The sequence below is a fragment of the Roseomonas indoligenes genome, from assembly GCF_017813365.1.
Classification (GTDB): domain Bacteria; phylum Pseudomonadota; class Alphaproteobacteria; order Acetobacterales; family Acetobacteraceae; genus Roseomonas; species Roseomonas indoligenes.
Map to the genome: position 1 here is coordinate 1 of NZ_JAGIZA010000011.1, position 109061 is coordinate 109061.

The 109061-nt window shown below is 71.6% G+C and carries 110 protein-coding genes (1 of these 110 running past the window's edge); 57 read left to right on the top strand and 53 right to left on the bottom strand.

The window, feature by feature from the left end:
• Positions 1-120: 120 nt before the first annotated feature.
• On the bottom strand, positions 121-1143 hold the full coding sequence (locus tag J5Y10_RS17230) for an ABC transporter substrate-binding protein (protein ID WP_209375281.1): 1023 nt from the start codon (positions 1141-1143) through the stop codon (positions 121-123).
• 110 nt (positions 1144-1253) lie between these two features.
• On the opposite strand from J5Y10_RS17230, the gene J5Y10_RS17235 reads away from it, so the two are divergent.
• The 6 genes from J5Y10_RS17235 (at position 1254) to J5Y10_RS17260 (ending at position 6551) form a co-directional block, all read left to right on the top strand.
• Complete coding sequence (locus J5Y10_RS17235; protein WP_209375282.1) at positions 1254-1916, top strand: TetR/AcrR family transcriptional regulator; 663 nt, start codon at positions 1254-1256, stop codon at positions 1914-1916.
• A gap of 77 nt (positions 1917-1993) precedes the next feature.
• Entirely contained in the window at positions 1994-2824 is an 831-nt protein-coding gene (locus tag J5Y10_RS17240; RefSeq protein WP_209375283.1) for an ABC transporter permease, read from the top strand.
• A 3-nt stretch (positions 2825-2827) separates the two neighbouring features.
• Entirely contained in the window at positions 2828-3901 is a 1074-nt protein-coding gene (locus J5Y10_RS17245) for an NAD-dependent epimerase/dehydratase family protein (protein WP_209375284.1), read from the top strand.
• A complete protein-coding gene (locus J5Y10_RS17250) occupies positions 3888-4718 on the top strand; it encodes a GNAT family N-acetyltransferase (protein WP_209375285.1) in 831 nt (276 codons plus the stop codon). The genes J5Y10_RS17245 and J5Y10_RS17250 overlap by 14 nt, the downstream gene beginning before the upstream one ends.
• Before the next feature lie 10 nt (positions 4719-4728).
• Entirely contained in the window at positions 4729-5790 is a 1062-nt protein-coding gene (locus J5Y10_RS17255; protein ID WP_209375286.1) for a dihydrodipicolinate synthase family protein, read from the top strand.
• Complete coding sequence (locus J5Y10_RS17260; RefSeq protein ID WP_342452949.1) at positions 5787-6551, top strand: ABC transporter ATP-binding protein; 765 nt, start codon at positions 5787-5789, stop codon at positions 6549-6551. The genes J5Y10_RS17255 and J5Y10_RS17260 overlap by 4 nt, the downstream gene beginning before the upstream one ends.
• Before the next feature lie 281 nt (positions 6552-6832).
• Here the strand turns inward: J5Y10_RS17260 and aptA are convergent, their stop codons facing one another.
• Entirely contained in the window at positions 6833-8164 is a 1332-nt protein-coding gene (gene aptA, locus J5Y10_RS17265) for an omega-aminotransferase AptA (protein ID WP_209375287.1), read from the bottom strand.
• 192 nt (positions 8165-8356) lie between these two features.
• Between aptA and J5Y10_RS17270 the strand changes: the two genes are divergently transcribed.
• From J5Y10_RS17270 to J5Y10_RS17295, 6 genes are read left to right on the top strand one after another with little or no spacing between them, the layout of a single operon-like run.
• Positions 8357-9478 (top strand): C45 family autoproteolytic acyltransferase/hydrolase, encoded by a 1122-nt coding sequence (locus J5Y10_RS17270; protein WP_209375288.1) that lies wholly within the window; start codon positions 8357-8359, stop codon positions 9476-9478.
• Entirely contained in the window at positions 9475-11025 is a 1551-nt protein-coding gene (locus tag J5Y10_RS17275) for an ABC transporter substrate-binding protein (RefSeq protein ID WP_209375289.1), read from the top strand. Before J5Y10_RS17270 ends, J5Y10_RS17275 begins: the two co-directional genes overlap by 4 nt.
• A complete protein-coding gene (locus J5Y10_RS17280; protein ID WP_209375290.1) occupies positions 11022-11969 on the top strand; it encodes an ABC transporter permease in 948 nt (315 codons plus the stop codon). Before J5Y10_RS17275 ends, J5Y10_RS17280 begins: the two co-directional genes overlap by 4 nt.
• Positions 11970-12782, top strand: coding sequence for an ABC transporter permease (locus J5Y10_RS17285; protein WP_209375291.1), 813 nt, complete (start codon positions 11970-11972; stop codon positions 12780-12782).
• Positions 12779-14398: an ABC transporter ATP-binding protein gene (locus J5Y10_RS17290; protein WP_209375292.1), complete on the top strand. Its 1620-nt coding sequence runs from the start codon at positions 12779-12781 to the stop codon at positions 14396-14398. The genes J5Y10_RS17285 and J5Y10_RS17290 overlap by 4 nt, the downstream gene beginning before the upstream one ends.
• Before the next feature lie 10 nt (positions 14399-14408).
• Positions 14409-15293 carry a GntR family transcriptional regulator gene (locus J5Y10_RS17295; RefSeq protein WP_209375293.1) on the top strand — a complete coding sequence of 295 codons (885 nt, stop codon included), beginning with the start codon at positions 14409-14411 and terminating at the stop codon, positions 15291-15293.
• Between the two features lie 46 nt (positions 15294-15339).
• Here J5Y10_RS17295 and J5Y10_RS17300 read toward each other — a convergent pair whose 3' ends face one another.
• Positions 15340-15789, bottom strand: a complete 450-nt coding sequence (locus J5Y10_RS17300) for a nucleoside deaminase (protein WP_209375294.1) — start codon at positions 15787-15789, stop codon at positions 15340-15342.
• Between the two features lie 69 nt (positions 15790-15858).
• Here J5Y10_RS17300 and J5Y10_RS17305 point away from each other — a divergent pair, with 69 nt between their 5' ends.
• The 3 genes from J5Y10_RS17305 to rsmD all read left to right on the top strand — a co-directional run bounded on the left by J5Y10_RS17305 (position 15859) and on the right by rsmD (position 18165).
• Positions 15859-16593 (top strand): gamma-glutamyl-gamma-aminobutyrate hydrolase family protein, encoded by a 735-nt coding sequence (locus J5Y10_RS17305; protein ID WP_209375295.1) that lies wholly within the window; start codon positions 15859-15861, stop codon positions 16591-16593.
• Entirely contained in the window at positions 16590-17489 is a 900-nt protein-coding gene (locus J5Y10_RS17310) for a pseudouridine synthase (RefSeq protein ID WP_209375296.1), read from the top strand. The genes J5Y10_RS17305 and J5Y10_RS17310 overlap by 4 nt, the downstream gene beginning before the upstream one ends.
• A gap of 118 nt (positions 17490-17607) precedes the next feature.
• Entirely contained in the window at positions 17608-18165 is a 558-nt protein-coding gene (gene rsmD / locus J5Y10_RS17315; protein ID WP_209375297.1) for a 16S rRNA (guanine(966)-N(2))-methyltransferase RsmD, read from the top strand.
• Between the two features lie 108 nt (positions 18166-18273).
• On the opposite strand, the gene J5Y10_RS17320 is transcribed toward rsmD, so the two are convergent.
• Both J5Y10_RS17320 and J5Y10_RS17325 read right to left on the bottom strand, forming a co-directional pair.
• Positions 18274-18696, bottom strand: a complete 423-nt coding sequence (locus tag J5Y10_RS17320) for a hypothetical protein (RefSeq protein WP_209375298.1) — start codon at positions 18694-18696, stop codon at positions 18274-18276.
• A gap of 112 nt (positions 18697-18808) precedes the next feature.
• Positions 18809-19768 (bottom strand): 2-hydroxyacid dehydrogenase, encoded by a 960-nt coding sequence (locus J5Y10_RS17325; protein WP_209375299.1) that lies wholly within the window; start codon positions 19766-19768, stop codon positions 18809-18811.
• Positions 19769-19905: 137 nt separating this feature from the next.
• Here J5Y10_RS17325 and J5Y10_RS17330 point away from each other — a divergent pair, with 137 nt between their 5' ends.
• The 6 genes from J5Y10_RS17330 to J5Y10_RS17355 all read left to right on the top strand — a co-directional run bounded on the left by J5Y10_RS17330 (position 19906) and on the right by J5Y10_RS17355 (position 24153).
• Positions 19906-20097: a hypothetical protein gene (locus J5Y10_RS17330; RefSeq protein ID WP_209375300.1), complete on the top strand. Its 192-nt coding sequence runs from the start codon at positions 19906-19908 to the stop codon at positions 20095-20097.
• A complete protein-coding gene (locus J5Y10_RS17335) occupies positions 20094-20942 on the top strand; it encodes a FadR/GntR family transcriptional regulator (protein WP_209375301.1) in 849 nt (282 codons plus the stop codon). The genes J5Y10_RS17330 and J5Y10_RS17335 overlap by 4 nt, the downstream gene beginning before the upstream one ends.
• A complete protein-coding gene (locus J5Y10_RS17340; protein ID WP_209375302.1) occupies positions 20942-22294 on the top strand; it encodes an aromatic ring-hydroxylating oxygenase subunit alpha in 1353 nt (450 codons plus the stop codon). The genes J5Y10_RS17335 and J5Y10_RS17340 overlap by 1 nt, the downstream gene beginning before the upstream one ends.
• Positions 22287-22838, top strand: coding sequence for a 3-phenylpropionate/cinnamic acid dioxygenase subunit beta (locus J5Y10_RS17345; protein WP_209375303.1), 552 nt, complete (start codon positions 22287-22289; stop codon positions 22836-22838). Before J5Y10_RS17340 ends, J5Y10_RS17345 begins: the two co-directional genes overlap by 8 nt.
• A gap of 55 nt (positions 22839-22893) precedes the next feature.
• Positions 22894-23871, top strand: a complete 978-nt coding sequence (locus J5Y10_RS17350) for a Bug family tripartite tricarboxylate transporter substrate binding protein (RefSeq protein WP_209375304.1) — start codon at positions 22894-22896, stop codon at positions 23869-23871.
• A 72-nt stretch (positions 23872-23943) separates the two neighbouring features.
• Entirely contained in the window at positions 23944-24153 is a 210-nt protein-coding gene (locus J5Y10_RS17355) for a hypothetical protein (protein ID WP_209375305.1), read from the top strand.
• A gap of 108 nt (positions 24154-24261) precedes the next feature.
• On the opposite strand, the gene ribF is transcribed toward J5Y10_RS17355, so the two are convergent.
• The 3 genes from ribF to J5Y10_RS17370 form a co-directional block, all read right to left on the bottom strand.
• Positions 24262-25194 carry a riboflavin biosynthesis protein RibF gene (gene ribF, locus J5Y10_RS17360; RefSeq protein WP_209375306.1) on the bottom strand — a complete coding sequence of 311 codons (933 nt, stop codon included), beginning with the start codon at positions 25192-25194 and terminating at the stop codon, positions 24262-24264.
• Between the two features lie 23 nt (positions 25195-25217).
• Entirely contained in the window at positions 25218-25802 is a 585-nt protein-coding gene (locus J5Y10_RS17365; RefSeq protein WP_209375307.1) for an LOG family protein, read from the bottom strand.
• A gap of 79 nt (positions 25803-25881) precedes the next feature.
• Positions 25882-26850 (bottom strand): class I SAM-dependent methyltransferase, encoded by a 969-nt coding sequence (locus J5Y10_RS17370; protein WP_209375308.1) that lies wholly within the window; start codon positions 26848-26850, stop codon positions 25882-25884.
• 119 nt (positions 26851-26969) lie between these two features.
• Between J5Y10_RS17370 and J5Y10_RS17375 the strand changes: the two genes are divergently transcribed.
• Positions 26970-28112, top strand: coding sequence for a M20 family metallopeptidase (locus J5Y10_RS17375; RefSeq protein ID WP_209375309.1), 1143 nt, complete (start codon positions 26970-26972; stop codon positions 28110-28112).
• Between the two features lie 14 nt (positions 28113-28126).
• Positions 28127-29722: an FAD-dependent monooxygenase gene (locus J5Y10_RS28505; protein WP_209375310.1), complete on the top strand. Its 1596-nt coding sequence runs from the start codon at positions 28127-28129 to the stop codon at positions 29720-29722.
• A 25-nt stretch (positions 29723-29747) separates the two neighbouring features.
• On the opposite strand, the gene J5Y10_RS17385 is transcribed toward J5Y10_RS28505, so the two are convergent.
• Entirely contained in the window at positions 29748-30182 is a 435-nt protein-coding gene (locus tag J5Y10_RS17385) for a pyridoxamine 5'-phosphate oxidase family protein (protein ID WP_209375311.1), read from the bottom strand.
• A 137-nt stretch (positions 30183-30319) separates the two neighbouring features.
• Here J5Y10_RS17385 and J5Y10_RS17390 point away from each other — a divergent pair, with 137 nt between their 5' ends.
• From J5Y10_RS17390 to J5Y10_RS17400, 3 genes are all read left to right on the top strand, one after another.
• Positions 30320-30865 (top strand): hypothetical protein, encoded by a 546-nt coding sequence (locus J5Y10_RS17390; protein ID WP_209375312.1) that lies wholly within the window; start codon positions 30320-30322, stop codon positions 30863-30865.
• Positions 30862-31473, top strand: coding sequence for an SH3 domain-containing protein (locus J5Y10_RS17395; RefSeq protein ID WP_209375313.1), 612 nt, complete (start codon positions 30862-30864; stop codon positions 31471-31473). The genes J5Y10_RS17390 and J5Y10_RS17395 overlap by 4 nt, the downstream gene beginning before the upstream one ends.
• 182 nt (positions 31474-31655) lie before the next feature.
• Positions 31656-32156, top strand: a complete 501-nt coding sequence (locus J5Y10_RS17400; RefSeq protein ID WP_209375314.1) for a DUF3016 domain-containing protein — start codon at positions 31656-31658, stop codon at positions 32154-32156.
• A gap of 26 nt (positions 32157-32182) precedes the next feature.
• Here the strand turns inward: J5Y10_RS17400 and J5Y10_RS17405 are convergent, their stop codons facing one another.
• The gene (locus J5Y10_RS17405) at positions 32183-32836 is read right to left on the bottom strand and encodes an exopolysaccharide biosynthesis protein (protein ID WP_209375315.1); all 654 of its coding nucleotides are present in this window, start codon (positions 32834-32836) and stop codon (positions 32183-32185) included.
• A gap of 170 nt (positions 32837-33006) precedes the next feature.
• On the opposite strand from J5Y10_RS17405, the gene J5Y10_RS17410 reads away from it, so the two are divergent.
• From J5Y10_RS17410 to J5Y10_RS17420, 3 genes are all read left to right on the top strand, one after another.
• Positions 33007-33627, top strand: coding sequence for a DUF1194 domain-containing protein (locus tag J5Y10_RS17410; RefSeq protein WP_209375316.1), 621 nt, complete (start codon positions 33007-33009; stop codon positions 33625-33627).
• A 122-nt stretch (positions 33628-33749) separates the two neighbouring features.
• Positions 33750-34982, top strand: coding sequence for a YeeE/YedE family protein (locus tag J5Y10_RS17415; RefSeq protein ID WP_209375317.1), 1233 nt, complete (start codon positions 33750-33752; stop codon positions 34980-34982).
• A gap of 63 nt (positions 34983-35045) precedes the next feature.
• Positions 35046-36158 carry a 2-aminoethylphosphonate--pyruvate transaminase gene (locus J5Y10_RS17420; protein ID WP_209375318.1) on the top strand — a complete coding sequence of 371 codons (1113 nt, stop codon included), beginning with the start codon at positions 35046-35048 and terminating at the stop codon, positions 36156-36158.
• 49 nt (positions 36159-36207) lie between these two features.
• On the opposite strand, the gene J5Y10_RS17425 is transcribed toward J5Y10_RS17420, so the two are convergent.
• The 3 genes from J5Y10_RS17425 to J5Y10_RS17435 all read right to left on the bottom strand — a co-directional run bounded on the left by J5Y10_RS17425 (position 36208) and on the right by J5Y10_RS17435 (position 38998).
• Positions 36208-37119 carry a DMT family transporter gene (locus tag J5Y10_RS17425; protein WP_209375319.1) on the bottom strand — a complete coding sequence of 304 codons (912 nt, stop codon included), beginning with the start codon at positions 37117-37119 and terminating at the stop codon, positions 36208-36210.
• A 136-nt stretch (positions 37120-37255) separates the two neighbouring features.
• Positions 37256-38218, bottom strand: coding sequence for a Bug family tripartite tricarboxylate transporter substrate binding protein (locus tag J5Y10_RS17430; protein WP_209375320.1), 963 nt, complete (start codon positions 38216-38218; stop codon positions 37256-37258).
• 60 nt (positions 38219-38278) lie between these two features.
• Complete coding sequence (locus tag J5Y10_RS17435) at positions 38279-38998, bottom strand: class II aldolase/adducin family protein (RefSeq protein ID WP_209375321.1); 720 nt, start codon at positions 38996-38998, stop codon at positions 38279-38281.
• A gap of 161 nt (positions 38999-39159) precedes the next feature.
• On the opposite strand from J5Y10_RS17435, the gene J5Y10_RS17440 reads away from it, so the two are divergent.
• Complete coding sequence (locus tag J5Y10_RS17440; RefSeq protein ID WP_209375322.1) at positions 39160-39621, top strand: MarR family winged helix-turn-helix transcriptional regulator; 462 nt, start codon at positions 39160-39162, stop codon at positions 39619-39621.
• Positions 39622-39671: 50 nt separating this feature from the next.
• On the opposite strand, the gene J5Y10_RS17445 is transcribed toward J5Y10_RS17440, so the two are convergent.
• From J5Y10_RS17445 to J5Y10_RS17460, 4 genes are all read right to left on the bottom strand, one after another.
• On the bottom strand, positions 39672-40457 hold the full coding sequence (locus J5Y10_RS17445; protein ID WP_209375323.1) for a DUF3750 domain-containing protein: 786 nt from the start codon (positions 40455-40457) through the stop codon (positions 39672-39674).
• Positions 40458-40792: 335 nt separating this feature from the next.
• Positions 40793-42112 (bottom strand): cytosine deaminase, encoded by a 1320-nt coding sequence (locus J5Y10_RS17450; protein WP_209375324.1) that lies wholly within the window; start codon positions 42110-42112, stop codon positions 40793-40795.
• Between the two features lie 2 nt (positions 42113-42114).
• Positions 42115-42951: an ABC transporter permease gene (locus tag J5Y10_RS17455; protein ID WP_209375325.1), complete on the bottom strand. Its 837-nt coding sequence runs from the start codon at positions 42949-42951 to the stop codon at positions 42115-42117.
• Positions 42948-43787, bottom strand: a complete 840-nt coding sequence (locus tag J5Y10_RS17460) for an ABC transporter ATP-binding protein (protein ID WP_342452950.1) — start codon at positions 43785-43787, stop codon at positions 42948-42950. Before J5Y10_RS17460 ends, J5Y10_RS17455 begins: the two co-directional genes overlap by 4 nt.
• Positions 43788-43926: 139 nt before the next feature.
• Between J5Y10_RS17460 and J5Y10_RS17465 the strand changes: the two genes are divergently transcribed.
• Positions 43927-44844, top strand: coding sequence for a fatty acid desaturase (locus J5Y10_RS17465; RefSeq protein WP_209375326.1), 918 nt, complete (start codon positions 43927-43929; stop codon positions 44842-44844).
• 18 nt (positions 44845-44862) lie between these two features.
• On the opposite strand, the gene J5Y10_RS17470 is transcribed toward J5Y10_RS17465, so the two are convergent.
• The 20 genes from J5Y10_RS17470 to J5Y10_RS17565 all read right to left on the bottom strand — a co-directional run bounded on the left by J5Y10_RS17470 (position 44863) and on the right by J5Y10_RS17565 (position 62750).
• Positions 44863-45828, bottom strand: coding sequence for a 2-hydroxyacid dehydrogenase (locus J5Y10_RS17470; RefSeq protein ID WP_245214840.1), 966 nt, complete (start codon positions 45826-45828; stop codon positions 44863-44865).
• Positions 45829-45850: 22 nt separating this feature from the next.
• Positions 45851-47161: an NtaA/DmoA family FMN-dependent monooxygenase gene (locus J5Y10_RS17475; protein ID WP_209375328.1), complete on the bottom strand. Its 1311-nt coding sequence runs from the start codon at positions 47159-47161 to the stop codon at positions 45851-45853.
• A 44-nt stretch (positions 47162-47205) separates the two neighbouring features.
• Positions 47206-47625 carry a hypothetical protein gene (locus J5Y10_RS17480; protein WP_209375329.1) on the bottom strand — a complete coding sequence of 140 codons (420 nt, stop codon included), beginning with the start codon at positions 47623-47625 and terminating at the stop codon, positions 47206-47208.
• Entirely contained in the window at positions 47625-48026 is a 402-nt protein-coding gene (locus J5Y10_RS17485) for a RidA family protein (protein ID WP_209375330.1), read from the bottom strand. The genes J5Y10_RS17480 and J5Y10_RS17485 overlap by 1 nt, the downstream gene beginning before the upstream one ends.
• Positions 48026-49117, bottom strand: a complete 1092-nt coding sequence (locus J5Y10_RS17490) for an aromatic ring-hydroxylating oxygenase subunit alpha (RefSeq protein WP_209375331.1) — start codon at positions 49115-49117, stop codon at positions 48026-48028. Before J5Y10_RS17490 ends, J5Y10_RS17485 begins: the two co-directional genes overlap by 1 nt.
• A gap of 4 nt (positions 49118-49121) precedes the next feature.
• Positions 49122-49352, bottom strand: a complete 231-nt coding sequence (locus J5Y10_RS17495; RefSeq protein WP_209375332.1) for a recombinase-like helix-turn-helix domain-containing protein — start codon at positions 49350-49352, stop codon at positions 49122-49124.
• Entirely contained in the window at positions 49349-49684 is a 336-nt protein-coding gene (locus tag J5Y10_RS17500) for a hypothetical protein (RefSeq protein WP_209375333.1), read from the bottom strand. Before J5Y10_RS17500 ends, J5Y10_RS17495 begins: the two co-directional genes overlap by 4 nt.
• Positions 49681-50661, bottom strand: a complete 981-nt coding sequence (locus J5Y10_RS17505; RefSeq protein ID WP_245214827.1) for a PDR/VanB family oxidoreductase — start codon at positions 50659-50661, stop codon at positions 49681-49683. Before J5Y10_RS17505 ends, J5Y10_RS17500 begins: the two co-directional genes overlap by 4 nt.
• Positions 50658-52157, bottom strand: coding sequence for an aldehyde dehydrogenase (locus tag J5Y10_RS17510; protein ID WP_245214828.1), 1500 nt, complete (start codon positions 52155-52157; stop codon positions 50658-50660). Before J5Y10_RS17510 ends, J5Y10_RS17505 begins: the two co-directional genes overlap by 4 nt.
• Positions 52157-53842 (bottom strand): thiamine pyrophosphate-binding protein, encoded by a 1686-nt coding sequence (locus J5Y10_RS17515; protein ID WP_209375334.1) that lies wholly within the window; start codon positions 53840-53842, stop codon positions 52157-52159. Before J5Y10_RS17515 ends, J5Y10_RS17510 begins: the two co-directional genes overlap by 1 nt.
• A gap of 12 nt (positions 53843-53854) precedes the next feature.
• Positions 53855-54634: an SDR family oxidoreductase gene (locus tag J5Y10_RS17520; protein WP_209375335.1), complete on the bottom strand. Its 780-nt coding sequence runs from the start codon at positions 54632-54634 to the stop codon at positions 53855-53857.
• 4 nt (positions 54635-54638) lie between these two features.
• Entirely contained in the window at positions 54639-55568 is a 930-nt protein-coding gene (locus J5Y10_RS17525; RefSeq protein WP_209375336.1) for a VOC family protein, read from the bottom strand.
• A complete protein-coding gene (locus J5Y10_RS17530; protein ID WP_209375337.1) occupies positions 55565-56392 on the bottom strand; it encodes an IclR family transcriptional regulator in 828 nt (275 codons plus the stop codon). Before J5Y10_RS17530 ends, J5Y10_RS17525 begins: the two co-directional genes overlap by 4 nt.
• Positions 56385-57191 carry an alpha/beta fold hydrolase gene (locus tag J5Y10_RS17535; RefSeq protein WP_209375338.1) on the bottom strand — a complete coding sequence of 269 codons (807 nt, stop codon included), beginning with the start codon at positions 57189-57191 and terminating at the stop codon, positions 56385-56387. Before J5Y10_RS17535 ends, J5Y10_RS17530 begins: the two co-directional genes overlap by 8 nt.
• Positions 57188-57952, bottom strand: coding sequence for an SDR family oxidoreductase (locus J5Y10_RS17540; protein ID WP_342452951.1), 765 nt, complete (start codon positions 57950-57952; stop codon positions 57188-57190). Before J5Y10_RS17540 ends, J5Y10_RS17535 begins: the two co-directional genes overlap by 4 nt.
• On the bottom strand, positions 57949-58797 hold the full coding sequence (locus J5Y10_RS17545) for an ABC transporter permease (RefSeq protein WP_209375339.1): 849 nt from the start codon (positions 58795-58797) through the stop codon (positions 57949-57951). Before J5Y10_RS17545 ends, J5Y10_RS17540 begins: the two co-directional genes overlap by 4 nt.
• On the bottom strand, positions 58784-59767 hold the full coding sequence (locus tag J5Y10_RS17550; RefSeq protein ID WP_209375340.1) for an ABC transporter substrate-binding protein: 984 nt from the start codon (positions 59765-59767) through the stop codon (positions 58784-58786). The genes J5Y10_RS17545 and J5Y10_RS17550 overlap by 14 nt, the downstream gene beginning before the upstream one ends.
• Positions 59768-59810: 43 nt before the next feature.
• Positions 59811-60662, bottom strand: coding sequence for an ABC transporter ATP-binding protein (locus tag J5Y10_RS17555; RefSeq protein WP_342452952.1), 852 nt, complete (start codon positions 60660-60662; stop codon positions 59811-59813).
• Positions 60663-60866: 204 nt separating this feature from the next.
• Complete coding sequence (locus J5Y10_RS17560) at positions 60867-61862, bottom strand: Bug family tripartite tricarboxylate transporter substrate binding protein (protein ID WP_209375342.1); 996 nt, start codon at positions 61860-61862, stop codon at positions 60867-60869.
• A gap of 72 nt (positions 61863-61934) precedes the next feature.
• Positions 61935-62750 (bottom strand): IclR family transcriptional regulator, encoded by an 816-nt coding sequence (locus tag J5Y10_RS17565; protein ID WP_209375343.1) that lies wholly within the window; start codon positions 62748-62750, stop codon positions 61935-61937.
• Between the two features lie 82 nt (positions 62751-62832).
• Here J5Y10_RS17565 and J5Y10_RS17570 point away from each other — a divergent pair, with 82 nt between their 5' ends.
• From J5Y10_RS17570 to J5Y10_RS17585, 4 genes are all read left to right on the top strand, one after another.
• The gene (locus J5Y10_RS17570; RefSeq protein ID WP_209375344.1) at positions 62833-63783 is read left to right on the top strand and encodes a cupin domain-containing protein; all 951 of its coding nucleotides are present in this window, start codon (positions 62833-62835) and stop codon (positions 63781-63783) included.
• Between the two features lie 68 nt (positions 63784-63851).
• Positions 63852-64448 (top strand): DUF938 domain-containing protein, encoded by a 597-nt coding sequence (locus tag J5Y10_RS17575; protein WP_209375345.1) that lies wholly within the window; start codon positions 63852-63854, stop codon positions 64446-64448.
• Between the two features lie 40 nt (positions 64449-64488).
• The gene (locus tag J5Y10_RS17580) at positions 64489-64950 is read left to right on the top strand and encodes an opioid growth factor receptor-related protein (protein WP_209375346.1); all 462 of its coding nucleotides are present in this window, start codon (positions 64489-64491) and stop codon (positions 64948-64950) included.
• 8 nt (positions 64951-64958) lie between these two features.
• On the top strand, positions 64959-65495 hold the full coding sequence (locus J5Y10_RS17585; protein WP_209375347.1) for an MOSC domain-containing protein: 537 nt from the start codon (positions 64959-64961) through the stop codon (positions 65493-65495).
• Here the strand turns inward: J5Y10_RS17585 and J5Y10_RS17590 are convergent.
• From J5Y10_RS17590 to J5Y10_RS17605, 4 genes are all read right to left on the bottom strand, one after another.
• Entirely contained in the window at positions 65479-66243 is a 765-nt protein-coding gene (locus J5Y10_RS17590; RefSeq protein ID WP_209375348.1) for a DeoR/GlpR family DNA-binding transcription regulator, read from the bottom strand. The two genes, J5Y10_RS17585 and J5Y10_RS17590, sit on opposite strands and share 17 nt — an antisense overlap.
• A 61-nt stretch (positions 66244-66304) precedes the next feature.
• Positions 66305-67318 (bottom strand): 4-hydroxythreonine-4-phosphate dehydrogenase PdxA, encoded by a 1014-nt coding sequence (gene pdxA / locus J5Y10_RS17595; RefSeq protein WP_209375349.1) that lies wholly within the window; start codon positions 67316-67318, stop codon positions 66305-66307.
• Entirely contained in the window at positions 67318-68565 is a 1248-nt protein-coding gene (locus J5Y10_RS17600; protein ID WP_209375350.1) for a four-carbon acid sugar kinase family protein, read from the bottom strand. The genes pdxA and J5Y10_RS17600 overlap by 1 nt, the downstream gene beginning before the upstream one ends.
• On the bottom strand, positions 68562-69545 hold the full coding sequence (locus tag J5Y10_RS17605; protein WP_245214829.1) for a 2-keto-3-deoxygluconate permease: 984 nt from the start codon (positions 69543-69545) through the stop codon (positions 68562-68564). The genes J5Y10_RS17600 and J5Y10_RS17605 overlap by 4 nt, the downstream gene beginning before the upstream one ends.
• A gap of 384 nt (positions 69546-69929) precedes the next feature.
• Here J5Y10_RS17605 and J5Y10_RS28510 point away from each other — a divergent pair, with 384 nt between their 5' ends.
• From J5Y10_RS28510 to J5Y10_RS17625, 4 genes are all read left to right on the top strand, one after another.
• Positions 69930-71384, top strand: a complete 1455-nt coding sequence (locus tag J5Y10_RS28510; protein WP_209375351.1) for an FAD-binding oxidoreductase — start codon at positions 69930-69932, stop codon at positions 71382-71384.
• Between the two features lie 34 nt (positions 71385-71418).
• Positions 71419-72396 carry a Bug family tripartite tricarboxylate transporter substrate binding protein gene (locus tag J5Y10_RS17615; RefSeq protein WP_209375352.1) on the top strand — a complete coding sequence of 326 codons (978 nt, stop codon included), beginning with the start codon at positions 71419-71421 and terminating at the stop codon, positions 72394-72396.
• Between the two features lie 336 nt (positions 72397-72732).
• Entirely contained in the window at positions 72733-73107 is a 375-nt protein-coding gene (locus J5Y10_RS17620) for a winged helix-turn-helix domain-containing protein (protein ID WP_209375353.1), read from the top strand.
• Positions 73108-73149: 42 nt separating this feature from the next.
• Positions 73150-74631, top strand: a complete 1482-nt coding sequence (locus J5Y10_RS17625; protein ID WP_209375354.1) for a protein adenylyltransferase SelO — start codon at positions 73150-73152, stop codon at positions 74629-74631.
• 54 nt (positions 74632-74685) lie between these two features.
• Here the strand turns inward: J5Y10_RS17625 and J5Y10_RS17630 are convergent, their stop codons facing one another.
• Genes J5Y10_RS17630 through J5Y10_RS17660 form a run of 7 tightly spaced genes read right to left on the bottom strand, consistent with a single transcriptional unit; the run spans position 74686 to position 82388 of the window.
• Positions 74686-75666 carry a Bug family tripartite tricarboxylate transporter substrate binding protein gene (locus J5Y10_RS17630; RefSeq protein WP_209375355.1) on the bottom strand — a complete coding sequence of 327 codons (981 nt, stop codon included), beginning with the start codon at positions 75664-75666 and terminating at the stop codon, positions 74686-74688.
• A gap of 58 nt (positions 75667-75724) precedes the next feature.
• The gene (locus J5Y10_RS17635) at positions 75725-76717 is read right to left on the bottom strand and encodes a 3-hydroxybutyryl-CoA dehydrogenase (protein WP_209375356.1); all 993 of its coding nucleotides are present in this window, start codon (positions 76715-76717) and stop codon (positions 75725-75727) included.
• Positions 76707-77801, bottom strand: coding sequence for an NAD/NADP-dependent octopine/nopaline dehydrogenase family protein (locus J5Y10_RS17640; protein WP_209375357.1), 1095 nt, complete (start codon positions 77799-77801; stop codon positions 76707-76709). Before J5Y10_RS17640 ends, J5Y10_RS17635 begins: the two co-directional genes overlap by 11 nt.
• Positions 77798-79270: a class I adenylate-forming enzyme family protein gene (locus tag J5Y10_RS17645; protein WP_209375358.1), complete on the bottom strand. Its 1473-nt coding sequence runs from the start codon at positions 79268-79270 to the stop codon at positions 77798-77800. Before J5Y10_RS17645 ends, J5Y10_RS17640 begins: the two co-directional genes overlap by 4 nt.
• A gap of 4 nt (positions 79271-79274) precedes the next feature.
• Complete coding sequence (locus J5Y10_RS17650; RefSeq protein WP_209375359.1) at positions 79275-80543, bottom strand: acyl-CoA dehydrogenase family protein; 1269 nt, start codon at positions 80541-80543, stop codon at positions 79275-79277.
• Positions 80543-81298 (bottom strand): alpha/beta fold hydrolase, encoded by a 756-nt coding sequence (locus J5Y10_RS17655; RefSeq protein WP_209375360.1) that lies wholly within the window; start codon positions 81296-81298, stop codon positions 80543-80545. Before J5Y10_RS17655 ends, J5Y10_RS17650 begins: the two co-directional genes overlap by 1 nt.
• A 43-nt stretch (positions 81299-81341) precedes the next feature.
• On the bottom strand, positions 81342-82388 hold the full coding sequence (locus J5Y10_RS17660) for a 2,5-dihydroxypyridine 5,6-dioxygenase NicX family protein (RefSeq protein ID WP_209375361.1): 1047 nt from the start codon (positions 82386-82388) through the stop codon (positions 81342-81344).
• A gap of 86 nt (positions 82389-82474) precedes the next feature.
• On the opposite strand from J5Y10_RS17660, the gene J5Y10_RS17665 reads away from it, so the two are divergent.
• The 9 genes from J5Y10_RS17665 to J5Y10_RS17705 all read left to right on the top strand — a co-directional run bounded on the left by J5Y10_RS17665 (position 82475) and on the right by J5Y10_RS17705 (position 91055).
• Positions 82475-82891: a MarR family winged helix-turn-helix transcriptional regulator gene (locus J5Y10_RS17665; protein ID WP_209375362.1), complete on the top strand. Its 417-nt coding sequence runs from the start codon at positions 82475-82477 to the stop codon at positions 82889-82891.
• Positions 82892-82895: 4 nt separating this feature from the next.
• A complete protein-coding gene (locus J5Y10_RS17670) occupies positions 82896-84287 on the top strand; it encodes an ethanolamine ammonia-lyase subunit EutB (protein ID WP_209375363.1) in 1392 nt (463 codons plus the stop codon).
• Complete coding sequence (eutC, locus tag J5Y10_RS17675) at positions 84280-85047, top strand: ethanolamine ammonia-lyase subunit EutC (protein WP_209375364.1); 768 nt, start codon at positions 84280-84282, stop codon at positions 85045-85047. Before J5Y10_RS17670 ends, eutC begins: the two co-directional genes overlap by 8 nt.
• An 85-nt stretch (positions 85048-85132) precedes the next feature.
• Positions 85133-85822, top strand: a complete 690-nt coding sequence (locus J5Y10_RS17680; RefSeq protein WP_209375365.1) for an SDR family NAD(P)-dependent oxidoreductase — start codon at positions 85133-85135, stop codon at positions 85820-85822.
• A 116-nt stretch (positions 85823-85938) separates the two neighbouring features.
• Entirely contained in the window at positions 85939-86775 is an 837-nt protein-coding gene (locus J5Y10_RS17685) for an IclR family transcriptional regulator (RefSeq protein WP_209375366.1), read from the top strand.
• A 17-nt stretch (positions 86776-86792) separates the two neighbouring features.
• The gene (locus J5Y10_RS17690; protein ID WP_209375367.1) at positions 86793-87923 is read left to right on the top strand and encodes an iron-containing alcohol dehydrogenase; all 1131 of its coding nucleotides are present in this window, start codon (positions 86793-86795) and stop codon (positions 87921-87923) included.
• Entirely contained in the window at positions 87923-89137 is a 1215-nt protein-coding gene (locus J5Y10_RS17695; protein WP_209375368.1) for a sialidase family protein, read from the top strand. The genes J5Y10_RS17690 and J5Y10_RS17695 overlap by 1 nt, the downstream gene beginning before the upstream one ends.
• The gene (locus J5Y10_RS17700) at positions 89134-90024 is read left to right on the top strand and encodes a dihydrodipicolinate synthase family protein (RefSeq protein ID WP_209375369.1); all 891 of its coding nucleotides are present in this window, start codon (positions 89134-89136) and stop codon (positions 90022-90024) included. Before J5Y10_RS17695 ends, J5Y10_RS17700 begins: the two co-directional genes overlap by 4 nt.
• Positions 90025-90086: 62 nt before the next feature.
• Complete coding sequence (locus J5Y10_RS17705; RefSeq protein ID WP_209375370.1) at positions 90087-91055, top strand: Bug family tripartite tricarboxylate transporter substrate binding protein; 969 nt, start codon at positions 90087-90089, stop codon at positions 91053-91055.
• 34 nt (positions 91056-91089) lie between these two features.
• Here the strand turns inward: J5Y10_RS17705 and J5Y10_RS17710 are convergent, their stop codons facing one another.
• Both J5Y10_RS17710 and J5Y10_RS17715 read right to left on the bottom strand, forming a co-directional pair.
• Positions 91090-91332 carry a hypothetical protein gene (locus J5Y10_RS17710; protein WP_209375371.1) on the bottom strand — a complete coding sequence of 81 codons (243 nt, stop codon included), beginning with the start codon at positions 91330-91332 and terminating at the stop codon, positions 91090-91092.
• 169 nt (positions 91333-91501) lie between these two features.
• Positions 91502-93196, bottom strand: coding sequence for an electron transfer flavoprotein-ubiquinone oxidoreductase (locus J5Y10_RS17715; RefSeq protein ID WP_432761258.1), 1695 nt, complete (start codon positions 93194-93196; stop codon positions 91502-91504).
• A gap of 124 nt (positions 93197-93320) precedes the next feature.
• Between J5Y10_RS17715 and J5Y10_RS17720 the strand changes: the two genes are divergently transcribed.
• Positions 93321-94163: a uracil-DNA glycosylase gene (locus tag J5Y10_RS17720; protein ID WP_209375372.1), complete on the top strand. Its 843-nt coding sequence runs from the start codon at positions 93321-93323 to the stop codon at positions 94161-94163.
• Positions 94164-94372: 209 nt separating this feature from the next.
• A complete protein-coding gene (locus J5Y10_RS17725) occupies positions 94373-96499 on the top strand; it encodes a lytic transglycosylase domain-containing protein (protein WP_245214832.1) in 2127 nt (708 codons plus the stop codon).
• A gap of 279 nt (positions 96500-96778) precedes the next feature.
• Here J5Y10_RS17725 and J5Y10_RS17730 read toward each other — a convergent pair whose 3' ends face one another.
• Positions 96779-97633, bottom strand: coding sequence for a glycosyltransferase family 2 protein (locus J5Y10_RS17730; protein WP_209375373.1), 855 nt, complete (start codon positions 97631-97633; stop codon positions 96779-96781).
• A 167-nt stretch (positions 97634-97800) separates the two neighbouring features.
• Between J5Y10_RS17730 and J5Y10_RS17735 the strand changes: the two genes are divergently transcribed.
• The 3 genes from J5Y10_RS17735 to J5Y10_RS17745 are packed head-to-tail and all read left to right on the top strand — an operon-like array spanning position 97801 to position 101656.
• Positions 97801-98340: a cytochrome b gene (locus J5Y10_RS17735; protein WP_209375374.1), complete on the top strand. Its 540-nt coding sequence runs from the start codon at positions 97801-97803 to the stop codon at positions 98338-98340.
• Complete coding sequence (locus J5Y10_RS17740; RefSeq protein WP_209375375.1) at positions 98340-101096, top strand: ATP-binding protein; 2757 nt, start codon at positions 98340-98342, stop codon at positions 101094-101096. The genes J5Y10_RS17735 and J5Y10_RS17740 overlap by 1 nt, the downstream gene beginning before the upstream one ends.
• A gap of 2 nt (positions 101097-101098) precedes the next feature.
• Positions 101099-101656, top strand: coding sequence for a biliverdin-producing heme oxygenase (locus J5Y10_RS17745; RefSeq protein WP_209375376.1), 558 nt, complete (start codon positions 101099-101101; stop codon positions 101654-101656).
• A gap of 263 nt (positions 101657-101919) precedes the next feature.
• Here the strand turns inward: J5Y10_RS17745 and J5Y10_RS17750 are convergent, their stop codons facing one another.
• Positions 101920-102720, bottom strand: coding sequence for an ABC transporter ATP-binding protein (locus tag J5Y10_RS17750; protein WP_209375377.1), 801 nt, complete (start codon positions 102718-102720; stop codon positions 101920-101922).
• Entirely contained in the window at positions 102717-103757 is a 1041-nt protein-coding gene (locus J5Y10_RS17755; RefSeq protein WP_209375455.1) for a FecCD family ABC transporter permease, read from the bottom strand. The genes J5Y10_RS17750 and J5Y10_RS17755 overlap by 4 nt, the downstream gene beginning before the upstream one ends.
• A gap of 285 nt (positions 103758-104042) precedes the next feature.
• On the opposite strand from J5Y10_RS17755, the gene J5Y10_RS17760 reads away from it, so the two are divergent.
• The 4 genes in view from J5Y10_RS17760 to J5Y10_RS17775 are tightly spaced (at most 19 nt apart) and all read left to right on the top strand, a layout consistent with a single transcriptional unit that may run on beyond the window.
• Positions 104043-106229 carry a TonB-dependent siderophore receptor gene (locus J5Y10_RS17760; RefSeq protein ID WP_209375378.1) on the top strand — a complete coding sequence of 729 codons (2187 nt, stop codon included), beginning with the start codon at positions 104043-104045 and terminating at the stop codon, positions 106227-106229.
• Positions 106226-107089: an alpha/beta hydrolase gene (locus J5Y10_RS17765; protein WP_209375379.1), complete on the top strand. Its 864-nt coding sequence runs from the start codon at positions 106226-106228 to the stop codon at positions 107087-107089. Before J5Y10_RS17760 ends, J5Y10_RS17765 begins: the two co-directional genes overlap by 4 nt.
• Entirely contained in the window at positions 107086-108201 is a 1116-nt protein-coding gene (locus J5Y10_RS17770; protein WP_209375380.1) for an ABC transporter substrate-binding protein, read from the top strand. The genes J5Y10_RS17765 and J5Y10_RS17770 overlap by 4 nt, the downstream gene beginning before the upstream one ends.
• Positions 108202-108220: 19 nt before the next feature.
• Positions 108221-109061: the 5' portion of a siderophore-interacting protein gene (locus tag J5Y10_RS17775; RefSeq protein ID WP_209375381.1), read on the top strand. The gene runs 221 nt beyond the window's last position; the window shows 841 of its 1062 coding nt (coding positions 1-841); the start codon lies at positions 108221-108223; its stop codon lies off the right edge, out of view.

Consider the following 109061-nt stretch of genomic DNA (forward strand, 5'->3'; position numbering starts at 1 on the left):
GCCAGCTCTACGTCAGGCCATCTTCCATCGGCTCTTCGCCCACCTCGCCGAACCCGTCCGATGCCCACACTGCAGACGTCGGTTCCTGCCGACCATCCACTCTAAAGTGCCCAGGTAGTGCTAGGCTGCGGTCATGCGGATCGATGTGTCGAGGAAGGCGTTGGTATAGGCCTTCTCCACCTCGAAGGGCTGTGCCCCCTCGAAATTGGCCTGGATCAGCTCGTAATCGGCCTTCATCCGCTCCGCGCTGAAGGCGCCGAGGGCGACGGCCGTCGTCGTGGGGTCGCGCTGCAGCTCGACCACGCGCTCCCAGACGCGCTGCTGCGTCCAGTCGTCCAGGCCGGAGGCGGCGGCGAAGAGGGCGCGGATCGCGGGCTGGGGATCGGCGACGGAGGCCGCGAAGGCGCGCTGGGAGACCTGCACGAACTTGCGCACTGCGTCCGGCTTGCCGGCCAGGAAGTCCCCGTTCACGACGATGGAGTTGCCGTAGGCGTTGAGGCCGAGGTCCACCCAGCGCTGGAAGCCGAGATCGGCGCCGAATTCCCGAACCTTCAGGTCGTGCTCGTTCCAGAAGTCCGAGGTGATGTCGATCACCTTGTTCTTCAGGGAGGGAATTTTGGCGGGGGGCGCCACGTTCACGAAGCGGACGGAGGCGGGATCGATGCCGGCCTTGCGGGCGAAGATCGGCCACATGATGCGGGAGGCATCGCCGGGCGGGTTGCCGATGGAGCGTCCCGGGAAGTCCTTCGGGCCAGTGATGCCGTTGCTCTTCAGCCAATAGAAGGTTTGCGCCGAGTTGGCGAAGATCGTCATCACCGCGACGAGGTTGCCGCCGCGCCCGCGGGCGAGCAGCGCAGTCGCCATGTCGGAGATGCCGATCTGCGCCGTGCCGGCTACCACGCGCTGCGAGGAGAGGCCGGAGCCGCGCCCGGCCTCGATCGTCACGTCCAGTCCCGCCTGATCGTACCAGCCGTTCGCCTTGGCCAGGTAGTAGGGGGCGTGGTCCGCGTAGGGGGTCCAGTTCAGGACGAAGGTGATCCTCTCCTTCGCCTGGGCGCGGGCGATGCCCGGTGCTGCCAGGGGCGCGACGAGGCCGGCGAGCAGGAGCCCGCGGCGACCGATGGCGGCGGAGTCGCTGGGCATGCGCGCTTGATCCCTTCAAGACCCGGCCTCGCGGGCTGTCAGGTGGAGCGTATCACGCTAGTATCAGGTCGCAACAAGTTTCCAACCAAATGGTTGGTAGGGAAGCCAGCATGCCGAACCGAGCCGCCGCCCGCCCGGCGGCACCGCGCCGCGAGCCCGGCAAGCGCGACCCGGAGAGCACACGCCGCGCGCTTCTGGACGCCGCGATCGGCGAGTTCGCGGAGAAGGGCCTGGCGGGTGCGCGCGTGGACGAGATCGCCGCGCGGGCCGAGGTGAACAAGCAGCTTGTCTACCACCACTTCGGCACGAAGGAGGACCTCTACGCGGCGGCGCTGGAGGAGGTCTATGCCGCCATCCGGGAGAAGGAGAGGGCGCTGCACCTGGACGACCTGCCGCCGCGGGAGGCCATGGAGCGGCTGGTCGGGTTCTCCTTCGACTATCTGAGCGCCCATCCCGAATTCGTCGCGCTGCTGAACGACGAGAACGGGCATGGCGGGCGGCATGTGCGCGCCTCCCCCCGGCTGCGGCAGATGCATTCGCCGCTGGTGGGGATGGTGGGGGAGACGCTGGAGCGCGGGGCGCGGGAGGGGCTGTTCCGGGACGACCTGGACGCGGTGGACCTCTACATCACCATCGCCGGGGTCTCGTACTTCTTCTTCTCCAACAACCGCACCCTTTCGGCGATCTTCGGCAAGCGGCTGGACACCCGGCCCGCCGTCTCGCGCCACCGCGCGCATGTGATCCGCTTCGTGCTGGCCGCCCTCCGGCCCTGACGGGACCTTGTCAACTATCCGGTTGACAGGACCTCCGGGCGGCTCCTAGCGTTTCGGGAGGACAAGGAAGGGTTGGGATGGCAGCGGAGGCGCGCAGCGACATTCCGGCCGGCGTCGTCGCCGCGCGGGATCCGCGCCGGGTTGCGGCGGCCAGGGCGGTGCGGCGGCGCTGGGGCATCATCCTGCTCGTGCATCTTGCCGCGGTCGTGCTGTGGGAGGCGCTGGCGCGGCTGGCGGGGCTGCCCGCCTTCCTGCTGCCGGCGCCGAGCGCGGTGGTGGCGACGCTGGGCAACCCGAACCATGCCTGGGCATCGAACACGCTCGTCACCCTTGCCGAGATCGCGGGCGGCTACGCGTTGGCGATCGCGCTCGGCGTGCTGGGCGCGCTGCTGTTCACCTGGTCGCGCACGCTGTCGCTGCTGGTCTTCCCTCTGCTCGTCACGCTCAACATGATCCCGAAGGTGGCGCTGGGCCCGATCATGATCGTGTGGATGAGCTACGGCATCGTCACCAACATGCTCATCACCTTCAGCCTGTGCTTCTTCCCCATCCTGCTGACCACGGTGCGCGGGCTGCAGGAGGTAGAGCCGGACCTGCTGGACCTCGTGCACTCGCTGAAGGGGTCGCGCCTGCAGGTGTTCCGCTATATCCAGCTTCCCGGCGCGCTGCCCTACATCTTCTCCGGCATGAAGGTGGCCGCCATCCTCGCGGTGGCGGGGGCGGTGGTGGGCGAGTTCGTCGCCTCAGAGCGGGGGCTCGCCTACCTGATGATCCAGGTGCAGTCCTCGCTCGATACGGCGGCCATGTTCATGGCCGTCATCATCCTTACCCTGCTCGGCCTTGCCCTCTATCTCCTCGTGCTGGGGCTCGAGCACCGCTTCGTCCCGAGGGACGCCAGGAAGGGATAGGCCATGTCCGCCCAAGCCAGAGACAGTGTCGGCGAACAGCGCTGGCTGGATGCCGCCGACCTTCCCGACCGCATCGCGGACGAGGCGGAGCTGGATGATTTCCTCTCCCGCCCCAGCCGGGCGCTGGCGGCCGACCTCGCGGCGCTGGATGGAGACATCATGGTGCTCGGCGTCGGCGGGAAGATGGGGCCGACCCTCGCGCGCCTGGCGCGCAACGCGGCGCCGGACAAGCGGGTCTTCGGCGTGGCGCGCTTCAGCGAGGCGGGGCTGCGCGAGGGGCTGGAGCGGCACGGCGTGGAGACGATCGCCTGCGACCTGCTGGACCGCGCGGCGCTGGACGGGCTGCCGCGCGCGCGGAACGTCATCCTCATGGCCGGGCGGAAGTTCGGCGCTGCCGGGGACCAGTCCCTGACCTGGGCGATGAACACGCATGTGCCTGCGCTGGTGGCGGAGTCCTTCCGGGCGTCCCGCATCGTCGCCTTCTCCACGGGCTGCGTTTATCCCTTCGTGCCGGTGAACGGCCCCGGCTCCACCGAGGACAGTCCGCTCGACCCGCCGGGGGAATACGCCTTCTCCTGCATCGGGCGGGAGCGGCTGATCCAGCACTTCTCCGCCCAGCACGGCACGCCCGGCCGGCTGTTCCGGCTGAACTACGCGATCGACCTGCGCTACGGCGTGCTGTTCGACGTGGCGACGAAGGTGATGGCGGGCGAGCCGGTGGACGTGACCATGGGCCATGTCAACGTGATCTGGCAGGGCGACGCCAATGCCCAGGCGCTGCGCTGCCTGCACCAGGCCACCGTGCCCGCCGCGCCGCTGAACGTGACGGGGCCGGAGACCATTCCCGTGCGCTGGCTGGCCAAGGCCTTCGGCGAGCGGCTGGGCAAGCCGGTGACGATCACGGGGCAGGAGGCGCCGACCGCCTGGCTGAACAACGCGGCGGAGGCGGCGCGGCTGTTCGGATACCCCGTGGTGCCGCTGGCGCGGATGATCGACTGGGTGGCGGACTGGGTGGCGCGGGGCGGCAAGGCGCTGGGCAAGCCCACGCATTTCGAGGTGCGGGATGGCACCTACTGAGGCCCTCCCCGTCGCAGCGCTCGGCACATCCGCCATGGACGGCTGCCTCGCCCTCTCGCGCGAGGCTGGCTGGAACCAGGCGGAGGCGGATTGGCGCCTGTTCTTCGAGGACGGCACGGTGTTCGGCATCGGCGGCGAAAGGCCCGTCGCGACCGGCGCCGTCCTGCCATATCGGGAGGGCGGGTTTGCCTGGATCGGGATGGTGCTCGTCACGGCCTCCCAGCGCGGGCGGGGGCTGGGGACCCGGGTCCTGCGGCACGGCCTCGGCCTGCTGGCGGAAGCCGGGCTGGTCCCGGTGCTGGACGCCACGCCGGCGGGGGCGCGCATCTACCGGCCGCTCGGCTTCGTGGCGCAGCTCGGGCTGACGCGCTGGCGTGGCCCTGGCGGCGGCGAGGCACCGGAAGGACCGCGCCGCGTGACGGCGGAGGACCTGCCGCGGCTGGCGGCGCTCGATGCCGGGGCCTTCGGTGCGGCCCGGCCCAGCCTGCTCGGGGCCCTGATGCGGCGCGCGCCGGCGGTCGGTCATCTGGAGGGGGAGGGCTTCGTGCTCGGGCGCGATGGCGACCGGGCCACGCAGCTCGGCCCGCTCGTCGCGCCCGACGAGGCGGCGGCGCTGCGGCTGCTGCGGGCGGCGCTGGCCCGCGCGCCGGGCGAGGTGATTATCGACATCGCCGATCGCTGCACGGCCCTGGCCGATGCCCTGCGCGCCCGCGGCTTCGCGCCGGAGCGCCCCTATACGCGCATGGCGCTGGGCCATGCCGCCCCTTTCGGGGATCCGTCCCGCCTGATGGCGGTGGCGGGGCCCGAGCTCGGCTGAGAGGACCACCATGCCGCTGCACCGTAGCGACCTGCCGCCAGAGACGCTCCGCCTGCTGCGGCAGGGTGTCGCCATCCCCGCCCATCCGCTCGCGCTGGATGCGGGGCGGCGCTTCGACCGGCGGCGGCAGCGGGGGCTGACGCGCTACTACGTGGATGCCGGTTCGGGCGGGCTTGCGGTGGGCGTGCACACCACGCAGTTCGAGATCCGCGATGTCGGCCTCTACGCCCCCGTGCTGGAGGCGGCGATGGAGGATGCGCGGGGCTGGACGGACCGGCCGATGGTGATGGTGGCCGGGCTGGCCGGGCGCACCGCGCAGGCGGTGCAGGAGGCGCGCACGGCCGTCTCGCTCGGCTACCATGCCGGCCTGCTCAGCCTGGCGGCGATGAAGGGCGGCTCGGAGGAGGAGATCCTGGAGCACTGCCGGAGCGTCGCGGCGGAGATTCCGCTGGTCGGGTTCTACCTACAGCCCTCCGTGGGCGGCATTCCGCTCGGGGTGGATTTCTGGCGGGCTTTCTGCGCCATCGACAACGTCGTCGCGGTGAAGGTGGCGCCGTTCAACCGCTACCGCACGCTGGACGTGGTGCGCGGGCTGGCGGAGGCGCGGGCGGAGGATCGCGTGACCCTCTATACGGGGAATGACGACCACATCGTGCTCGACCTCGTGACGCCGTTCACCGTGCGGCGGGACGGGGAGGCGGTGACGCTGCGCTTCCAGGGCGGGCTGCTCGGCCACTGGTCGGTCTGGACGAGGGGCGCAGTGCGGCTGCTGGAGCGGCTGAAGGAGGCCGTGGCGGCAGGGCCGCTCTCGCCCGAGATCCTGGCGCTGGATTCCGCCGTGACGGATTGCAATGCGGCCTTCTTCGACGTGGCCAACGACTTCCACGGCTGCATCGCCGGCTGCCACGAGGTGCTGCGCCGCCAAGGGCTCCTGGAGGGCACCTGGTGCCTCAATCCCGCCGAGGGGCTGAGCCCCGGGCAGGCGGAGGCGATCGACCGGGTGCTACGACTTTATCCCGAATTCTCCGACGACGAGTTCGTTGCCGCCAACCGGGAGCGCTGGCTGTCGTGACCGAGCCGCTGATCCGGCTGGAGAAGGTCCGCAAGACCTACCGCACCGATGGGCAGGATTTCACCGCCGTCTCCGACGTGACGATGACGGTGGATGAGGGCGACCTCGTCTCCCTTGTCGGCCCCTCCGGCTGCGGCAAGACGACGGTGCTGAAGATCCTGGCGGGGCTGCACGAGGCGAGCGAGGGCACCGTGCGGATCGGCAATGCCGAATCCGGCTTCGTGCCGGGGCGCGACGTGGGAATGGTGTTCCAGCAGGCGCTTCTGCTGAAGTGGCGGACCATCCTGGAGAACGTGACCCTGCCGGCGGAAATCCTGGGCCTACCGAAGCAGGAATCGCGCGAGCGCGCGCGCCACCTGCTGAATATGGTGGGGCTGCGCGGCTTCGAGGGCAGCTATCCCTACCAGCTCTCCGGCGGGATGCAGCAGCGCGCCGCCATTGCCCGCGCCCTGGTGCACGACCCGAAGCTAATCCTGATGGACGAGCCCTTCGGCGCGCTGGACGCGCTGACGCGCGAGAAGATGAACCTGGAGATGCTGCGCATCTGGCGGGAGAGTGGGAAGACGATCCTCTTCGTCACGCACTCCATTCAGGAGGCCGTGTTCCTCGGCTCGCGCTGCGCCGTGCTGACGGCCGGGCCGGCGCGGATGGCCGACACCTTCCGCATCGACCTGCCGGCGGAGCGCGGGTTGGAGATCAAGACGACGGAAGCGTTCGGCGTCTATGTGAAGCGGATCTACGCGCAGCTTGGGATGCATTGACGTCGCGGGGGAGTGGTCCTGGGCTGGTGATTTGTCCCGGGGAGAGGAAGAAGGAATTCTTCCTCTCCCCGGACCCCTCTCCATCATCTTTTTCTAGGCTTTGGGATTCCTTGATTGACGGTGCGCCCCGGCTCGTGGAGCCGAGGCGACTGCAGGGGCAGGATCAATCCCGATCGTAGGGATGGACATGTCAGGTCAGTTCCGCGGCAGCCCGATGCAGGTCCAGGAGGCTCAGCCTCCTGGCGGGGGTTTCAGGGGGCGGCGCCCCCTGGTCCGGGGCATCAAGCCCGGGCGGCGCCTCCTCGGATCGTCTCTACGATCTGTCCGATCTCGTCCTTGCCGATCCCGAGCGGCGGCGATAGCACGAGCGAGTCCCCGGTGGCGCGGATGAGCACCCCGGACTCGAAGCAGTGGGCGGCCACGGCCTTCGCGCGGGCCGGGCCGCCGCCGGCGGCGGGGCCGAACTCGATCGCGGCGAGGAGGCCGATGTTGCGGATGTCCGTCACGCCCGGGGCGTCGCGAAGGCTGTGGACGGCTTCCTCCCATGGGGTGGCGATCTCGGCGGCGCGCTGGAACAGGCCTTCTTCCTGGTAGACCTCCAGGGTGGCGAGGGCGGCCGCGGCGGCGAGGGGGTGGCCGGAATAGGTGTAGCCGTGCATGAATTCCGTCGTGCCGTCGGGCTGCGCGTTCAGGCCCTCCGCCACGCGGTCGCTGATGAGGACACCGCCCATGGGAACGGCGCCGTTCGTCATGCCCTTGGCGCAGCAGATCAGGTCGGGGAGCACGCCCAGCGCCTGGCTGCCGAAGGGGGCGCCGAGGCGGCCGAAGCCGGTGACGACCTCGTCGAAGATCAGCAGCAGGCCGTGGCGGTCGCAGATCTCGCGCAGGCGCTCCAGGTAGCCGGCGGGGGGCACGAGGACGCCGGTGGAGCCGGCCACCGGCTCCACGATCACAGCGGCGATGGTGGAGGCGTCCTGCGCGGCCACGATGCCTTCCAGCGCGTCGGCGAAGTCGGTGCCGCCATGGGGCGGACGGCCGCGGCTGAAGGCGTTGCGCGCGGGGTCGTGCGTGTGGGGCAGGTGGGAGGTGCCGGCGAGGAGCGGGCCGAAATGCTTGCGCTGCGGCCCGATGCCCGCGACGGAGAGGCCGCCGAAACCGACGCCGTGATAGCTGCGCTGCCGGCCGACGAGCTTCACGCGCTGCCCTTCGCCGCGCACGGAGTGGTAGGCAAGGGCGAGCTTGAGGGCGGTGTCCACGGCTTCCGAGCCGGAGCCGGCGAAGAAGACGTGGTTGAAGCCGTCCGGCGCGACGGCGGTCAGGCGGTTGGCGTATTCGAAGGCCGCGGGGTGGCCGAGGCCGAAGGAGGAGGCGTAGTCCAGCTGCCCGGCCTGGGTGCGGATGGCCTCCACGATGCGGGGGTGGCAGTGGCCGGCGTTGACGCACCAGAGGCCGGAGATGGCGTCGAGGATCTTCCGGCCTTCCGGCGTGACGTAGTGCATTCCCTTCGCGCGGGTGACGAAGCGCGGGTCCTGCTTCCAGGTCCGGTTCGGCGTGAAGGGCATCCAGAAGGCATCGAGCGCATTCGGGGGCGTGTCGAAGGCGAGGTCGTTCATGGTCGGTCCGTGTCGTTGAGGGAGGAGGCTCAGGGGGCGCGCGGCGGTACCACGGCTGGGCGGCCCCGTTCCTGGACACGGTGGGGAAGGGCAGGGCGGGACGGCATCGCGCTTTCCTGTTGAGCTTCCCGGCGGGACGTTGCAGGATGCTTGCACTTTGGCTTTCCAAAGTCCAGCAAGGACGAGCCCGGCATGAGCGTTGAACCCTTCCCCCTGATCGAGCTGAGCGGCAGCGCCGGGCAGCGCGGGCGTGATTACGGCCGGCAGGCCGCCGCGCGCGTCCGCCGGAGCATCGAGCACTACACGCTCCAGCTCGCGGCCGATGGGCACGGGGTGGAGAAGGTGCGGGGCTGGGCGCGGGACTTCCTGCCGCGGATCGAGGCTTTCGACCCCGCCTATATCGAGGAGATGCGCGGCATCGCCGAGGGCGCCGAGGTGCCCTTCGAGGACATCGTCCTGATCAATGCGCGGACGGAGGTGCTGCAGCTCGGCAAGCGCAACGCGGCCAGCAAGGACCCGGATGGCTGCACGGGCGTGGTGGTGCTGCCGGAGGCTTCCGCCGATGGCGCGCTGATCCACGCGCAGAACTGGGACTGGAAGAGCGAGTGCGCGGAGACGGGCGTGGTGCTGCGCATCCGCCGGGATGACGGGCCGGATATCCTGACCTTCGTAGAGGCCGGCGGGCTGGCGCGGGCGGGGCTGAACGCCGCCGGAATCGCGGTGACCGCCAACTACCTGCAGAGCGACCGGGATTACCGCAGCCTCGGCGTTCCCCTCGCGCTCATCCGCCGCAAGATGCTGGAGAAGGAGTTCGTGGCGCAGGCCTTCCACGCGGCCTACACCACGGTAAAATCGGCATCGAACAACATCATCGTCAGCCAGGCCGGCGGTGTGGCCATCAACTTCGAATGCGCGCCGGACGAGAGCTTCCAGGTTCACGCGACCAAGGGGCTGATCGTGCATGCCAACCACTGGATCAGCCCGGTGGCACTGTCCAAGCTGAAGGACACGGGCGTGGCGAGCACGCCGGACAGCCTGTACCGCGACATGCGCGTGCGGGGGCTGCTGGAGGCGCATGGGGGCGGGCTGGATGTTGCGAAGGTGAAGGAGGCGCTGTTCGACGACTACCAGCACCCCTGGTCCGTCTGCCGGCCGCCGCGGCTGAACAGCGCGGGCAATCTTTCTGCCACCGTCGCCATGCTCGTGATGCAGCCGGCGAAGGGGATCCTGGAGATCGCGCCGCTGCCGGCGCTGAACCGGCAGTTCACGCGCTACGACCTGTTCTCCACCGCCGAGGCGCGGGCCGCGGCATGAGGAACGCCCTTCTCGCCGGCCTGGCGGCCGCTTCCCTTGTTGTTCTGCCCGCCGCCGCGCAGACCCCGCTGCGCGCCTCGCTGAACTCGGACATCCGCAGCACGCAGCCCGGCGGGAACCGGGACTTCAACACGGACAGCGTGATCCTGCACGTGGTGGAGGGGCTGGTCGCGCTGAACGAGCACGCGGCGCCGGTGCCGATGCTGGCGGAGAAGATGGAGCTGTCCGGGGACGGGCGGACCTATACCTTCACGCTCCGGCAGGGCGTGACCTTCCACAACGGCGCGCCGCTCACCTCCGCCGAGGTGCTGTGGAGCCTTCGCCGCTACATGGACCCCGCGACGAACTGGCGCTGCCTGCCGGACCTGAACGGGCGCTCGGGCCTGGCGAAGATCACGGAGATGGCGGCGCCGGATGCGCGCACCGTCACGATCACGCTGGAGAAGCCGGCGGCGCTTTTCCTCTCCACTATCGCGCGGCCGGATTGCGGCAGCACGGGGGTCCTGCACCCGTCCTCGGTCGGGGCGGACGGGGCCTGGGTGAAGCCGGTGGGCACCGGGCCCTACAGCCTCGGCGAGTGGCGGCGCGGGCAGTATGTGGAGCTGGAGCGGTTCGAGGGCTACGCCGCCCTGCCGGGCGAGCGGGACGGCTTCGCCGGCGGCAAGCGCGCGCTGATGCCCCGCATCCGCTTCGTCACCATTCCCGATTCCTCCGCGGCCAAGGCGGCGCTGCTGGCGGGGAACGTGGATGTGATGACGGACGTGCCGGGTCCGGAGTTGCCGGACCTGCGGGCCAACCGCGCGGTTCAGGTGCTGGCCGCGCCGAGCATGGGCGTGACGGCGCTGCTGCTGCAGACCCGCGACCCGCTGCTGAAGGACGAGCGCATCCGCCGCGCCATCGCGCTCGCGCTCGACGTGCCGGAGCTGGTCACCTCCATAGTCGGGGATGACGCGCCGGAGAATCCTTCCCCGCTGCCCTCCGCCAGCCCCTTCCGCAGCGAGGCGCAGACCCGCCGCCCCGCGCGGGACCTGGCGGCGGCGAAGCGGCTTCTGGCGGAGGCGGGCTATCGCGGCCAGCCCATCCGCATGATCACCAACCGGCGCTATCCCAATGTCTACGACGCTTCCGTCGCGGCGCAGGCGATGGCGGCGGATGCGGGGATCAAGATCGAGTTGGAGGTGCTGGATTGGGCGACGGAGCTGGACCGCTACACGCGCGGCGACTACCAGGCCATGGCCTTCATCTACTCCCCGCGCCTCGATCCCTCCCTCTCCTACGAGATGATCTCCGGCCCGAAGGACACGCAGCCGCGCAAGGTGTGGGATGATCCGCAGGCGCTCGAGCTCATCCAGCGTTCCATGACGGTGACGGACGAGGCGGAGCGGCAGCGGATCTTCGACCGGCTCTACGGGATGTTCATGCAGCAGGTGCCGATGGTCGTCCTGTACAACCAGCCGGACTACATCGCGGTGCGGCAGGGCGTGACGGGCGTGCGGCCCTGGGCCTCGGGGCAGACGCGGCTCTGGGGCGTCGCGCGGGGCGGATGAGCGCGACCTATGCCCTGAAGCGGCTGGCCTGGGCGCTGCCCACGCTGCTGCTCGTCGCGGTGGCGGTCTTTGCCCTCCTCCGCATGGTGCCAGGCGATCCGGCGCAGCTCATGCTCGGCGATGCGGCGGACGCGGTGCAGCTGGACGCGCTGCGGGAGACCATGGGGCTGAACCAATCCCTTCCCGTGCAGTTCGCCCGCTGGCTTCAGGCGGCGCTGCGGGGCGATCTCGGGCGGTCCCTGGCGAATGACCAGGCGGTGCTGCCGCTGATCCTGGAACGGTTCCGGGTCACGGCCTCCATTGTCCTCGCCGCCGTGGCGCTGGCGGGGTTGATCGCGGTGCCGCTGGGCACAATCGCGGCCTGGAAGCAGAACAGCGCGCTGGACTTGGCCGTGGTGGGCGGCGCCACGCTGCTGCTCTCGATCCCCAGCTTCTGGCTGGGGCTTCTGATGCTGCTGTTCTTTGGGCTGAAGCTCGGCTGGGTGCCGGTGGTGGGCTATGTCGGCTTCGGGGAGGACCCCTGGCAGGCGCTGCTCTACGTGGCGCTGCCGATCGTGACGCTGACGCTGATCGAGACGGGCGTGCTGACGCGCATGGCGCGCAGCGCGGCGATCGACGTGTTGCGGCTGGAATACGTGGCGCATGCGCGTTCCAAGGGGCTGCGGGAATCGACGGTGCTGCGCCGCCACGTGCTGCCCAACGCCTTCGCGCCCACCCTGACGCTGCTGGGCATCGTGCTCGGCAACCTGTTGGGCGGCATCGCGGTGATCGAGACGGTCTTCACCCTGCCCGGGCTGGGCCGGCTGCTGGTGGACGGCATCACCGCGCGCGACTACCCGGTGGTGCAGGGCTGCATGCTCTTCGTCGCCACGATCTACGTGCTGGTGAACCTGCTGGTGGACCTGCTCTATCCGCTTTTCGACCCGCGCGTGGCGGCCGAGTAGATGCGCGTCCGGCTCAATGCGCTGATCGGCGGCGCGCTGACGGTGCTGGTGCTCGGCACCGCGGTCCTCTCCGCCTTCTGGACGCCGCAGAATCCGCTGCGCATTGCCATGCGCGCCCGGCTCAACGCGCCCTCCGCCGCGCACTGGCTCGGAACGGATGAGGTGGGGCGGGACGTGGTCAGCCGCCTCATGGCCGGTGCCGGCACCTCCTGCCTCGTCGCAGCCTTGACCGTGGTATTCGCGGTGGTGGTGGGCAGCCTTGTCGGCCTTCTCGCGGGCTTCGCGCGCGGCTGGGTGGACCGGCTGCTGATGCTGGTGAACGACGCGCTGCTGGCTTTTCCCGGCATCCTCCTCGCGCTCGGTCTGCTGGCGGTGATCGGGCCGGGGCCCTGGGGCATCGTGCTCGCCCTGGGGCTGGCCTATACGCCGACCGTCGCGCGCATCGTGCGCGGGGCCGTGCTTTCGATCCGGGAGCGCGAGTTCGTCGAGGCCTCCCGCTCGATCGGTAATTCCGAGGCCTACACGATGATGCGGCACGTGCTGCCCGGCACCGTCTCGCCGCTCATCGTGCTGGCGACCAGCCTGTTTGGCTGGGCCATCCTGGCGGAGAGCGCGCTGAGCTTCCTCGGGCTCGGCGTGCCCCCGCCCGCGCCGACCTGGGGCAACATGCTCTCCGCCGCGCGGCCCTATCTCGAATCCGCTTCCTGGCTGGGCGTCGCGCCCGGCGCCTGCATCGCGCTCACCCTGCTCGGCGTGAACCTGCTGGGCGATGCGCTGCGGGATCGCCTGGACCCGCGGAGCCAGGCACGATGAGCCTCGCCCTGGAGAACCCCGTCGCCCGGGGCGCGGCGGGCGCGCCGTTGCTGGAGGTGGACGGGCTGCGGGTCGGCGCCGGCCGCTTCGCCGCGGTGGACGGCGTTTCCTTCGACATCGCGCGGGGCGAGATCCTGGCGCTGGTCGGGGAGTCCGGCAGCGGCAAGACGGCGACGGGGCGCGCCATCCTCGGCCTGCTTCCGCCCGGGCTGGTCCGCACCGCCGGCGCGATCCGGCTGGAGGGGGAGGATCTGGCCCGCGTCACCCCGGACCGGCTGCGCCAACTCCGTGGCGGCGCCATTGGGATGGTGTTCCAGGAGCCGATGGTCTCGCTGAACCCCGCCCTCACCATCGGCGCGCAGCTCGGCGAGGCGCTGGCGCTGCACAGCACGCTCTCGCCGGAGGCGCAGCGGGCGGCGGCCCTCGCCATGCTCCGCCGCGTCCGGATCGCGGATCCGGAGGGGTGCCTGCGCGCCTATCCGCACGAGTTCTCCGGCGGCATGCGCCAGCGCATCATGCTGGCGGCGGTGATGCTGCCAAAGCCCCGGCTGCTGATCGCGGACGAGCCGACGACGGCGCTGGACAACCTCGCCCAGGCCGAGATCCTGGACCTGATGGTGGAGCTGGCGCGGGACAACGGCACGGCCGTGCTGCTCGTCACCCACAATCTCGGCCTCGTCTCCCGCTATGCCGACCGGGCGCTGGTGATGCAGCGCGGCCGGGTGGTGGAGGAGGGGCCGGCGCGCGGGCTGCTGGCGAACCCGCGGCAGGACTATACGCGCCTTCTTGTCTCGGCCATGCCGCAGCGCCTGCCGCGGCCCGCGCGGGAGCCGGGCGAGGTGCTGCTGGAGGCGCGCGGGCTGGTGGTGGAATATCCCGGCCGCGCCCGGCTGTTCCGCCGCCTGCCGGGCAAGCGCGCCGTGGCGGGCGTGAACCTGGAGATCCGGCGCGGGGAGACGGTGGCGCTGGTGGGCGGCAGCGGTTCCGGCAAGACCACGCTGGGGCGCGCGGTGCTGCGGTTGGTGCAGCCCACGGGCGGCAGGCTGCTTTTCCGCGGGCAGGACATCACCCGCGCGCGGGGGGACGCCTTCCGTGACTTCCGGCTGGCCTGCCAGATTGTCTTCCAGGATCCCTATTCCTCCCTCGACCCGCGGCAGCGGGTGGGGGAGATCGTGGCGGAGCCCCTGCGGCACGAGCCCGGCCTTTCCGCCGCCGGGAAGCTGGCGCGGGTGGCGGAGACTTTCGAGGCGGTGGGGCTGCCCGGCATGGACGGGCGGCTGCCGCACCAGCTCTCCGGCGGGCAGCGCCAGCGCGTGGCGATCGCGCGCGCCATCGTCCGCCGGCCGGAACTGGTGGTGGCGGACGAGCCGGTGAGCGCGCTGGACATGACCGTGCAGAAGCAGATCCTGGCCCTGATCCGCCGGCTGCAGGCGGAGCGGGGCTTTGCCTGCCTCTTCATCTCCCACGATCTCGGCGCCGTGGCGGAGGTGGCGGACCGGGTGCTGGTGATGGAGAACGGCGTCATCGTCGAGCAGGGGGCGCGGGACGCGGTGTTCGACACCCCGCAGCACCCCTATACGCGCGCCCTGCTGGATGCCACGCCGCGTCTCTCCTAATGCGGCTCGAATGACCGACCTGGACGCCACCCCGCTGCGCCGGAACCTGGCGCGCGACATCCTGGACCTGCTGCGCGAGCGCGGGGCCGAGCCGGGGGAGCGGCTGAGCCGCCCGGCCCTGGCCGAGGCGCTCGGCGTTTCCCGCACGCCGGTGAACGGGGCGCTGGCGCTGCTGGAGGAGCTGGGGGCGGTGCAGACCGAGGGGCGCGCGGTGCGGCTGCGGAGCCTCGACCTCGATCCCGCAGCGCTGGGTGATGGCGCCGGGGAGACGGGGGTCGCGCGGCTGCTGGTGGCGATCGCCCGCGCCCGGGCCGACGGCACGGTGCCGGACGAGGTCTCGGAGCGGCAGCTGGCGCAGCATTTCGGCGTCGGCCGCGGCGTGGCGGCGCAGGCCCTGGCGCATCTGGCGGAGGGGGGCGTGGTCAGCCGCAACCGCGGGCATGGCTGGCGCTTCACGGCGGGCTTCGCCTCGGGCGCCGAGCGGGCCGCCTCCTACCGCTTCCGCATGCTGATCGAGCCGGCGGCGCTGCTGGAGCCGGGCTTCGCCCTGCCGGCGGGCTTCGCCACGCGGATGCGGCGCGAGCACGGGCGCTTTCTCGACCGCGTGTGGACCGATGACAGGGCCGTGGCCTTCTACGAGATCAATGCGGCCTTCCATGCGGGGCTGGCCGAGGCCTCGGGCAACCGTTTCATCGCGGCGGCGGTGGTGCAGCAGAACCGGGCCCGCACCCTGTCCAATTACTCCTGGCGCGTGCCGCCGGACCGGGTGGCGGTGAACGTGCGGGAGCACCTGGCCATCCTCGACTGCCTGCAGGAGGGCGACCGGGAGCGGGCGGCGCTGCATATGCGGCTGCATCTGGCCGGTGCCATGGCGCTGCGGCCCGCCGAGGACTGAACTTCGGCCCTGCGCCGAGCCTTCCTGGTCGCCGGAAGCCCCAGCCCTACCGCCTGGCCTGGAAGAAAGCCCGCAGCAGGGCCGCCGCCTCGCTCTCCCGCATGCCGCCCACCACCTCCGGCACGTGGTGGCAGGAGGGGGCGGCCAGCACGCGCGCGCCGTGCTCCACCCCGCCTCCCTTGGGGTCGTAGGCGCCGAAGACGACGCGCCGGACCCGGAAGAAGGAGATGGCCTGGGCGCACATGGGGCAGGGCTCCAGCGTCACCCAGAGCGTGGCGTCGGCCAGCCATTTCGCGCCCCGCGCGGCCGCGGCGGCACGCAGGGCCAGCATCTCCGCATGGGCGGAGGGGTCGTGCCGGGCCTCCACCTCGTTGCCCGCGCGGGCCAGGATCCGGCCGGCGGCGTCGGTCACCACGGCGCCCACGGGCACCTCGCCCCGGGCTCCGGCGGCGCGGGCTTCCTCCAGCGCCAGCGCCATGGGCGCGGCCTCCGTCATGTCATTCCCATGGTCGGCCCTTCATGCGCCGCTTGTGGACTGGGGGGCGCACGCTCTACCAACCCCTGCATGACTGCACGACCCCTGATTGGCCTGACCCTCGATGCCGAGGAACCGGGTGGATACTCCAAGCTGCCCTGGTACGCGCTGCGGCGGAACTATTTCGGCGCCGTGGCGGCGGCGGGGGGGCTGCCCGTGGCCCTGCCGCACGATCCCGCCCTGGCCGATGCCTATCTGGACCGGCTGGACGGGCTGCTGGTGACCGGCGGCGCCTTCGACGTGGACCCCGCCCTGTATGGCGGCGGGGACCGGCACGAGACGGTGGTGCTGAAGGAGGGGCGAACGGCCTTCGAGATCGAGATCCTGCGCGGCGCGCTGCGGCGGGACATGCCGGTGCTGGGCATCTGCGGGGGGGAGCAGCTGTTGGCGGTGGCCCTGGGCGGCACCCTGATCCAGCACATCCCTGATGCCGTGCCGGACGCCCTGGCGCATGAGCAGCCCAATCCCCGCACGGAGCCGGGGCATGAAGTGGCGCTGACCCCGGGCACCCTTCTTTCCCGCATTGTGGGCGCGCCTTCCATGGCCGTGAATTCCGCCCACCACCAGGCGGTGGACCGGCCGGGGGAGGGGGCGATCGTCAATGCCCGCGCCCCGGACGGGGTGGTGGAGGGGCTGGAGCACCCGGGCTACCGCTTCTGCCTCGGCGTGCAGTGGCACCCGGAATACCGGGTGGATGCGCGGGACGGTGCGATCCTGGACGCCTTCGTGGAGGCGGCGCGCGTTGCCGCCCGGCATGCCGCATGAGCGGGGAAGGCACCCCCGACGATGCGCACGACCCTGCCCGGGGTGAGCGCATCGCCAAGTGGCTCGCCCGCGCCGGCGTGGCCAGCCGGCGCGATGCCGAGGCGCTGATCGCCCAGGGCGTCGTCACGCTCAACGGCGCCGTGGTGCAGACCCCCGCCACCTTCGTGGCGGAGGGCGATGCCGTCCTCGTCCGCGGGCAGCGCGTGGGCGCGGCGGAGGTCACCCGCCTGTTCCGCTACCACAAGCCCGACGGGCTGGTGACGACCCACAAGGACCCCCAGGGGCGCCCCACCGTCTTCGAGCGCCTGCCCGCAGGCCTGCCGCGGCTGGTTTCCGTCGGCCGGCTGGACCTGACGAGCGAGGGGCTGCTGCTGCTGACGAATGACGGCGCCCTGGCCCGGCGGCTGGAGCTGCCCTCCAACGGCTGGTCCCGCCGCTACCGCGTGCGCGTGCACGGCAAGGTGCATGAGGGCGCGCTGGCCTGGCTGGCCCGGGGCATCACGGTGGAAGGGGTGAAGTACGGCCCTATCACGGCCGGGCTGGACAGCCGCCAGGGCACGAATGCCTGGCTCACCGTCACCCTGCAGGAGGGCCGGAACCGCGAGATCCGGCGGGTGATGGAGCATCTGGGCCTGCACGTGACCCGCCTGATCCGCGTGGCCTACGGCCCCTTCCAGCTCGGCACCCTGCCGCCCGGCGCCGTGGAGGAGGTGAATGCCCGCACCCTGCGCGACGAGTTGGGCGTGACCACGGCCAAGCCCCGCATCCAGCGCGGCGTGGAGCGCGAGCCGCTGCCCCCGGCCGAACCGGAGCCCCCCCGCAAGCGCGCCCCCCGCGCCCGGCGCGCGGGCGACCCGCACCGGACGCCCTGGGGGGCGAAGCCGCGGACGGAATGACAGGGCTGGATGCTTCGGGGGAGAGGCGCAGCCCTTCCCCAGGATCCCCTTTCCGCGGGGAAGCCGAGATTCCCGGACCTGCCGCCTGGGACGGGCAGGGCCGTCGCCGGAGCGGTCCGTGAGGATCGTTGCCGGGCAGTGGCGGGGCCGCGCCCTTCAGGCGCCGCCCGGGGAGGGGACGCGGCCCACGGCGGACCGGGTGCGGCAGGCCCTGTTCGATTCCCTCTGGCACGCGCCCTGGGCGGGCCGGGCGGCGGTGGAGGGGGCGGTGGTGCTGGACGCCTTCGCGGGCACGGGGGCGCTGGGGCTGGAGGCGCTCTCGCGCGGGGCGGCGCGCGGATTCTTCATGGAGAAGGATCGCGTGGCGCTGGCGGTGCTCCGGGCGAATGTGGCGGCGCTGAGGGCGGGCGAGGTGGCGCGGGTGCTGCCGGCGGATGTGCTGCGGCCGCCCCGGGCGGAGCTGGCCTGCGGGCTGGTCTTCCTCGATCCGCCCTACGGGAGGGATCTGGGGCCGGCGGCGCTGGCGGCGCTGCGGGCGGCCGGCTGGATCGCGCCGGGGGCGCTGGCCTGCCTGGAGATCGGCCGGGGCGAGGCCGTGCCGGCCCTGGAGGGCTGGGAGGTGCTGGCCGAGCGCGAACACGGCGCCGCGCGGGTGCTGGTGCTGCGGCAGGTCTGACGGCCCTGTTGGAGGGCGGGAGTGCGGAAGCCGGGTCTCCCTCGCGGGCGGCCGGGGATCACGCCTGGCTGTGCGGGATGCCCGTCCGGGGTGGCGTCGTGCCGGTGCTCATCGCCCGTTCCGCCGGGGCCGGAGCGGGCCGAAGAAGCCGCTCCACTCCATGTCCATCGCCTTTGCCCTCTCGGCGATGACGCCGATCCCGGCTGGCAGGGACATGACCGGCGAGGCCATGATGGCCGGGTCGTTCAGCAACTGCCCGACCTGCCGGCCCCGCCACCAGAGGAGCCCGAACAGCAGGGCGATCATGAGGAGGAGGCCCCAGGTCACCAGGTCCCAGCCGAGGATGTAGACGCCGTAGGGCGGCGAGAGGGCGGTGCTCAGCCGGGACAGGCCGACCATCCCGGCGAACAGCAGGACGAGGAAGCCCAGCAGCTCCAGCGGCAGCCGCCGGTAAAGGCGTAGCGCAGCGTCGAGATCCTCGACGGAGGACTGGTCGAGTGACAGCAGGGGGCGGGCCTCGGGCTGCTTCATGGGCCTCCCATTTCCGGGCAGGAAAGGGCGCTCGACGCGCCCGGCGAGAGGGCGGCTCTGCCGGACGCTCGGGGTTGGGCAGGGTGCCGGGGCCGGGCAGCCCCTGGGCCGGCTAGAGCGCGTCGCGCGGGGCCGTGCCCGCGGCGATCGCGGCGACGTTGTCGAGGGCGCGGTGGCCCATGGCGTCCCGCGTCTCGACCGTGGCGCTGGCCACATGCGGCGTGAGGAAGACGTTCGGCAGCTCGGCAAGGCGCAGGTCGAAGGCGGGCTCGCTGGCGAAGACGTCCAGGCCCGCCGCGAAGAGGTGGCCGCTGCTGAGGGCCTCGATCAGCGCGTCCTCGTCCACGAGGCTGCCGCGCGCCGTGTTCACGAAGATGGCGCCCTTCTTCATTTGGGCGAAGGTTTCCCGGTTCATCACCTTCGCCGTGCCGGAGCCGCCGGGGGCGTTGAGCGAGAGCACGTCGCAGCGCGGCAGCATGGCCTCCAGGCTGTCCACGTACTCCGCGCCATCCTCCAGCGCCGGGTCCAGCCGGGTGCGGTTGTGATAGATGATGTTCATGTCGAAGGCGCGGGCGCGGCGGGCGAGCACGCGTCCGATCCGGCCCATGCCGAAGATGCCGAGGGTCTTGCCCGTCAGGTCGTGGCCGAGGTTCTCGGCGAAGCCGAAGCCCTTGCGCCAGCCCGCGCGCATGATCCGCTCATACTCCGAGGCGCGGCGCGCGGCGCCGAGCATCAGCAGGAAGGCGAGGTCGGCGGTGGCCGCGTTCAGCACGTCCGGCGTGTTGGTCACGGCGATGCCGCGCGCCTTCGCGGCGGGGACGTCGATATGGTCGAAGCCGACGCTGCAGGTGGCGACGAGCTTCACCGTCTCCGGCAGGCGCGCCAGCGCCGCGGCGTCGAGCTTCACCCCGCCGGTGACCACCAGGGCCGCCGCGCCATGGCTCGCGGCCGCTGCGACGAGCTCGTCGAGGGTAAACCCGGCCGGTGGCGGGAGCAGCGCGTCGAACTCCTCCTGCGCGCGCTGCATGACGGCGGGGGGCAGGACTCGTGCGACGACGACGCGAGGCTTCATGAGACGCTCCGGTGACGGTCTGTGTTCGGTTCAGTGAAAAGCCGTTGACGGCTGTATGGCTGTAGGACAACCATATCGGCGTCGGAAAGGGAAGTGCCCCCGCAACGGGGACGCCCCCATGGTGATCGGAGGTCGCGTTGGAGCGCAAGTCGATCAACCTGCTGGATGTGGCGGTGGGCAGCCGGCTCTCGCTCGCCGACGGTTCCGTGGTCGAGGTCGTGGACAATCCCGGCGACGGCACCTGGATCATGTGCCGCGACCCCGGGGCGCCGGCCGATGCGAAGGACATCCCCGTCTTCGCGAACGACGTGGTGGAGGTCCTGGGGTGAGCCGATCGGCGCCGCTGCGCGCGGCCGGCGCCGCCCGGCCGCGGGAGGAGGCGGCTGCCCCGGCCGCGCAGCCCATCCTCCAGGCTCCCAGCCTCACGGAGCGCGTGGCGGAGGCGCTGCGCGGCGACATCCTTTCCGGTCGGCGCGCGCCGGGCGAGGCGCTGCCCTCCGAGCAGGCCATGGCCGCATCCTATGGCGTCAGCCGCACGGTGATGCGCGAGGCGATCTCGCGGCTGAAAGCGGAGAACCGCGTCTCCACGCGCCAGGGGCTCGGCGTCTTCGTCGCGGCGGAACCGCCGCCGGAACCCTTCCAGATCGATCCCTCCTCGCACGAGGACGTGGCGGAGGTGCTGCAGATCTGCGAGCTGCGGATGGGCTTCGAGGCGGAGGCGGCCGCCCTGGCCGCGCTGCGCCGCGAGCCGGCGGACCTGGCCGAGATGGATGCGGCGGTGGCGGCGATCGGCGCCGCGGTGCGGGCCGGTGATCTGGCGGCGGAGGTGGAGGCCGATATCCGCCTGCACGCCGCCATCAGCGCCGCGACGCACAACACCTACTACGTCTCCTTCTTCAACTCCCTGCACCGCTTCCTGCGCGAGAACATCACGGCTTCCTGGCGGCGCTTCGCCGAGGGCGAGCCGACCGCGGAGGCCGAGGCGCAGGACGAGCACCGCGCCATCCGCGACGCCATCGCGGACCGGGACCCGGAGGCGGCGCGCACCGCGGCGCGGCGGCACATGGCGCATACGGCGGAGCGCATCGCGCGATTGCGCGGCGGGGCTGCGGGGCTGCGCGACGGGGCGATTGTTCCGCGTCGTCCGGCGCGACGGAGCAAGGAGGGGGCATGATGGACGGGCTGGTCGACCTGCGCACCGGGACGGTGAGCCGCGAGGTCTTCGTCAGCGAGGAGGTGTTCCGGCAGGAGCAGGAGCGGATCTTCGGCCGCGCCTGGCTCTTCATCGGGCACGAGGACATGGTGAAGGAGCCGGACGACTACTTCGTCTCCCGCATGGGCACCGAATCCGTGGTGCTGACACGGGACCGGCAGGGCAAGATCAACGTCCTGCTCAACTCCTGCATGCATCGCGGGATGAAGGTCTGCCGGGCGGACCAGGGCAATGCCCGGGTCTTCACCTGCCCCTATCACGGCTGGAGCTACTCCACGGATGGGCGGTTGGTGGACCGGCCGGGCGAGCTGGTGGGCGTGCCCGGCTTCTCCTCCCACTACAGGAGCGAGCTGGACAAGAAGTCCTGGGGGCTGGTCCACTGCCCGCGCGTGGTGAACTACCGCGGCACGATCTGGGCGAGCTGGGACGAGAACGCGCCGGACTTCGAGGAGTATATCGGCGACTTCGCCTATTACCTGGGCGCCGCGCTGGACCACCGCGATGGGCGCGAGGGCGGATCGGAGATGATCGGCGGCGTGCAGAAGTGGCGCGTGAAGTGCAACTGGAAGTTCGCGGCCGAGAACTTCATCGGCGACCTCTATCACGACATCAGCCACCGCTCCGTCGATCTCGTCGGCATCGGCCCTTCCGGCGGCAAGGGGCGGCGCGACCGGCAGCGCGGGCGCACGACGGTCGGCTTCCCCGATCTCGGCCATGGCGGGCTGGCGGAGCTGCCGCACCGGGCGGAGCCGGACTATGTCGCGACCTACCGCAACCACCCGGAGGTGGAGGAGTACTACCGGCAGGTCCATGAGGCGCGGGTGCGGAACCTCGGCGACCGGCTGCGTGTCACCACGGGCACGGGCACGATCTTCCCCAACATGTCCTTCCACGGGCGGCAGCCCCGCACCATCGCGGTGTTCCACCCGATCAGCCCGACCGAGATGGAGATGTGGCGCATCTTCCTGGTGGACCGGGACGCGCCGCAGGCGGTGAAGGACGTCGCCCGCCACTACTACCTCCGCTACTCCGGCCCGGGCGGCATGACCGAGTCCGACGACATGGAGAACTGGGTCTACGCCACCGAGGCGAGCACGGGCGTCGTCGCGCGCCGCTACCCCTACAACTACCAGATGGGCATGGGCCATTCGCAGCCCATCCCGGAGCTGCGCGGCGGCTATGACGGGGGCGAGTATTCCGAGCAGAACGCCCGCATCTTCTACGGCCGCTGGGCGCAGTTCATGGAGGGTCGGGACTGGAACGCGCTGATGGCGCCCGCCCGCGCGGCGGTGGCGGAGCCGGCCCATGGGTGAGGTGATGCAGGACGCCCGCCTGGCGGCGATGCTGCTGGAGCACGAGGTCCGCGACTTCCTCCATACGGAGGCGGAGCTTCTGGACGAGCGGCGCTTCGAGGAGTGGCTGGAGCTCTTCACCGACGATGTCCGCTACTGGATGCCGATCGCGCGCAACGTGCGCTTCAACCAGATGGCGATGGAGTACACGCGGGAGGGGCAGGACACCTGCTGGTTCGACGAGGGCAAGGAGACGCTGCGCCAGCGCGTGGAGCAGCTCCGCACCGGCATCCACTGGGCAGAGGAGCCGCGCTCCCGCACCTCGCACCTGCTGACGAATATCCGCGTCGCCTCGGCCCTGCCGATTGCGGCGCGTGCGGAGGAGGTGGAGGTGCGCAGCCGCTTCCTCCTCTACCGCAACCGCATCCATGACGAGACCGACATCCTCGCGGGCAAGCGGACCGACCGCCTGCGACGGGAAGCGGGCGGCTGGCGCATCGCGCGGCGGGAGATCCGCCTGGACCAGAGCGTATTGCTGGCAAAGAACCTGACCAGCTTCCTCTAGGGGGCAAGGGCGGGCCGCCAGCCACACGGCGTGGCATTCGACGGGGGATACCGGGATGGCTTGGCTGGTGAAGTGCGCCCTGGGCGCAGCGTGCGCGTTCTTCCTCTCCGCCGGCGCGATGGCGCAGGAGGCCTGGCCGGCGCGGCCGATCCGCATGATTGTCGCCTATCCCGCGGGCGGGGTGATCGACCTCCTGACGCGCGTCCTGTCCGAGCGGCTGCGCGACCGGCTCGGCCAGCCCGTGGTGGTGGAGAACCGCCCCGGCGGGAACGGCGTGATCGGGATGCAGGAGCTGGTCCGATCCGCCCCTGATGGCTACAGCTTCACCCTGGGCGGCCTCGGCGGCCAAGTGCTGCCGCCGCTGGTGAACCGCAACTTCCCCTTCGACGTGGTCCATGACCTCACGCCCGTCGCGAAGGTGGCGGAGTTCGTGAATTCCCTGGTCGTGAGCAACGAGCTGCCGGCGCGCAACGTGCAGGAGTTCATCGCGCTGGCGAAGTCGCGCCCGGGGCGGATGGATTTCGGCTCCACCGGCGTCGGCGCCTCCAACCACCTCACCGCCGTGCTGTTCATGATGACGACGGGGACGCGGTTCGAGCACGTGCCCTATCGCGGCTCGGCCGCCTCGCTGACGGATCTGCGGGCCGGGCGGATCCAGATGGTGTTCGACAACCTGCCCTCCGCGTTGCCGGCGATCCAGTCCGGGGGCGTCCGCATCCTCGCGGTGACCAGCCGGAACCGCATCCCGCAGCTGCCGGAGGTGCCGACGATGATCGAGAGCGGCGTGCCCGACTTCGTGGTGACGAGCTGGGCTTCCGTCTTCGGCCCGCGCGGCCTGCCCGATGCGATCCGGGACCGGATGGCGGCGGCGCTGCTGGCCGTGGTCGCGGAGCCGGAGACCCAGGCGCGGCTGCGCGGCATGGGGCTGGAGCCGGCCGGCGCCGGCCCGGCGGAGTTCGCCGCCTTCTTCCATGCGGAGCTGGCGCGCTGGAAGAACGTCGTGGACAGCAACAACATCCGCGTCGAGGAGTGAGCGCGGCCGGCCGCGCCTGTGCGGGCCGCGTCTTCGGCTATACTGGCGGAGAGCATCAGGATCGGGCGGACCATGAGCGACGACTACATGAAGACCCAGGGCGAGGCGCTTGCCCAGCACCTGCGGCTGACCGACGGCAAGTCCGGCTATGTCGAGGCCACCGCGGAGGGCTTCCAGGTCTATGTCCGCAAGAAGTGGGCGGGCAAGCAGATCGCCTCCTGGGACGGCATGCCCGTCGAGTGGCACGAGAACGTGGGCACCCACAAGGCGGCAAACCGCTGAGCCAGGGGTAGCCCGGCCGCCGGGCTCCGATTTCCATCGCCTGGCCAGGCACACGGGCCCTCGCGCCTGCTGCGGTTCGTGCCGGCGGCGGCCTGTCCCGCCGAGCGGCTAGCCGATGCCCAGCACGGCGCGGGCCCCTGCCGCATCCGCCGCGATGGCGGCCTTCAGCTCGTCCAGCCCGGTGAAGGTCATGTCCTCCCGCAGGAAGCGGACCAGGCGGATGCCGATCTCCCGGTCGTAGAGGTCGCCGGACCAGTCGAAGAGGTGCGTCTCCAGCCGCGTCTCCGGGTCTCCGCCCAGGGTCGGGCGGCGGCCGATATTCGCGACCCCCGGCACCAGGGTTCCGTCCGGCAGGGCGGCGCGCACGGCGTAGACGCCGCGGGCCGGCTCCAGGTGGCGGCCCATCCAGATATTGGCGGTGGGCCAGCCGAGTTCCCGGCCCAGGCGATCGCCGTGGAAGACCACCCCGCGCACCTCCCAGTCCCGGCCCAGCAGGGCGGCGGCGCGCTCGGGGTAGCCGTCCTGCAGGGCGCGGCGGATGCGAGTGCTGCTGATCGGGCCGGCGGCGTCGGAGACGGGGGGGACGATGGAGAGGCCGATGCCCCGCCGCTCCGCCCAGCGGGCCAGGAAGGTCACGTCGCCGCCCCGGCGGTGGCCGAAGGCGAAGTCGGCGCCGCAGGCCAGGTGCCGGGCCCCCAGCGCCTCGGCGAGGATCGTCTCGCAGAAGGCCTCGGCCTCCATGGCGGCGAGGGTGGCGTCGAAGGGAATGGCGTGCAGGCCGGTGCAGCCCGCCTCCGCCAGGGCTGCGGCCTTGGCGGGCAGAAGGGTCAGGCGGAAGGGCGGGTCCTGGGGGCGGAAATACTCCCGGGGATGGGGTTCCAGCGTCATCGCCTGCAGGGGCAGGTCCGGGCGGGCGGCGTGGGCGGCGGCGAGCACGGCGCGGTGGCCGCGATGCACCCCGTCCAGGTTGCCCAGTGCCACGGTGCCGCCGCGCGCGCCCGCCGGCAGGGCGCGCCAGTCCGTCCAGACCTCGCAGGCCATGTCGGGCCTCGTCAGGGGTGATATCAAGCCTGGGCCACGCGCTCGATCCAGCGCGTCACCTCCGGCGGGCGGAAGGTGGCGAGCAGGTCCAGGGCCGCGGCCGGCGTTCCGGCCGTGAGGGAGAGCTGGCGGTGCTCGGCGCGCACGAAGCCGGCCTCCACCATGCCGTCCAGCATCGCGTTCAGCCGGCCCCAGTAGCCGTTCACGTCCAGGAAGACCGTGCCCTTGCGGTGCAGGCCGAGCTGGGACCAGGTGAGGACCTCGAAGGCCTCCTCCAGCGTGCCGAAGCCGCCGGGCAGCACCACGAAGCCGTCCGAAAGCTTCGCCATCATCGCCTTCCGCTCATGCATGGAGGCGACGACGTGCAGCCGGGTGACGGAGCCGTGGCCGAGTTCCCTCTGCATCAGGTGCTCGGGGATCACCCCGTCCACCTCGGCCCCGGCCTCCAGCGCGGCGTCCGCCACCACGCCCATCAGCCCCACCTTGCCCCCGCCATAGACGAGGCCGAGGCCCCGCTCCGCGATGGCATGGCCCAGGGCGCGGGCCGCTTCGGCGAAGGCGGGGTCGGTGCCGGGGTTCGCGCCGCAGAAGACGCAGACCTTCTTCATCTCAATGCTCATGGGGGGAATGTGGCACCGCAGCAGGCCTCTATCCAGCCGGGGGCGGCGATCCTTGCGGAAGGGGGCGTCAGCCCCTCTTGCGGAAGACGAAGAGGTTGGAGAGCCACTGGTCGATCTGGCTGCTGACCAGGCCCGTGTCCTCCCGCACCTCCACCGGCCGGCAATCCGCCTCCTCGGCCAGGGCGAAGACGGTGGGCTGGGGCAGGATGTGCATCTCCATCTGCTTGCCCAGCGGCCCGTCCAGGTAGTCCCGGATGCGGAAGGTGTAGTCCAGCTTGTAGGTGGGCACCTGGAAGACCGCGACGCCGCCGGGGTTCAGGGCGGCGAAGGCGCGTCGGAGGATGGCCGCCATCACCGGCGGCGGGTTGTGCTGCAGCACGATGCGGGAGAACCAGAAGTCGCAGCGGAGCTCGGGGTGCAGCCGGTCCGGCCCGAGATGCTCGAGCTGGACGTTGGACGCGCCGGTCTCGGCCAGGTGGGCGGCGGCGATGTCCAAATGCGGGCGCGAGATGTCGCAGGCGACCACCTTCGGGAACTTGACGGCCAAGTGGCCCGTCACCCGCCCCACGCCGCAGCCGTATTCCACGGCGGTGACCATCGCTTCCGGCTGCACGCGGGCGCGGCGCAGGCAGCCGCGGATGATGTTCAGGTCGTTCTTCCCGCTGGCGTAGAAATACGCCTTCGTGTCCTCGATCCGCTCGGGCCGGTACATGTCGCTTGTTAGCACGGACCAGTGCGGCGCCTCCGTGCCAATGGCGGACCAGTATTCCCCGGTCTTCTCGACCAGGCGGCGCAAGGTCTCCGGCGGCGCCTCCGTCTCTACCTTCAGGGGCGGCACGGTCAGGGGCAGAGGGCGCGGCAGGCCGTTGACGAGGAGGCGCGACTTCCTGAGGAACTCCTCCGAGCTGAGGAAGCGTGCGCGCAGCGCCTCCAGCGTCTCCTCCGGGATAACCTGGGAGAGGAGGACCATGTCCGATTCCGGCTCGCGGCCCAGGATGTAGCGGTAGCAGGTCAGGACTTCGTCGCGGGTCGCCATGGGGCGGAGCCTAGCATGTCCCCGCCGATCCGCACCGGCCGCGGGGTGGATGGTTGCGGCATGGACAAGGCCCGGCCCCGGCGCGAGAAACCCGGGCGGCCATTGGAAGAGGACCCCCCATGCCACAGACCCGGATCGGCACCAGCGAAGCCCTGCTGGAGGAGCTGCAAGGCTGGGTGCTGCACGAGACGCCGACCACTGACCCCGTGGCGGTGAACGGCCTGATGGACAGGGCGGAGACGGCGCTGCGCGAGGCCGGCGCGGTGGTGGAGCGCATCCCCGGCCGGGACGGCTACGGGGACACGCTGATCGCGCGCACCCCGCCGAGCCCCGCCCATGGCAACCGCCGCCCCGTGCTCATCTCCGGCCATCTGGACACGGTGTGGGACAATGGGACGCTGGCCACCTCCATGCCCTGGAAGGTGGAGGGGGAGAAGGCCTTCGGGCCGGGGATCTACGACATGAAGGCGGGATCCTTCCTGGCCTTCCACGCGCTGCGGGAGATCCTGCGCCAGGGCGTGCAGACGAAGAGCCCGATCACCCTGCTGCTGACGCCGGACGAGGAGGTGGGCAGCCCCACCTCCCGCGATATCATCGAGCGGGAGGCGGCGGGGTCCAGCGCGGTGCTGATCCCCGAGCCCGCGGGCAATCCCGGCGGCGCCTGCGTGACGGCGCGCAAGGGCGTGGGGCGCTTCACCGTGAAGATCCAGGGCGTGTCCGCCCATGCCGGCGGCAACTGGACGGAGGGGCGCAGCGCGGTGGTGGCGCTGGCCGGGCTGATCGGGAAGGTTCACGCCATGGTGGACCTGGCGGGGGGCACCACGACGAATGTCGCGCCGGTCTGGGGCGGCACGCGGCCCAACGTGATCCCGCCGGAGGCCGGCTGCGAGATCGACCTGCGCGTGGCGACGGTGGCGGACGGCGAGCGGATGGAGAAGGAGATCCTGGCGCTCGCGGGCACCGAGGACGGGATCACCATCACGGTGGAGGGCGGGATGAACCGCCCCTCCTTCGCGGAGAACCCGGACATCCTGAACCTCTATGAGCGCGCCCGGACCCTGGCGCGGGAGGCGGGCTACGAGCTGCCGAAGCAGCACCGCGGCGGCGGATCCGACGGCAACTTCACCGCCGCCATGGGCATCCCGACGCTGGACGGGCTGGGCTGCACGGGTGCTGGCGCCCATGCGCCCTTCGAGCACATCCTGTGGCGGGACCTGGCGCCGCGCGGGCAGGTGATCGCGGGGCTGCTGGAGACCCTCTGACCCAATAGGAAGGGATGGCGGCCGTGGCGGACCGGGATTGCGACGTTCTTGTCGTGGGGGCCGGGCCGACGGGGCTGATGGCCGCCACCCTGCTGCGCCGGCGCGGCGTGCGGGTGCGGGTGGTGGAGAAGCGGGCCGAGGCGTCCCGCGAATCCCAGGCCTTCGCGATCCAGGCGCGGACGCTGGAGCTGTTCGGGTCGATCGGCCTCGTGGAGTCCTTCCTGGACCGGGGCGTGATGAACACGGGGGTGGAGTTCCACCTGGGCGGGCGGCCCCTGGGCGGGCTGGACTTCGACCGCGCGGATTCCCCCGACACGCCCTTCCCCTTCATCCTCATGCTGCCCCAGGCCGAGACCGAGGCCCTCCTCATCGCCGACCTCGAGGCCCAGGGGGTGCGGGTGGAGCGCGGGGTCGAGGTGGCGCGGCTGGCCCAGGACGCGGCAGGGGTGACCGTGCGCGGCACGGGGCCGGAGGGGGAGGTCTCCATCCGCAGCGCCTTCCTGGTGGGCGCGGACGGGGCGCACAGCATCGTCCGCAAGGCGCTCGGGCTGTCCTTCGCGGGCGCGCCCTATGACCAGCACTTCCTGCTGGCGGATTGCCGGGTGGACTGGGACCTCGGGCACCATCGCTTCCGGGGCTTCGTCAATGCCGGCGCGCTGGGGCTGTTCCTTCCGCTGAAGGGCGAGGCGCTGTCGCGCGTGATGGCGGCGGATACGCGCCCGGAGGCGGCGACGGGCGATCCGCGGGCACCGCTGGGCCTGCCGGAGATGCAGGCGGCCTTCTCCGCCGCGGTGGGGCATCCCGTGCGGCTGCGGGATGCGGCCTGGACCAGCCGCTACCGGATCCATCACCGCGGGGTGGAGCGCTACCGGGTGGGCCGCGCCTTCGTGGCGGGGGATGCGGCGCATATCCATTCTCCGGCCGGCGGGCAGGGCATGAACACGGGGCTGCAGGACGCGGCGAACCTCGCCTGGAAGCTGGCGGAGGTGGTGCAGGGCACCGCCGGCGATGCGCTGCTGGACAGCTACGACGCGGAGCGGCGGCCGGTGGGGGAGGCGGTGCTGCGGCAGACGGACCGGCTTTTCTCCGTCGTGGCCGCGCAGCGGGGCTGGCGGGCGGCGCTGCGCGGGCCGCTGATGACCGCCGTCTTCGGGGGCGCGGCGGAGCTGGGGGCGGTGCAGCGCCGGGCCTTCCGCACGGTGTCGGAGATCGACATCGCCTATCCCGGCGCGTCGAAGGGGCCGCATCCCCGCGCGGGGGAGCGGGCGCCGGACGCGGCGATCAACCGGCGGACGCGCGTCTTCGACCTCATCACCGGATATCGGCCGCACCTGCTGGCGCTCTCGCGCCGGCCGCTGGGGCCGGAGGCGGTGGAGGCGGCGCGGGCGGCGATGGAGGGCTTCCGCATGCCGTCCCACCTCGTCGCCCGGCTGGTGGCGGGGCGGGATCCGCGCGCGGTGGTGCCGGAGACGGCGGCTGTGTTCGAGGCCTATGGGCTGCACGGGCCGGCGGACCAGGCGGTGCTGGTCATCCGGCCCGATGGCTATGTCGCCTGGCGCGGCGAGGGGCTGGACCTGACGGCGGCGCGGCGGGCCCTCTCGGGCCGCTGAGCCGCGCCGGGCCAGCACTGGCCGATCAGACGGTCAGCTCGCCCTCCTCCTCACCCGCCCAGTAGTGGATGCGGGAGGCGTGGACCTTGATCAGCACGAGGCCGGGCGTGTCGACGCCCTTCTCGAACCAGCGGTCCAGGTCCGTGGTCCAGTGGGCCTGGAACTGGGCCTTGTCGCGGATCAGCTCGGCCTGGCCCTCCACGTTGATGAAGACGGGGCGCTGGCCGACGATGCCTTCCCGCCCCGCGAAGGCCAGGGCCACCTTCGGGTCGCGCGCGATCTCGCCGACCGTGTGCGTGCTGTCGAGGGCGAAGAAGTAGCTGTCGCCCTTGTACTCCACCTCGCCGTTGTTGCTCATCGGCCGGCCGGCGATGTGGCCGTTCTCGGCGCGGGTCATGAGCATGGCGTAGTCGATCTTCGCCATGTCCTTGGACAGGTCGGAGAGGGTCTTCTGGGCCATGGGAGGGCTCCTTCGGGTTGCCGGGGCTGAACGCGGGAGGGCGGGCGTCGTTCCGGCGGGCCGGACGGTGGCATCGCGCGTGCCGAACCGGGGCCGGGGCACGGCGTTCCCGCTGGACACACCGGACGGAGAGCGCCTTGCGACGCATTGGACCCCTTCTGCTCGCCGCCGCGCTGGCCGCGCCCATGGCCGCGGCGGCCCAGCCCGTCCGGGACGCGGCGAGCGGGCTGGTGGTGGCGGCGCCGCCGGGCTACGCGGCCCGTTCCATCCCGCCGGGGCGCGGGCAGGCCGCGCGCTTCGAGGTGAAGACGCCCGCCGACACCGACACGGGCTGCCAGGTGGCCTTCACCCCGGCGCCGCAGAATGGCCGCTTCACCCAGGCCCAGCTGGACGCCACCATGCGGGGGGCCGAGTGGCAGGACCTGGCGCGGAAGGCCCTGTCAGCCCTCTATGAGATCCGGGAGGCCAGGACCTTCGAGGACAAGGGGCGGTCCGGCTACACCATGGTCGGGGATTTCAAGGGCGAGGGGCTGCCGCCCCGAGCGCGCGAGGTGCGGACCCTTTTCGTGATCCAGGAGACCCCGCGCGGCCGGACCTCCACCGTTTGCGTGGGGGAGCGGACGGGGTTCGAGACGCGGCGGGCCGAGTTCATGGCGGTGGCCACCGGGGCGACCCCCCCGTGAGAGGGATAGGGCCCCTTCTCCTGCTCCCTTTCCTGGCCGGGCCTGCCCTGGCGGCCGGTCCGCCGGACTCCGGGCTCTATGGGGGGCTCAGCCTCGCCATCAACGGGAATCAGGTGAGCGGCGTCTTCTCGGAGGCGCGCAGGGGCGGCGGAACGGAGGCGGCGCCGCAGTTCAGCTGCGTCTTCCTGCTGCGCGGCCGGTTGGAGAAGGGGCGCGGGCAAGTGGAGACATGGTATCCCGGGGAGGATCCGATCCCCGGTAATCTCTCCTTCGAGGGGGCCCAGGCCTCCCTGGTGCTGCGGGAGAACCATGGCGGCTGCCTCATGACGACAGGGGACATGGTGGGCCAACCCTACCGTGCGGGGCTGGACCGCGCGGGGGATGGCTGGATCGGGGTGGCGCTCGTCACCGCGCGGCGGGCGGCTTTCCGCCCCGCCCCGGGCGCGCCCGCTCCGCGGACCCCCTATGTGGTGGAGGATGATCCCGTCGCGGTGCTGGAGCGGCGGGGGGAATGGGTGCGGGCGCGCTACGTCGCCGGGGAGCGGGCGGTGGAGGGCTGGCTACGCGCGGCGGAGCTGGCGCCGGACCGGCCGCCGGGCCGGCGCTGAGGCTGGCGGCACAGCGGCGGCCGCGCATGGTCGTGCCCACACCGACCTGGGCCACGGGCTGGCAGGCGGGGCCGTAACGCAGGCTTGACCGGGGTGACCGGGCGGCGGGCGCGGGGGCGCGGGCGTTAAGCGTCCGGTGTCACGGCCGGGCTGGCCCGGCAGGATCGTGGAGGACGACAGGGATGCGGATCACCGCCCTTCTTGCCGGCGCGGCGCTCGCCCTGATGGTCGCCGGGGCGCCGGGCGCGATGGCCGGGGAGGCCCGGGTGAGCTTCGTGGCGCCGGAGCGCTTCACCGATGCGAGCCTGAACGGCAGGCGGAGCGTGGACGCGGATGCGCCGGCGCTGCGGGAGCTTGCAGCCCATATCGGGCGGCTGGCGCAGGGCGGGCTGCCGGCGGGGCAGACCCTGGAGGTGGAGGTCACGGATGTGGACCTGACCGGGCAGATCGAGCCCTGGCGGATCGACAATCCCGACCTTCGGGTGGTGACGGGCGCCACCTGGCCGCGAATCGCGCTGCGCTACCGGCTGCGCGAGGGGGATCGGGTGATCCGCAGCGGCGAGGAGCGGCTGAGCGACCAGGCCTTCGACATGCGGCCCGGGCGGATCCAGTCCGGCGACCGGCTCTTCTCGGAGAAGGCGATGCTGGACGACTGGTTCCAGACGCGCTTCCGGGCTGGCTGATCGGGGGCTGGCTGATCGGGGGCCGGCTAGAACACGAAGTTCAGGGCTTCCATTCCCAGCCAGCAGAGCAGGGCAAGGACCACGGTGGCGAAGAGGCAGCCGGCAATGGTAAGGGCGACGCCCCAGCCCATGGTGCGGCTGTCATGCTCTACCAGGCCGAGCGCCATGACGATGTTGCCGAAGGCCGGAGGGCCGTTGGTGCCCGGGCCCGGCAGGATCAGCATGACCGCGACATAGACGGTCAGCCAGCCGAAGAGGCGGTCCCCGAAGGGGGTGGTGAAGGGGCCGGGGCGGGGGCGGACATGGCGTTCCAGCTTCCGCAGCCACTTCGAGGAGGCGCCGGCGAGGCGCAGCAGGTCCGTCCGGCGGATCGAGCGGCGGGCCATGATGGCGGGCAGGCGCGGCACGCGGCGGCCGAGGCCCATCTGCACCCCCAGCACCAGCATGGGTAGGCCGAAGACGCTGGCCATGCCCGGCAGAAGGGAAGGCAGGAGCAGCAGGAGGATGAGCAGGCCGAAGGCGCGGTCGCCGAAGGCCTCCGCCATCTCCCCGAGGGTGATGCGTTCCCCGGGGAAGGTGGCCGCCACCTCGGCCACGATGCGGGAGATGGGGGCGGCGTCCTCGGCGGCGTGCCCGGCGGGGGCGGCGGGGGCGAGGGGGAGGTGGATGGTGCCGTCCATAAGTCGCGTCGTGCTCCCCATTGGGTGGGTTGAAGGCGAAGGGGGCCTCTCGCGGACCCTTGGGCAAGGCCTCACAATCTGGTGCGGCGGAGGCGCCACCCAAGGAGAACCCAAGGTGAAAACCGGGGATGGGGGCGAATCCCGGGCCGGGCGGGGCCAAGTTCCCGGGCATGAGGGATGTTGATGTCGCGCTGTGCCTGGCGGTGGACGCCTCCTCCTCCGTCGATCACGACGAGTTCGGGCTGATGATGGGCGGGCTGGCCGCGGCCTTCCGTGACCCGGAGGTGGTGGCCGCGGCGGCCGGTGGGCCGCGCGGGGCGGCGGCGGTGGCGGCCGTCCTGTGGTCCGGGCCGGGGGCGCAGGCGGTGGCGGTGCCCTGGATGGTGGTCGACGGGGAGGAGAGCGCGGCCGCGCTGGCGGATGCGGTGGATTCCGCCCCCCGGCTGGTGCCGGCGGGCGCCACCGCGCTGGGGGAGGGGCTGACGGCGGCGCTGCGGCTGCTGGCGGAGTTCCCCGCGAAGGCGGGGCGGCAGGTGGTGGACGTCTCCGGCGACGGGGCGGGGAATGCGGGCATCCCGTCCGGCCCCGTGCGGGATGCGGCGGTGGGGGCGGGGGTGACGGTGAACGGGCTGGCCGTGGTGAACGAGGAGCCGGACCTGCCGGCCCACTATGCGGCGGAGGTGATCGGCGGGCCCGGCGCCTTCGTGATGGAGTGCGCGGACTATGCCGCCTTCGCCGAGGCGATCCGGCGCAAGCTGGTGCGGGAATTGCGGGCGGCCCCGACCTCCTGAGAAACGCGGCCCCCTGAGAGGAACGGGGGGCGATCGTGAAACCCAGGCATTAACGCAGGGCATGCGCGTTGAACCGGCGCAGCCCCTATATCCCGGCCGTCCTTTCCCCCGGAGCCGCCGTGATGTCCGCGACCACCTTCAACGAAACACCGACCCTGCCGCGCCCGCCCGGGGTGCAGGCGATGGCGGCGCTGGCGGCGGGGGCGCTGTTGCTGGCGGGGGTGGCCTGGATCTCCCAGGTGGTGAGCGGGCGGCAGGCGGCGCTGTACCTGCTGGGCGCCGCGCTGGGGATGGTGCTGTACCATGCCTCCTTCGGCTTCACCTCGGCCTGGCGGGTCTTCATCGCGGACCGGCGGGGGGAGGGGCTGCGGGCGCAGATGTTCATGCTCGCGCTCGCGGCGCTGCTGTTCTTCCCCGTGCTGGCGCAGGGGACGCTGTTCGGGGAACCGGTGCGGGGGCTGGTCTCGCCCGTCGGGGTCTCCGTGGTGTTCGGGGCCTTCCTGTTCGGGATCGGGATGCAGCTGGGCGGGGGCTGCGCCTCCGGCACGCTCTACACGGCGGGCGGCGGGTCCGTGCGGATGGTGCTGACGCTGCTGTTTTTCGTGGTCGGCTCCACGCTGGGGGCGGCGCATCTGCACTGGTGGGCATCGCTGCCCTCGCTGCCGCCGATCTCGCTGGTCGCGCTCTGGGGACCCTGGGCGGCGCTGGCGGCAAACCTCGTGGTCTTCGCGCTGATTGCCGGGATCACGGTGGTGCTGGAGCGGCGACGGCACGGGCGGCTGGTGCAGGCGGCGGCGCCGGTGCGGCACGGGCTGGGCCGCTTCCTGCGCGGGCCCTGGCCGGTGCTGGCGGGCGCGGTGGGGCTGGCGCTGCTGAACTTCGCGACGCTCGCGCTCTCCGGCCGGCCCTGGGGGATCACCTCGGCCTTCGCGCTCTGGGGTTCCAAGGCGGCGGTGGCGCTGGGGATCGACGCGGCCTCCTGGCCCTACTGGTCGGCGCCCGCGCAGAGGGCGGCGCTGGAGGGGAGCGTGCTGAACGACGTCACCTCCGTGATGGATTTCGGCATCATCGTCGGCGCGCTGCTGGCGGCGGCGCTGGCCGGGCGCTACGCGCCGAAGCTCGGCGTTCCGCTGCGCTCCGCCCTGGCCGCGGTGGTGGGCGGGCTGGTCCTCGGCTACGGGGCGCGGCTGGCCTATGGCTGCAACATCGGGGCGTATTTCTCCGGCATCGTCTCCGGCAGCCTGCATGGCTGGGTGTGGATGGTGGCGGCCTTCTTCGGGAACGTGCTGGGCACCCGGATCCGGCCGCTCTTCGGGCTGGAGGTGGAGAGGGTGCCCCGGCAGACCGGCTGCTGAGCCCGGTTGTTTCGCGCGGGGCGGGGGTGCAGTTTCCCCGCTCCCGTCGCTGAAGGCTCCGCCATGCTTCTGCTCATCCCCGGCCCCGTCCAGACCAGCGCGGAGGTGAAGGCGGCGATGGGGGTGGACATCGCGCCCTGGGACCTGGACTTCCGGCGGGAGTACGCGCGCATCCGGGAGCGGGTGCGCGATCTCGCGGGCGGGGTTGAGGGCGTGCACGCCACGCTGCCGTTGCAGGGCGCCGGGCACTTCATGGTGGAGGCGGCGATCCGCACCTTCGTGCCGCCCGCGGGCAAGGTGCTGATCCCCCGCAACGGCACCTATGCCGACCGCATGATCCGCCTGGCGCGGGAGGCGGGGCGGGTGCCCATGGTGCTGGAGGTGCCGGACACGCGCGGCGTGCGGGCCGGGGAGGTGGCGGCGGCGCTGGAGGCAGACCCGGAGATCTCCCACGTCTCGCTCGTCTATTCCGAGACGGGGAGCGGGGTGATCAACGATCCGCGCCCGGTGGGGAAGGCGGTGCGGGCGCTGGGGCGGCGGATGATCCTGGACGCCGTTTCCGCCTTCGGCGCGCTGCCCTTCGACATCGCCGCGCAGCCGGAATGCGACGCGGTGCTCTTCACCTCCAACAAGTGCCTGGAGGGGATGCCGGGGATCGGCTTCGCCGTCTGCCCGATGGAGCGCGCGCGGGAGCGGGCGGGGCTGGCGGGGTCCTGGAGCTTCGACCTGGGCGACGTGCTGCGCACGGCCGAGACGGCGGGATGGGGATCCTTCCGCTTCACCCCGGCGGCGCAGGCGCTGCACGCCTTCGGCGTGGCGCTGGACCTGCATGCGGCGGAGGGCGGGCGCGAGGCCCGGCTGGCCCGCTACACCGCTAACATGCGGGTGCTGCGGAGCGGCGCGGAGCGGCTGGGGCTGCGTCCCTATCTGACCCCGGAGGAGCAGGGGCCGATCATCCTGACCCTGCACCAGCCGGAGGCGCCGGGCTTCACGCTGCAGGGCTTCGTGGACGCGCTGAAGCGGCGCGGCGTGCTCATCAGCAACTTCTACAACACGCCGGTGCCGAGCATCCGCATCGGCTGCATCGGGGCGGTGACGCCGGACGACATGCGGCGGGCGCTGGTGGCGATGGAAGCTGCGCTGGTGGAGATGGGGGTGCGGCGGGAGGCGGCCTGACCGGGGGCGCGGGCTGCCCCAGGGGGAAGGAGGTCTTCCCCTGGGGAGGCTAGCTGCGTCCGGGGGATTTGAGTGTCTGGGCCAGCACGCCGCCGCCGATGACGAGGAGGGCGCCGAACAGGCTTCCGGTCGTCGGCGTGGCATGCAGGAGGAGGGCGTCCAGCGCCATGGCCCATAGCAGCCCGGAGAACTGCCACGGCGCCAGGCGCGACGCCTCGCCCCGGTGCAGGGCCGCGGCGATGCTCGCCAGGGCGGCCGTCTGGACGGCGGTCACCACCACGACCAGTCCGGCGGATACAAGGCCGACAGGGTGCCAGTCGGCCGCGACGGGCACGGCCAGCAGGACGACGCCGACCAGGGCTACCTGCAGGATGGTGTCGAGCGTGGTGGCGACCTCACGGAGGCGCCGGATGACGATCTGGTAGGCGGCATAGGTGAGCGCGCCCGCAAAGGCCGCGGCGATGCCGGGCAGGCTTGCCTCCCCGCCCGGCTTCACGATCAGCAGCATGCCGGCGAAGCCGACCAGCGTGCCGAGCCAGCGGCCGAGCGAGACCTTCTCGCGCAGGAAGAGGCCACCGAGCAGGGCGAGCAGGAGCGGTGCGGTGAAGCCGAGGGCCGAAGCAGCTGTGACGGACAGGAGGGTGTAGGCCAGCACCGCGAGCGCGTTCGAGACGACGAGCGCGGCGGCCGCCGCCCTCTGCTCCCAGGCCCTCTCGGGCCGAAACAGGCGGTGCCATGTCAGCCGGCTCCCCGGCCAGGCGGTGGCGGCCAGGCCGACCAGCAGGATCACGACGCAGCGGAGGAAGGTGACCTGCAAGGGGGTCAGGCCGTGATCCGTGACCAGCTTCTTGGAGAGCGCGTAGCCCAGGACGTAGAGGAGGCCCGAGAGGACCGTGAGCCCGATGGCGGGCGATATCATCGAGCCCTGGTGGGTCTTCGCTTCCGTCCTTGGCGCTTCCAAGCCGCTCTCTCCACGTCAGGATCAGCTCAGCGCTGCGCCGTCATGCCGGCATCCTAGCCCTGGATAAGCCTGAAGGGGATGCCGGGTGGGATGGCCGGCGGGAGCCGGAACCGCCTTCCCGGCCTCGGGGCGGCGCCTATTCCGGCTGGATGCCCGCAACCTGCGCGATGCGCGCCGTGCGCTCGGATTCCGTTTCGATAAAGCGTGCGAAGCTGGCGCGGTCCTCGGCCACGGGTTCCGCGCCTTGGTCGGCGATGCGGGCGCGAATTTCGGAGTCACGGGCGAGGGTTTGGACGGCGGCGTTGAGGCGGTCGGCCTCGGCCGCGGGGAGGCCCTTGGGGGCCCAGAGGGCGTACCAGAGAGTGAAGTCCAGGCCGGGCATGCCGCCCTCGGCGACCGTGGGGATGGACGGGGCGCGGTCCGAGCGGCGGGGACCCATGACGGCGAAGGCGCGCAGGCGGTTGGCCTCGATATGGGGCAGGGCGGAGCCGAGCGGGGCGACCATCAGGGCGGCGTTGCCGGAGAGCACATCCGTCAGCGCGGGTGCGGTGCCGCGATAGGAGACGACGAGGGCATCGGCGCCGGCCGCCTGCTTGAAACTTTCCGTCGCAAGGTGGCCCATGGCGCCGAGGGCGGAGTTGGCGAAGGGGAAGGCCTCCGGCTTCGCCTTCATGGCGGCGACGAGGGCGGGAAGGCCGCCTTCGGGCGTCGTGCGGGGGTTGCCCACCAGCACCATAGGGGCGGTGGCCAGGCGGGCGATGGGGGTGAAGTCCGCGACCGGGTCGTAGGGCACGGCGCGCATGACGCGGCGGGCCATGAGGTGGATGTCCGCGTTGACGAGGAGGGTGGTGCCATCGGGCGCGGAGCGGGCGACCTCCGCGGCGCCGAGGGTGTTGTTGGCGCCCGAGCGGTTCTCCACCACCCAGGTCTGGTCCAGCGCCTCGGCGAGGCGGGTGGCGTAGATGCGGCCGATCACGTCGATGGCGCCACCAGGGGCGGCGGGCACGACGAGGCGCACGGTGCGGCGCTGGGCGCGCGCGATGCCCGGCATGAGCGGGAGCAGGGCGGCGCCGGAGAGGGCGCGGCGGGGGATGCGCATGGACGTTCTCCGCTATGGAGTTCTGGCGCGGGGCCGTTCCGGCCTCTCGCGCCGATGCGGTCAGATCCCGCCGAAGCCGGCGCGGGCGCGGTAGTAGGACCAGGCGCGGTCCAGCGGGCGCTCGCCCATCAGCATCTCGGATGTGAGCCTGATCTCGCCTTCCGTGAGGAAGCGCGGGGTGCCCATGGCGGTGGCGCGGGCCTGCAGATCCGCATTGTCCTTCATGCGGACGCTGACGAAGACGACAGCGGGCAGGGAGTGCGCGGCGACGGCGGCGCCGTGGTTCTTCAGCAGGACGCAGGTGCCGTTGCCGAGGGCCTTGGCGAGGCTGTCGGCGCGCGGGGCGTCGTCGATCAGCATGTTAGTGTCGCCGAACTCGTCGCGGCTGTCCCAGACCGGCACCGCGCCGCCGAGGACGGAAGCCATGTGCATGATCGGGCGCAGCGGCACGTCCACGATCGTGTAGGGCATCACGGCCGGGGCGTGGTGGTGGACGGTGGCGTTCACGTCCGGGCGCGCGGCGAAGATGCGGGCGTGGAGGACGCTTTCCAGGTAGGGGCGCAGGCCCTTGGGATCGACGGGGGTGCCGTCCAGCGTGAATTCCAGCAGGTCGTCGCGCGTGACGAGCTCCGGCGAGCGGGAGCGGGAGATGAAGAAGCGGTCGGGGCGGCCGGGGTGGCGCAGGGCGACGTGGCCGAAATCGTCGAGGACGCCCTCATGGGCGAGAATGCGGTTGGCGACGACGAGGTCGCCCAGCAGCGCGTGCAGGTCCTGGCTCAAGCCGCAGACTCCCGGGGAATGGCGGGTGCGCCCGCTTCACTCCGCTTTCCTGGACGTGTTTCGTTGAAAGTCAGTATGCGTTCTTTCAGTGTGCCGTCAATATAGGCGCCGTGATCGCCGGGGAGGCTGAGGGCTTGAGTGGCAGCGAGGATGAAGGGCCGATGCAGGAGATCTACGGAATGCCCGGGCACCTGATCCGGCGTGCCCATCAGATTTCAGGCGCTCTCTTCGCGGAGGAGGTGGGGGAGCACGACCTGACCTCCGTGCAGTTCAGCGCGCTGTTCGCGATCCGGGCCTATCCCGGGGTGGACGCGACGCGGCTCTCCGCGCTGATCGCCTTCGACCGCTCCACTCTGGGCGGGGTGCTGGAGCGGTTGGAGGCGAAGGACTGGATCGTCAGGGAGCCGGCGCCGGCGGACCGGCGGGCCAAGCGGCTGCGGCTGACACCAGCGGGTGCGGATTTGCTGCAGGAGGTGGAAGGGCCTGTGCGGCGCGTGCAGGAGAAGCTGCTGGCGCCGCTCTCCCCGGCGGACCGGGCCACTTTCCTTCGCTTGGCCGCGCAGCTGGCGGACCTGCACAACGAGGTGACGCCGGCGCCGATCCGGCGGGCAATGGTGGGTTAGCCTGCCTCGCCGGATGACTGGGGCTAGCCGGCTTCCGCGAATGACCAGGGTTAGCCGGCTTCCGCCGGCAGGGGCGGGTTCCCCGTCCCCTCCGGCCCGCGCATCCCGATGCGGCCGAGGCCGGGAAGCTTGATCGCGGGGCGGCGCAGGTCCAGCCCGGCAACGGCACCGAGGATGTTCACCTCGATCCCTTCCACCCAGGCGAGGGTCAGGCCGGCATAGCCGCCGAGCGAGAGGCGAAAGCCCGTGCGGGACGGGGTGGGACGCAACCAGCGGCCGTCATGCGGGTAGTCCTTGCCGAGGGCATTGGGCGGCAGGGTGAGGCCGATGGCGGGAACGGCCTCCATGATTGCCGCGACGAAGGTGTTGGAGTTGGGGCCGGGCCAGGCGCGGTAGTCGCCCTGGTTGCTCCAGGCATATTCCGCGACGGCCTTCTGGATTGGCGGGATCATGGCGGCGGCGGAGGGGCCATCGGCCGCGAAGACGGTTTCCGGCACCTGGCCGAACCAGCGGCCATCCGGGGCGAAGCCGTTCATGCGGATGGGATCGCCCCAGGCCGTGTAGTCATAGCGGGTGTAGGACGCCGCGCCTTCCGGCTTGAAGACGATCCAGCAATGCACCGCGAAGATGCCGCGCCAGCGCACGGTGGGGGCGGCATAGACGCGCACCACGGCACCGGGATTGCGGGAGGCCGGCGGCAGGAGGCCGGCGCTGGAGCGATCCGCTGCCCGCCAATCCGTGCCCGCCGACCTGGCCTTGTAGAGGGCGGCGGAGATTCCGAGCGGGACGATGTAGAACAGGACGAAGAGGAGAAGCGCGGCTTTGAGGACGGTCATGGGCCGTCCTCATCTTTGTTGCGGTGCGGCAGGGTGCAAGGTTTGGCGGGTAACCTTCGCGGTCGGTCTGTCCCGGAGAGAGGAAGGAGGAATTCTACCTCTCCCCGGACCCCTCACCTTCATCTTCTTCTGGCAGTCGGTTCTGCTGCGTTGACTGTGCGCCTCGGCTCGTCGTGCCGAGGCGACGGCAAGGGCAGGATCGAGCCCAATCCTAGAGGGCTGACAGATCAGGTCAGTCCTGCGGCAGCCCGATGCAGGTCCAGGGTTGGACCTATAGCTCCAACCAGCCTCCTGGCGGGGGTTCCAGGGGGCGGCGCCCACTGGTCCCGGACAGGTCAGAAGATGTCGTCCAGTTCCCGGTAGTCCGGCAATTCGGTGGAGATCGGGCGGCCGTTGCGGAGGACGAGGCGAGGGCCGCGGCGGCGGGAGAGCAGCTCGTCCATGGTGCGGCCGCGGAAGAGGAGGAGGTCGGCGGCGGCGCCGGGGCGGATGCGGCCGTGCTCGGGCAGGCCCATCCAGTCGGCGGGGCGGGCGGCGATGGTGGTGGGCCAGTCCGCGATGGGCTTGTCCAGGTGGCCGATGCGGACGGCGTCCGTGAAGGTCTCCATCGGATCGTGGTCGCCGTAGCCGTAGAAGGGGTCCCGGCAGTTGTCGCCGCCGATGAGCACGGTGATGCCGCGGGCGCGGAGCTCGTGCAGCAGGGTCACGCCGCGCCAGCGCGGGGTGCGGTGGGGCACGCGGTCCTGCAGATAGAGGTTCACCGGGGGCAGGGAGATGATCGTGATCCCGGCCTCCGCCACCAGGTCCATCACGCGGTCGGCGGCGTCCGGTTCCTGCACGGCGAGGCTGCAGCAGTGGCCGCAGGTGACGCGTCCCGGGAAGCGGTGGCGGATGGCGGCGCGGGCGATGGGACCGAGCGTGGCGGCCCTGGGATCGCCGCTCTCGTCCACGTGCAGGTCGATGTCCAGGCCGTGCCGCATCGCAAGGCGGAAGAGGGCGTCGAGCCAGGAATCCATCCTCTCCATCGTCGCGCCGGCGGGGAGGCTGGTATTGCCGCCGAGGAGGCCGCCGGTGGTGGCGATGCGGGCGGCCAGGGCCTCGCCTTCTTCCTCCGCGTAGGTCGCGGTCGGGACCATGCCGACGGCCTGGAGGGCAACGCGCGCGCGCCATTCCTCGCGCAGCTCCGCGAAGACGGGCCAGGAGATGGCGGCCTGGGGGCCCTGGCTGTCGAGATGGGTGCGGATAGCGACGACGCCGTTCGCCTCGGCGCAGCGCAGGGCGAAGGTGAAGCGGCGGCGGACGTCCTCCGCGCTCCAGTTCGCGGCGCGGTCCTCGGCCACGGCCTTCACGGCGCCGGGGTGGCTGCCGTCCGGGTTCCCTGCGCGGGGGAGGATGTGGCCCTTGTCGAGATGGGCGTGGGGATCGACGAGGCCAGGCCAGACCTGGCCGCGATCGAGGTCCAGCGCGCCTTCGGGGGGCCTGGCGGCGGCGGGGGTGAGGGCGGCGATGCGGCCATCGGCGATGTGGATGTCGGCGAGGACGAGGCCGTCCGCATCGGCGGGGCCGAGGTTGCCTTCCGTCAGCACGGCGGGGATGGAGGCGCGGTGGAGCAGCATCCCGCCCCCGTCGGTGGGGAGCGGGGGGAAGCCTGGCACGGTCAACGGTCCTTCTTCAGTGCGCTCTCATGCCAACGGCGGAGCATCAGGTGCGAGACGAGGGAGAGGGCGAGGAAGATGACGACGCCGGAGAAGGAGATCAGGGCCAGGGCCGCGAACATGCGGGGGATCTGGAGCTGGTAGCCGGATTCGAGGATGCGGTAGGCGAGGCCCGAGGAGGCGCCGCCGGTGCCGGCCACGAATTCCGCGACGATGGCGCCGATGAGGGAGAGGCCGCCGGAGATGCGGAGCCCGGCCAGGAAGAAGGGCATGGCGGCGGGCAGGCGGAGTTGGACCAGCGTCTGCCAGCGCGTGGCGCCGTAGAGACGGAACAGGTCCACCAGGTTCCGGTCCGTGCTGTTCAGCCCGATGGTGGTGTTGGAGACGATGGGGAAGAAGGCGACGATCCAGGCGCAGATGAGGAGGGACGCCTGGACGTTGTCCACCCAGATGATGATGAGCGGGGCGATGGCGACGACCGGCGTGACCTGCAGCATCACCGCATAGGGCAGGAAGGTCATTTCCACCCATTTGGACTGGCTGAACAGGACGGAGAGGGCGACGCCGGCCGAGACCGCCACCAGCAGGGCGAGAAGGGTGATGCGGAGCGTGACCGCGAGCGAGCCGGAGAGGGTGGGCCAATCCTTCACCAGGGTCTGCGCGATCTGGACGGGGCCGGGGACGATGTAGGCGGGCACGGCGAAGTGGCGCACGGCCCATTCCCAGCCGCCGAGGAGGAGAAGGCCCATGACGAGCGGCGCGAGGATGCGCGGCCAGGTCCCGGCGGACAGGCCGAGGAAGCGGCGCTCCTGCGGAAGCGCCTCGTCGGGCGGGGTCATGCGGCCATGGCCCTTTCCAGCGCCCCTGAGACGGTGCGGCAGAGCGCGGCATAGTCGGGCGAGGTGCGGAAGGCCTCGTCCCGCTGCACTGGCGCCTCGATGGAGAGGTCGGAATGGAGGCGGCCGGGGCCCGCGGCCATGACGATCACCCGTTCGGAGAGGTAGACGGATTCGAAGACGGAATGGGTGACGAAGACGGCGGTGAAACGCCTGGCTTCCCAGAGGCGGAGCAGGTCGTTGTTCAGGCGGAAGCGGGTGATCTCGTCCAGGGCTGCGAAAGGCTCGTCCAGCAGCAGCATCTCCGGTTCCGTCACTAGGGCGCGGGCGATGGAGACGCGCATCTTCATGCCGCCGGAGAGCTCGCGCGGGTAGCTTTCCGCGAAGTCGGAGAGGCCGACGAGGGCGAGCATCTTCCGCGCGCGGCGGTGGCGCTCCGCCTTCGCCACGCCTTCCAGCCTCAGGGGCAGGGCGACGTTGTCGATGGCGGTCTGCCAGGGCATGAGCGTGGGCTCCTGGAAGACGAAGCCGAGCTTCGGCCTCGGGGTGCCCCTGGCGTCATGCGTGGCGCGCGGCCAGTCGATCGTGCCGGCGGTGACGGGCGAGAGGCCTGCCACCATGCGCAGCACCGTGCTCTTCCCGCAGCCGGAGGGGCCGAGGAGGGAGACGAAGCCCCCCGCCGCGATGTCCAGGTCCAGCCCCCGCACCGCCAGCGTGCCGTTCCCGTAGCGCTTGGTCACGCCGCGGAGGGAGACGACGGGGAGGGTGCCCGGCGCCGTGCCGTGGTTCCGTGCCGGGGCGGTGTGGTCGCTGGCCGCGATGGTGCCGTCCTCCTGCACGCCGGCCGATCCAGCCCCCCGTTTCTGCGACGCCCGGCACGGGGTCAAGGTGGGGTGGGGCGGGCGGCCCGGAAGGGGGAGGGGCTGCGGCGCGGGATTTGCTTCACGCCCGGGGCGGCTGTGAAAGAGGATCGGCAGCATGAGCACGACGGTGATGGCGGCCCCGAAGCCGCGTGAGATGATGCACCTCAACACTCGCTCCGACGCGCGGGGCTGGGCGAGGCTGGGGGTGCATGTCGCCCTGATCCTGGCGACGGGGTGGCTGGTGGCGGTGTCGACCACCGTGCTCGGCGGGGTGCTGGCGGTGCCGGCGATGATGGTGGCGGGGGTGGTGCAGGCGGCGCTTTTCGCGCCGATCCACGAGACCTGCCACTACACGGCCTTCAAGTCCCGCCGGGTGAATGCCGTGGTGGGGTGGCTGGTGGCGCTGCCGGCGCTGCGGAACTGGCACTTCTACCAGGCCTTCCATCTGGCGCATCACAAGCACACCCAGGACCCGGAGCATGACCCGGAGCTGTCCCCGCCGCCGCCGGGGAACCTGCCGGCCTATGTGGGGCGGGTGATCGGCCTGCCCTATTGGAAGGCGCAGCTGACGGTCTGGGCGCGGGCCTGGAAGGGCGACCTCTCGGCCTATCCCTTCATCCACCCGGCCGCCGCGCCGCGGGTGATCCGCAGCATCCGCGCCGGTTCGGCCTTCACGGTGGCGCTGGCCGTCGCGGTGGGCCTTGTCTTCGGCTGGGCGGCGGTGCTGCTGTTCTGGGTGGGGCCGCAGCTGCTCGGCCAGCCCGTGCTGCGGTTGTACCTGCTCTCCGAGCACACGGGCTGCACGGAGGATTCCAACGGCCTGACGAACACGCGCACCATGATGACGGTCGCGCCGGTGCGGCTGCTGATGTGGGAGATGCCCTACCACGCGGAGCATCACCTCTACCCCTTCATCCCGTTCCACCGGCTGCGCGACGCCCACGCGCTGCTGCGGGACCGGCTGGCGCATATCGGGCCGGGCTACGTGGCCTGGCACCGGGACCATATCCGGGAGCTGCGGAGGGCGGGCTGAGCGGCCCGCCCCTTTCCCTCAGTAGCCGCGGGCCTCATCCACGGCGTGGAGCGGGGGCTCGCCACGCTCAATCCGGGACAGGTTCTCCATCACCAGCCGCGCTACCGCGAGGGGATGGGGCGAGGCGGCGATGTGCGGGGTCAGGGTGACTCCGGGATGGGCCCAGAGGGCGCTGTCGGCCGGTAGGGGCTCCGTCTCGAAGACATCCAGATGGGCGTGGGAGAGGTGGCCGGAGTCGAGGGCGGCCAGCAACGCCGCCTCGTCCACCTGGCCGCCGCGGCCGACGGCCACCACCACCGCGCCGCGCGGCAGCTTCGACAGGGCCGTTGCGTCTAGGATGCCGTGGGTCTCCGCGGTGATGGGGAGGAGGACCACGAGGAAGTCGCTGCGGGACAGGAAAGTGCCCATCTCCGCCGGGCCGGCGAAGGATTCGATGCCCTCCGCCGATTTGCGGGAACGGCTCCAGCCCACGAGGTTGTATCCGAGCTGGCGCAGCGGCCGCGCGGTGGCGAGGCCGAGCGCGCCGAGGCCCATGATGCCCACCGTGATGTCGCAGGCGTGGCGCTGCGTCAGGCGCTTCCAGATCCGGGCGCGCTGCTGCTCGTCATAGAGGCGGTGGTCGCGCGTCTCGCGCAGGATGGCATGGATGATGTGCTGGGCCATGCCCTGGTCCAGTTCTTCCGCCACCACGCGGCAGAGGGGCACGCCGGCAGGGCGGCCAGGCGCGTCCCGCAGCGCGTTCACGCCGGCGCCGACGCCGTGGACGAGGCGGAGCGCGGCGAGGCCCTCGAACACGCCCGGCGGCGGGCGGAAGGCGACGAGGCAGGCCACCTTTTCCGGGGAGGGCACGTCCGGCCAGATCCAGAGGGGGCGGTCGCCCCGGGCGGCTTCCAGTGCCTCCTGGAGGAGGTCCGCATTGCTGGCGGTGGGGCAGAAAAGGATGCCCCGGGCCTGGTTGGCGGCGGGGGCCTGCTTGTCCGGCATGCTCAAGATCGACTCCGTGGCCTCAACCGGCATCCCGCAGGTTCTCGCGCAGGGTGGTGCCGGCATAGTGCCGGCGGAACAACCCGCGGCGCTGCAATTCAGGGACCACCATGCGGCCGAACTCCTCGAAGGTGGAGGGGAAGACGGTGGGCGGCAGGATGAAGCCGTCGCAGGCACCGGCGGTGAACCAGTCCTCCAGCATGTCGGCAATGGTGGCCGGAGAGCCGGCGACCAGGTCGCGGGGGCGGCGAACGGCCTCGGCGAAGGTGATGTTCTTCTGGCGGGCGACCTGCATCATCCGGTCGCGGTGGCCCTGCACGCCCTGGTTCGTGCCGGGGGTGTCCAGTGCCTCGGCCGTTTCCACCTTGCTGAGATCGGCGACCACGGACCAGGAGGTGGAGGCCAGGACGAGTTCCGGATCGACGAGGGATTCGAGATAGGCAGCCTTCTCCTGCGCGATGCTGTCGGTTTCCCCGACCACCACGGTGAGGGAGGGGAGGATGGCGCACTCGTCGGGGTTGCGGCCGAAGCGTTCCGCGCGAACGCGGATATCCGTGCGGAAGGCCAGGGCATCGGGTTTCGTGGCGGGGGTGCAGAAGATCATCTCCGACCAGCGCGCGGCGAAGTCCCGCCCGCGCGGGGAGGAACCGGCCTGCATCAGCACGGGGCGGACCTGCGGGGTGCGGGGGATGGTGAGCGGGCCATCTGTGCGGACGTAGCGGCCCCGGTAGTTCGCGGCGTGGATCTTGTCGGGATCGGCAAAGGTGCCGGACTCGCGGTCCAGCACGAGGGCGTCGGGCTCCCATCCCGTCCAGAGCGCGTCGCAGGCCTCCAGCACCTCGTCCGCCATGTCGTAGCGGGCGTCCTTCGGTGGCAGACCCTCCATCCCGCAGTTCCGCGCCTCGAAGTCGCGGCCGGTGGTGACGACGTTCCAGGCCGCGCGGCCGTTGCTGATCATGTCCAGCGAGGCGAGCTGGCGGGCGATGATGTAGGCGGGGGTGAAGCTGGTGGAGAGGGTGGCGCCAAGGCCGAGATGGCGGGTGACGCGCGCCATCATCGGCAGCAGCGTCATCGGATCCATGAGGGAGAGCTGGCCGCCGCGCCGGGCGTATTCCGCGTAGCTGCCCTTGTAGAGATCGGGGATGCCAAGGCCATCGGCGAAGAAGCAGGCGTCGAACCGCGCCTCCTCCAGCACGCGGGCGATGTGCTCCCAGCGCTCGGCGGTGAAGAGATCGTGCAGGCTGGCGGCGGGGTGGCGCCAGGTGCTGGGATAGCTCGCGTTCGGCCCGGCCTTGAGATAGGCGACGAGGTGCATCTTGCCGCGCGCGGCCATGGCGTGTCTCCGGGCGGGAATCGATCCTCCGGAGCGTAGCGGGATCAGCCGGGCTGGGCGATGGCGCCGTCCGGCCGGTAGGAGATGGCGTACTGGAAGAAGTGGACGCGCCGGCTGTCATGGAAGGTGACGGAGGCGCCGCCGCCGGCATGGCCGGTGAAGCGCTCGCCGGAGGCGTGGTCCTGGCCCTCGAAGGCGATATCGCCGTTGAGGCGGAGATCGACGGCGGCGGCGCCGTCCAGCGCGATGCCCGTCGTGCTCTCCCGCACGGTCAGGCCGGTGGTTGCGTCGCGGAAGCCGTCGGGCAGGGGCTCGATCACGAAGCTCTCGCCCGTGTCCAGCGAGTGCACCAGCACGGGGCAGCGGCCGGCGCGGCGGCGATGCGCCTCCACGGCGATGATGCGGCGGATGTCCGGGTTCAGGCCGGCCTCCTTCCCGATGCCGGGGCTGAGCATGCCGTCCATCAGGGCTTTCCGGCGCCGAGGATCGCGACCGCGTCGATTTCCAGCAGCAGGTCGGGCGCGACGAGGGCGTTGATGCCGATGAAGGTGGAGCAGGGCATGGGGTCGGAAAAGAATTCCTTCCGCGCGCGGCCGATGGCGGCGCGGTCCTCCATGTTCAGGGCGTAGATGGTCAGCTTCACGATGTCGGCGGCGGTGCCGCCGGCGGCCTCCACCAGCGCGACGATCTTGCGGAAGGTCTGGCGGGCCTGGTCCTCCGCGCTGCCGTCGCCCAGCAACCCGCCGGCGGGATTGCCGGCGTGCTGGCCGGAGATGTGCACGGTGTCCCCGACGACGAGGCAGTTGGAGAAGATGCCCCCCGGCGGTTCCGGCACCGCGGGGGTGGTGATCTTACGAACGGGCATCAGAACTTGCCGGCCGCGCGGAGATCCGTGAGCTGCTTGCGCGTGACCTGGGCGAGGTGGCGGCGCAGGCGGATCAGGCCGGCATCGTGCTGGTAGAGCATCTCGAACTTCTCCAGCCCCGGGCGCTGGCCGGCCAGCATCTCCCGGTCCTGCTCCAGCACGTGCCAGTGCCGGGGCTCCATGCGCGTGCGGTAGAGGAACTTCCACACGTCGCGCTTCCAGCCCTGCACCTTGCGGACGCGCCAGAAGAAGCAGGCCGTCCAGTTCTCGTCGATCGGGCAGCCGAAGGAGATGATGCCGAAATTGCCGCCCGGGCCGCCGGAGGGCGGATAGGGGATCTCCAGCCGGACATAGAGCGCGTTGTCGTCCACCAGCTCCGACCAGTCGAAGTTGACATCGCGCTGGCCTTCCTTCTCGAAGAAGAAGCCGTGCTTCGTGTCGCGGGTGACGAAGTGGGCCTCGGTGTCGCCCTGGTACATCGTGTGGGAGTTGGCGTGCAGGAAGGTCCCGTGCATCGGGTCCATGTTGTTGTCGTAGAGGTAGCGCCAGAACATCTCCCAGTCGGCGTAGCAGAGGATGGCCTCGTACTCGCCGCCCGCCAGCTGCGGCGGCGGGGTGAAGGCTTCCGGCTCCTCGTGCAGGGCGTCGCCGAACCAGACGAAGACGGCGCCGGCGATCTCCTGCGCGTGGTAGGTCTTCACGGCCTTCTTGCCCTCCAGCGGGCAGCCGGGCTGGCCGGGGACGGAGAGGACGGTGCCGTCCGGCCCGATCTCCACGCCGTGGTAGTTGCAGCGGATGCGATCGCCCTCGTTCAGCCCGCGGGAGAGGGGGACGGCGCGGTGCGGGCAACGATCGGCCTGGACGTGGATGGCGCCGGCATGGTCGCGCCAGAGGACGAGCTTCTCGCCCAGCCGCGTGAGGCCGACGGGCTTGCCGCCCGACTGGATCATGCGGGAGGGGAGGACCGGCCACCAGCGGTTGCGGACGCCGAGCATCAGCGCCTCGCGGATCTCCGCCTCGGTGACGGGGGCGTTGTTGCCGGGCGTGGCGGCGCGGGCAGCGGCGGGGCGGTTGAGGGTGGTCGCGCTCATGGGATCAGGCCCCCAACTCGTGGATGGTCGACTGGAAGTTCTCCGCCGTCCAGGCGCCGCCAGTGGGTGGGCGGACGCGGGAGCGGTTGAGGGCCGCCACCAGTTCCTCCAGCTCCCAGTTGCCTTTGGAGAAGGCATTCTCGATGGCGTCGGCCAGGTCGGATTCCCAGTCCGTGACGGGCTTTGCCAGGGTCTGGCGCGCCTCGAGATAGGGGAACTCGTAGGTGTTGATCACGATGCCTTCTCCTCTCGCTTGGCCTTCCACTCGCGGGTCAGGCGCTCACGCACGGGCACGAAGTCGTAGGTCGGGAAGAACTCGGTGGAGAAGACGCCCCAGGCGGAGCGCTCGATCTCAATGTTCACCTTGTTCAGCAGGTGGGGCGGCAGGCGCAGGGTGACAATCTGGCCGAGGCCCATGGCGACGGTCCAGGAGACGATCTCGCAGCCCTCCGGCGGGAAGCGTTCCCACCAGGCGCGCTCGGCCAGCGTGCCCTGGATGCTGTCGATGTTCTGGGACTGATCATGCTTGAGAAAGATGGTCAGCATGATCTTCGGTTCGTCGGTCATAGGTCCAGCACCAGACGGGGGGATTTGGCGCGGGAGACGCAGCACATCATCGTCGAATTCGCCGCGCGCTCGGCGGAGGAGAGGATGCTGTCGCGGTGGTCCACCTCGCCCTCCAGCACCGGCACCTCGCAGGTGCCGCAGATGCCCTGCTCGCAGGAGCAGGGGACCTCGATGCCGGCGTCCTGCAGCACCTGCAGCACGCTGCGGTCCTGCGGGACGGTGAGGGTGACGCCTGTTTGGGCGCACTCCACCTCGAAGGTGTCGGAGACCTCGCCTTCCGGATGCGCCCGGGCGGTGAACCACTCGAAGCGGACGCTGCCCTCCGGCCAATGAGCGGTGGCCTCCTCCACCTCCAGCATCAGCCGCTCCGGCCCGCAGCAGTAGAGCAGGGTGTCGGCCGGGGCCTCGCGCAAGCGCGCCGCCACGTCCAGGCGGGTGCCTTCCTCGCTGGCATGGACGGAGACTTCCCCGCCGAGGGCGCGCGCCTCGCGGATGAAGGGAGCGTCGGCGCTGCGGGGGGCGCAGAGGAGGAGGGTCCAGGGCGTGCCGGCCTGCGTGGCGGCGCGCATCATCGGCAGGAGCGGAGTGATGCCGATGCCGCCGGCGACGAAGAGGTAGTTCGGCGCGGGATCGAAGGCGAAGTTGTTGCGCGGCAGGCCGAGGGTGACGACCACGCCCGGGCGCAGGTCCCCACGATGCACGAAGCGGGAGGCGCGGCCGCCCTTCACGTCGCGCACGGCGATCCGGTAGGTGGTGCGGTCCGCCGGATCGCCGCAGAGGGAGTATTGCCGGATGGTGCCGTCCGGCAGGTGCACGTCCACGTGCGAGCCGGGCTCGAAGGGTGGGAGTTCGCTGCCATCCTCCGCCTCGAAATCCAGGGCTAGGATGCCGAGCGCCACATAGGTCATGCGGCGCAGCAGGGCGGGGAAGGTCTGGGCCGCGCCGGACTGCTGCGCCGTGCTGGAAATGGCGTTCATGCGGCAATCCCGGCCCATGGGTGGGGCTGACCGGAGGTGTCGAGGTAGAAGGATTTCTGGCGCTGCCAGGCGCGTAGGCCCTGCCGCCCCTTCTCCCGCCCCAGCCCGCTGTCCTTGATGCCGCCGAAGGGGGTGGAAATGGAGAACTGCTTGTAGGTGTTCACCCAGACCGTGCCCGTGCCGACGCCGCGGCCGATGCGCCAGGCGCGGTTGAAGTCGCGCGTCCAGATGCCGCAGGCCAGGCCGTAGCTGCTGTCGTTGGAGAGGGCGATGGCCTCCGCCTCGTCCTCGAAGGGCTGGACGTGGAGGACGGGGCCGAAGATCTCCTCCTGGCAGGTCTGCGCGGTGTTGGGCAGGCCGGCGATGATGGTGGGCAGGTAGTAGATGCCGGCCTCGTAGGCCGCGCCCTCCGGGCGGTGGCCGCCGCAGAGGATCGTGCCGCCTTCGGCGACGGCCTGGGCCACGGCGCGCTCCACGCTGTCGCGGTGCGGGTCGCGGATCATGGGGGCGACCTGGGTGGCGGGATCGGCGGGGTGGCCGACGCGCAGGGCCTTCGTGGCGGCGACCAGGCGCTCCACGAAGCTCTCGTAGATCGGGCGCTGCACCAAGAGGCGGGAGCCGGCGATGCAGGACTGGCCGGTGGAGGAGAAGATGCCGAAGAGGATGCCGGCGATGGTGAGGTCCAGGTCGGCGTCGGCGAAGACGATGGTGGGTGACTTGCCGCCGAGCTCCAGCGAAACGGGCATCAGCTTCTCGGCGGCCTTGCGGGCGATGCCGCGGCCGACTTCCGTGCCGCCGGTGAAGCTGACCTTGCCGATGGCGGGGTGGGTGACGAGGGTGTCACCCACCTCCTCGCCGCGCCCGGGCAGGACGGAGAGGAGGCCGGGGGGGAGGCCCGCTTCCTCGCAGATGCGGGCCATCACCAGGGAGACGAGCGGGCTCCAAGAGGCCGGCTTCATCAGCACGGCATTCCCCGCGGCCAGGGCGGGGGCGAGCTTCTGGGCATCGGACGCGATGGGGGAGTTCCAGGGCGTGATGCCCGCCACCACGCCGATGGGCTCTTGCACGGACATGGTGATGTAGTTGCCGCGGGAGGGGGTGAGGGCCTCCTCCTCCGTCTCCAGCACGGCGGCGAAGTAGCGGAAGGTGCCGGCGGCGCTGGCGGCCAGGGCGCGGGTCTCGGCCAGGGTCTTGCCGGTGTCGCGGCTCTGAACCTGGGCGATGCGCTCGCCGTGCCTGGTCAGGCCGTCCGCGATGCGGTGGAGGTAGGTGGCGCGCTGGTGCGGCAGGAGGTTGCGCCAGGATGGGTCCTCGGCGGCCGTCTGTGCGCGGGCGATGGCCTCCTCCACGTCGTCGCGGGAGGCGCCGCGGAGGGTGAGGTTCACGCTGCGGTCAGCGGGGTAGATCGAGGTGATCTCCGCCCCGCGCCCCTCGCGCCACTCGCCGGCCACGTAGATGCTGCCGTCAGGCAGGCCGATCTCCTGCATCACCGCCATCAGCGCACGCTCCCGGCGGCGCCGGCGGGCGGGCCGGCAAAGCTCTCGGCGAAGGGGCCGATGGAGGTCATGTCGACCTCCAGCACGCAGGGGCCGTCCTTCGCCAGGGCGCGGTCCAGCGCCGCCTCGAAGCCCTCGATCTCCGAGACCTTCTCGTGCGGCAGGCGGATGGACTGGCACAGCAGGCCGAAATCCGGGGTCAGCAGGTCGGCGTAGTGGCGGCGGCCGCCGTACTGGGCGTCCTGGATGTTGCGGATCACGCCGTAGCCGCCGTCGTTCATCAGGATGAAGACGATGTCGGCGCCCATATCGGCGGCGGTAGCGAGCTCGCCGATCATCAGCATGGCGCCACCGTCGCCGATTAGGGCGACGGTCTTCGCCTCGCCGGCCATGGAGGCGCCGATGGCCATGGCGATGCCCTGGCCGATGCCGCCGCCCAGCGCGTGCACGCCGAGATGCGGCGCGGCGAGGTGAACGTAGCGGTTGCCGAAGGTGGAATTGGAAAGGGTGACGTCCCGCACGAAGGGGTGGCGCCCGGCGGGCACGCGGGCCAGCAGTGCGTCCGCCACCACCTGGTAGGGGCCGAGGGCGGAGCGGAGCGCGCCTTCCGACTGGGCGCGGGCGATGGCGACGTCGTGCAGGAAGGTGGCGTCTGTGGCCAGGGTCTCCGGCAGGCGGGCGAGCAGGCCTTCCAGCACCAGCCGGGCGTCGCCGGCGATGAACATGTCCACGGGGTAGTTGCGCCCGGCCTGGGAGGGCTCGGCATCCACCTGCACCAGGGGCCGGGGCAGGGGCATGGCGTTGTTGCGCGTCTCGTTCCCACGGAGGCGGGAGCCGAGGACGATCATCAGGTCGGAGCGGTCGTAGAGCGCCTGGGCGGCGGGCGTCATGTTGAAGGCGCCGAGGGACCGGGGATGGTCCTCCGGCACGGTGGCGCGGCCCTGGGTGCTGGTGACGGCCGCGAAGCCGCGGTTTACCAGGGCGGTGGCGGCCTCGGACGCGCCGCGGGCGCCGCCGCCGAGCCAGAGCATCGGGCGTTCCGCACGCAGGATCATCTCCGCCAAGGCGTCGAGCTGGGTGGGGTCGGGCTGCTGGGGCGCGATGTGCAGGCGCGCGGGCAGGGCGCGGCCCGGCACCTTCACGCGCTGCAGGTCCACGGGGAATTCGATGCTGACGGGACCGGTCGGGGCGGTGAGCGCGGCGCGGGCGGCGGCCAGCAGCGTGTCCACGGCGTTCGCCGGTTCCCACACGCGGAAATAGGCCTTGCTGATGGCGCGCAGCATGTCCGGCTGGCGGGGCACGTCGTGGATGGCGGCGCGATCGCGGTCCATGAAGGCGCGGTCGATGGTGGTGGTGATGTGCAGCAGGGGCGTGCCGGCGGTCAGTGCCTCCACCTGGCTTCCCGCGGTGTTGCCGGCGCCCGTGCCGGTGGAGGTGATGACGACACCGAGCCCGCGCGAGACGCGGGCATGGGCATCGGCCATGTTCATCGCCCCAGCCTCACCGCGCGCGGGGACGAAGCGGATGCGGCCCTGGCGCGCGATGGCGTCCAGGATGGGCATGTTGTGGATGGAGATGACGCCGAAGGCGTGGGTGACGCCGATATCGGCGAGGGCCTTGGCGATCAGGTCGCCCACCGCCTCTTCGGTCGTCATGCGGGCGGCGGCGAGGGGGGAGTGGTCCATGGATCGCTCTCGTCAGATGTGCCGCGACACGCCGCCGGACACTTCCAGGCTGGCGCCGGTGACGTAGCTCGCCGCCGGCGAGCCGAGGAAAAGGATGGCGCGCGCGGGCTCCTCCGGGCGTCCGAGGCGGGCCAGGGGTATGCCCTTCTTCGCGGCAAGCGCCCCGAACCAGGCCTCGCGCGTCTGGGCGCGGTCCTCGCGCGCCTCGTAGCGGCGCTGCCACTGGCCGGAATCCACCAGGCCCAGCAGGATGGAGTTCACGCGGATCTTCGGCGCGAACTCGGTCGCCAGGGACTTCAGCAGGCTCTGCACGCCGGCGCGGGCGGCGGAGGTGCAGACCATGTGCGCCTCGGGCTGCAGCGCGAGGAGGGAGTTCACGCCGACGATGGCGGGCGCCTCCGCGCGCTCCAGCATCGGGCGGAAGGCGTGCAGGGTGTGGATCTGGGAAAAGAACTTCAGCTCCAGCTCCTCCCGCCACGCGGCTTCCGTCGTGTCGGTGAAGTTGGAGACGCGGCCCTGGCCGGCATTGTTCACCAGCAGGTCCAGCGCGCCGCCGCCCCATTCGGCAACGGCGGTGGCGAAGGAATGGACCTGGTCGCGGTTCAGCACGTCGCACTGCACCGCCAGCACGTCGCCGTTGAGTTGCGCGCAGGCGGCCTCCAGCCGGCCGGCGTCGCGGCCGCAGATGGCGACGCGCGCGCCCTCCTCCAGTAGCAGCCGCGCGGTGGCGAGGCCGATGCCGGAGGTGCCGCCGGTGACGACGGCGACGCGGTTGGAGTAGCCAAGGTCCACCGGATCAGCCCGCCGTCTGCCAGCCGGCGTCCGGGCGGCCGGCCATGACGGTCCGCATGGCCGGCGTCGGCGGGCCGGCCGTCATCCAAGTGTCCATCTTCTCCGGCACGTCGCGCGGCCAGACTTCCGGCTGGTGCGTGGCCTCCTCCACCTTGTGCACCTCGGAGGTGAACTCGATGACGAAGCCGGAAGGGGAGACGAAGTAGGCGAAGGGATTGTTGCCCGGGCCGTGGCGGCCGGGGCCCCAGGCCGGGGACTGGCCGGCCACGCGCATGCGCCCGATGCCCCGCATGAAGCTGTCGATCGAGGGCATCTCGAAGGCGACGTGGTTCACGGAAGGGTACTGGGCGCGGTTCAGCGCGATGGAGTGGTGGTCGCTGAACTCGGCATCCGTGGAGGCGCGGAGGAAGATCATCATGTCCGCGGAGTAGTCGGTGACGCGGAAGCCCAGGTGCTCCCGGTACCAGCCGTTGAGGTCCTCCATGCCCGGCGTGTTCAGCACGACATGGGAGACCTTGCGCGGCATGGCGCGGCTGTCATCCGTGTCCTCGTGACGGGACACCTCGGCGGAAAAGCGCAGGCGGCGGCCTTCCGGGTCCAGCGCGGTGAAGCCGTAGCCGCCGCCGGGGGTGGAGAGCTCGGCGGGGGCGCCGCTGACGGAGATGCCTTCGGCCGTGAGCTGGGCGTGCAGCGCGTCCACGCGGGCGCGGCTGTTCATGCCGAAATGGATGTAGTCGATGCCGAAGCTGGTATCCTCGCGCAGGGCGTAGATCCAGTGCTCCGCGCCCGTCCCGCGGAAGTAGACCGTGCCGTCATTGCCCTGGGCCACCGTGCGCAGGCCCCAGCTCTTCTCGTAGAAGTCGCGGGTCGCCATCACGCCGGGGGCGCGCATGGCGATGCCGCGCATGAAGTCCACCGTGGCCTTCTCGGTCATGCCACCACCTTCAGTTTCGTCGTGTTGTGGGATGTAGCCGGCCCAGCCCAGCCGAGGCGGCGGGAGATCTCGTCCGCCGTCTCGCGCACGAGGCCGCCGATGCGCTCGCGCCGTGCCGCGCCCTCGAAGGCCGCGGTGTGGCCGCTGACGTTCAGCGCGGCGACGGGGGCGCCGGAAGAGTCGAAGATGGCCGCGGCGACGGAGCTGATGCCCGACTCGAAGAAGCCGTCGCTCCAGGCCAGGCCTTCGGCGCGGTCCGCATCCAGGCGGGCGCGGAGCTGCTCCATCGTTACCGGGGTCTGCTCGGTGCTGGCGGGCAGGGGGGTGCCGGCGAAAATCTCCTCCACCCGCGCGGGCGGCAGGTGGGCGAGGATGATGCGGCCCATGTTCGCGGCATGGGCGGGCAGGCGGCTGCCGATGCGGATGTTGCTGACGTAGCGCCCGTTCTCCGGCGTGCGGCGGACGACGTAGACGATCTCCGTCCCGTCCATCACGCCGAGATGGGCGGAAAGATCGACCTGATCGGCGAGGCGGCCGATGGCGGGCGCGGCGGTCTGCACCAGGTCCTGGGAGAAGAAGGCCTGGGCGGCGATGCCGATCAGGCCGAGGCCGATGCGCCAGCCGCCGTTGGGGGCAGGCTCGATGAAGCGCTCGGATTCCAGCGTCGTCAGCAGGCGCAGCAGGGTGGTGCGGTTGATGCCGAGGGCGCGCGCGGTGGCGGCCATGTTGGTGACGCGGTCGCCCTCTCCGATGTGGCGCAGCAGGCGGGATGCGCGCTGCACGGGTGGGGAGAGGTAGGCGGAGTCCTCGTTGTCCTCAGACAAGGATCGTCTCCCCGAGAAGGGCGGCGATCTCCGCCGGGAATTCCTGCGGCATGGCGTGGCCGGCGGCCGAGAATTCCGCGAGGCGGATGGGGTTCGGTAGGGCGGCGTGGAGGCGGCGGGCGTTGTCCGGCGGCGTCACCAGGTCCTCCAGCCCCGTGGCGACGAGGACGGGCATGGTCAGGCGCGCGGCATCGGCCAGCAGGTCGCCGGCGCCGAGGGCGTGGACGGCCTGGGCGTAGCCCGCGGGGTTCACGGCGGCCATGGCACGGCGGACGCCTTCCAGCACGGCCGGGCGGCGGGGGGCGTCGTAGACCAGCCGGGCGGCGCGGCGGGCGGCGAAGTCCTGCGGGCCGAGGGCGTTCAGGTCGTCGATGCGGGCCTGCACGCCAGGCGGCAGCGGGCCGGCGGTGACGCCGTAGCCGAGGGCGGGGGACATCAGCGCCAGCCGCTCCACCCGCGCCGGGTTGCGGGTGGCGAAGCGCGCGGAGAAGAGGCAGCCGAGGGAGTGGCCGGCGAGGAGGATGCGGTCCAGGCCGAGCGTGTCCAGCAGGCGCTCCAGCACGGCCGCGTAGTCGTCGGGCCTGGGCGCCGCGGGCGCGACGGGGGCGGAGGTGCCGTAGCCCGGCGCGTACCAAGCCCAGAGGGCGCGGTCCGCGGGCAGGGCACCCATGAGGGGTAGCCAGCTCTCGGCATTGCTGCCGATGCCGTGCAGCAGGACCAGCGGCAGGGCCGTGTCCGGGCCCGGGCGGTGCAGCAGGGCGAGGCCGGCGGCCTCGGTGCGGGTGATTTCGGCGCTCATGTGAAAACGAAGCCCGCGTCGACGGGCAGCACCTGGCCGGTGAGGGCGAGGGCGCCGGGGGTGAGGAGGAAGGTCACCGTGTCAGTGATGTCCTCCGGCATCTGCGGGCCGGGCACGGCGCGGCCGGTCTCGTAGAGGCGGTGGCGCTCGGCGGGGACGTATTCCGTCGCCTCGTTCCGCATGATGCCCGGGGCGATGGCGGTGATGCCGATGCCGCGCGGGCCGAGCTCGCGGGACAGCGACCGCGTCATGGAGATCACGGCGCCCTTGCTGGCGGTGTAGGCGAGCAGGCGCGGGGCGCCCCAGAGGGCGGTGTCGGAGGCGAGGTTCACGATGCGGCCATCGGTGCCCTTCATCAGCGGCGCGACCGCGCGCGTGACGAGCCAGGTGCCGCGCACGTTCACGCGCATCACCCGGTCCCAGGTGTCGATCTCGATGGCATCGAATTCCGGGCCGCCGATGCCGGTGGCGATGGCGGCGTTGTTGACGAGACCGTGGACGGTCCCCTCATGCGCGGCGATGTCGTCCGCGAAGGCCTCGATGGCCGCCGGGTCGGCAAGGTCCAGCGGGACGGCGCGGACCGCGTGGCCCTGCGCCGCCATGTCCTTCGCCGTCTCGGCCAGCAGCTCGGCCAGGATGTCGGCCAGGACCAGCCGGGCGCCGGCGGCGGCGCAGGCCTGGGCGATGCTGCGCCCTACCCCGCGCGCCGCGCCGGTGACGACCACCGTGCGCCCGGCCAGGATCTGCGGCGCGCCGTTCACCCCGCCACCTTCGGCAGGTAGTGCAGGATGCGCGCCTCGGCCGCGGCGACCATCCAGTAGAGGGCGATGCCGATGACGGTCAGCAGCACGATGGCGTCGAAGACCATGGCCGTGTTCGCCTGGCCCTCGCCATAGGTGATGAGGTAGCCGAGGCCGATGCTGCCGCCGACGAGTTCGCCCACCGTCACGCCGATCACCGCGAGCGTGGCGCCGATGCGGAGGCCCGCGAGGAGGTTCGGCATGGAGGCGGGGAAGAGGACCTTCCAGAAGATCTGCGCGCGCGTCATGGAATAGGCGCGGGCGAGGTTCACCAGATCCCGGTCCGTCGTCTTCATGCTCTGCAGTACGTTCACCAGGATGGGGAAGAACACCACGAGCACGGTGACGATGAGCTTCGGCCAGGCATTGTAGCCGAACCACATGATGAAGAGCGGCGCGAAGGCGACCTTCGGCGCGATCTGCAGGGCCAGGATGTAGGGGGAGAGCACCTTCTCCCACAGCGGGGAGAGGCCGAGGGCGTAGCCGCAGCCGGCGCCGAGGATGCCGCCGGCGACGAAGCCGATGGCGGCCATGCTGGCGGTGGAGAGGAGGTGCGTCAGCAGATCCTCCTGCCGCCACATCCGGCCCATCTCTGCCGCCATGTCCGTCATGGTCGGGATGATGAAGCGCGGCACGCCGAGCGCGGGGGGAAGGTATTGCCAGGCGACGAGCACCAGCACGGCGACGAGCAGCGTGGCCGCCGGCAGGGCCAGCGACGAGGCCCAGGCGAGGCGCACCGTTTCCGTGCCGGGCGGGGCGACCACCGGGACGGGGCCCGGATGGGCCGCGGCCTTAGACGAAGTCATTGCTGTACAGGTCCTTGATGGGGGCGGCGTCCTGGATCACGCCGTTCTCCATGTAGAACTTCTGGATCTTCTCCAGCCGCGCCGGGTCGAACTTGCCGAGGTCGATGCCCTGCTGCGGCGGGTAGACGTCGGTGACGTAGCGGCGGAGGATGCGCTCGATCTCGGCTTCCTTGCCGGCCTGCTGCGGCACGGCCTTACAGAAATCCCGTGCGGCCGCCGCCGGGTCCTCCATGCAGGCCTTCACGCCGCGCATGATGCCGCGCACCACGCCGCGCACGGCGGCCGGGCGGCTGTCCGCGAAGCGGTCGGAGGTGAGGACGGCCTGGCCCATGGCGGGGAAGGCGCGCGCCAGCTCGTGGTAATCCAGCTGCGTGCCCGCGCTCTCGATGTTGTCGGCCCAGTCGGGGGTGGCGGTGATGCCGTCCAGGCTGCCGGCCACCATCAGCTGCACCATGCCGGCGGCGCCGACGGCCTGGATCTGCACGTCGCTCTTGGACAACCCGCTGCCGGCCAGGGCGCCGAGAAGGGCGTAGTAACCGGTGTCCTGGAAGGCGATGACGCCGATCTTCTTGCCGCGCAGGTCGGCAAAGGAGCGGATGTTGCGGTCTTTGCGGGTGGCGATCTTGTAGAGGGAGCCGCCACCGAGGAGCGCGACCGCGCGCACGGGCAGGCCGTTGGCGCGCACGATCATGGAGGTGTCGCCGCTGCCGCCACCGATCTCGGCATTGCCCAGCGCGACCTGCTTCGCCACGTCGGCGCCGCCACGCCCGAGTTGGAAGGCCACTTCCACGCCTTCCTGCGTGAAGTAGCCGCGGGACTGGGCGAGGTGGTGCGGCACGAAGGCCGGCAGGAAGGAGGGGGCGGGGAAGAGGTAGGTGACCTTCTCCGCCGCGTGGGCGGGGCGGATCGCCGCGCCCAGTCCGACCGCGAGGGCCGCGCCGCCGAGCGCGCGCCGGGTGAGTGTCGCCATGCCGTTCATCCTATCGTCTGCTGTCCGTTGCCGTTCGTCGCGCTCACGCCTCGCGCTCGGCGAGGTGGAGCGACTGGAAGAGGTGCGCGATCGCTTCCCGCGCGCGGGGCAGGGCCTGGCGGGCGATGGGGTCGTCGCGGTGCGGCAGGTCGAGGTCCATCTCCTCGACGATGCGGCCGGGCCGCTCGCTCATCACCAGGATGCGGTCGGACATCGCGACCGCCTCCGACAGGTCGTGGGTGATGAGGAGGGTGGTGACGCCGGAGGCGTGGATGGTGCGGGCGAAGCTGCGCTGGAGAAGCAGCTTCGTCTGCGCGTCCAGCGCGGAGAAGGGCTCGTCCAGCAGCACCACGTCGGGCTGGATGGCGAGCGTGCGGGCCAGCGCCGCGCGCTGGCGCATGCCGCCGGAGAGCTGGAAGGGGTAGTGGTGCGCGAAATCCTGCAGGCGACAGCGGGCGAGTTCGCGCAGCGCCCGTTCCCGGCGCTCGGCCTTGCCGATCGGGCGGGCCTCCAGCCCGAACTCCACGTTGCGGAGGATGCTGCGCCAGGGCAGCAGCAGGTCCTTCTGCAGCATGAAGCCGACATGCACGTTCGGGCCCGTCACCGCCTCACCGTTCAGGGCCACGCGGCCCTCGGTCGGGCGGTCCAGCCCGGCGGTCATGTTCAGCACGGTGCTCTTGCCGCAGCCGGAGGGGCCGACAATCGAGACGAACTCGCCGGGGGCGATGTCGAAGGACAGGCCTTCCACCGCAGTGAAAGGTGTGGCGGTGCGGTTGGCGAAGCGCTTCGTCACGCCGTCGAAGGAGAGGGCCGGGGTGGCCTTCGTCTGAGGCTCGGGCACGGCCTGGGCCTCGGGGCGGGGCTTCAGCTCGACGGGGGAGGCGCTCTGGGACACCGCGGCGTTCATCCGTTCAAATATGAACACAACGTTCACAAATGGAAGGATGCGCCGATGGGCGCGGCCACGTCAAAGCGTTTTTGCGGCGGATGTGATCTTCGCGGGCGGGGCTGGTTACGGGTTGCACAGCGGTTGGGCTGTCCTGCCCAGGAATTGTGCGGTGCAGCATGGCGGCGCCGGGCCTGACCCGGCGCCGGATGCTCACAAGCCGGACTGAATGTTGCGGCTGCGGATCACCTCGGCCCAGGTGGCTGTCTCCCGGCGGATGCGTGTGCCGAACTCGGCCAGGCCCTCGTCCGTTACGGTCAGGCCCTGGGCCTCCAGCGCGGTGCGGGTGGCGGGGGCGTGCAGCACGTTGCGGATGGCTTCATAGATCGCGGTCTGCGTGGCGCCCGGCACCGCCTTCGGCGCGAGAAGGCCGTACCAGGAGGTGATGTCGAAGCCGCCCACGCCCAGTTCCTCCAACGTCGGGATTTCCGGCGCGGCGGGGGCGCGGGCGGCGGTGGTCAGGGCGAGGGCGCGCACCTGCCCGCCGCGGATGGCCGCCAGCGTTGCCGGCAGGTTGGTGAAGAGAAGCTGGACGTTGCCGGAGACAACGTCCGTCAGCGCCTGGCTGGAGCCGCGATAGGGGACATGCAGCATCTTCATGTCCGTCTTCTGCGCCAGCAGCTCGCCCGCCAGGTGAAGCTGGCTGCCGACGCCGGGGGAGGCGTAGGTCAGGCCGTCGCGCTGGGTCTTCGCGAAGGCCACCAGCTCCGGGATCGTTCGCACAGGCAGGTCGTTGGCGCAGACGATGACGTTGGGCGCGGTGGCGAGGAGGCTGATGGGCGCGAAGTCCCGCGCCACGTCGAAGGTCAGGTCTCTCATCAGCGTGGGGTTGATGGTCAGGTTCCCCGCGGGCACCAGCAGCAGCGTGTTGCCGTCCGGCGCGGCGCGGCGCACGGCGTCGATCCCGATATTGCCCTGGGCGCCGGTGCGGTTGTCCACCACCGCGGTCTGGCTGCCTGCCGCCTGGATGCCCTGGGCGATCACGCGCGCCAGCACGTCCACCGGGCCGCCGGGGGTGAAGGGCGCGACGATCGTGACCGGGCGGGTGGGCCAGGCCTCGGCCGCGCGCGCGGTGCGGGAGAGGGTGAGGAGGCCAAGGCCGCCGAAGGCGAGGGCGCGGCGCCCGAGGGCGGGCTGGGTGGGGATCATGGGGACCTCATGGGGTGAAGGGGCGGGTGGCCTCGGGGCTCCGGCGGCAAGGATGGTGCCGGGAAAAGGGGTTCACGCACGGGCATCGGCGGGGCGGGAGCCGAGGGCGGCGGAGATGCGGGCGGCGGTGGCCACCACCTCCCGCGCCAGGGGGCCGCGCAGCTCCTCCTCCGAGGTGAGGAGGGCGATGGTGGAGATGTTGATGGCCGCCACCGTGGCGCCCGCGACGTCGCGCACCGGGGCGGCGACGCTGGCGACGCCGGCCTCGTAGCCCGCCACATGCGCTGCAAAGCCGGCGGCGCGGTCGGCCTCGGCCTGGGCCAGCAGGGCGGGGATGGTGGTCGGGGTGCGGGGGCCGTGGGGTTCCAGCGCGATGCCGGCGTAGAGGTCCCGCAGTTCCGTGACGGACAGGGCGGAGAGGAGCACCCGGCCCATGCTGGTGGCGTGGGCCGGAAGCCGCGTGCCCACCTGCACCACGCTGGACAGCGAGCGGCGCGTGGGGAGCCGCGCGAGGTAGACGACCTCTCGCTCCTCCAGCACGCCGAGATGGGCGGACCAGCCCGTGCGGTCGCGCAGCCCTTCCAGCTGCGGCCGCGCCACCTCCAGCAGGTCGCGGGAGGCGAGATAGCCGTAGCCCAGGCGCAGCACCTGTGGGCCCAGCGCGTAGGTGCGCGTGCCCGGGTCGTAGGTAAGGAAGCCGAGCTGGTCGAGCGTGTAGGCGATGCGGAACACGGCGGAGCGGGTCACGCCGACGGCCTGGCCCATTTCCGTCAGCGTCATGCGCCGGCGCTCCGGCGTGAAGGCGAGCATCACCTCCAGCCCGCGCTGGAGGCCGGGGACGATGTAGCGGTCGTCCACCACCGCCTCGCCTTCGTCTCGTTTGCCCATAAAACGTCGTCTATCATTCAAAACACACTGGGGCTAGTCCTGCCGGGCCGGCGATGGGCCGGCGAGTGCCGGAGAGCGCCGCATGAACGTCCTCGCCCCCGTCCCCTCCTCGCTGGAGGCCGAGCTGCGCGCCCATGTCGGCCGCCACGTCGAGAAGACCTTCGATTGGGACGCCTTCCCCAGCAACCGCGGCTTCCCCGACCTGGAGCGGGCGCAGATGCGCTACATCGGCGCCGGCGGATCGCCGAAGGTGGGCGACACCTCCACGCTGAAGCCGGAGCACTTCACGGTCAGCCTCATCTACAAGCATGTCGGCAAGTACGCGGCCTGCCACGCGCACGAGATCGAGGAGAGCTTCCTGATTATCGACGGCGTGCTGACGGTGGGCTGGGAGAAAGACGGCGAGGTGGTCGAGGTGAAGCTCGGCCCGAAGGACATGATCCTCAACGCCCGCGACATCGGCCACGGCTTCCGCAACGACGGGATCGAGCCGGTGCTGATGTCTATCAGTGTCGATGTCGGCAAGCCGCTGCCGCCGCGCTACCTGTACCACCCGAAGAACACGGCGCCGGCGCTGGCGCGGAGCTTCGGGGCGGAGCCGGGGAAGACCATCCCCTTCTCCGTCACGGGCGATCATCCGCTGCAGCAGCACATGGCGCGCTACGTGATCCGCCACAGCGAGCAGCCGACGCTGTGGGACGCGGCGGGCTTCACGCGAAAGGTCTATGTCGGCCCCGGCGGCATCGAGAGCGACACCTGCCGCAAGGAGATGCTGGGCATCCCCGCGGGCGCCGGCGTGAAGCCCTATTCCCGCGACGTGGAGGACGCCTTCCTCGTTCTGGAGGGCAGCCTGACGGTGGGCTGGGAGGACGAGGCCGGGAACGGCGTGGAGGTGGAGCTGGGCCCGCGCGACCTGGTGATGAACCCGGCCGGGCGCCGCCACTGGTTCCGCAACAACAGCGCGGGGCCGGTGACGGTGTGGCAGGTGATCGGCACGGCCGAGCCGGAGACGGTGCGCTTCGAGGCGGCCTGAGCATCGGGGGCCGGGGGGCTTCCCTCGGCCGTCCTGGAGTTTTCCGGTGGACAGGGGCAGATGGTGCCATGCCCACCGATGATCCGCGGCGCCGCGCGCCGGCCGCCGCCCGCAACCGCGACCCCATCCTGGCCGTGCTGCGGGCGGTGCTGCCGCCGCGAGGGGTGGTGCTGGAGGTGGCCAGCGGCACCGGCGAGCACGCGCTGCACTTCGCGCAGGCCTTCCCCGACCTCGTCTTCCAGCCGAGCGACCCCGATGCGGGCGCGCGGGCCAGCATCGATGCCTGGACGGCAGGGCAGGGCAATGTCCGACCGGCCCTGGCGCTGGATGCGGCAGGGGAGTGGCCGGTGATTGCGGCGGATGCGGTGCTGTGCATCAACATGATCCACATCGCGCCCTGGTCGGCGACGCCAGGGTTGATGCGCGGGGCGGCGGCCTGCCTGCGGGCAGGTTCGCCCCTGGTGCTCTACGGCCCCTACCGGCGGAACGGTGGCCACACCGCACCGAGCAACGCGGAGTTCGATGCGGATCTGCGGCGCCGCAACCGGGAATGGGGCGTGCGGGACCTGGAGGCGGTGGCGGCGGAGGCGGCCGCGCGGGGCTTCGGCGCGCCGGAGGTGCGGGAGATGCCGGCCAACAACCTTCTGCTCGTCTTTCGGCGATAGGTTCCACGAACCGGGGCGGCGTGCCGGGCGTTGCAGCGGCATGGAATACCCGATCCACGCTTTCCTGCGCGGTGATGGCCGCGATGGCCGGGGCCGCCTCCTGACTGAGGTGCTGGCCTTCGACAATGGCCGCCTTGAGGCGGTGCACGACTTCATCCAGTGGCTGTTTCCGCTGCGGGAGGCGAGCCGGGCGGTGCCGGGCTCGCCCGTGATGGGGGAGGATGAGGCAGCGGCGATCCGGGCCGATCCGAAGGCGCAGGACGGGTTGCGCGCGGCGCTGGAGCGGATGGCGCGCTTCTACGCCGGGACGGACCACTGGCTCGCGCGCTTCGACCACAACCACCTTCGCATCACCCGGATCATCACGGCCGTGCGCGACCTGCTGGGGCGGGAGGAGGCGGCGCGGTTCCATGCCGGCCTGCTGGCGCGGGTCGGGGCGGCGGGCGGGCCGGTGAATGCGGAGAGCCTGCGGCACTGGGAACGTGCCCTCGGCCCGGCGTAGAAGGCGCCATGCCGCCCGAGCAGCGATCCCTTTTTCCCAATCCCGGCTCCATGCTGGCGCGGCTGATCGACGGGCCGATGGCGCCGGGGCGCGTGGCCTGGATCGGGCTGCGCGCGGTGCGGCGGGAGCCGGTGCGTGCGGTGGAGTCCGCGATGGCCGAGGCAGGGCAGGGGCTGCAGGGCGATCGCTACGCCAGCCGCAACAATGGCGGGCGGCAGGTGACGCTGGTGGCGGCGGAAGGGCTGCGGGCCATCGCAAGCTATCTCAGGCGGGACGCGGTGCCGCCGGAGCGGCTGCGGCGGAACCTGCTGACGGAGGGGATCAACCTCACCGCCCTGCGGAACCGCCGCTTCCGGGTGGGCGGGGTGCTGCTGGAATGGTCCGGCGACTGCCATCCCTGTTCCCGCATGGACGAGGAACTCGGCGAGGGCGGCTACAACGCCGTGCGCGGGCATGGCGGCATCACCGCGCGGGTGTTGGAGGGCGGGGTGATCCGGCTGGGGGATGCCGTGATCCGCGTCCTGGAGCCTACCCCGCCCGGATGACGCGGGCGCCGTCCTCGGCATAGGGGGCGCAGGCGGTGGGGGGGGCGTCCGTCACGAGGGTCCAGCCGCCGGCGGCGGCGGCGGGCAGGGGGGCCCAGAAGGGCTGGCCGTGGCGGCCGAGCTTTGAAGCATCGGCCAGCACCACCACCTCGCGCGCCTGGCGGATCATCAGGGACTTCAGGGAGACCTGCTCCAGCGTCGCCTCGCAGACGCCGCGGCCGGGCATCACGCCGTCCGCGCTCATGAAGACCCGGTCGGCCGTGAGGGGGCGCAGCGCCTGTTCCGCCAGGGGGCCGACGGTGCTCATGCTGATCGGGCGGACCGTGCCGGCCAGCACGACGAGTTCCAGGCCCGGCGCATCGGCCAGCACGGGGATCAGCGGCAGGTTGTTCGTCACCACGCGCAGGCTGCGGCCGCGCAGAAGGCGGCCCAGCGCCTCCACGGTGGAGCCGCCGTCGAGGATGACCGTCTCGCCCTCGCCGATCAGGGCCAGCGCGGCCTCGGCGATGGCGGCCTTGGCGGCGCGGTGCTGCCCGGTGCGGGCGCGCAGGCTGGATTCCAGGTGCGGTGCGGCGAGGATGGCACCGCCATAGGTGCGCGCGACCGCCCGCTGCTCGGAGAGGGCGTTCAGGTCGCGCCGGATGGTGGAGGCGGAGACGTCGAAGCGCGCCGCCAGGGCGTCCACATCCGTGTCGCCGGCGGCCAGGGCGGCCAGGATCTCATCGTGGCGCGTTCGTCGGCGTCGCATGGTCTTGGACCCTAGTGGGTCGGGTGGCCGGGGGCGATCCCCCCGGCCACCGGCTTCGCGATCAGGCCGCCTGCAGCGCGCGCTTCGGGGCGAGGCCCACGGCCTGCTTCAGCGCCTCGACCAGGGAGCCCTCGTCGGCGATGCCCTTGCCGGCGATGTCGAAGGCGGTGCCGTGGTCCACGCTGGTGCGGACCACCGGCAGGCCGATGGTGATGTTTACCCCGGCCTCCAGGCCCATCACCTTCACCGGGCCATGGCCCTGGTCGTGGTACATGGCGACCACAAGGTCGAAGTCGCCGCGGGCGGCGCGGAAGAACAGCGTGTCGGCGGGCAGCGGGCCGTCAACGCTCCAGCCGTTGGCGTGGCACTTCTCGATGGCGGGGATGATCTTCTCCTCCTCCTCGCCCTGGCCGAAGAGGCCGTTCTCGCCGGCATGCGGGTTGATGGCGCAGACGCCGATGCGGGGCTGCTCGATGCCGGCCTTCACCAGCGTCGCGCGGCCGCGCTCAATCACGCGGAACACCAGGCCCGGCTCGATCTTCCGGATGGCGTCCATCAGGCCGATATGGGTCGTGACGTGGATGACGCGCAGCTTCGGCGCCACCAGCATCATGGAGACCTCCGGCGTGCCGGTCAGGTGCGCCAGCATCTCCGTGTGGCCGGGGTACTTGTGGCCGGCGGCGTGCAGCGCCTCCTTGCTCAGCGGCGCCGTGCAGATGGCGTCGGCCTCGCCGGCCTCCACCAGCCGCGTCGCGCGCTCGATGTAGCGGAAGGCGCCCTCGCCCGAGAGGGCGGAGAGCTGGCCGAAGGGGTGGCCGGCGGGGATGATGCCGAGGTCGATCACGTCCACCGTGCCGCGCTGGTACTTGGCGCCGGCGGGGGACTGCAGGGCGTTCACCTGCAGGCCGGTCTTGGTGATGGCGTCGGCCTCGCGCAGGCGCGTCGCGTCGCCCACCACGAAGGGGCGGCACATCGCGTAGACGTCCTCCCGCGCCAGGGCCTTCATGATGATCTCCGGGCCGATGCCGGAGGCGTCGCCCATGGTGATGGCGATGATCGGGCGGGTGTCAGACATCACGCGTTCTCCCGGGAGAGATTGTGCAGCCGGGACAGGCTGCGGAGGATCGTTCCGTCGTCGCCGAAGGCGCCGGCCTTCGTCATGACGGGGACTTGGATGGCACCCTGGGTGACGCCGAGGGGCACGCCGGCCTCGACCTCCTCCACCAGGCGGATGCCGTGGACGCCGAGATGGCTCAGCAGCGCGCAGGCCGTTTCCCCGCCCGTGGCGAAGAGGCCGCCCATGCTGCGGCCTGCGGGCTCCAGCAGGGTGCCGAGCGCCGTGGCGAGGGCGGCGCCCTGGGAGAGGTCGGCGGGGGAGGTGTCCGTGATCAGCACGAGCGTGTCGCGGCCGGCGGCGAGGGAAGCGGCGATCGCCTCAGCCATGGGTGCCCAGCCCGGGTCGGCGGGGCCGGCGCGGAGCAGGCCGACCGGTACCTCGATGAGGGCGGCCGCGCTCTCGGCGACAAGGCGGGCGGCGGCGCTGCGGGAAGCCTCGGCGATGCTCCCGACGACGACAAGGACGCCGCCGCGCGCGGCGGGCGGCGCGGCGGGCAGGGCGCCCATGAGCGGCAGGGCGGCAGCGAGGGCGGCGGCGATGCCGCCGGAGCCGACCCAGAAGACGTCACCGACGAGCGGCAGGCTGGCGCGGGCCAGGGCGTCCAGGTCGGTGGGAGCGGTGGCGTCGCAGACCACGGCCTCCACGCCCGCGGCCAGGGCATCGCGCAGGGCGGCTTCCAGCGCCGCGTCGCCGGCGCGGATCGTCTCCAGCGGCAGGTGGCGGGCCTTGAGGCCGACAGCTTCCAGCACCGTCGGCAGGTGCGCGCTCTCGTAGCTGTGGTCGCGCGCCCAGAGGGGGGTGGATTCCAGCGGCGCGCCGTTCAGGTGGACGCGCCCGCCCTCCGTGGTGCGGCCGGTGGCAGGGAAGGCGGGGGCGACGATCGCCATCGCCGGGCGGCCGGCCTCATGCAGGGCGCCGATGGTGGCGGCCAGCTCGGCGGCGGGCTGGCCGCGCAGGGTGGAGTCGATCTTCTTGATCAGGCCGGTGCCCGGAGCGTGGCGGGCGCGCAGCAGCGCGGCGTGGCGCCCGGCCGCATCCCCGGGGCTCAGGCGGCGGCTGTCGGCGTCGATCGCCAGCACCTCGGCGGCGGCGCCCTCCGCGCTGTGCCAGCCGACCGCCGCCTCCAGCCCGCGGCGGGCAAAGGCGATGCCGCAATCGGCGGCGCCGGTCAGGTCATCGGCGAGGATGAGCCAGCGGCGCGTCATGCGCCCCGTCCCTCAGCTACGGCGTCCCGGCCCGGGCCGACGCGGCGGGCGACCCAGGCGGTGACCGGCGGCACGAGGATGGCGGTGACGATGACGCAGGCGGAGACGAGGATGGTGGCCGCCGGGGCCGCATCGGCATAGGCGGGGTTGTTGGCCGCCACGATCGCCGGCACGGCGGCCGCGTTGCCCGCGGTGGAGGCCGCCGCGACGCCCGCGACGCCGGAGCCGCCGATGGCGCGGTCCGCAAGGAAGAGCGCCGTGCCGGTGATCACCACCACCGCGACGCCGAGGCCGAGACCCAGCAGCCCGGCCTGCCAGACCTTCGTCAGGTCCAGGCCGGCCCCGAGGGCGAAGGCGAAGAAGGGGATCATCACGGGAATGGCGCGGCTGAGGAAGTCGCGCATCTCGCGGTCCAGGTTGCCGATGATCATGCCGACGAGGAGCGGCAGGATCGCGCCCACCAGCACCGGCCACTCGAAGGCCGAGAGCCCGGCGACGCCGAGGGTGATCATGGTGAGGAAGGGGCCGGATTCCAGCGTCATCACCGTGTAGGCACCGACATCGCGCGGCGCGCCGTACTGGCCCATCAGCGCCATGTAGAGGCCGCCATTGGTGTCGTTCATCGCGGCGACGATGGCGAGGGTGGAGAGGCCGGCGAAGATGCCGCTGGCCACCGGCGCCTCGCCCAGGAACTGGCCGACGATGATGCCCAGCAGCGCGGCGATGCCGACCTTCGTGGCCAGCAGCGTGCCGCCCTTCTTCAGGATGTAGGGGGTGGCCTTGAAGTCGATGCTGGCGCCCATGCAGACGTAGAACACCGCCAGGATCGGCAGGGATCCCGTGAAGAGCGCGCCGGTGAAGGAACCGAAGAACTTCGGCGTGGCTGGGAAGAGGGTGGCGATGATCGCGCCGAGGGCGAGGGGCACGACCATCATGCCGCCGGGCACGCTCTCGATGGCGCGCTTGATGGGAATCTGCATGGGCATTCTCCGATGGCGCCCGAGGCTGGGTGCCCGGCCGCGCGGGACGCGGGACTACGGGGCTGATGTCGCGTCCGGTGGGGCGAAGTCAATGAATTTTTGCGCGAACTGCGCAGAATTGCCTAGTGGGTGCCGCACCGCGCCCCTTCGCGGGTGCAGCATGGTTTTTAGGTTGAAAGCAGCTCCGGATCACGCTTCTGCGCAGGGTTGATCGGCATCCGAAGTTTCCCCTCGACATTTTTGCTCAATACGCGCAGAAGCGAACGCGCAATCTGGTCATGTAGAGGACTAGCGGGGGCGGCACCTGCCGCCACCCCGGCCGTGTGGACGCATCGCCCCGGGCGCTGCGGCCGCCCGGCCCCAAGCACGGAGCCGACCAACGCCATGAGCCTCGCCGTTTCCGATGCCGCTGCTGACGCCGCGCTGGTGGAGGCCCTGGCCGCGATCGTCGGCCGCCAGCACGTCGTCGCGCCCGGCGAGGACCAGGAACCCTATGTGGTGGACTGGCGCGGCCGCTATCACGGGCGCGCCGCCGCCGTGGTCAAGCCGGCCGACACGGCGCAGGTGGCCGCGGTGGTGCGGCTCTGCGCGGAGCGGGGCGTGACGATCGTGCCGCAGGGCGGGAACACCGGCATGTGCGGCGCGGCCACCCCGGACGCTTCCGGCCAGGCCGTGGTGGTGCGGCTGGACCGGCTGAACCGCGTGCGCGCCATCTCCGCCCTGGCCAATTCCATCACGGTGGAGGCGGGCTGCATCCTGCAGACCATTCAGGAGGAGGCGGAGAAGGTGGACCGCCTCTTCCCCCTCTCACTCGGCGCGGAGGGGAGCTGCCAGATCGGCGGCAACATCGCCACCAATGCCGGCGGTACGGCCGTGCTGCGCTACGGCAACACGCGGGAGCTGGTGCTGGGGCTGGAGGTGGTGCTGCCGGACGGCACGGTGCTGGACCGCCTGCACGCGCTGCGGAAGAACTCCTCCGGCTACGACCTGAAGCAGCTCTTTATCGGGGCGGAGGGGACGCTGGGCATCGTCACCGCCGCCTCCCTCAAGCTCTTCCCGCGCCCGCGCGTCTCGGCGCTGGCCATGGTCGCGCTGCCGGAGATCGAGGCGGTGCTGACGCTGATGGGGCGGCTCCGCAGCGCGGTGGGCGACCGTCTGGCGAGCCTGGAGGCCATGTCGCGCGGCCAGATCGAGGTGATCGCGGAGCACGTGCCGGACGTGGCGATCCCCTTCGCGCTGGAGGCGCCCTGGTACCTGCTGATCGAGTTGACGGACACGCTGGCCGCGACCGACCTGCGCACCCCGCTGGAGGAGGCGCTGGGCGCCGCCTTCGAGGAGGGGCTGGTGACCGATGCCGTGATCGCGGAGAGCGGCGCGCAGGCCGAGGCGCTCTGGAAGATCCGCCACTCCGTCTCCGAGGGCAGCAAGCGCGCGGGCTACGTGGTGAGCCATGACAGCGTGGTGCCGTTGGAGAACCAGGCGCTTTTTGCCCGCAACGTGGAGCGCCGGATCGCCGAGGTGGCGCCGGAGGCGCGCATCGTGATGCACGGGCATATCGGCGACGGGAACATCCACGTCCTCGCCATCCTGAACCCGCAGCAATACCCGGATGCCGCGACCGCCGCGCCGATGGTCGCGCGCATCAATGCCGTGGTGGATGACGAGACCGCGGCCCTGGGCGGCGTGATCAGCGCCGAGCACGGGATCGGCATCAGCAACCGCGTGCGGCTGGGCCGCGTGACGAACCCTGCCGAGATCGCGCTGATGCGGCGCGTGAAGGCGCTGTTGGACCCCGCCGGGCTGATGAACCCCGGCAAGGTCCTGCCGCCCGAGGCCTGAACCCTTTCCCGTGATGTCCCAAAGAGGAAACACCGTGAACCGCCGTACCCTGCTCGGAACCGCCCTCGGCTCCGCTGTCCTGCCCTCGCTCGCTCGTGCCCAGGGCGGCAACTGGCCGACGCGGCCGATCCGCATGATCGTGCCCTATCCGCCGGGCGGCGCGACGGACGTGATCGGGCGCGTCTATGCCGACCACATGGGCCAGACGCTCGGCCAGCCCGTGGTGATCGAGAACCGCCCGGGCGCGAGCGGCAATATCGGCACGGACGTGGTGGCGAAGGCGGCGGGCGACGGCTACACGATCGGCTGCGTCACCGTCTCCAACTTCTCGATCAACCAGTTCCTCTACAAGAACGTCCCCTACGACATCGAGAAGGACCTGCGGCCCATCGCGCTGGGCTGGGAATTCCCGAACATCGCCGTGGTGGCCCCGAACAAGGTGCAGGCCAAGACGCTGCAGGAGTTCGTCACCTGGGCGAAGGCCAAGCGCGGCGGCATCACCTACGGCTCCACCGGCGTCGGCACCACCACGCACCTCTCCTCCGCCATGCTGTTCAGCCGCCTGGGGATCGAGGCGGTGCACGTGCCCTATCGCGGCGCGGCGCAGATCCAGCCGGCGCTGCTGAGCGGCGACATCGACTTCGCCATCGACGGCGTGGCCTCCTACCAGGCCCTCGTCGAGGCAGGGCAGATCCGTGCCCTGGCGGTGACAAGCGCGGAGCGCTGGCCCACCCTGCCCGCCATCCCGACCATGGCGGAGTCGGGTGTCAACGACTTCGTCGTGACGGTCTGGGGCGGCTTCGTCGCCCCGGCCTCCACGCCGGACGCGGTGGTGGAACGGCTGAACGCGGCGCTCAAGGCGACCGTGGACGACGCCACCCAGCGCGAGCGTTTCGCCCGGGTCGGCGCCAAGCCGATCTGGACCACGGCAGCCGACGCCGCGGCGCGCGCGGCGCGGGAGCGGCCGATGTGGCGTGAGACGATCGAGAAGTCGGGCGCTGAGGCGGACTGATCTTTCGGGTGGCGGTCTGTGGCCGGGGAGAGGAAGAAGGAATTCTTCCTCTCCCCGGACCCGTTCGAAGCAGTGCTTCGAACCCATCATCTTTTTCTTCGAGTTGGGATCATCCCGCATGCGGTGCGCCTGAGGTCGACGACCTCAGGCGACTGCAGGGGCAGGATCAGGCCACGATACCGAGACCCCGTGTCAGGCCGGCGCGGCGGCAGCCAGACGGGGATCCAAGGGCCTCAGGCCCTTGGCGGGGGGCCAGGGGGCGGAACCCCTTGGGGGCCGGCCGTCGCTCCACCCGGCCCGTTGTCCCTGTCGGCGCCGCGTGATGGGATTGGGCCGATGCCGCGCGCCAGGAACATGCCGGAGGAGAGTGACGAGCCGCGGCTGAACCTGCGGCTCGATCTTGGCGGCGGCCTGCGGGTCGGGCCGGGCAAGGTGCGGCTGCTGGAGGAGATCGGGCGGGCCGGCTCCATCTCCGCGGCCGGGCGGGCGCTTGGCATGTCCTATCGGCGGGCCTGGGAGCTGGTGGAGGCCCTGAACCGAGGCTTCGGGGCACCCGTGGCGGAGACGACGGCGGGCGGCGCCGGCGGGGGCGGGGCGAGGCTGACGGCGCTGGGCGAGGAGGTGGTGCGGACCTATCGCGCGATCGAGGCGGAGGCGAATGCGGCTGCCGGACCGCGCCTGGCGGCACTGGCGCGGCGCGAGGCGGGCTGATCCGGGGTTGTTTCCGGGCCACCGGCTTTCGATCTGCAGAACATGAGCAGCACGGTCCTGGAAGGGCAGGCACTCCGCTTCCCCTTCGACAACTCCTATGCCCGCCTGCCCGAGCGCTTTCGCGCGCGGCTGGATCCGACGCCCGTGGCGGCGCCGCGCCTGCTGAGGCTGAACGAGGCCCTGGCCCGGCGGCTGGGCCTGGATCCGGCGGCGCTGGCCTCGCCCGAGGGCGTGGCGGTGCTGGCGGGGAACCGGGTGCCGGAGGGGGCGGAGCCGCTAGCGGCCGCCTATGCGGGGCACCAGTTCGGGAACTTCGTGCCCCAGCTCGGGGATGGGCGCGCCATCCTGCTGGGCGAGGTGGTGGCGCCGGACGGGGCACGGTTCGACATCCAGCTGAAGGGTTCCGGTCCCACCCCCTTCTCCCGCCGCGGCGACGGGCGGGCGGCGCTCGGGCCGGTGCTGCGGGAATACCTGGTCAGCGAGGCAATGGCGGCGCTGGGGGTGCCCACCACCCGCGCGCTGGCCGCCGTGACGACGGGGGAGCAGGTGTACCGGGAGACGGCGCTGCCGGGCGCCGTGCTGACGCGCGTGGCGAGCAGCCATATCCGCGTGGGGACCTTCGCCTATTTCGCGGCGCGCGGGGATGTAGAGGGGCTGCGCGCGCTGGCGGACCACGCCATTGCCCGGCATTACCCGGATCTGGCGGGGGCGGCGAACCCGTACCGTGCCCTGCTGGACGGGGTGATCGCGCGGCAGGCGGCGCTGGTCGCGCGCTGGATGGGGATCGGCTTCATCCACGGGGTGATGAACACGGACAACACCTCGATCTCCGGCGAGACGATCGACTACGGGCCCTGCGCCTTCATGGACGCCTACGACCCCGCCACGGTGTTCAGCTCCATCGACCAGTTCGGGCGATACGCCTACGGCAACCAGCCGCGGATCATGCAGTGGAACCTGGCGCGGCTGGCGGAGGCCCTGCTGCCCCTGCTGGACGAGGGGGAGGAGGCGGCGCTGGCTTCCGCCAACGAGGCGCTGGCCGGCTTCGCCCCGGCTTTCGAGGGGGCCTATCTCGAGGGGCTGCGCGCCAAGATCGGGTTGCCCGGCGGCAGCACCGGCGATGCGGCGATGGCGGGCGAACTGCTGAAGGCGATGGCGGAGAACCGGGCGGACTTTACCCTCACCTTCCGCCGGCTCTGCCGGGCGGTGGAGGGGGACAATTCCGCGCGCGACCTGTTCGCCGCCCCGGCGGCCTTCGACGCCTGGGCCGGGACCTGGCGGGCGCGGCTGGCGGAGGTGGGCGGCGACCCTGCGGCGCGGGCGGCGGCGATGCGGGCGGTGAACCCCGCCGTGATCCCGCGCAACCACCTGGTCGAGTCCGCGCTGGCGTCCGCCCATGCCGGCGATCTCGGGCCCTTCGAGGCGCTGCTGGAGAGCACCTCCCGGCCCTATGAGGACCAGCCGGGCGCGGATGTTCCGCCGCCGGGGGCGGAGGAGCCCTATCTCACCTTCTGCGGGACCTGATCCGGGAGCTCACCTTCGGAAGGGCCGCCGGGCGATCCGGCGGCCCTTCTCCGTTCACCCGTCCAGGCGGATGCCGAGATCCCGGATCAGCGGGCGCCAGACGGCGTTCTCGGCGGCAACATACTCCGCCATTCCGGCTGGCGTGCGGGGCACCAGTTCCGCGCCGATGTCCTTCATCTGCTTCGACACCTCCGGGCTCTCGATGGCCGCGCGGAGGAGAGCGTTCAGGCGTTCCACCACCGGCTGCGGCGTTCCGGAGGCGACCGCGACGCCCTGCCAGCCGTAGGACACGGCCTTGGGGTAGCCCAGCTCCACCGCCATGGGCACGGCGGGCGCGGCCGCGGCGCGGCTGTCCCCCAGCATCACCAGCCCGCGGGCGCGGCCGGTGGAGAGGTAGGGCAGGCCGTTGGTGATGTCGGAGATGATGCAATCCACCTGGCCGGCGACGAGGTCGTTCAGCACGGCGGGCATGCCGCGATAGGGCACATGGGTCGCGTCCAGCCCGGAGTGGCGCTTCAGCACCTCCATGGCGAGCTGGTGCGGGGAGGCGACGGCGGGGGTGCCGTAGGTGACCGTGCGGCGCTTCGATTCCGCCAGCAGCCCGGCGAAGTCCTGGAAGGGGCTTTCCGGGCGGACCAGCAGCAGCATGGGGAAGCGGCCGATGAAGCCGACATTCACCAGGTCCTTGTCCGGATCGAAGGGAAGCCGGGCGTAGAGGGCGGGGTTGTAGACGAGGACGCCGTTATCCGTGTGCAGCAGCGTGTGGCCGTCGGCGGGGGAGCGGATGACGTTCTCGGTGGCCACGATGGCGCCGCCGCTGGGGCGGTTCTCCACCACGATGGACTGGCCGATGGCCGGGCCCATCTGCCGGGCGATCATGCGCGCGAAGATGTCGCTGGCGCCGCCCGCGCCGTAGCCGACCACCCAGCGGAGGGAGTGGTCCGGCCATGTGCCCTGCGCGCGCGCCGCCGGTGACAGCGCGAGGCCCGCCCCGGCGCCGAGCGCGAGGCGGGAGAGATCCCTTCGTCCGAACATGCAGCAGCCTCCTTTGTGTGGTGCCGCCGCGTGCCGCGCTTTCCTCTTCCCGTCCGGTTCAGTCCGGCAGCACGGGCGGCTTGGCGAGCCCTTCGGCCCGCAATCTCTCCACCAGCGCGCCTAGGCGCTGGCGACGATAGGATTCGAGATCCAGGCCGGAATAATCCATGAAACCCTGGCCGGTGCGAAGGCCGATCCGGCCCTGCTCCATGTTGCGCTCGATCACCTCCGGCGCGCGGTAGCGTTCGTGGCCGAGGGCACCGGTGAGGTAGCGGCTGGCGTGGTAGAGGATGTCGCCGCCGCCCCAGTCGATGAACTCCAGCACGCCGAGCACGCCGAAGCGGAAGCCGAAGCCGTATTTCACGGCCTTGTCGATTTCCTCCGCGCTGGCGACGCCTTCCTCCACCATGCGCGCGGCCTCGTTCATGGCCAGTGTCTGCAGGCGCGGCACGATGAAGCCGGGGGTGGCGGCGCAGTTGACCGGGACCTTGCCGACGGATTCGAGGATGGCGTGCAGCCGCGCCACCGTCTCCGGCGCCGTGTCGCGGCCCGGCGAGACCTCGACGAGGGGGATGATGTAGGCGGGGTTGAGCCAGTGCGCGTTGAGGAAGCGCGCGGGGTCCGCGACGCTGGGGGAGAGGTCGTCCACCAGGATGGTGGAAGTAGTGGAGGCGAGAATGGCGTCCGGTGCCATCAGCCCAGATGCGCGGGCGAGGATGTCGCGCTTGAAGTCGAGGATCTCCGGCACGCCCTCGAAGACGAGGCCGGCGCGGGAGAGGACTTCCGGCGCCTGCTCGTCCGGCGCGACGCGCACGCGGGCGAGGATGGTGTCGGCGCGCGCGGGGTCGAAGAGGCCGAGTTCGGCCAGGGTGCGGAGCGCGTCACCGATTTCCGTCAGGGCTTCCGCTTCCAGCCTCGCAAAGGCGGCGGGGTCGCGCGGCTTGGCATCCAGCAGCACCACCTCATGCCCGGCATAGGCGAATTGTACCGCGATTCCCCGGCCCATGCGGCCAGCGCCGAGGCAGGCGATGTGGGTGCGGTCAGAAGCCATGCTTCAGCACCCGGTCGATCCCGGCGCGGTCCAGCCCGCCCAGGCCGGCATCGGCCAGGGTGCGGCCGGAATGGTCCGGCGCATCGCCCCGGATGGCAGCGCCGATGGAGGAGAAGGCGCGGGCCAGTGGGGTGGGCACGCTCGCGAGATCGGCGGCCGAGATGATGAGGGAGAGGCCGAGGCGCAGGTCCTCCATCATGTAGCGGTGCTTGGTGAGGATGATCTTCTCGCGCCAGTCGCCGGATTCTGTCAGCCGGTCATGGCTGGCGCGGCCGTACATCCATTCCTCGCCTTCCTTCGCGTAGTGGTGGGCGAGAGGGAAGTGCGGGGTGCCGTAGCCCAGGGCCTCGCGCACCGCGATGCGCTCCGCATCCAGCGCGTCCGTGGTGCGGCGGATGGCGGGGACGGTGCCCTCGTTGTGGATGTCCCACTTCTCGAAATGCTCGAGCGGGCCGGCGTTCATGATGATCAGCGGCGGGTGGATGATGGCGCCGGCGTTCATCAGCGCGCCAGAGAGGGCGTCGCCGCAGGGTTCGATGGCGCCGGGGAAGGCCTGGGCGATCACGGCCAGCGCGTGGTCCGCAGCGTCCAGCGGGAAGACGCCGGTGGGCAGGCGGGTGGCGCGGGTGGTGATGGCGACTTGATGCGGGCCGTGCTTGCGGGCCAGCCAGGGCAGGGTGCCGGTTTCGGCGAAGGCGACGCGGGGCTTGCGGCCGGTCTCGTACAGGGCCCGGGCCATCAGCACGGTGCCGAGGGTTCCAGGGGGCAGGAAGACGACCTGCCCGTCTTCCAGAACGGGGGCGAGAAGGCGCGCGATGTCCGCCTGCGCGGTGGCAGGGGCGGGACACAGGATCAGGTCAGCGCCGCGTACCGCTTCTGCGATGTCGGTGGTGACGAGGGCCAAGCGGGCCTCGTGCACGCCTTTCGCGTCCTTCACGGAGATGGTGCCGCCCTGCGCCTTGTGCGCGGCCACAGCCTCCGCGTCTCGCCGCCACAGGCGCACCTCGTGGCCGTTCAGGGCCATGTCGCCGGCGGCGGCGAAGGAGCCGTTGCCGCCCCCGAGGACGGCGATGCGGAGCGTCATGCTTGGGTTCCGACCAGGGGGCGCAACTCGAAATGCCGGACCTTGCCGAGGGCGGTCCGGGGCAGGGCATCGGTGAAGATGACGTCCCGCGGCACCTTGAAGCGGGCGAGGCGGGCGGCGACGTGGGCGCGCACCCCTTCGGCATCCGCAATGCAGCCGGCGCGGAGGACGAGGAAGGCCACCGGCACCTCCTGCCATTTCGGGTCGGGGGCGCCGAGGACGGCGGCTTCCGCGACGTCCGGGTGCTCCAGCAGGACGCGCTCCAACTCGGCGGGGTAGATGTTTTCCCCGCCGGAGATGATCATGTTCTTCTTGCGGTCGTGCACGGTGAAGTAGCCGTCCGCGTCGCGCGTGGCGATGTCGCCGGTGTGGTACCAGCCGTCGATCGTGCAGGCCGCCGTTGCGACCTCGTCGCGCCAGTAGCCGGAGAAAAGATTGCGGCCGCGCAGCAGCACCTCGCCGGGGGTGCCGTGGGGAAGTTCGCGGCCGGTGTCGTCGGCCACCTTCGCCTCGCAGAGCAGGCCGGGGAGGCCGGTGGAGGTGCCGCGGGAGAGATCGCCGCCGAGGCGCGTGTAGACGGCGATGGGGCAGCTTTCCGTAGCGCCGTAGACCTGCAGCAGCGGCACGCGGCGGGCGGTGACGGCATCTATCAACGCCTGGTGGACGGGCTCCGAGCCGGTGGAGATGGCGCGGAGGGAGGAGAGGTCGGCATCGGCCCAGCCCGGCGCGGCCAGCAGGGCGCGGATCACGGCGGGGACGGTGAGGAAGAGAGTGGGGCGATCTCGCGCAATGGCTTCCAGCGCGGTATCGGGCGCGAAGCGCGGGTGGATGGTGACAGTGGCGCCGGCCTGCAGCGCGGGCGTGGTCTGGATGTTCAGCCCGCCGACATGGAAGAAGGGCAGGGCGGAGAGGATTTGGTCCTCCGATGTCATGCCGTGCAGGTGGTGGCTCATCACCGCGTTGTGGAACAGCGCTTCCTGCCGCAGCAGCGCGCCCTTCGGGCGGCCGGTGGTGCCGGAGGTGTAGACGAGCAACAGGGGGTCTTCGAGCGTGCCGGGGCCTTCCGCGTCGGCGCTGCCCTTGGGAATGTCTAGCAGCAGGGCAGGGACATCCGGCGCGGCCTCGGTAAGCGTCGCAGCGAAGGCGGGCTCCACGAAGCAGAGGCGCGCTTCGGCGTGTTCCAGGATGTAGCGCAGTTCCGGCGCAGCGAGGCGCCAGTTCAGCGGTAGGAGGATAGCGCCCAGCCGGGCGCAAGCATAGAGCAGGGCGAGATAGGCCGGGTGGTTCGTGGCCAGCACTGCTACCCGGTCGCCGGGCAGCACGCCGTGATCCACGCGCAGCGTGTGGGCGGCGCGGGCGATCATGGCGGAGAACTCGGCGTAGGAGATCGCCGCCCCCTCGAAGCGCAGGGCGGTCTTAGCGGGGGCGAAGGCTGCGTTGCGGTCGATGAGGGTGGCGAGGTTCGTCACGCCTCTATTCGTCCTTCTCGCCCGGCTTGTAGAGGGTTTCGCGGCCGAGCCGGTCGATGCAGATCTCGGCGGTCCAGGGCAGCATGAGGGAGCCGCAGCGGCTGTCGCGGTAGATGCGCTCCAACGGCAGGGACTTCAGCATGGCCTGCCCGCCGCAGGTGCGGATCGCCTTGGTGGCGATGGCGTTGGCGTTCTCCATCACCGTGTGCTGCGCGGCATAGGCGCGCATCACCTGGTCCCGGGTGGGATCGGGGCGCGCTTCCCGCACGGCCTGGAACCACAGGGCCTTGGTCTGCTCCAGCATCACGCGCATCTCGGCGACGGCGATCTGCTTCGTGGGGAACATGCGGCGCTTCACGGGCGGCGTTCCCGGCACTTCGCCGCGCAGGTAGGAGACGGCGAAGTCGTAGGCGGCCTGGGCGAGGCCCATATAGGTGGGCGTCAGCGTCATGAACATGTGCGGCCAGCGGCCGGCGGCCTGGAAGTAGACGCCGCGCGGCATCAGCATGGAGTCCTCGGGGACGAAAACATCCTTCAGCAGCAGCGTGCGGGAGACGGTGCCGCGCATGCCCAGGGGATCCCAATCCCCGACGACGGAGACGCCGGGCGCGTTGGCGGGCACGGCCAGGTAAAGGGTGTTGCGGCGGCTGCCCCGCTCCTCGCCCTGCTTCTCCGTGCAGAGGATGCCGTAGTAGTCGGCGGCGCCGGAAAGGCTGGCGAAGATCTTCTTGCCGTTGACGATGTAGCCGCCCTCCACCGGCTGCGCTTCTGTGCCGAAGGCGACGGCTCCGGCGGCGGCCGCGCCGCCCTCGGAGAAGGGCTGGGAGTAGACGGCGCCCGTCTCGATGATGCGGCGGTAATGGGTGGAGCGGCGCGCGCGATGGGCGGCACGGTCCGCCTCGCTCATCTCTAGGTCCTCGCTCAGCAACCCGGACCAGAGGGTGGAGCAGACATGCATGTTCCAGGAGAGGGCAGTGGCGCCGCAGTAGCGGCCCAACTCTGCAGCAGTGAGGCAGTAGGTAGCGAAATCCGCGCCCTCTCCGCCATCCTCGCGCGGGACGCAGATGCCGAGCAGGCCTTCCCCGTGCATGTCGCGGAAATTGTCGAGCGGGAAGCGCGCCTCGCGGTCCCAGATCGGGGCGCGCGGCGCCAGCACGGCCTTGCCGAAGCGGCGGGCGCGGGCCGTCAGCTCGGCCTGCTGCGGCGTGAGGTTGAAGGCCTCCGGCGCGAAGATCGGCTCGTCCTGCGCGGTGTCGGCGGCGAGGGTGTACATCACGCGCTCCCCTTCAGGTGGCGGTCCAGGAATTCGAGGATGATGGCGTCGAATTCCTCCGGCGCCTCGATATTCGGCAGGTGGCCGATGCCGGCCATGCAGCGGTACTCAGCGCCCGGGATCTTCCCGGCCATGCGCTCCATGACCGGGGCGGGGGCGTTGGTGTCCGCTTCCCCGGCCAGGCACAGGGTTGGCACGCGAATGGTGCCGAGCGAGGCGCGCTCGTCGAAGGTGACGAGGCAGCGCACGGCGGCGCGGAAGGTCTGGGCCGGGGTCTCGCCAAGAACGGCGATGGCGTGGTCGCGCCAGGGCGTCTCGGCGCCGCGCGGACCGACTAGGGCGGCGAAGGTCTCGGGCGCCATGTCGGCCATGCTGCGGCCCTCGTCCAGCGGCTTCATGCGGGCGGCGACGAACCGCTGCTGAAACTCCCCGGAGGGATTTCCAAAAGCCGGGCTGGTCGCGCCGAGGACCGCGGCGGCATAGGCATCGGGGCGGCGGCGCAGCAGGGTTTGCACGACCATGCCGCCCATGGAGTGGCCGAGCAGGACGGGGCGGTCCAGGCCGCGTTCCGCGATCGCGGCTTCCACATCCGCCGCGAGCCCTTCGAAATCCATCGCTTCAACGGGCGGGCGATCCCCGTAGCCCGGGAAGTCGAGCGGCACCGGATCCAGCCCACGGGCGGCGAAGGCGGCGCGCTGCGGCTCGAAGAGCCTCGCGCCGGCGCCGATCCCGTGGAGCATCACGATCGCTGTCATGGGAGGATCATATGAAAAGGAATATTTCTGTCCAGCACGGATTTCAGCCGAAGACCTCCTGCACCACGCCCTTCACCACCACAGGGGTGCCGTCCAGCAGGATGTCCGTTCCCATCACGGGAATGTCGAAGTGGCCGGGGGTGTAGCGGCCCGCGAACTCGTTGGCGCCGGTGGAGAAGAGGAAGTTGCCGGAGACGGCGCGCAGCTCCGTGCCGTTCGTGTCGCGCCCGTCATACATGGACAGCGCCTCGTAGCGGGCGGCCGGGTTCATGCCGAAGCCGACATGGGAGACGGCATAGGCCTCCCGGTCGCCCCAGGCGGCGAAGGACTGGCGCATCATCTCCGCGTCCGGGCCACTGCCGTCGATGGCGGTGACGTAATCCGCCTCGATCGTCAGGCGGATGGGGGCTGCGAGGTAGCGCTTGAAGGTCAGGTTGATGTCGCCAGTATCCAGCACCAGCACCCCGTTCACCGTGCCGGCGGCGGGGAAGCTGACGACGATGCCGCCGGGCCAGTGGGCCAGGGTGCCCGGCCGGTCCGTCCAGCCCCAGACGCCGACGGTGGAGGCGCCGGCCATGTCGATCTCCAGCGCCGTGCCGGCGGCGGAGCGCACGCTCATCCGCTTCGCGCCGCGCAGAGCCTTGGTGGCGGCCTTCACGCGCGCCATCAGCGCGTCGTCCGGGCGCATCCGCTCCAGCGCTTCCGGGTGCTCGTTGGAGATGGAGAGGATGCGGGAGCCGGCCTTGAGGATGGCCGCCGTCTCCCGCGCGTGCATCAGGCCCTGCACGGTCAGATCCACCACCAGGGTGCTGGCGGAGAGGGCGTCGATCACGGGTTCCAGGCCGCCGATCGCCTCGCTGGCGCCGGTGGAGCGGATAGGGACGGGGTAGGGATTGCGGGCGGTGGGCAGCACCAGGTGGAAGGGGCGGGCCCCCAGGCGCAGCAGGGCGAGTTCGGCCAGCTGCACGTTCAGGGCGCGGGACTGGGTCTCGGAGAGGATCGCCACCACCTCGCCCGGCTTCACCGCGCATTTCGCCAGGATCTCGGCGAAGGATTCGATCCACTTGTGCTCGATGCGGTCCGCAAACATCCTGGGCCGGCCCTCTGTGTCCGCCGGCATTCCCGCGCAGAATGGCCGGGCCGGTCAAGATATATGAAAAGGGATGGAACGCCCCCGTGGCCTTCACCGAGAGCTACCTGCCCTATCTGCTGGCCCGGGCCAGCCACGACATCTCCTCCAGCTTCCACGCTTCCCTGAAGGGTTGGGACCTTTCCGTGCCGGAGTGGCGCGTGCTGGCCTGCCTGTCCGACGTGGACGGGCTGGGGGTGGGGCAGCTGGCGGCGATGGCGCTGATGAAGCAGCCCAGCATGACGAAGGTGCTGGATCGGATGGAGGAGGACGGGCTGGTGCGCCGTCGCTCCACCCGGGAGGACCGGCGGCGCGTGCTGATCCACCTGACGCCCAGGGGCCGGGCCCGGGTGAAGCCGGTGCTGGAGGCGGCGCGGGCGCATCAGGACGCGCGGCTGGCCCCGCTGGGCGAGGAGGAGCGGGCATTGATCTTGCGTGCGCTGCACCTGCTGATCGGGGAGTAGCGGGATGGGGTGCTGGGGCGCCACGGCGGGCGGGGAGCGGCACGTCTTCGACGGGCTGGCGTATCTGCTCGCCGCGGCCTCGCCCCGACGCTCAGGGGATGAGCTGGCGGGGCTGGCGGCTGCCTCGGACGCGGCGCGCGTGGCGGCGCGCTATGCCCTGGCCGACCTGCCGCTGCGGATCTTCCTGGACGAGGCGGTGGTGCCCTACGAGGCGGATGAGGTGACGCGCCTCATCCTCGATACGCACGATCCGGCGGCCTTCGCGCCCGTCTCGCACCTTACCGTCGGCGGGCTGCGGGACTGGCTTCTCTCGCACGAGGCAGATGGGGCGGCTCTGGCCGCGCTCTCGCCTGGGCTGACGCCGGAGATGGTGGCCGCCGTGTCAAAGCTGATGCGGAACCAGGACCTGATTGCGGTGGCGCGCAAGCGGCGGGTCGTCACTGCCTTCCGCTCCACCCTGGGGCTGGAGGGGCGGCTGGCGACGCGGCTGCAGCCGAACCATCCCACCGATGATCCGCGCGGCATCGCCGCCTCCACGCTGGACGGGCTGCTGAACGGCTCGGGCGATGCGGTGATCGGGGTGAACCCGGCCACCGACAGCGTGCCGAACGCCATGGCGCTGCTGCACATGCTGGACGAGCTGCGCGAGCGCTACGCCATCCCCACCCAGACCTGCGTGTTGACCCATGTGACGAACGCCATCGAGATCATGCGGCGCGGGGCGCCGGTGGACCTTGTCTTCCAGTCGGTCGCGGGGACGGAGGGGGCGAATCGCGGCTTCGGGGTGGACCTCGCCATCCTGCGGGAAGCGCGGGAAGCGGCGCTGGCGCTGGGACGTGGCGGGCCTTCCGGCGAGGTGATGTATTTTGAGACGGGGCAGGGCAGCGCCCTTTCCGCCGAGGCGCATCACGGCGTGGACCAGCAGACGCTGGAAGCGCGCGCCTATGGCGTGTGCCGTACCTTCAAGCCGCTGCTGGTGAACACGGTCGTGGGCTTCATCGGGCCGGAATACCTGTACGACGGAAAGCAGATCATCCGGGCGGGGCTGGAGGACCATTTCTGCGGCAAGCTCCTCGGCCTGCCGATGGGGGTGGACGTTTGCTACACGAACCACGCCGAGGGGGATGGCGACGACATGGACGGGCTGATGACGCTGCTCGGCGTCGCGGGCGTGCACTTCCTGATCTGCGTGCCGGGCGCGGACGACATCATGCTGAACTACCAGAGCCTGTCCTTTCACGACGTGCTGGCGCTGCGCTCCATGCTCGGCCTGCGCCCTGCGCCTGAGTTCGAGGCCTGGCTGGAACGCATGGGCATCGCGGAACCGGGCGGGGCGATCCGCCCGCCGCCGCTCGCGCAATCGTCGCTGCTACAACTGGCGCGCGACCATGGCTGAGTTGCCCGCCCCCGATCCCCGTTCCGATCCATGGGCGCGGCTGCGGCAGGCCACGCGGGCGCGGATCGGGCTCGGCGGCTGCGGCGATGCGCTGCCGCTGCGCGAGGTTCTGGCCTTCCAGATGGCGCATGCCCTGGCGCGGGATGCGGTGCACGCGCCGCTGGACGTGGCGGCGCTGGAAGCGGTCTTGCATCCCTACGCGGCGCTGCGCGCACGTAGCCGGGCGGCGGATCGCGGCACCTATCTGCGCCGCCCGGATCTGGGGCGCCGGCTGGAGGCGATGGATGCGGCGGAGGGACCCTTCGATGCCGCCTTCGTCCTGGCGGACGGGCTCTCGGCCACCGCCGTGCAGCGCCATGCCGCCGCGGTTTTCCATGCGGCGCTGCGGCGCCTGCCGGGCTGGCGGATCGCGCCGCCGGTGATCGCCACCGGGGCCCGCGTGGCGCTGGGAGACGAGATCGGGGCGCGGCTGGGCGCGCGGCTGGTGGCCGTGCTGATCGGGGAGCGGCCGGGGCTTTCCGTGCCCGACAGCCTCGGTGTCTACCTCACCTTCGATCCGCGCCCGGGGCGGCGGGATTCGGAGCGCAACTGCATCTCCAACATCCACACGGCCGGCGGACTGGCGCCGGAACTGGCGGCGGCGAAGCTGGCTTGGCTGATGCGGGAGGCGCTGTCGCGCAAGCTCACGGGGAACGGGCTGAAGGACGATGCCGATCCGGCCGCGCTCGCCGCCCCGACCTTCGCGCTGCCGGACGGCTGAGGCCCCTCACGCCGTGCCGTGAAGGGCTGCGGCGGGGCGCCGGCCGTGCCAAAGGGGCGGGGCAACCCCTGCCGGAGCCCGTTCCATGTCCGATGCCGCCAACCCCCGCCACGCCGTCGTCACCGGCGTCTCCTCCGGCATCGGGGCCGCCATCGCGGCGCGGCTGCTGCGGGAGGGGTGGCGGGTGACGGGGATCAGCCGCTCCGCCCCGGCGGTCACGGAGGCCGGCTTCGACCACCGCGCGGCGGACCTTTCGGACCCGGCGGGGCTGGAGGCGGCGCTGGACGGGCTGGCCCCGCGCGCCCTGGTCCATGCGGCGGGACTGCTGCGCACCAACCCGATCGGTTCGCTGAAGCCGGAGGATGGGCAGGCGATGTGGCGCCTGCATGTCGATGCCACGGAGCGCCTGGCGAACCGCCTGCTGCCCGCCATGCCCGATGGCGGGCGGATGGTGCTGATCGGCAGCCGCACCGCCACGGGCGCGCCGGGGCGCAGCCAGTACGCTGCCAGCAAGGCCGCCATGCTCGCCCTGGCCCGCTCCTGGGCAGCGGAACTGGCACCGCGCGGCATCACCGTGAACGTGGTGGCCCCCGCGGCCACCGAGACGCCGATGCTGCGCGACCCCGCCCGCGCCGGGGTGCCGCCCCGCGTGCCGCCCATCGGCCGCTTCATCCGGCCGGAGGAGGTGGCGGCGCTGGTGGCCTTTCTCCTCTCAGAGGAAGCCGGAGCGATCACGGGGCAGGGCATCACGGTCTGCGGCGGCAGTTCGCTGTAACGCGCGGCGTCCCCGCTTCTGCTTGACGGCGGGGCGAGGGAAGTGCTGAAACTCGCCCCAACGCTGCAACAAATGTTCGCATTCCGATCAACGGAGTGCCGGACGGGAGGGAAGGCATGGCCGGGAAGGAGGAGGGGGAGGCTTCGCCCGTGGCGAACCCCAAGAACCTCGTCCAGTCCGCCGCCAAGGTTTTCGCGGTGTTGCGCGCCTTCGGGGCCGACCTGCCGGAACTGACTGTCTCCGAGGTGGCCGCGCGGGCGGGACTGGACCGCGGCACCGCCTTCCGCCTGATCCACACGCTCATCGCCCTGGGCTATCTGCGCGCCGTGCCGGGCACGCGCCGCTTCCGCCTGACCCTGCGCTGCCTGGAAATCGGCTTCTCCGCCCTTTCCGCCAACGACCTGCCCGGCCATGCGGAGCCGCTGCTGCGCGAGGTGGTGCCGGGGGTGGCCGATGCCGGTTCCCTCGGCGTGATCGAAGGGGGCGAGGTGATCTACCTGCAGCGCGTGCAGCACGGGCTGGAGCGCAGCGGGCTGGTGCGCCGCCCCGGCACGCGGGTGGGCGCCTATGCCACCGCGCTCGGCCACGCCGTGCTCGCCTGGCTGCCGCGGCACCGGCAGGTGGAGCACCTGGAGAGCGTGGAGCGCGTGATGCTCTCCGAGCGCACCGTGACCGACCTGGATGCCCTGCTCGGCCGGCTAGAGGCCGTGCGACGCCAGGGCTACGCCGTGTCCGACGGCGAGAACGCCTATGGCCTTCGCACCATCGCCGCCCCCGTGCTGGGGGTGGACGGGATGCCGCTGGCAGGCGTCAGCCTTACCATCGGCGCCGCGCGCCAGCCGATCGAGGCCTTCGTCGAGACTGCCCTTCCCCATCTTCGCCGTCTGACCGACGAGCTGACGGAGGGCGTCCGCCTCTCCCTCGGTGCCATCGGCGTGCGGCGGGCCGGATAGAGACTGGAACCACAACGATGCCCGAACTGCACAGCCCCATCGAGCTTCTCCGCCCACCGCGTATCGAGTTCGGTTCCGGCACCCTCTCCGCCCTGGCCCCCTGGGTGGTGGAGCGCGGGCTGAAGCGCGTGCTGGTGGTGGCCGATGCCTTCAACGCCGCCCGCGTGGACCTGCTGGGCCTGACCGGCGAGGTGCATGTCTTCGGCGAGGTGAAGCCGGAGCCGGACCTGCCGAACCTGGAGAAGGTGCTGGCGATGGCGGAGGCGGTGAAGCCCGACCTCGTCATCGGCTATGGCGGCGGCAGCGCCATGGACCTGGCGAAGCTGGTAGCGGTGCTGCCGGGCAGCGGCCAGACCCTGCATGAGGTGGTGGGGCCGGAGAAGGTGCGCGGGCGCAAGGTGGCGCTGGTGCAGATCCCCACCACGGCCGGCACGGGCAGCGAGGGCGGCACGCGCTCCCTCGTCACCGACCCCGCCACGCAGAACAAGCTGGCGGTGCAGAGCCGGCACATGCTGGCCGACTTCGCGGTGGTCGATCCCGACCTGACCATGACCGTGCCCCCGGCCGTGACGGCCGCGACGGGCGTGGACGCCATGGCGCACTGCACGGAGGCCTTCACCAGCAGGAAGGCACACCCGATCATCGACCTCTACGCGCTGGAGGGCATCCGCCTCGTCGGGCGGTATCTCGGCCGCGCGGTGAAGGATGGCTCCGACAAGGAGGCGCGGGCCGGGCTGGCGCTGGCCTCCATGTATGGCGGCTTCTGCCTCGGTCCCGTGAACACCACGGCGGGCCACGCGGTGGCCTATCCGCTCGGCACGCGCCACCACATCCCGCACGGCCTGGCCTGCGCGCTGATCTTCCCGCACACCCTGGCGCACAACGCCCCTGCCGTGCCGGAGAAGACGGCGCTGGTGCTGGAGGCGCTGGGGCTGCCCGCCTCCACCGACCCAAAGGCGGTGCTGGAAGGCACCCACGCCTTCTGCGAGCGGCTGGGCGTGGAGATGCGCCTGTCCCGCCTTAACGTGCCGAAGGACGACCTCGGCACCATGGCGACGGAGGCCCACGCCATCCGCCGCCTGCTGGACAACAACCCCCGCGACCTGAGCCGGGACGAGATCCTGGCGATGTACGAGGCGGCCTACTGATGTCCGCCATCGCCACTCAGGGGGCCAGCCCCCCGCCCGACTTCAGCGCGAACGGGCGGCTCGCCCCGCATCCCGGCGATGCCGCGCGGGTCGAGACCTTCATCCCGCACGCCACCGTGCAGAGCCACGCGGCGAACCTGACCTACTTGCCGAATGGCGACATCGCCTGCGTGTGGTTCGGCGGCACGCAGGAAGGGGTGCCGGATATTTCCGTGCAGTTCTCCCGCCTCGCCAAGGGCAGCGACACCTGGACGCAGCCGGAGCAGCTTTCGGACGACCCGACGCGCTCCGAGCAGAACCCGCTGCTCTTCCCCGCGCCGGACGGCACGCTCTGGCTGATCTGGACCGCGCAGATCAGCGGCAACCAGGACACCGCCATCGTCCGCTGCCGCAAGTCCGGGGATAACGGCCATTCCTGGGGCCCGACCGAGACGCTGTTCGGCCCGCGGGAAGATGGCGGCACCTTCATGCGCCAGCCGATGGTGGTGCTGGAGAACGGCGACTGGCTGCTGCCGATCTGGGTCTGCCTGACCACCCCCGGGAAGAAGTGGGTGGGGGACAAGGACTACAGCGCCGTGAAGATCTCCTCGGACCAGGGAAAGACCTGGACCGAGGTGGCGGTGCCGGAGAGCGAGGGCTGCGTCCACATGTCCGTGCTGGACATGAAGAACGGCAGCCTTGTCGCCTTCTACCGCAGCCGATGGGCGGACAACGTCTATGTCTCCCGCTCCACAGATCTGGGGCGGACATGGACGGCGCCGGAGCGGACGGAGCTGCCGAACAACAACTCCTCGGTGCAGGCCGTGCGGCTGGCCAATGGCCATATCGGCATGGTCTACAACGAGAGCAGCGCGGCGGATGCCAAGGAGCGCCGCACCTCGCTCTACGACGACATCGAGGGCGATGAGGGCGACGACCGCGCCGAGCCCGTGCCGGTGGAGGGCGTGCGCAGCACCTTCTGGGGCGTGCCCCGCGCGCCGATGACGCTGGCGATCTCCACCGATGGCGGCCGGACCTGGCCGTATCGCCGGAACCTGGAGACGGGCGACGGCTACTGCATGACGAACAACTCGCGCGACAAGGTGAACCGCGAGTTCTCCTACCCGACGATCATGCAGTCGCCCGACGGCGCCCTGCACATCGCTTACACCTACTACCGACAGGCCATCAAATACGTCCGCGTGGCCGAGAGCTGGACCGGAGCACCCGCATGAGCACCCCGCACCCGACCGGCGTCTATTCCGCCGCCCTGACGCCGCTGAAGGAGGATCTCTCCCCGGACCTTCCCGTCTTCGTGGAGCACGCGAAGCGCCTGATCGCGCAGGGCTGCGACGGCGTGGCCCTGCTCGGCACCACCGGGGAGGCGAATTCCTTCTCCACCGATGAGCGCAAGGCCATCCTAGAGGCCGCGGTGCAGGGCGGTGTCGAGACGAAGCGCCTGCTGCCCGGCACGGGTGTGGTGGCGATCCCGGAGACGGTGGGGCTGACGAAACACGCCCTGTCGCTCGGCGTGAACACCGTCGTGATGCTGCCGCCCTTCTACTACAAGGCGCCGAGCGAGGCGGGCGTGATCGCCGCCTATTCCGAGATCGTGGAGCGGATCGGCAGCAGCGACCTGCGCGTGATCCTCTATCACATCCCGCAGATGTCGGCCGTGCCGATCACGGCGCCGATCATCGAGGCGCTGCTGAAGCGCTACCCCGGCACCTTCACCGGCATCAAGGACAGCTTCGGCGACTTCGCCAACATGGAGATGCTGGTGGACAGCTTCCCCGGCTTCTCCGTGCTCGCCGGCGCCGACCCGCTGCTGCTGCCGTTGATGCGGAAGGGCGGGGCGGGCTGCATCACTGCCACCTCCAACCTTGTCGCGGCCGACCTGGCTTTCATTTACCGCAACGCCAACGATCCCTCGAAGGCGGCGGAGGTGGATGCGGCGCAGGTGCGCGTGGTGGCCAAGCGCACCCAGGCCTCCCGGTTCGCGCAGATGGCCTCGCTGAAGGTGCTGTTGGCGCAGGAGACGGGGCACCAGGGCTGGACGCGGCTGCGCCCGCCGCTGCTGCCGCTGACGCAGGACGAGGCCACGCAGCTTCTGGCGGCCTGAACCAACCGGGGCCGGTTCCACAATAGGGGCCGGCCCTTCTCATCAGAAGGGAAGGAACAACCATGAACCGCCGCAGCCTTCTGCTGGCAGCCGCCGCCGGCACCCTCGCCGCACCCGCCATCCATGCCCAGGGCACCTGGCCGCAAGGCAAGCCGATCCGCGTGATCGTGCCCTGGCCGCCTGGCGCCGCGAACGACACGCTCGGCCGCCTCTTCGCCGCCCGCCTCTCCGAGAAGCTGGGCGCGACGGCGGTGCCGGAGAACCGCACCGGTGGCGCCGGGCTGGTGGGCACCAATGCCGTGCTGACCGCGGCGCCGGACGGCTACACTTTCCTCGCCTCCGCCTTCAACACGGCGGTCATGCCGCTGGTGCTGAAGGGCGCGACCTTCGACCCGCAGAAGGACCTGGAGGTCTGCGCCCGCACGGCCCAGGCGCCGATGGTCTTCGCCATCACCGGCCAGCGCCCGCAGACGACGCTGGCGGAGGTGATCGCGGCGGCGAAGGCCAAGCCGCGCGACTGGAACTTCGCCATTACCTCGCTCGGCTCCGCCAGCCACCTCGCCACCATCGACTTCCTGCGCCGCACGGGGCTGGACCTCGACATGGTGTCCTATCGCGGCACGCAGCCGGCGGTGGCGGACCTGATGGGCGGCAGCGTGCAGCTGCTGATCGACCCCTCCTCCAACCTGCTGCCCGCGCGCGCGCCGGGGCGGCTCAACGTGCTCGCCATCGCCTCGAAGGAGCGCTCCGCCCTCGCGCCGGAGGTGCCGACGATGGCGGAGGCCGGCGTGCCGCTGGAGGCGCAATCCTGGTACGGCGTCTGGGCCCCCAAGGGGACGTCCCCGGAGATCTGCCAGCGCGTGAACGACCTGATGCAGGAGACGATGCGTGACCCCGCTGTGATCCAGCGCATGGCGACCCAGGTGCTGGAGCCGGTAACGGAGAGCATCGCGGAATCCAGGGCCTTCATCGGCCGTGAGATCGAGCGCGCGACCGTGCTGCTGAAGAGCGTGAACTACCAGCCGGAGTGAGGTACGGCGGTGCGGGGATGTCTTCCCCGCACCCTCAAGCGTTGCCGACGGTGGGGAGGTCGCCCCGGTGCATGCTGCGGATCACGGCCTGGAAGAGCCGCAGCGCGCCGGGGCCGCCCTGGTCCAGCAGGGTGCCGGACTCGATCTCGTCGGCCAGGGTTTCCGCATGGCCCGCGAGCACGCCGACGGCGTGGCGGAGGGCCTCCTGCGCGAGGGCGATCTGCAGGGGCTCGGGAAGGTTGTTCCAGGCAGCCTCGCTCTGAGCGGCGTTGTTCATCGAAGCCTGACCTTGTTCAGGAAGCCCCCTGCGATCTCGCATCCGTTCTGGGTGGGCTGATGTCTGCCGGGGTAACGCCACCCCCGGCCCGCGGGTGTCGTTAACGCTCTTCACCTGTCCGCCAAAAGGATTGGGCAGAGGGACCGGGCGCACCCGGTCCCTCCGGGCGTCACATGCCGCCGATGTAGTTCGGGCCGCCGCCGCCCTCAGGCGTCTGCCAGTTGATGTTCTGGCTGGGGTCCTTGATGTCGCAGGTCTTGCAGTGCACGCAGTTCTGCGCGTTGATCACCAGGCGCACGGCGGCGTCGCCCGCCTCCACCGCCGCGCCCTCGCCGGTGGCCTCCGCGTCCGGCGTGCCGCGCAGCTCGCGCTCCGCCTCCGGCCCCACCGCCTCATACACGGCGGCCGGGCAGTAGCGGCTCTCCGGGCTGCGGAACTGGTCCCAGTTCACGCCCTTCCAGCGGCCCGGATCCTTCAGCACGAGGTGGGGCGGCTGGTTCTCCTCGTGGTTCGTATTCGAGAGGAACACCGAGGAGAGGCGGTCGAAGGTCAGCACGCCGTCGGGCTTGGGGTAGACGATCTTCTCCGCCTTGTCGGCGGACTTCAGCGTCTCGTTGTCGGCGTGGTGCACCCATGTCCAGGGCGCCTTGCCGCGGAAGACGTAGGTGTCCAGCGCTGCCGCCGCCATGCCGCCGAAGAAGCCGAACTTGGAGAAGCCCGGGCGGATATTGCGGACGGAGTGCAGTTCCTCCCACACCCAGGACTTGCGGATGGCCTCGGGATAGCTCTCCAGCACCTCCGGGCGCGTCTCGCCCTTCAGGGCTTCGGCGATCGCCTCGGCGGCCACCATGCCGCTCTTCATCGCGGTGTGCGTGCCCTTGATCTTCGGCACGTTGAGGAAGCCCGCCGTGTCGCCCACCAGCATGCCGCCGGGGAAGACCAGGCGCGGGACGGACTGCATCCCGCCCTCGTTCAGGGCGCGGGCGCCGTAGGAGATGCGCTTGCCGCCCTCCAGGAACTTGCGGACCTCGGGGTGGGTCTTGAAGCGCTGGAACTCGTCGAAGGGCGAGAGCCAGGGGTTGGGGTAGTCCAGCCCGACGACGAAGCCGATGGAGACGAGGTTCTCGCCGAGCATATAGAGCCAGGAGCCACCATAGGTGTCGCTCTTCATCGGCCAGCCCGTGGAGTGCCACACCAGGCCCGGCGTGTGCTTCTCCTTCGGGATCTCCCACAGCTCCTTGATGCCGAGGCCGAAGGTCTGCGGCTGGCAGTCCTTCCGCAGGTCGTACATCTCGAACAGCCGCTTGGTCAGCGAACCCCGGCAGCCCTCCGCGAAGACCGTGTAGGTGGCGCGCAGCTCCATGCCGGGCTGGAAATCCGGGCCTTCCTCGCCCTCGCGCGTGATGCCCATCACGCCGGCCACCACGCCCTTCACCACACCGTCCTCGACCACGAGGTCGGAGGCGGCGAAGCCCGGGTAGATCTCGATGCCCAGTGCCTCCGCCCTGGCGCCAAGCCAGCGGCAGACATTGCCGAGGGAGACCACGTAGTTCCCGTGGTTGTTCATGGCCGGCGGGGTCGGGAGCTTGAAGGCCCGCTTTTCCGTCAGGTACATGAAGCGGTCGTCGCCGGCCGGGGTGGCCAGCGCCGGCGGATCGTCGCGCCAGTCCGGGAACAGCTCATCCAGCGCGCGCGGTTCGAGCACGGCGCCGGAGAGCGTGTGGGCGCCGATTTCCGAGCCCTTCTCCACGAGGCAGACGGTGGTGTCCGGCGAGGCCTGTTTCAGCCGGATGGCCGTGGCCAGGCCGGCCGGGCCGCCGCCCACCACCAGCACGTCGAATTCCATGCTCTCGCGTTCGGACACGATTGCTCCTCCTGATCTTGGGTGGATGTAGCCCTGCCTTCTCCTCTGCGTAACCCTTGATCCGCAGAGGTGATCGGCACGGGCCCCGTTGCGCGCGGGGCGGGTAGGGGGCGATACCATCCCCATGGACCTCGACGCGGCTGAAACAGCCGCCCTGATCGCCGCGCTGGAGCTGCAGATCGCCTGGGGCGCCGATGAGGCGCTGGACGAGGCGCCGCTGGACCGCACCCGGCCGCGCCCGGCTGCGCCTGCACCCCAATCGGTCCCCGCCCGCCCCGGCACCCCGCCGGCCATGGTGCCCGCCGCGCCGCGTGCCCCGGTTCCGGCGGCGGCCTTCACCTCCGCCACGCTGCGCGCGGGGGAGTTGGCCGCGGGCGCCGACAGCCTGGAGGCGCTGCGCGAGGCCCTGGCCGCCCTGGACCACCCGCTGCGGGAGACAGCGGGGAACCTCGTCCTCTCGGACGGCGTGGCCGATTCCGGCCTCGTTCTCGTCGGAGAGGCGCCGGGGGCGGATGAGGACCGTCAGGGCAAGCCCTTCGTCGGCGTCTCCGGCCGGCTGCTGGACCGGATGCTCGCCAGCATCGGGGTGGAGCGGGCGCGCAACGCCTATCTCACCAATATCCTGCCCTGGCGCCCGCCGGGGAACCGCACCCCGACCGATGCGGAGATGAACGTCTTCACCCCCTTCGTCCTGCGCCACCTGGCGCTGGTGCGGCCGCGCCACCTCGTGCTGCTCGGTGGCACGGCGGCGAAGGCGCTGCTACGGCGGAACGAGGGAATTACCCGTCTGCGCGGGCGATGGCACAGCCTGGAGGTGCCGGGGCTGGGCGCGGTGCCCACCCTGGCCACGCTGCACCCCGCCTATCTCCTCCGCCAGCCCGCGGCGAAGCGGGAGGCCTGGACGGATCTGCGGCTGCTCCGGCGGGCGCTGGACGGCGCTCCGCCGCCCGGTCCCCCGGAGGCTTGAACAGAACGTGAAGGATCAGAGGCATCTAAGTCCCTGATTCGCATCTCGCGCAACCCCGGATCGCGCCTGGGTTGCTTGCCCCCGGGGAATACCCCGCCTAACGGTGACGGCCTATGCGAGCTTCCCCCCTCGGGCTCGGTCGCCGTCCCCCCCGGCGAGCGCGCGCGATGCGGGTGGCGCTGGCGCTTGCGCTCGCCTTGTGCGGGTCCATGGCCCAGGCCGCTCCGCACCGTGCAGAGACCCATTCCCGGCGCGAGCAGCCCTCGCTACGCGAGATCGCACGCGCCACGAGCCAGCGGACCGCCCCGCGGACCACCGCTTCCCTGCGCCCAACCCTGCAGAGGGGCCTGCGGACGGGCCTGTCCTTCAACGCGAGCGCCCCTGCGCAGGATGCGAAAAGGCAGCTCGGCCAGGACATGGCGCGCGCCCTGCCGCGCGGCGCCATGCGGGGCCTCGCGCGTGCCGCCGCCCGGCCTCCCGTGGCACGCACCGCCCGGCTGACGCCCGGGAACGTCCTGCCCCTGGCCCATGTGCCGGAGCCGGCCCGCCTGTCCACGCGCCTGGCGGAGATGAAGACGCCGCAGGAGATCGCCCTCTCCTTCGCGCGCACGCCGCTGGCCGGGGTCATCCCGGCCGTGCCCGGCCTGCCGCAGCCGCTCGCCCCTTCCGATGCCGCCCGCCTGCGCCGCATCTTCGAGCTGCAGGCGAATGGCGAGATGGCGCAGGCCATGCGGGAATCCGAGCGCCTGGACGACCGCCGGCTGATGGGCCACGTGCTGGCGGACCGCTGGCGTGCCGGCGGGCCCGGCGCGGGCGGTGTGGAACCGACGGTCGCCGAGCTTCGCGCTTGGCTCTCCGACAATTCGGACCACCCGGACGCGCCCCGGCTGCACGCCATGCTGGTGGCCCGCCTGCCGCGCGGCGCCGCCGTGCCCGCCCTGCCGGGTGCCCCCGTCGCCGAGGAGGTTCCCGCCCCCGGCCAGGAGGTGCCGCCGGAGGAGCGCGAGCCGCCGGCCGCTGCCGCCCGCCCCCTGCCGCGCAATCCGGCCCTGGACCGCACCGTGCGCGACATGGCCGGGCGCGGGGACGTTCAGGACGCGCTGCGCTACATTGCCTCCACCCGGGGCATGACGCCGGCCTATGCCGCCGCCCTGCAGACGGATGTGGCGCAGGCCCTGTTCAACTCCGGCAGGGACGGGGACGCCTTCCGCGTCGCCTCCCTCGCGGCGCGCGCCCCTGGCGCGCCGGCCCAGGCGGCCTTCGTCGCCGGGCTTTCCGCCTGGGGGCTTGGCCAGTACGAGGCGGCGCTGCCCCTGTTCGAGGCGGCCGCCCGCAACGAGGCGGCGCCCGCCGTCCTGCGCGCCGCCGCCGCCTTCTGGACCGCCCGCGCCGCCGTGCGCGCCCGCCGGCCGCAGGGCTACGTGCCCTGGATGCTCCAGGCCGCGCAGGAGCCGCGCACCTTCTACGGCCTGGTCGCCCGCCGTGCCCTGGGCCTGCCCTTCGGCTTCGCCTGGGAGGGCAGCGAGGTGGCCGGCGAGGCGGAGGGCGCCGCACTGGCCGAGACGGCCGGGGGCTGGCGTGCCCTGGCGCTGATCCAGATCGGCCAGAAGTCCCGGGCGGAGGCGGAGCTGCGCCGCCTCTGGTCCGTGGCGGGCGGCAATTCCAGCCTTGCCCGCGCCATGCTCGCTGCCGCAACCGGCGCGGGGATGACGGAGCTGGCGACGATGCTCGCCTCCCAGGCCCAGGCCGCCGATGGAAGGCCGCGCGACTATGCCCGCTTCCCCGTGCCCCGTCTGGAGCCGCAGGGCGGATGGCGTGCCGACCCCGCGCTGATCTACGGCCTAGCCCGGCAGGAATCGAACTTCGACCCCGAGGCCGTCTCCCCCGCCGGGGCCCGCGGGCTGATGCAGGTTCTGCCCTCCACCGCCGCCTACATCACCGGCGACGCCAGCCTGAAGGATGGCGGCCGGCGGATGCACGACCCGGGCTTCAGCCTGGAGCTGGGCCAGCGCTACCTGCTGCACCTCTCCTCCCAGGAGAACGTGAAGGGCGACCTGATCCGGATGCTGGCCGCCTACAACGCCGGCCCGGGCAACCTGACGAAGTGGATGCCCACCAACGGCCACCGCGAGGACCCCTTCCTCTTCATCGAGAGCATCCCCTTCAACGAGACGCGGGCCTATGTGCAGCGCGTGCTGGCCTACTCCTGGATCTATGCCAGCCGCCTTGGCCTGCCCGCGCCGAGCCTCGATGCCCTGGCGGCCGGGAGCGCGCCGCGCTTCCTGGGGGTGGAGGAACTGGCGCGGCTGGTGGCCCGGAACCGCGGGGTGCGCTGATCGGTGTGGGGCGGGTGGCCTCCAGGGGGCGCCGCCCCCTGGAACCCCCGCCAAGGGCCTGAGGCCCTTGGAACCCCGTCTGGCTGCCGCGGAACTGATTTGCGCTGTCTGTCCTCTACGATCGGGCCTGATCCTGCTTTTGCAGTCGCCTCGGCTCCACGAGCCGAGGCGCACCGTCAGCGAGGCAAGACCAATTCCCAAAAGAAGATGATGGAGAGGGGGCCGGGGAGAGGAAGAATTCCTTCTGTCTCTCCCCGGGACAGACCGCCTTCCGAAGCTTCAGTAAGCCCGGTCAGGCCGCTGGGCCGCCCGGATTTCCTCGGTCGTGGGCGCGCGCCTTACGTGAAGCGCCGCAGTCCCGCCCGGTGGGTCGATCAGCCCCATGCGGGCGAAGGCGTCCAGCCAGCCGTCCATGGGCCAGAAGCCGTGGCGCGCCCGGAAGCGTGCCGCGTTCGCCACGATATCGGCGAAGTGCTGCAGCGGCGGTTCATGAACGGTGTGGTGCTGGTGGAAGGCGGTGGTGGAGGCCGTGAAGAGGAGGGGCAGCCCGGCCGCGCGCGCGCGAAAGGCGAAGTCCGTGTCCTCGCCGCCGTAGCCGGTGAAGGTCTCGTCGAAGCCGCCGAGGCGCAGGAAGCTCTCGCGCTGCATGGCGAAGGCGAGGGACCAGAAGAGGCCGGTATTGGCTTCCGGGCGCAGGCCGGCTTCGGGGAAGTGGCGGACCGTGTGGCGCTGGCCGGCCGCCATCAGGGCGGCTTCGGAGGTGTCGGAGACGCCCGGCGGCAGGTAGCGGATCTCGCAGCAGATTAGGGCGTCATGGGCAGCGGTATCGGCGGCCAGGGCTTCGACCAAGCTAGCGGCCGGGATGCAGTCCACGTCCAGGAAGGCGAGCAGCGGGGTTTCCGCCAGGGCGGCGGCGGCGTTGCGTGCCCGGGCGAGCGGCAGGCCGGGGGAAGGAAGGTGATGGTGCAGCAGCGGGAAGGGCGTGGGGGGGATGGCCGCGGGCGCCTCGCCCATGTCCACCACGATGCAGCGCGCCGGCATCCGCGTGCCCCGCGAGAGGCCGGCGAGGAGATTGGCGAGGTGCCCGTCCCGCCCTTTCACCAGGGTCAGGACACTTATGTCAGGCGCCGCCATCGGGTCCTCTTCCCTCCAGGGCGGCGGGGGATAGCAGGGGGACGAGCGTCCTGCCAGCCACGCGCATGTGTCCCCCGCCGTCGCGCGGGTGGGTTGGAACCGGCGGAATCGGTCTTACAATTGTGCATCGCGTTCTTGGACAGGGCATGGCGACGGTAGCGGATAGGATGCGGCCCCGGCCCGCCCGATACACTGGCGTGGCGCAGGCGTTGCACTGGATCACGGCAGGGCTGCTCTTTTTTCTGCTGCCGTTCGTCTGGGTGGCGGAGAATTTTCCGCCCGGTGAGGTCCGGACCTTCTGGTACCTGCTTCACGAGTCCCTAGGGATCAGCGTACTGCTGCTCGTGCTCGTGCGGATCACCTGGCGCTTCCGCCATCCGGCACCGGCGGATCCCGACCCGCCCGCGCTGCGGGCACTGGCGCGGATCAACCACTGGGGTCTCTATGCCGTGCTGATCATCATGCCCGTCACCGGCTACCTCATGGCCGGCAACGGGCAGCCCGTGCCCTTTTTCGGGCTCTTCTCCTTGCCGGGGCTGCCGAAGAACGACCCGCTGGGAGTCCTGGCCAATACGATCCATGTCACGACGCAGTTCGCGGTCTATGGCCTGGTTCTCCTGCACCTCGCCGGCACGGTCTGGCACGTGGGCGTCCGGCGCGACGGGCTGCTGGACCGCATGCTGCCGCCGCAGGACGGCGCCCGCTGATGGCGCCTGGCGTGACCATTCCGGCCCGGCTGCGCGGCGTTGTCGCGCAGGCCGAGGCGGCGCTGCCGGACCGGGCGGACTCGCTCTGCGCGCAGGAGCCGATCCATATCCCCGGCTCTATCCAGCCGCACGGCGTGCTGCTGATGGCCGATCCCGCGCGCGGCATGGCGATCGTGGCGGCGAGCGAGAATGCGGGGATCCTTTCCACGGAAATCCCCTCCAATACCCTGATGGGCCTGTCGGTCGGCGCCGTGCTCGGCGAGGACTTCGCGGCCACGCTGGGCGACCTAGCCCGGGCGGGCGAGATGCCCGGGGAGGCGCCGTGGGAGACCGGGCTGACGCTGCCCGGCGGAGCCTTCGAGGTCGCCAGCCACACCCAGGACGGGATGGTGCTGATCGAGCTGGAGCCGGTAGCGCCGCGGGATGAGCAGGAGGCGCTGGGTGCCACCCGGGCCCTGCAGCGCGCCATCGCCCGCCTGCGCGGCGCGGGGGGGCGGCTGGAGGACCTCGCGCGCGTGACGGTGGAGGGGATCCGCTTTTTCACGGGCTATGAGCGGGTCCTGATTTACCGCTTCGACCGGGATTGGCACGGCGAGACCCTGGCGGAAGACAAGGTGGAGGACTGGGACCAGTCGCTCGCCGGGCTGCACTTCCCTGCCTCCGACATCCCGGCCCAGGCGCGGGAGCTGTACCGCCGCAGCCTCATCCGCTGGGTGCCCAGCCGCGACGCGGAGCCGTTGGCGCTGCTGCGGGACCCGATCTGGGACAGCTCGATGACGCCGGAGCGGCCGATCGACATGTCCTTCTGCCGGCTGCGCAGCCTCTCGCCCGTTCATCTGCAGTATCACCGCAACATGGGCGTGGACGGGTCCATGTCCCTCTCCATCCTGCATGAGGGGCAGCTCTGGGGGCTGGTGGTGTGCCATCACCGGCAGCCGCACCGGCCCTCGCCCGGCCAGCGCGCCGCGGCGGCGGCGCTGACCGACGCCTTCGCGCTGCGGATCGGCGGTGCCGAGCGGATGCGGGCGGAGGAGGCGCGGCGCGCCGATTCCGCGCGCCTGTCCGACCTGCTGGCGCATATGGCGGAGGCGGAGGACGTCTCCTCCGCCCTCACCGCCGGTTCTGTCACCATCGCCTCCCTCTTCGGCTGCACGGGCGCGGCGGTGGTGCGGCAGGGGCAGGTGGAAACCTTGGGCGTCGCACCGCCCGAGGCCGAGGTGCTGCGCCTGGCCACCTGGCTGCGCGAGCGGGGCGGGGAGGAGATCTTCCACGCCGACCATCTGCCGGAAGATTTTCCGGACTGGGCGCCCCACGCCGCGATCGCCAGCGGCGTGCTAGCCGTGTTCCTCGGCGCGGACCGGGCGGACATGATCCTCTGGTTCCGGCCGGAGGAGCCGCATCTCGTGAGTTGGGGCGGCAACCCGCACAAGGCGGTGGAGCCGGATGGCGGGTCCGTCATGCCCCGCCAGTCCTTCGACCGCTGGGTGGAGGAGCGCCACGGCTACGCGCGTCCCTGGGCGGAGTGGGAACTGGAGATCGCCGCGGCGCTGCGCCACGCCATCACGGAGGTGGTGATCCGCAGCCTGTCCCGCATCGCGGAGCTGAACGACCGGCTGCGGCAGAGCCAGAAGATGGAGGCTGTCGGGCAGCTCACGGGTGGGATCGCGCACGACTTCAACAATCTGCTGGCGGGCATCATCGGCAGCCTGGAACTGCTGCGGAGCCGCGTGGCGCAGGGCCGCTTCGGGGATCTGGACCGCTATCTCGGCGCCGCTACCACCTCCGCCAACCGGGCGGCGGCGCTGACGCACCGGCTGCTGGCCTTCTCCCGCCGCCAGACGCTCGACCCGCGGCCGACGGATGTGAATCGCCTTGTCACCTCCATGGAGGAGCTGATCCGCCGCACGGTGGGGCCGGCGATCCATGTCGAGACGGTGATGTCCGGCGGGCTCTGGTCCGCGCTCTGCGACGCGAACCAGCTGGAGAACGCGCTACTCAACCTTTCCATCAACGCGCGGGATGCCATGCCCGACGGGGGGCGGCTGACGATCGAGGCGGTGAATGCCTGGCTGGACGATTCCTACGCCCGGCAGCACCACGACGTGGCACCGGGCCAGTACATCGCCGTCTCCGTCACGGATACCGGCACGGGCATGCCGCCGGAGGTGATCGCGCGGGCCTTCGACCCGTTCTTCACCACCAAGCCGCTGGGTCAGGGCACGGGGCTGGGCCTTTCCATGGTCTATGGCTTCGCCAAGCAGTCCAACGGCTATGTCCGCATCTACTCCGAGACCGGGCAGGGCACGACGGTCCGCCTCTATCTCCCCCGCTCGACGGAAGGCGAGAGCGCGCAGCGCATCCGCCAGGAGGAGCACGATGTGCCCGCGGCGCCGGACGGCGGCACGGTGCTGGTGGTGGATGACGAGCCGGTGGTGCGGATGCTGGTGGGCGAGGTGCTGCGCGAGCTCGGCTACGGCGTGGTGGAGGCGAATGACGGCGTGCAGGCCATGAAGGCGGCCGAAGCCATGTCCGGCATCGATCTGCTGGTGACGGATGTCGGCCTGCCCAACGGCATGAACGGACGGCAGCTGGCCGATGCGCTGCGCGCGCGCCGCCCCGGGCTGAAGGTGCTGTTCATCACGGGCTATGCGGAGAATGCCGCGCTCGGGAACGGCGTGCTGGAGCCGGGGATGCAGGTGATGACCAAGCCCTTCGCCATGGATTCCCTGACTTCTAAGATCCGGGCGATGATCTGAGCATGTCCGTTGCCGCCGAAGCCACGCTGCGCGATCGGCTCCGCACGGAGACCCGCCCCGACCACGACCGGCTGGAGAACGGGCTGCGGCTGGCCGACCCCGGCCTGACACCCGCGCGCTACCGCGACGTGCTGATGCGCTTCCACGGCTTCTGGGCGGGGTGGGAGCCCCATGTGGCGGCCGCGCTGGGGGACAACGACTTCTTCGCCCCGCGCCGGCGGCTGCACCTGCTGCGGGAGGATCTGCGCGCGCTGGGCGTGGTGCCGGAACGCCTGCCGGTCTGTCCGCCGCCCCCCCTGCGCGGGCATGGCGAGGCCATGGGATCCCTCTACGTCATGGAGGGATCGACACTGGGCGGGCGGGTGATCCTGAAGCGGCTGGACGAGATCGGCTTGGCGGACGGCGCCCGTTCCTACTTCGCGGGGCATGGCGAGGCGACAGGGCCGATGTGGCGGGCCTTCCTTGCCCGGCTGGAGGCGGAGCTCGACGCGGAGGGGGTGCTGCGCGGGGCGAAGGCGACTTTCGCGACCCTGGCGGACTGGATGCTGCCGGAGGGTTGATCCTGCGCCGGCGGTCTGTCCCGGGGAGAGGAAGAAGGAATTCTTCCTCTCCCCGGCCCCCTCTCCATCATCTTCTTTTAGAAATTGGTCTTGCCTCGCTGACGGTGCGCCTCGGCTCGTGGAGCCGAGGCGACTGCAAAAAGCAGGATCAGGCCCGATCGTAGAGGACAGACAGCGCACTTCAGTTCCGCGACAGCCAGACGGGGTTCCAAGGGCCTCAGGCCCTTGGCGGGGGTCCAGGGGGCGGAGCCCCTTGGGGCCGCTCAGGCGGCCCCTTTGATCGGCGCATCGGCCAGCACCAGGAGGTGCCCGAGGGAGCAGCGCTCCACCCGCGCCTCTACCTCGTAGACGCGGGCGAGGAGGTCGGGTGTCAGCGTTTCCTCCGGCGTGCCGTCCGCCTGGATGGCGCCGGCGCTGAGAGCCACGAGGCGGTCGGAGAAGCGGGCGGCCAGCGCCAGGTCGTGCAGGACGACCACGCCGACGAGCCCGGCGCGCAGCACCGTTTCCCGCACCAGGGTCATGACGGAGACCTGGTGGCGCAGGTCGAGGGCGCTGGTGGGCTCATCCAGCAGCAGCACCTCGGGTTCCCGCGCCAGGGCCTGGGCGAGGCCGACGAGTTGTCGCTGGCCGCCGGAGAGGCGGTCCAGGTAGCGGAGCGCCAGGTGCTCGATGCCGAGCTGGCGGAGCACGGCGATGGCGTGGCTGGCGGCGGAGGCGCCGTCGGGCGCCAGGTTCGTGGGCACGGCACGCAGGGCGCCGACCAGCGTCTCCAGCACCGTCAATGCCACGCCGCCGGGCAGGCCCTGGGGCATGTAGGCCAGGTGCCGCGCGCGCTCCGGGATGGACATGCCGAGGAGGTCGCGGTCGCCGAGGCGCACCGTGCCGCGCGTGCGGGGGACGAGGCCGGCGATGCCGCGCAGCAGGGTGGACTTGCCGGCCGCGTTCGGGCCGACCAGCGCGGTGAGGGTGCCGGGCTGCAGCGGGGCGAGGTTCAGCCCTTCCACGATCACGCGGCGGCCATAGGCGACGCGGAGGTCCGAGACGGCGAGTGGCGCGCCCTTCACGAGACGCGGCCCCGGCCCATGACGAGGGCGAGGAAGACGGGTACGCCCACCAGGGCCGTGACGATGCCGATGGGCACCAGCAGCCCCGGCACGACGAGCTTGCCGGCGACGGAGGAGAGGGAGAGCAGGAGCGCGCCGCAGAGGGCTGAGGCGGGCAGGAAGAAGCGGTGATCCTCCCCCACCATCAGCCGCGCCGCGTGGGGGCCGACGAGGCCGACGAAGCCGATCGTGCCGACGAAGGCGACGGAGACGCCGGCCAGGAGGGAAACACGCAGCAGGGACCCGCGCCGGGTGGCCTCCGTGTCCACGCCGAAGGAGCGGGCGCGGTCCTCGCCCAGCCGCAGCGCCGTCAGCCGCCAGGCGGCGCGGGCGGAGAAGGGGATGCAGAGGGCCAGTGCCGCAGCGAGGATGGCGATCTTGTCCCAGGAGGAGCGGGCGAGACTGCCCATGGACCAGAAGACGAGCTGCTGGAGCGCCTGCTCCGTCGCCACGAACTGGATCAGCGCCACCAGGGCGTTGAAGGCGAAGACGAGGGCGATGCCGAAGAGGACCAGCGCCTGCACCCCCGCCCCGCGCAGCCGGGCCAGGAACTGCAGCAGCAGCATGGCCGCGAGGGCGAAGACGAAGGCGTTGGTGGGGATCAGCCAGTCCATGGGCACGAAGGGCAGGCCGGTGCCGAGCACGATGGCCAAAGCCGCGCCGAGGGAGGCGGCGGAGGAGACGCCGAGGGTGAAGGGGCTGGCCAGCGGGTTGTCCAGCACGGTCTGCATCTCCGCGCCGGCCAGGGCCAGGGCGGCGCCCACCAGCACGGCCATGATGGCGTAGGGCAGGCGCACGTCCCAGACGATGACGGACATCGGCCCGCCCGCGCCGCGCCCGGCCAGCAGGGCGTCGGTGACGGTCGAGAGCGGCAGGCGGGCCGGGCCCGTGGCCACGTCCAGCAGGAAGGCGGCGAGAAGCAGAAGGGTGAGCAGCGCCAGCAGCAGCGCGCGGCGCAGGATCAGGCGGCGGTAGCCCGCCGCGGCCTCGCCGGCCATCAGAGCGGTCGTGCTCAACGGGAAGGAGTCCGTCCGCAAGTCCCCGGGCGCGGCGGGGCAGCGTCGGGGGCGGCAAAGCGCAGCGGACTGCGACGGGTCATGCGGGCTCCGGGCGGGGAGGGGGTGCCGCAGAGGATAATCATTCGCAGCCGGCTCCACAAACCTGCCCCGGGGCGGAGCCGGATGGTGCAGCCCTGCCACAGTTATGGCCCAGGAAGCACATAGCTATTGCGAGTGAGTTGCAACTGTGCGAGAGCCGACAGGCTTTCTAAGTGGACGAGTTGCATGCCGCCGACCTCCCTCCGCCGTCTCCTGCTCACCGGTGTTGCGCTGGCCGCCCTGTCCGGCCAGGCCTTCGCGCAGACCGAAGCCGCGGGCGCCGTGACCGTGCCGGAAGTGGACGTGCAGGCCACCGCCTGGCGCAGCTGGGAGCACACGCCGGGCTATGTCGCCCCGGTCACCACCACGGGTTCCAAGACCGACACGCCGTTGATCGAGGCGCCGCAGTCCGTGGGCGTCGTCACCCGCGACCAGATCGACGACCAGGCGGCCCTCTCGGTCGCCCAGGCGCTGCGCTACACGGCGGGCGTGCTGCCGGAGGTGCGGCCCTCCGCCCGGTATGACAGCGTCTTCGTGCGCGGCTTCGGCGGGCAGGGCACGTCCGCCGCCTTCGTGAACTTCCTGGACGGGCTTCGGCAGGGCCGCGGCGTGTTCTTCGGCGTGCCGAACACGGATCCCTGGCTGCTGGAGCGGATCGAGGTGTTGCGCGGCCCGGCCTCCGTCCTCTACGGGCAGACTGGGGCGGGCGGGCTGGTGAACCTCGTCAGCCGCCGGCCCAGCTTCACGCCCTCGAACGAGGTGCGGCTGGAGGCGGGCTCCTACGGGCTGCTGCAGACCGCCTTCGACACAACCGGCCCCCTGACCGCGGACAACAAGTTCGCCTATCGCCTGACCGGCATCGCCCGGCGGTCCGACACGCAGTACGACTTCGTCGGCGAGGAGCGGATCGCCATCGCCCCGGCCCTGACCTGGCGGCCGGACGACAACACCACGCTGACGATCCTCTCTTCCTACCAGCACGACCCGCTGGGCGGGTTCTACAACTTCGTGCCGGCGGTCGGCACGGTGATCGCCAGCCCCTTCGGGCGCATTCCCCGCAACTTCTTCGGCGGTGACCCGGACTACAACAAGTTCGACCGCACCCAGGCCTCCATCGGCTACCAGCTGGAACACCGGCTGAACGACACCTGGACCCTGCGCCAGAACTTCCGCTACTCGCACATCGACGCGGAGGTGAACGTTCTCTCGGTCTCCGCGCTGAACGGGCGCATCGGCACGCGCAATCAGACCTACGTCTCCGACCACTCCAACGCCTATGCATTGGACAACCAGGCGCAGGCCACCTTCAGCACGGGCATGGTGCGCCACACCGCGCTGTTCGGCATCGATTGGCAGCGCACCTCCGCCCGCGCGGTGCAGGCGCTCGGGGCCAGCGTGCCGACGCTCGATGTTTTCGCGCCCAGCTACTACATCGCGCCGGGTCGCGTGACGACGAACGCGACCCGCACGAACCAGGAGGTCGATCAGATCGGCTTCTACGCGCAGGACCAGATCGCGATCGATCGGCTGCGCCTGAACTTCGGCATCCGCTACGACCGCGCGACGCTCGGAACCGATGTTCGGACGCTGGCCACGAACGCCGTCGCCCACCGGTCCCAGTTCGACGACGACGTGACCTGGCGGGCCGGCGCGCTGTACCTCTTCGACAACGGCATCGCGCCCTACTTCAGCTACTCCACCTCCTTCCTGCCGAATTCCGGCACCGGCGCGCCACAGCGCGGCAGCCCCACCTTCGACGCCACGACGGGGGAGCAGTACGAGGTCGGCGTGAAGTACCAGCCGCCGGGAATGAGCAGCTTCGTCCAGGCGGCCGCCTTCCAGATCACCCAGGACAACGTGCTGACGCGCGATCCGCTCTTCACCACCTTCAGCGCCGCCCTCGGCACCGTGCGCTCCCGCGGGATCGAGCTGGAGGGGCGCGCGACGATCAATGAGAACATCGACCTGATCGGCGCCTATTCCTACACGGACGCGGTGATCAAGAGCTCCAACACCCCCGGCGAGGCGGGCAGCCGCGTGCCGCAGGTGCCGCTGCACGCCGCCAGCGGCTGGGCGAACTACAGCTTCCGCGACGGCCCGCTGCGCGGTCTGCAAATCGGCGGGGGTGTGCGCTATGTCGGCTCCACCTACGGGAACACGACGAACACCTTCAAGGTGAACGACGTGGCGCTGTTCGACGCCGCCATCCGCTACGACGCCGGCGCCCGCTTCGAGAGCCTCAAGGGGCTGGAGCTGGCGGTGAACGCGCAGAACATCGCGGACAAGGACTATATCGCGAGCTGCTCCTCCATCACCGCTTGCTACTACGGCACGGGCCGGCTGGTGCTCGGCTCGGTGCGCGTCCGGTGGTGAGCGGCGCGGCCCCGTCCGAGGGGCCGCCCGGGAGCGAGCCGGTCACGCTGGCCCGCAGCGCGTCCTGGACCATGCGCGCCGGGGAGGATCCCGCGCGCATCCACCGCATCCTCCTCTCCTGGCCGGAGGCGCCGCCGCCTCCGGGTGGCTACCCCGTGCTGCTCCTGGCCGATGGCAGCGCCACCTTCGCCACCGCGGCGGAAATCGCCCGGCTGCGGACCGGGCGCGGGGCCAAGGATGTGGGCGCCGGCCTGATCGTCGGCCTCGGGCATGGGGGGGAGGGACCCTATGACCGGGCCGCCCGCGCCCGCGACTATACTCCTTCCTTCCCCGCCGCCCCGGCCGGCGCCGGCGGGGCGGATGGCTTCCTGGATTTCGTCATCGGGGGCGTCCTGCCCGAGCTGGAGCGGCGCTTTCCCATCGACCGCGCGCGCCTCGGCCTCTTTGGCCACTCCTATGGCGGACTGCTCGCCCTCTACGCCTTTTTCTCCCGCCCCGGGCTGTTCCGCCGGGTCGCCAGCGCCAGCCCGTCACTCTGGTTCGCAGAGGGCGCCGTGCTGGAAATGGCGCGCCGCTTCGCCGCGGCCCCGCCGCCGGCCGCGGCCGGATCGGCCCTGTTGCTGACTGTGGGCGGGCTGGAGGAGGCGGATGACGGCACGCCGCGCGGTCCCGTCCGCGTTGCCCGGCGCATGGTCGGCCGGGCGCGGGACCTCGCCGCCATCCTCCGGGGCGCGAGTGTCGCGGTGGACTTCACGGAGTTCCCCGGCGAGAACCACGGCTCTGTGCTGCCGGCCGCTCTCTCGCGCGCCGTGCCCTTCGCCCTGTCGCCCGTCCTGCCCGAAGCCGGAGCGCCCGCATGAAGCGTCGCCACCTCCTCGCCGCGCTGCCCCTTCTCGCGGCGCCGTCCCTCGTGCGGGCGCAGGCCGGGCCCATCCGCGTCACGGACATCAACGGGCGGCAGGTCACGCTGCCGCGCGCCCCGCGCCGCATCGTGCTCGGCCAGGCCCGGCACGTGCTGGCCATGGCGCTGCTGCACCCCGATCCCGTCTCGCTCGTGGTGGGCTGGGGGGATGATCTGCGGCGCATGAACCCGCCGGACTACGCGACCGTCCGCGCCCGCTTCCCGGCGGCGGATGACGTTCCCATCGTCGGGCGTGCCCAGGGGGACGGGCTCTCGCTGGAGAACGTGCTGGCGGCGCGGCCCGACCTCGTCATCCTCAGCCGCGGCGGCGCGCGGGGCGGCGCGAGCGAGATGGTGGACCGGATCGCGGCGCTCGGGGTGCCCGTCATCACGGTCGACTTCTTCACGAACCCGATGCGGGACACGCGACGCAGCATGGCCGTGCTCGGCCAGGTTCTCGGGCAGGAGGAGAAGGCGCGCGCCTTCGAAGCGCTCCATGCCGGCCGTCTGGAGCGGATCGCCTCGCGCCTCTCCGGCCTCGGCGCGGCGGAGCGGCCGAAGGTGATGGTGCACGCCCATGCCGGCGGCACGCCCTGCTGCGGCTCCCCCGGCCATGGCGCCTTCGACGGAATGGTGAGCTTCGCCGGCGGCCGCAATCTCGGCGCGGAGATGATCCCCGGCAGCACCGGCCAGCTGGCGCTGGAATACGTGCTGACCCAGGCGCCGGACGTCTATGTGGCCACGGGCGGCCCCTATGGCGGGCGCGGCGGCATCCCATTGGGTCCGGGCGTGGACGAGGCGGAGGCGCGCAAGGCGCTGGTGGAGGTGATCCGCCGGTCCCGCATGGACAGCCTGCCCGCGGTGCGGAACGGCAATGCCCATGCCATCTGGCACGGCTTCAACGACACCCCGGCCCATGTGGTGATGCTGGAAGCCCTGGCCCGCTGGTTCCAGCCCGCGCGCTGCGGCGACCTTGATCCGGCCGCCACGGTTGCCGAACTGAATGCCCGCTTCCTCTCCATTCCCATGGAGGGGGCGCACTGGGTCAGCCTGCCGCCCGGCGCGCTGTAGGATCCCGAGGAGACCGGCCATGACCCTTCTCATCGCCGAGGCCCACGCCCGCGCCCGCGCGCCGGAGCGGCTGATCGAGCAGTTCCGGGAGCACATGGTCGGCCATGGCCTGGACGTGGCGGGCCCCGTCAGGGATTCCCGCGTGGCCTTTCCCGGCTGCGTCGCGCTGCTGCGCCTGGCGGAGGGCGGGATCGCCCTGCGGATCGAGGCGGATACGCCGGACTGGCTGGCGGACGCCAAGAACATCGTCTCCGGCCACCTGGATTCCTTCTGCCCGGACGAGGCGCTGGGCATCGTCTGGCGCGGCCACGGTGCGGTAGGGGACGATGCACGCCCGCACAACTTCCGCGCCCTGCGCGTGGCGGCCGTGGAGGAGGTGACGCCCCGCATGCGCCGCCTGCGGCTGGAGGGGCAGGACATCGCCCGCTACGCCGGCCTGGGGCAGATGCACGTGAAAATCCTAATCCCGCCCAAGGGGGAGGAGCCGGTCTGGCCGACCGTCAGCCCCAGCGGCCAGCCGGTGATGGATGCCAGCCTGCGCCGCCGCACCTACACCATCCGCCGGATCGATCCCGCAGTCGGCTGGATGGAGATTGACTTCGTGGTGCACGGGGATGAGGGGCCGGGCTCCGCCTTCGCCCTGCGCGCCGAGCCCGGGGACCTGATGGGCGTCATGGGCCCGGGTGGCGGCGGCATCGGCTGGGAGGGCTGGGCGCTGGTGGCCGGCGACGAGACGGCCCTGCCCGCCATCGGCCGCGCGCTGGAGGCCTTGCCGGCCGGGGCGCGGGGGCTGGCGCTGATCGAGGTGGCCGATGCCGGGGAGAGGCAGGCGATCGCCCATCCGCCGGGCGTGGAGGTCC

Excerpts from the sequence above, each read along its gene's own strand:
- J5Y10_RS17230 (WP_209375281.1), bottom strand. The coding sequence starts at position 1,143 with ATGCCCAGCGACTCCGCCGCCATCGGTCGCCGCGGGCTCCTGCTCGCC.
- J5Y10_RS17235 (WP_209375282.1), top strand. The coding sequence starts at position 1,254 with ATGCCGAACCGAGCCGCCGCCCGCCCGGCGGCACCGCGCCGCGAGCCC.
- J5Y10_RS17240 (WP_209375283.1), top strand. The coding sequence starts at position 1,994 with ATGGCAGCGGAGGCGCGCAGCGACATTCCGGCCGGCGTCGTCGCCGCG.
- J5Y10_RS17245 (WP_209375284.1), top strand. The coding sequence starts at position 2,828 with ATGTCCGCCCAAGCCAGAGACAGTGTCGGCGAACAGCGCTGGCTGGAT.
- J5Y10_RS17250 (WP_209375285.1), top strand. The coding sequence starts at position 3,888 with ATGGCACCTACTGAGGCCCTCCCCGTCGCAGCGCTCGGCACATCCGCC.
- J5Y10_RS17255 (WP_209375286.1), top strand. The coding sequence starts at position 4,729 with ATGCCGCTGCACCGTAGCGACCTGCCGCCAGAGACGCTCCGCCTGCTG.
- aptA (WP_209375287.1), bottom strand. The coding sequence starts at position 8,164 with ATGAACGACCTCGCCTTCGACACGCCCCCGAATGCGCTCGATGCCTTC.
- J5Y10_RS17270 (WP_209375288.1), top strand. The coding sequence starts at position 8,357 with ATGAGCGTTGAACCCTTCCCCCTGATCGAGCTGAGCGGCAGCGCCGGG.
- J5Y10_RS17275 (WP_209375289.1), top strand. The coding sequence starts at position 9,475 with ATGAGGAACGCCCTTCTCGCCGGCCTGGCGGCCGCTTCCCTTGTTGTT.
- J5Y10_RS17280 (WP_209375290.1), top strand. The coding sequence starts at position 11,022 with ATGAGCGCGACCTATGCCCTGAAGCGGCTGGCCTGGGCGCTGCCCACG.
- J5Y10_RS17285 (WP_209375291.1), top strand. The coding sequence starts at position 11,970 with ATGCGCGTCCGGCTCAATGCGCTGATCGGCGGCGCGCTGACGGTGCTG.
- J5Y10_RS17290 (WP_209375292.1), top strand. The coding sequence starts at position 12,779 with ATGAGCCTCGCCCTGGAGAACCCCGTCGCCCGGGGCGCGGCGGGCGCG.
- J5Y10_RS17295 (WP_209375293.1), top strand. The coding sequence starts at position 14,409 with ATGACCGACCTGGACGCCACCCCGCTGCGCCGGAACCTGGCGCGCGAC.
- J5Y10_RS17300 (WP_209375294.1), bottom strand. The coding sequence starts at position 15,789 with ATGACGGAGGCCGCGCCCATGGCGCTGGCGCTGGAGGAAGCCCGCGCC.
- J5Y10_RS17305 (WP_209375295.1), top strand. The coding sequence starts at position 15,859 with ATGACTGCACGACCCCTGATTGGCCTGACCCTCGATGCCGAGGAACCG.
- J5Y10_RS17310 (WP_209375296.1), top strand. The coding sequence starts at position 16,590 with ATGAGCGGGGAAGGCACCCCCGACGATGCGCACGACCCTGCCCGGGGT.
- J5Y10_RS17320 (WP_209375298.1), bottom strand. The coding sequence starts at position 18,696 with ATGAAGCAGCCCGAGGCCCGCCCCCTGCTGTCACTCGACCAGTCCTCC.
- J5Y10_RS17325 (WP_209375299.1), bottom strand. The coding sequence starts at position 19,768 with ATGAAGCCTCGCGTCGTCGTCGCACGAGTCCTGCCCCCCGCCGTCATG.
- J5Y10_RS17340 (WP_209375302.1), top strand. The coding sequence starts at position 20,942 with ATGGACGGGCTGGTCGACCTGCGCACCGGGACGGTGAGCCGCGAGGTC.
- J5Y10_RS17345 (WP_209375303.1), top strand. The coding sequence starts at position 22,287 with ATGGGTGAGGTGATGCAGGACGCCCGCCTGGCGGCGATGCTGCTGGAG.
- J5Y10_RS17350 (WP_209375304.1), top strand. The coding sequence starts at position 22,894 with ATGGCTTGGCTGGTGAAGTGCGCCCTGGGCGCAGCGTGCGCGTTCTTC.
- J5Y10_RS17355 (WP_209375305.1), top strand. The coding sequence starts at position 23,944 with ATGAGCGACGACTACATGAAGACCCAGGGCGAGGCGCTTGCCCAGCAC.
- ribF (WP_209375306.1), bottom strand. The coding sequence starts at position 25,194 with ATGGCCTGCGAGGTCTGGACGGACTGGCGCGCCCTGCCGGCGGGCGCG.
- J5Y10_RS17365 (WP_209375307.1), bottom strand. The coding sequence starts at position 25,802 with ATGAAGAAGGTCTGCGTCTTCTGCGGCGCGAACCCCGGCACCGACCCC.
- J5Y10_RS17370 (WP_209375308.1), bottom strand. The coding sequence starts at position 26,850 with ATGGCGACCCGCGACGAAGTCCTGACCTGCTACCGCTACATCCTGGGC.
- J5Y10_RS17375 (WP_209375309.1), top strand. The coding sequence starts at position 26,970 with ATGCCACAGACCCGGATCGGCACCAGCGAAGCCCTGCTGGAGGAGCTG.
- J5Y10_RS28505 (WP_209375310.1), top strand. The coding sequence starts at position 28,127 with ATGGCGGCCGTGGCGGACCGGGATTGCGACGTTCTTGTCGTGGGGGCC.
- J5Y10_RS17385 (WP_209375311.1), bottom strand. The coding sequence starts at position 30,182 with ATGGCCCAGAAGACCCTCTCCGACCTGTCCAAGGACATGGCGAAGATC.
- J5Y10_RS17400 (WP_209375314.1), top strand. The coding sequence starts at position 31,656 with ATGCGGATCACCGCCCTTCTTGCCGGCGCGGCGCTCGCCCTGATGGTC.
- J5Y10_RS17405 (WP_209375315.1), bottom strand. The coding sequence starts at position 32,836 with ATGGACGGCACCATCCACCTCCCCCTCGCCCCCGCCGCCCCCGCCGGG.
- J5Y10_RS17410 (WP_209375316.1), top strand. The coding sequence starts at position 33,007 with ATGAGGGATGTTGATGTCGCGCTGTGCCTGGCGGTGGACGCCTCCTCC.
- J5Y10_RS17415 (WP_209375317.1), top strand. The coding sequence starts at position 33,750 with ATGTCCGCGACCACCTTCAACGAAACACCGACCCTGCCGCGCCCGCCC.
- J5Y10_RS17420 (WP_209375318.1), top strand. The coding sequence starts at position 35,046 with ATGCTTCTGCTCATCCCCGGCCCCGTCCAGACCAGCGCGGAGGTGAAG.
- J5Y10_RS17430 (WP_209375320.1), bottom strand. The coding sequence starts at position 38,218 with ATGCGCATCCCCCGCCGCGCCCTCTCCGGCGCCGCCCTGCTCCCGCTC.
- J5Y10_RS17440 (WP_209375322.1), top strand. The coding sequence starts at position 39,160 with ATGCAGGAGATCTACGGAATGCCCGGGCACCTGATCCGGCGTGCCCAT.
- J5Y10_RS17445 (WP_209375323.1), bottom strand. The coding sequence starts at position 40,457 with ATGACCGTCCTCAAAGCCGCGCTTCTCCTCTTCGTCCTGTTCTACATC.
- J5Y10_RS17455 (WP_209375325.1), bottom strand. The coding sequence starts at position 42,951 with ATGACCCCGCCCGACGAGGCGCTTCCGCAGGAGCGCCGCTTCCTCGGC.
- J5Y10_RS17465 (WP_209375326.1), top strand. The coding sequence starts at position 43,927 with ATGAGCACGACGGTGATGGCGGCCCCGAAGCCGCGTGAGATGATGCAC.
- J5Y10_RS17470 (WP_245214840.1), bottom strand. The coding sequence starts at position 45,828 with ATGCCGGACAAGCAGGCCCCCGCCGCCAACCAGGCCCGGGGCATCCTT.
- J5Y10_RS17475 (WP_209375328.1), bottom strand. The coding sequence starts at position 47,161 with ATGGCCGCGCGCGGCAAGATGCACCTCGTCGCCTATCTCAAGGCCGGG.
- J5Y10_RS17480 (WP_209375329.1), bottom strand. The coding sequence starts at position 47,625 with ATGGACGGCATGCTCAGCCCCGGCATCGGGAAGGAGGCCGGCCTGAAC.
- J5Y10_RS17485 (WP_209375330.1), bottom strand. The coding sequence starts at position 48,026 with ATGCCCGTTCGTAAGATCACCACCCCCGCGGTGCCGGAACCGCCGGGG.
- J5Y10_RS17490 (WP_209375331.1), bottom strand. The coding sequence starts at position 49,117 with ATGAGCGCGACCACCCTCAACCGCCCCGCCGCTGCCCGCGCCGCCACG.
- J5Y10_RS17500 (WP_209375333.1), bottom strand. The coding sequence starts at position 49,684 with ATGACCGACGAACCGAAGATCATGCTGACCATCTTTCTCAAGCATGAT.
- J5Y10_RS17505 (WP_245214827.1), bottom strand. The coding sequence starts at position 50,661 with ATGAACGCCATTTCCAGCACGGCGCAGCAGTCCGGCGCGGCCCAGACC.
- J5Y10_RS17510 (WP_245214828.1), bottom strand. The coding sequence starts at position 52,157 with ATGGCGGTGATGCAGGAGATCGGCCTGCCTGACGGCAGCATCTACGTG.
- J5Y10_RS17515 (WP_209375334.1), bottom strand. The coding sequence starts at position 53,842 with ATGGACCACTCCCCCCTCGCCGCCGCCCGCATGACGACCGAAGAGGCG.
- J5Y10_RS17525 (WP_209375336.1), bottom strand. The coding sequence starts at position 55,568 with ATGACCGAGAAGGCCACGGTGGACTTCATGCGCGGCATCGCCATGCGC.
- J5Y10_RS17535 (WP_209375338.1), bottom strand. The coding sequence starts at position 57,191 with ATGAGCGCCGAAATCACCCGCACCGAGGCCGCCGGCCTCGCCCTGCTG.
- J5Y10_RS17545 (WP_209375339.1), bottom strand. The coding sequence starts at position 58,797 with ATGACTTCGTCTAAGGCCGCGGCCCATCCGGGCCCCGTCCCGGTGGTC.
- J5Y10_RS17550 (WP_209375340.1), bottom strand. The coding sequence starts at position 59,767 with ATGGCGACACTCACCCGGCGCGCGCTCGGCGGCGCGGCCCTCGCGGTC.
- J5Y10_RS17560 (WP_209375342.1), bottom strand. The coding sequence starts at position 61,862 with ATGATCCCCACCCAGCCCGCCCTCGGGCGCCGCGCCCTCGCCTTCGGC.
- J5Y10_RS17565 (WP_209375343.1), bottom strand. The coding sequence starts at position 62,750 with ATGGGCAAACGAGACGAAGGCGAGGCGGTGGTGGACGACCGCTACATC.
- J5Y10_RS17570 (WP_209375344.1), top strand. The coding sequence starts at position 62,833 with ATGAACGTCCTCGCCCCCGTCCCCTCCTCGCTGGAGGCCGAGCTGCGC.
- J5Y10_RS17575 (WP_209375345.1), top strand. The coding sequence starts at position 63,852 with ATGCCCACCGATGATCCGCGGCGCCGCGCGCCGGCCGCCGCCCGCAAC.
- J5Y10_RS17580 (WP_209375346.1), top strand. The coding sequence starts at position 64,489 with ATGGAATACCCGATCCACGCTTTCCTGCGCGGTGATGGCCGCGATGGC.
- J5Y10_RS17585 (WP_209375347.1), top strand. The coding sequence starts at position 64,959 with ATGCCGCCCGAGCAGCGATCCCTTTTTCCCAATCCCGGCTCCATGCTG.
- J5Y10_RS17590 (WP_209375348.1), bottom strand. The coding sequence starts at position 66,243 with ATGCGACGCCGACGAACGCGCCACGATGAGATCCTGGCCGCCCTGGCC.
- pdxA (WP_209375349.1), bottom strand. The coding sequence starts at position 67,318 with ATGTCTGACACCCGCCCGATCATCGCCATCACCATGGGCGACGCCTCC.
- J5Y10_RS17600 (WP_209375350.1), bottom strand. The coding sequence starts at position 68,565 with ATGACGCGCCGCTGGCTCATCCTCGCCGATGACCTGACCGGCGCCGCC.
- J5Y10_RS17605 (WP_245214829.1), bottom strand. The coding sequence starts at position 69,545 with ATGCAGATTCCCATCAAGCGCGCCATCGAGAGCGTGCCCGGCGGCATG.
- J5Y10_RS28510 (WP_209375351.1), top strand. The coding sequence starts at position 69,930 with ATGAGCCTCGCCGTTTCCGATGCCGCTGCTGACGCCGCGCTGGTGGAG.
- J5Y10_RS17620 (WP_209375353.1), top strand. The coding sequence starts at position 72,733 with ATGCCGCGCGCCAGGAACATGCCGGAGGAGAGTGACGAGCCGCGGCTG.
- J5Y10_RS17625 (WP_209375354.1), top strand. The coding sequence starts at position 73,150 with ATGAGCAGCACGGTCCTGGAAGGGCAGGCACTCCGCTTCCCCTTCGAC.
- J5Y10_RS17630 (WP_209375355.1), bottom strand. The coding sequence starts at position 75,666 with ATGTTCGGACGAAGGGATCTCTCCCGCCTCGCGCTCGGCGCCGGGGCG.
- J5Y10_RS17635 (WP_209375356.1), bottom strand. The coding sequence starts at position 76,717 with ATGGCTTCTGACCGCACCCACATCGCCTGCCTCGGCGCTGGCCGCATG.
- J5Y10_RS17640 (WP_209375357.1), bottom strand. The coding sequence starts at position 77,801 with ATGACGCTCCGCATCGCCGTCCTCGGGGGCGGCAACGGCTCCTTCGCC.
- J5Y10_RS17650 (WP_209375359.1), bottom strand. The coding sequence starts at position 80,543 with ATGTACACCCTCGCCGCCGACACCGCGCAGGACGAGCCGATCTTCGCG.
- J5Y10_RS17655 (WP_209375360.1), bottom strand. The coding sequence starts at position 81,298 with ATGACAGCGATCGTGATGCTCCACGGGATCGGCGCCGGCGCGAGGCTC.
- J5Y10_RS17660 (WP_209375361.1), bottom strand. The coding sequence starts at position 82,388 with ATGTTTGCGGACCGCATCGAGCACAAGTGGATCGAATCCTTCGCCGAG.
- J5Y10_RS17670 (WP_209375363.1), top strand. The coding sequence starts at position 82,896 with ATGGGGTGCTGGGGCGCCACGGCGGGCGGGGAGCGGCACGTCTTCGAC.
- eutC (WP_209375364.1), top strand. The coding sequence starts at position 84,280 with ATGGCTGAGTTGCCCGCCCCCGATCCCCGTTCCGATCCATGGGCGCGG.
- J5Y10_RS17680 (WP_209375365.1), top strand. The coding sequence starts at position 85,133 with ATGTCCGATGCCGCCAACCCCCGCCACGCCGTCGTCACCGGCGTCTCC.
- J5Y10_RS17685 (WP_209375366.1), top strand. The coding sequence starts at position 85,939 with ATGGCCGGGAAGGAGGAGGGGGAGGCTTCGCCCGTGGCGAACCCCAAG.
- J5Y10_RS17690 (WP_209375367.1), top strand. The coding sequence starts at position 86,793 with ATGCCCGAACTGCACAGCCCCATCGAGCTTCTCCGCCCACCGCGTATC.
- J5Y10_RS17695 (WP_209375368.1), top strand. The coding sequence starts at position 87,923 with ATGTCCGCCATCGCCACTCAGGGGGCCAGCCCCCCGCCCGACTTCAGC.
- J5Y10_RS17700 (WP_209375369.1), top strand. The coding sequence starts at position 89,134 with ATGAGCACCCCGCACCCGACCGGCGTCTATTCCGCCGCCCTGACGCCG.
- J5Y10_RS17705 (WP_209375370.1), top strand. The coding sequence starts at position 90,087 with ATGAACCGCCGCAGCCTTCTGCTGGCAGCCGCCGCCGGCACCCTCGCC.
- J5Y10_RS17710 (WP_209375371.1), bottom strand. The coding sequence starts at position 91,332 with ATGAACAACGCCGCTCAGAGCGAGGCTGCCTGGAACAACCTTCCCGAG.
- J5Y10_RS17720 (WP_209375372.1), top strand. The coding sequence starts at position 93,321 with ATGGACCTCGACGCGGCTGAAACAGCCGCCCTGATCGCCGCGCTGGAG.
- J5Y10_RS17725 (WP_245214832.1), top strand. The coding sequence starts at position 94,373 with ATGGCCCAGGCCGCTCCGCACCGTGCAGAGACCCATTCCCGGCGCGAG.
- J5Y10_RS17730 (WP_209375373.1), bottom strand. The coding sequence starts at position 97,633 with ATGGCGGCGCCTGACATAAGTGTCCTGACCCTGGTGAAAGGGCGGGAC.
- J5Y10_RS17735 (WP_209375374.1), top strand. The coding sequence starts at position 97,801 with ATGCGGCCCCGGCCCGCCCGATACACTGGCGTGGCGCAGGCGTTGCAC.
- J5Y10_RS17740 (WP_209375375.1), top strand. The coding sequence starts at position 98,340 with ATGGCGCCTGGCGTGACCATTCCGGCCCGGCTGCGCGGCGTTGTCGCG.
- J5Y10_RS17745 (WP_209375376.1), top strand. The coding sequence starts at position 101,099 with ATGTCCGTTGCCGCCGAAGCCACGCTGCGCGATCGGCTCCGCACGGAG.
- J5Y10_RS17755 (WP_209375455.1), bottom strand. The coding sequence starts at position 103,757 with ATGGCCGGCGAGGCCGCGGCGGGCTACCGCCGCCTGATCCTGCGCCGC.
- J5Y10_RS17760 (WP_209375378.1), top strand. The coding sequence starts at position 104,043 with ATGCCGCCGACCTCCCTCCGCCGTCTCCTGCTCACCGGTGTTGCGCTG.
- J5Y10_RS17770 (WP_209375380.1), top strand. The coding sequence starts at position 107,086 with ATGAAGCGTCGCCACCTCCTCGCCGCGCTGCCCCTTCTCGCGGCGCCG.